The organism is Pseudomonadota bacterium (genome assembly GCA_016195085.1).
Classification (GTDB): domain Bacteria; phylum Pseudomonadota; class Alphaproteobacteria; order SHVZ01; family SHVZ01; genus JACQAG01.
On sequence record JACQAG010000022.1, the window covers coordinates 1 to 111,708 of the forward strand.

General features: G+C 66.5%; 112 protein-coding genes and 2 pseudogenes (1 of these 114 only partly in view). 63 read left to right on the forward strand and 51 right to left on the reverse strand.

The genetic code is table 11. The features are described 5' to 3' along the window. Positions 1-360, reverse strand: a 360-nt coding sequence (locus tag HY058_05690; GenBank protein ID MBI3496775.1) for a DUF4372 domain-containing protein, incomplete at its 3' end; no start/stop codon positions are given. Between the two features lie 277 nt (positions 361-637). On the opposite strand from HY058_05690, the gene HY058_05695 reads away from it, so the two are divergent. From HY058_05695 to HY058_05710, 4 genes are all read left to right on the forward strand, one after another. Then, positions 638-2,161: an ABC transporter substrate-binding protein gene (locus HY058_05695; protein ID MBI3496776.1), complete on the forward strand. Its 1,524-nt coding sequence runs from the start codon at positions 638-640 to the stop codon at positions 2,159-2,161. 196 nt (positions 2,162-2,357) lie between these two features. Beyond that, entirely contained in the window at positions 2,358-4,445 is a 2,088-nt protein-coding gene (locus HY058_05700) for an ABC transporter ATP-binding protein (protein ID MBI3496777.1), read from the forward strand. Then, complete coding sequence (locus HY058_05705) at positions 4,442-5,326, forward strand: ABC transporter permease (protein ID MBI3496778.1); 885 nt, start codon at positions 4,442-4,444, stop codon at positions 5,324-5,326. Before HY058_05700 ends, HY058_05705 begins: the two co-directional genes overlap by 4 nt. Next, on the forward strand, positions 5,323-6,270 hold the full coding sequence (locus HY058_05710) for an ABC transporter permease (protein MBI3496779.1): 948 nt from the start codon (positions 5,323-5,325) through the stop codon (positions 6,268-6,270). The genes HY058_05705 and HY058_05710 overlap by 4 nt, the downstream gene beginning before the upstream one ends. A 22-nt stretch (positions 6,271-6,292) precedes the next feature. Here HY058_05710 and HY058_05715 read toward each other — a convergent pair whose 3' ends face one another. Both HY058_05715 and HY058_05720 read right to left on the reverse strand, forming a co-directional pair. After that, positions 6,293-6,574 carry a HigA family addiction module antidote protein gene (locus tag HY058_05715; protein MBI3496780.1) on the reverse strand — a complete coding sequence of 94 codons (282 nt, stop codon included), beginning with the start codon at positions 6,572-6,574 and terminating at the stop codon, positions 6,293-6,295. A 52-nt stretch (positions 6,575-6,626) separates the two neighbouring features. Then, complete coding sequence (locus HY058_05720; protein ID MBI3496781.1) at positions 6,627-7,358, reverse strand: haloacid dehalogenase type II; 732 nt, start codon at positions 7,356-7,358, stop codon at positions 6,627-6,629. A 191-nt stretch (positions 7,359-7,549) separates the two neighbouring features. Between HY058_05720 and HY058_05725 the strand changes: the two genes are divergently transcribed. Next, positions 7,550-7,996 (forward strand): NUDIX domain-containing protein, encoded by a 447-nt coding sequence (locus HY058_05725; protein ID MBI3496782.1) that lies wholly within the window; start codon positions 7,550-7,552, stop codon positions 7,994-7,996. Between the two features lie 13 nt (positions 7,997-8,009). Further along, positions 8,010-8,213 carry a hypothetical protein gene (locus HY058_05730; GenBank protein MBI3496783.1) on the forward strand — a complete coding sequence of 68 codons (204 nt, stop codon included), beginning with the start codon at positions 8,010-8,012 and terminating at the stop codon, positions 8,211-8,213. 334 nt (positions 8,214-8,547) lie between these two features. On the opposite strand, the gene HY058_05735 is transcribed toward HY058_05730, so the two are convergent. Continuing rightward, positions 8,548-9,261 (reverse strand): YafY family transcriptional regulator, encoded by a 714-nt coding sequence (locus HY058_05735; protein MBI3496784.1) that lies wholly within the window; start codon positions 9,259-9,261, stop codon positions 8,548-8,550. 164 nt (positions 9,262-9,425) lie between these two features. Here HY058_05735 and HY058_05740 point away from each other — a divergent pair, with 164 nt between their 5' ends. From HY058_05740 to HY058_05750, 3 genes are all read left to right on the forward strand, one after another. Further along, positions 9,426-10,706 carry an MBL fold metallo-hydrolase gene (locus HY058_05740; GenBank protein MBI3496785.1) on the forward strand — a complete coding sequence of 427 codons (1,281 nt, stop codon included), beginning with the start codon at positions 9,426-9,428 and terminating at the stop codon, positions 10,704-10,706. 446 nt (positions 10,707-11,152) lie between these two features. Continuing rightward, positions 11,153-11,437 (forward strand): hypothetical protein, encoded by a 285-nt coding sequence (locus HY058_05745; GenBank protein ID MBI3496786.1) that lies wholly within the window; start codon positions 11,153-11,155, stop codon positions 11,435-11,437. Continuing rightward, positions 11,434-11,862: a type II toxin-antitoxin system VapC family toxin gene (locus HY058_05750; GenBank protein ID MBI3496787.1), complete on the forward strand. Its 429-nt coding sequence runs from the start codon at positions 11,434-11,436 to the stop codon at positions 11,860-11,862. Before HY058_05745 ends, HY058_05750 begins: the two co-directional genes overlap by 4 nt. Before the next feature lie 8 nt (positions 11,863-11,870). On the opposite strand, the gene HY058_05755 is transcribed toward HY058_05750, so the two are convergent. The 3 genes from HY058_05755 to HY058_05765 all read right to left on the reverse strand — a co-directional run bounded on the left by HY058_05755 (position 11,871) and on the right by HY058_05765 (position 14,040). Continuing rightward, positions 11,871-12,647: an ABC transporter ATP-binding protein gene (locus HY058_05755; protein ID MBI3496788.1), complete on the reverse strand. Its 777-nt coding sequence runs from the start codon at positions 12,645-12,647 to the stop codon at positions 11,871-11,873. 14 nt (positions 12,648-12,661) lie between these two features. Then, positions 12,662-13,294 carry an NUDIX domain-containing protein gene (locus tag HY058_05760; protein MBI3496789.1) on the reverse strand — a complete coding sequence of 211 codons (633 nt, stop codon included), beginning with the start codon at positions 13,292-13,294 and terminating at the stop codon, positions 12,662-12,664. Positions 13,295-13,524: 230 nt separating this feature from the next. Beyond that, positions 13,525-14,040 carry a GNAT family N-acetyltransferase gene (locus HY058_05765; GenBank protein ID MBI3496790.1) on the reverse strand — a complete coding sequence of 172 codons (516 nt, stop codon included), beginning with the start codon at positions 14,038-14,040 and terminating at the stop codon, positions 13,525-13,527. A gap of 71 nt (positions 14,041-14,111) precedes the next feature. Here HY058_05765 and HY058_05770 point away from each other — a divergent pair, with 71 nt between their 5' ends. Continuing rightward, positions 14,112-14,780 (forward strand): histidine phosphatase family protein, encoded by a 669-nt coding sequence (locus tag HY058_05770; GenBank protein MBI3496791.1) that lies wholly within the window; start codon positions 14,112-14,114, stop codon positions 14,778-14,780. An 89-nt stretch (positions 14,781-14,869) separates the two neighbouring features. Beyond that, positions 14,870-16,471, forward strand: a complete 1,602-nt coding sequence (locus HY058_05775) for a CHAD domain-containing protein (protein ID MBI3496792.1) — start codon at positions 14,870-14,872, stop codon at positions 16,469-16,471. A 242-nt stretch (positions 16,472-16,713) separates the two neighbouring features. On the opposite strand, the gene HY058_05780 is transcribed toward HY058_05775, so the two are convergent. Beyond that, complete coding sequence (locus HY058_05780; GenBank protein MBI3496793.1) at positions 16,714-17,520, reverse strand: SDR family oxidoreductase; 807 nt, start codon at positions 17,518-17,520, stop codon at positions 16,714-16,716. Between the two features lie 78 nt (positions 17,521-17,598). On the opposite strand from HY058_05780, the gene fliQ reads away from it, so the two are divergent. Genes fliQ through HY058_05800 form a run of 4 tightly spaced genes read left to right on the forward strand, consistent with a single transcriptional unit; the run spans position 17,599 to position 21,852 of the window. After that, the gene (gene fliQ, locus HY058_05785) at positions 17,599-17,865 is read left to right on the forward strand and encodes a flagellar biosynthesis protein FliQ (GenBank protein ID MBI3496794.1); all 267 of its coding nucleotides are present in this window, start codon (positions 17,599-17,601) and stop codon (positions 17,863-17,865) included. Positions 17,866-17,890: 25 nt separating this feature from the next. Continuing rightward, complete coding sequence (gene fliR / locus HY058_05790; GenBank protein ID MBI3496795.1) at positions 17,891-18,670, forward strand: flagellar type III secretion system protein FliR; 780 nt, start codon at positions 17,891-17,893, stop codon at positions 18,668-18,670. 4 nt (positions 18,671-18,674) lie between these two features. After that, a complete protein-coding gene (gene flhB, locus HY058_05795) occupies positions 18,675-19,745 on the forward strand; it encodes a flagellar biosynthesis protein FlhB (GenBank protein ID MBI3496796.1) in 1,071 nt (356 codons plus the stop codon). Continuing rightward, positions 19,708-21,852, forward strand: coding sequence for a response regulator (locus HY058_05800; GenBank protein MBI3496797.1), 2,145 nt, complete (start codon positions 19,708-19,710; stop codon positions 21,850-21,852). Before flhB ends, HY058_05800 begins: the two co-directional genes overlap by 38 nt. Positions 21,853-21,863: 11 nt before the next feature. Here the strand turns inward: HY058_05800 and HY058_05805 are convergent. The 4 genes and pseudogenes from HY058_05805 to HY058_05820 form a co-directional block, all read right to left on the reverse strand. Continuing rightward, positions 21,864-22,052, reverse strand: a pseudogene (locus tag HY058_05805) (hypothetical protein). 23 nt (positions 22,053-22,075) lie between these two features. Continuing rightward, a complete protein-coding gene (locus HY058_05810; GenBank protein MBI3496798.1) occupies positions 22,076-22,423 on the reverse strand; it encodes a DUF86 domain-containing protein in 348 nt (115 codons plus the stop codon). Then, positions 22,416-22,736 (reverse strand): nucleotidyltransferase family protein, encoded by a 321-nt coding sequence (locus HY058_05815; GenBank protein MBI3496799.1) that lies wholly within the window; start codon positions 22,734-22,736, stop codon positions 22,416-22,418. Before HY058_05815 ends, HY058_05810 begins: the two co-directional genes overlap by 8 nt. A 53-nt stretch (positions 22,737-22,789) precedes the next feature. Next, positions 22,790-25,258 (reverse strand): PIG-L family deacetylase, encoded by a 2,469-nt coding sequence (locus HY058_05820; GenBank protein ID MBI3496800.1) that lies wholly within the window; start codon positions 25,256-25,258, stop codon positions 22,790-22,792. A 129-nt stretch (positions 25,259-25,387) separates the two neighbouring features. On the opposite strand from HY058_05820, the gene HY058_05825 reads away from it, so the two are divergent. The 11 genes and pseudogenes from HY058_05825 to HY058_05875 all read left to right on the forward strand — a co-directional run bounded on the left by HY058_05825 (position 25,388) and on the right by HY058_05875 (position 38,676). Then, positions 25,388-26,644, forward strand: a complete 1,257-nt coding sequence (locus HY058_05825; GenBank protein ID MBI3496801.1) for an extracellular solute-binding protein — start codon at positions 25,388-25,390, stop codon at positions 26,642-26,644. 213 nt (positions 26,645-26,857) lie between these two features. Beyond that, positions 26,858-27,742 (forward strand): sugar ABC transporter permease, encoded by an 885-nt coding sequence (locus HY058_05830; protein MBI3496802.1) that lies wholly within the window; start codon positions 26,858-26,860, stop codon positions 27,740-27,742. Continuing rightward, a complete protein-coding gene (locus HY058_05835) occupies positions 27,739-28,557 on the forward strand; it encodes a carbohydrate ABC transporter permease (GenBank protein MBI3496803.1) in 819 nt (272 codons plus the stop codon). Before HY058_05830 ends, HY058_05835 begins: the two co-directional genes overlap by 4 nt. Then, positions 28,557-30,053, forward strand: coding sequence for an argininosuccinate lyase (locus HY058_05840; GenBank protein MBI3496804.1), 1,497 nt, complete (start codon positions 28,557-28,559; stop codon positions 30,051-30,053). Before HY058_05835 ends, HY058_05840 begins: the two co-directional genes overlap by 1 nt. Before the next feature lie 157 nt (positions 30,054-30,210). Continuing rightward, a complete protein-coding gene (gene ugpC, locus HY058_05845) occupies positions 30,211-31,278 on the forward strand; it encodes a sn-glycerol-3-phosphate ABC transporter ATP-binding protein UgpC (protein ID MBI3496805.1) in 1,068 nt (355 codons plus the stop codon). Between the two features lie 142 nt (positions 31,279-31,420). Then, positions 31,421-32,491 carry a recombinase RecA gene (gene recA / locus HY058_05850; GenBank protein ID MBI3496806.1) on the forward strand — a complete coding sequence of 357 codons (1,071 nt, stop codon included), beginning with the start codon at positions 31,421-31,423 and terminating at the stop codon, positions 32,489-32,491. A 182-nt stretch (positions 32,492-32,673) separates the two neighbouring features. Further along, positions 32,674-33,099 (forward strand): VOC family protein, encoded by a 426-nt coding sequence (locus HY058_05855; GenBank protein ID MBI3496807.1) that lies wholly within the window; start codon positions 32,674-32,676, stop codon positions 33,097-33,099. Positions 33,100-33,445: 346 nt separating this feature from the next. After that, positions 33,446-36,106, forward strand: a complete 2,661-nt coding sequence (gene alaS / locus HY058_05860) for an alanine--tRNA ligase (protein ID MBI3496808.1) — start codon at positions 33,446-33,448, stop codon at positions 36,104-36,106. Between the two features lie 70 nt (positions 36,107-36,176). Continuing rightward, a pseudogene (locus tag HY058_05865) lies at positions 36,177-36,542 on the forward strand (endonuclease domain-containing protein). Positions 36,543-36,629: 87 nt separating this feature from the next. Next, positions 36,630-37,481 carry a MoxR family ATPase gene (locus HY058_05870; protein ID MBI3496809.1) on the forward strand — a complete coding sequence of 284 codons (852 nt, stop codon included), beginning with the start codon at positions 36,630-36,632 and terminating at the stop codon, positions 37,479-37,481. A gap of 16 nt (positions 37,482-37,497) precedes the next feature. Beyond that, positions 37,498-38,676, forward strand: coding sequence for a VWA domain-containing protein (locus tag HY058_05875; GenBank protein MBI3496810.1), 1,179 nt, complete (start codon positions 37,498-37,500; stop codon positions 38,674-38,676). A gap of 145 nt (positions 38,677-38,821) precedes the next feature. Here HY058_05875 and HY058_05880 read toward each other — a convergent pair whose 3' ends face one another. From HY058_05880 to HY058_05890, 3 genes are read right to left on the reverse strand one after another with little or no spacing between them, the layout of a single operon-like run. After that, on the reverse strand, positions 38,822-39,346 hold the full coding sequence (locus HY058_05880) for a hypothetical protein (GenBank protein MBI3496811.1): 525 nt from the start codon (positions 39,344-39,346) through the stop codon (positions 38,822-38,824). Beyond that, complete coding sequence (locus HY058_05885; protein ID MBI3496812.1) at positions 39,336-39,884, reverse strand: response regulator; 549 nt, start codon at positions 39,882-39,884, stop codon at positions 39,336-39,338. Before HY058_05885 ends, HY058_05880 begins: the two co-directional genes overlap by 11 nt. Before the next feature lie 57 nt (positions 39,885-39,941). Beyond that, on the reverse strand, positions 39,942-41,201 hold the full coding sequence (locus HY058_05890) for an MFS transporter (protein MBI3496813.1): 1,260 nt from the start codon (positions 41,199-41,201) through the stop codon (positions 39,942-39,944). A 145-nt stretch (positions 41,202-41,346) separates the two neighbouring features. Between HY058_05890 and HY058_05895 the strand changes: the two genes are divergently transcribed. Then, positions 41,347-42,327: a 2-hydroxyacid dehydrogenase gene (locus HY058_05895; protein ID MBI3496814.1), complete on the forward strand. Its 981-nt coding sequence runs from the start codon at positions 41,347-41,349 to the stop codon at positions 42,325-42,327. Positions 42,328-42,513: 186 nt separating this feature from the next. On the opposite strand, the gene speE is transcribed toward HY058_05895, so the two are convergent. The 8 genes from speE to HY058_05935 form a co-directional block, all read right to left on the reverse strand. After that, the gene (gene speE, locus HY058_05900) at positions 42,514-43,356 is read right to left on the reverse strand and encodes a polyamine aminopropyltransferase (GenBank protein MBI3496815.1); all 843 of its coding nucleotides are present in this window, start codon (positions 43,354-43,356) and stop codon (positions 42,514-42,516) included. After that, positions 43,353-43,856 (reverse strand): adenosylmethionine decarboxylase, encoded by a 504-nt coding sequence (speD, locus tag HY058_05905; protein ID MBI3496816.1) that lies wholly within the window; start codon positions 43,854-43,856, stop codon positions 43,353-43,355. The genes speE and speD overlap by 4 nt, the downstream gene beginning before the upstream one ends. A 197-nt stretch (positions 43,857-44,053) precedes the next feature. Then, the gene (gene bmt, locus HY058_05910; GenBank protein ID MBI3496817.1) at positions 44,054-45,061 is read right to left on the reverse strand and encodes a betaine--homocysteine S-methyltransferase; all 1,008 of its coding nucleotides are present in this window, start codon (positions 45,059-45,061) and stop codon (positions 44,054-44,056) included. A gap of 9 nt (positions 45,062-45,070) precedes the next feature. After that, complete coding sequence (locus HY058_05915; protein MBI3496818.1) at positions 45,071-45,316, reverse strand: DUF1289 domain-containing protein; 246 nt, start codon at positions 45,314-45,316, stop codon at positions 45,071-45,073. A 53-nt stretch (positions 45,317-45,369) separates the two neighbouring features. Next, complete coding sequence (locus HY058_05920; protein ID MBI3496819.1) at positions 45,370-46,137, reverse strand: anti-sigma factor; 768 nt, start codon at positions 46,135-46,137, stop codon at positions 45,370-45,372. Next, on the reverse strand, positions 46,134-46,637 hold the full coding sequence (locus HY058_05925) for a sigma-70 family RNA polymerase sigma factor (GenBank protein MBI3496820.1): 504 nt from the start codon (positions 46,635-46,637) through the stop codon (positions 46,134-46,136). Before HY058_05925 ends, HY058_05920 begins: the two co-directional genes overlap by 4 nt. A gap of 105 nt (positions 46,638-46,742) precedes the next feature. Further along, the gene (locus HY058_05930; protein ID MBI3496821.1) at positions 46,743-47,153 is read right to left on the reverse strand and encodes a tetratricopeptide repeat protein; all 411 of its coding nucleotides are present in this window, start codon (positions 47,151-47,153) and stop codon (positions 46,743-46,745) included. Positions 47,154-47,404: 251 nt separating this feature from the next. Then, complete coding sequence (locus HY058_05935; protein MBI3496822.1) at positions 47,405-48,289, reverse strand: hypothetical protein; 885 nt, start codon at positions 48,287-48,289, stop codon at positions 47,405-47,407. A 65-nt stretch (positions 48,290-48,354) separates the two neighbouring features. On the opposite strand from HY058_05935, the gene HY058_05940 reads away from it, so the two are divergent. The 4 genes from HY058_05940 to HY058_05955 all read left to right on the forward strand — a co-directional run bounded on the left by HY058_05940 (position 48,355) and on the right by HY058_05955 (position 50,900). After that, positions 48,355-48,822 carry an OsmC family protein gene (locus tag HY058_05940; protein MBI3496823.1) on the forward strand — a complete coding sequence of 156 codons (468 nt, stop codon included), beginning with the start codon at positions 48,355-48,357 and terminating at the stop codon, positions 48,820-48,822. Positions 48,823-48,854: 32 nt separating this feature from the next. Continuing rightward, on the forward strand, positions 48,855-50,171 hold the full coding sequence (locus HY058_05945; protein ID MBI3496824.1) for an amino acid deaminase: 1,317 nt from the start codon (positions 48,855-48,857) through the stop codon (positions 50,169-50,171). Between the two features lie 82 nt (positions 50,172-50,253). Continuing rightward, positions 50,254-50,541, forward strand: coding sequence for a hypothetical protein (locus HY058_05950; protein MBI3496825.1), 288 nt, complete (start codon positions 50,254-50,256; stop codon positions 50,539-50,541). Continuing rightward, positions 50,538-50,900 carry a hypothetical protein gene (locus HY058_05955; GenBank protein ID MBI3496826.1) on the forward strand — a complete coding sequence of 121 codons (363 nt, stop codon included), beginning with the start codon at positions 50,538-50,540 and terminating at the stop codon, positions 50,898-50,900. Before HY058_05950 ends, HY058_05955 begins: the two co-directional genes overlap by 4 nt. Before the next feature lie 23 nt (positions 50,901-50,923). On the opposite strand, the gene HY058_05960 is transcribed toward HY058_05955, so the two are convergent. From HY058_05960 to HY058_05980, 5 genes are all read right to left on the reverse strand, one after another. Then, the gene (locus tag HY058_05960) at positions 50,924-51,883 is read right to left on the reverse strand and encodes an acetyl-CoA carboxylase carboxyltransferase subunit alpha (GenBank protein MBI3496827.1); all 960 of its coding nucleotides are present in this window, start codon (positions 51,881-51,883) and stop codon (positions 50,924-50,926) included. Then, positions 51,880-52,875: a CoA ester lyase gene (locus HY058_05965; GenBank protein MBI3496828.1), complete on the reverse strand. Its 996-nt coding sequence runs from the start codon at positions 52,873-52,875 to the stop codon at positions 51,880-51,882. The genes HY058_05960 and HY058_05965 overlap by 4 nt, the downstream gene beginning before the upstream one ends. A gap of 58 nt (positions 52,876-52,933) precedes the next feature. Further along, on the reverse strand, positions 52,934-53,851 hold the full coding sequence (gene xerD, locus HY058_05970) for a site-specific tyrosine recombinase XerD (protein ID MBI3496829.1): 918 nt from the start codon (positions 53,849-53,851) through the stop codon (positions 52,934-52,936). Between the two features lie 15 nt (positions 53,852-53,866). Continuing rightward, entirely contained in the window at positions 53,867-55,549 is a 1,683-nt protein-coding gene (locus tag HY058_05975) for a hypothetical protein (GenBank protein MBI3496830.1), read from the reverse strand. A 172-nt stretch (positions 55,550-55,721) separates the two neighbouring features. Next, complete coding sequence (locus HY058_05980; GenBank protein MBI3496831.1) at positions 55,722-55,868, reverse strand: hypothetical protein; 147 nt, start codon at positions 55,866-55,868, stop codon at positions 55,722-55,724. Positions 55,869-56,075: 207 nt separating this feature from the next. Here HY058_05980 and HY058_05985 point away from each other — a divergent pair, with 207 nt between their 5' ends. The 5 genes from HY058_05985 to HY058_06005 all read left to right on the forward strand — a co-directional run bounded on the left by HY058_05985 (position 56,076) and on the right by HY058_06005 (position 60,493). Next, positions 56,076-56,639, forward strand: coding sequence for a shikimate kinase (locus tag HY058_05985; GenBank protein MBI3496832.1), 564 nt, complete (start codon positions 56,076-56,078; stop codon positions 56,637-56,639). After that, positions 56,636-57,760, forward strand: a complete 1,125-nt coding sequence (locus HY058_05990; GenBank protein ID MBI3496833.1) for a 3-dehydroquinate synthase — start codon at positions 56,636-56,638, stop codon at positions 57,758-57,760. The genes HY058_05985 and HY058_05990 overlap by 4 nt, the downstream gene beginning before the upstream one ends. A 35-nt stretch (positions 57,761-57,795) precedes the next feature. Beyond that, the gene (locus HY058_05995; protein MBI3496834.1) at positions 57,796-59,100 is read left to right on the forward strand and encodes an HlyC/CorC family transporter; all 1,305 of its coding nucleotides are present in this window, start codon (positions 57,796-57,798) and stop codon (positions 59,098-59,100) included. Positions 59,101-59,249: 149 nt separating this feature from the next. Then, a complete protein-coding gene (locus tag HY058_06000; protein MBI3496835.1) occupies positions 59,250-59,699 on the forward strand; it encodes a CBS domain-containing protein in 450 nt (149 codons plus the stop codon). Positions 59,700-59,920: 221 nt separating this feature from the next. After that, the gene (locus HY058_06005; protein MBI3496836.1) at positions 59,921-60,493 is read left to right on the forward strand and encodes a DUF2889 domain-containing protein; all 573 of its coding nucleotides are present in this window, start codon (positions 59,921-59,923) and stop codon (positions 60,491-60,493) included. A 7-nt stretch (positions 60,494-60,500) separates the two neighbouring features. Here HY058_06005 and HY058_06010 read toward each other — a convergent pair whose 3' ends face one another. Both HY058_06010 and HY058_06015 read right to left on the reverse strand, forming a co-directional pair. Continuing rightward, positions 60,501-60,827: a ribbon-helix-helix domain-containing protein gene (locus tag HY058_06010; protein MBI3496837.1), complete on the reverse strand. Its 327-nt coding sequence runs from the start codon at positions 60,825-60,827 to the stop codon at positions 60,501-60,503. 146 nt (positions 60,828-60,973) lie between these two features. Further along, positions 60,974-61,267, reverse strand: a complete 294-nt coding sequence (locus HY058_06015; protein ID MBI3496838.1) for a BolA family transcriptional regulator — start codon at positions 61,265-61,267, stop codon at positions 60,974-60,976. Positions 61,268-61,447: 180 nt separating this feature from the next. On the opposite strand from HY058_06015, the gene HY058_06020 reads away from it, so the two are divergent. The 3 genes from HY058_06020 (at position 61,448) to cobT (ending at position 65,026) form a co-directional block, all read left to right on the forward strand. After that, a complete protein-coding gene (locus HY058_06020) occupies positions 61,448-62,053 on the forward strand; it encodes a DnaJ domain-containing protein (protein ID MBI3496839.1) in 606 nt (201 codons plus the stop codon). A 64-nt stretch (positions 62,054-62,117) separates the two neighbouring features. Then, a complete protein-coding gene (gene cobS, locus HY058_06025; GenBank protein ID MBI3496840.1) occupies positions 62,118-63,116 on the forward strand; it encodes a cobaltochelatase subunit CobS in 999 nt (332 codons plus the stop codon). Positions 63,117-63,121: 5 nt separating this feature from the next. Beyond that, complete coding sequence (gene cobT, locus HY058_06030; GenBank protein ID MBI3496841.1) at positions 63,122-65,026, forward strand: cobaltochelatase subunit CobT; 1,905 nt, start codon at positions 63,122-63,124, stop codon at positions 65,024-65,026. A gap of 136 nt (positions 65,027-65,162) precedes the next feature. Here the strand turns inward: cobT and HY058_06035 are convergent, their stop codons facing one another. Further along, the gene (locus HY058_06035) at positions 65,163-66,680 is read right to left on the reverse strand and encodes a bifunctional metallophosphatase/5'-nucleotidase (GenBank protein MBI3496842.1); all 1,518 of its coding nucleotides are present in this window, start codon (positions 66,678-66,680) and stop codon (positions 65,163-65,165) included. 289 nt (positions 66,681-66,969) lie between these two features. On the opposite strand from HY058_06035, the gene HY058_06040 reads away from it, so the two are divergent. Next, positions 66,970-67,836 (forward strand): dienelactone hydrolase family protein, encoded by an 867-nt coding sequence (locus tag HY058_06040; protein ID MBI3496843.1) that lies wholly within the window; start codon positions 66,970-66,972, stop codon positions 67,834-67,836. A gap of 119 nt (positions 67,837-67,955) precedes the next feature. Here HY058_06040 and HY058_06045 read toward each other — a convergent pair whose 3' ends face one another. Next, positions 67,956-68,825, reverse strand: coding sequence for a dienelactone hydrolase family protein (locus HY058_06045; GenBank protein MBI3496844.1), 870 nt, complete (start codon positions 68,823-68,825; stop codon positions 67,956-67,958). A 118-nt stretch (positions 68,826-68,943) separates the two neighbouring features. Here HY058_06045 and HY058_06050 point away from each other — a divergent pair, with 118 nt between their 5' ends. Next, positions 68,944-69,822 carry a YegS/Rv2252/BmrU family lipid kinase gene (locus HY058_06050; GenBank protein MBI3496845.1) on the forward strand — a complete coding sequence of 293 codons (879 nt, stop codon included), beginning with the start codon at positions 68,944-68,946 and terminating at the stop codon, positions 69,820-69,822. Positions 69,823-69,825: 3 nt separating this feature from the next. Here HY058_06050 and HY058_06055 read toward each other — a convergent pair whose 3' ends face one another. From HY058_06055 to HY058_06065, 3 genes are read right to left on the reverse strand one after another with little or no spacing between them, the layout of a single operon-like run. Continuing rightward, positions 69,826-71,175, reverse strand: a complete 1,350-nt coding sequence (locus HY058_06055) for a TldD/PmbA family protein (protein MBI3496846.1) — start codon at positions 71,173-71,175, stop codon at positions 69,826-69,828. Between the two features lie 52 nt (positions 71,176-71,227). Then, positions 71,228-71,749, reverse strand: coding sequence for a hypothetical protein (locus tag HY058_06060; GenBank protein MBI3496847.1), 522 nt, complete (start codon positions 71,747-71,749; stop codon positions 71,228-71,230). A 5-nt stretch (positions 71,750-71,754) separates the two neighbouring features. After that, positions 71,755-73,263 (reverse strand): UbiD family decarboxylase, encoded by a 1,509-nt coding sequence (locus tag HY058_06065; protein MBI3496848.1) that lies wholly within the window; start codon positions 73,261-73,263, stop codon positions 71,755-71,757. Between the two features lie 84 nt (positions 73,264-73,347). On the opposite strand from HY058_06065, the gene HY058_06070 reads away from it, so the two are divergent. After that, positions 73,348-73,620: a DUF4170 domain-containing protein gene (locus HY058_06070; protein ID MBI3496849.1), complete on the forward strand. Its 273-nt coding sequence runs from the start codon at positions 73,348-73,350 to the stop codon at positions 73,618-73,620. Here HY058_06070 and HY058_06075 read toward each other — a convergent pair. Together HY058_06075 and HY058_06080 are read right to left on the reverse strand one after the other, a co-directional pair. Continuing rightward, on the reverse strand, positions 73,524-74,207 hold the full coding sequence (locus HY058_06075; GenBank protein ID MBI3496850.1) for a methyltransferase: 684 nt from the start codon (positions 74,205-74,207) through the stop codon (positions 73,524-73,526). The two genes, HY058_06070 and HY058_06075, sit on opposite strands and share 97 nt — an antisense overlap. After that, positions 74,204-75,124: a 4-hydroxybenzoate octaprenyltransferase gene (locus tag HY058_06080; GenBank protein MBI3496851.1), complete on the reverse strand. Its 921-nt coding sequence runs from the start codon at positions 75,122-75,124 to the stop codon at positions 74,204-74,206. The genes HY058_06075 and HY058_06080 overlap by 4 nt, the downstream gene beginning before the upstream one ends. 17 nt (positions 75,125-75,141) lie before the next feature. Here HY058_06080 and HY058_06085 point away from each other — a divergent pair, with 17 nt between their 5' ends. From HY058_06085 to nthA, 5 genes are all read left to right on the forward strand, one after another. Next, positions 75,142-75,897, forward strand: coding sequence for a 16S rRNA (uracil(1498)-N(3))-methyltransferase (locus tag HY058_06085; protein MBI3496852.1), 756 nt, complete (start codon positions 75,142-75,144; stop codon positions 75,895-75,897). A gap of 56 nt (positions 75,898-75,953) precedes the next feature. After that, on the forward strand, positions 75,954-77,318 hold the full coding sequence (locus HY058_06090; GenBank protein ID MBI3496853.1) for a glutamate--cysteine ligase: 1,365 nt from the start codon (positions 75,954-75,956) through the stop codon (positions 77,316-77,318). Between the two features lie 106 nt (positions 77,319-77,424). Continuing rightward, positions 77,425-77,718 (forward strand): nitrile hydratase subunit beta, encoded by a 294-nt coding sequence (locus HY058_06095; GenBank protein ID MBI3496854.1) that lies wholly within the window; start codon positions 77,425-77,427, stop codon positions 77,716-77,718. Next, complete coding sequence (locus HY058_06100; GenBank protein MBI3496855.1) at positions 77,613-78,056, forward strand: nitrile hydratase subunit beta; 444 nt, start codon at positions 77,613-77,615, stop codon at positions 78,054-78,056. Before HY058_06095 ends, HY058_06100 begins: the two co-directional genes overlap by 106 nt. After that, positions 78,053-78,688 carry a nitrile hydratase subunit alpha gene (nthA, locus tag HY058_06105; protein MBI3496856.1) on the forward strand — a complete coding sequence of 212 codons (636 nt, stop codon included), beginning with the start codon at positions 78,053-78,055 and terminating at the stop codon, positions 78,686-78,688. The genes HY058_06100 and nthA overlap by 4 nt, the downstream gene beginning before the upstream one ends. 43 nt (positions 78,689-78,731) lie before the next feature. Here the strand turns inward: nthA and HY058_06110 are convergent, their stop codons facing one another. Then, positions 78,732-79,976 (reverse strand): tetratricopeptide repeat protein, encoded by a 1,245-nt coding sequence (locus HY058_06110; protein MBI3496857.1) that lies wholly within the window; start codon positions 79,974-79,976, stop codon positions 78,732-78,734. A 284-nt stretch (positions 79,977-80,260) separates the two neighbouring features. Between HY058_06110 and HY058_06115 the strand changes: the two genes are divergently transcribed. Continuing rightward, a complete protein-coding gene (locus HY058_06115) occupies positions 80,261-80,506 on the forward strand; it encodes a hypothetical protein (GenBank protein MBI3496858.1) in 246 nt (81 codons plus the stop codon). A gap of 90 nt (positions 80,507-80,596) precedes the next feature. Here the strand turns inward: HY058_06115 and HY058_06120 are convergent, their stop codons facing one another. Next, the gene (locus tag HY058_06120) at positions 80,597-80,872 is read right to left on the reverse strand and encodes a hypothetical protein (protein MBI3496859.1); all 276 of its coding nucleotides are present in this window, start codon (positions 80,870-80,872) and stop codon (positions 80,597-80,599) included. 198 nt (positions 80,873-81,070) lie between these two features. Between HY058_06120 and HY058_06125 the strand changes: the two genes are divergently transcribed. Next, positions 81,071-81,529, forward strand: a complete 459-nt coding sequence (locus HY058_06125) for an Hsp20 family protein (protein MBI3496860.1) — start codon at positions 81,071-81,073, stop codon at positions 81,527-81,529. Between the two features lie 77 nt (positions 81,530-81,606). On the opposite strand, the gene HY058_06130 is transcribed toward HY058_06125, so the two are convergent. Beyond that, positions 81,607-83,343 (reverse strand): ABC transporter ATP-binding protein/permease, encoded by a 1,737-nt coding sequence (locus HY058_06130; protein MBI3496861.1) that lies wholly within the window; start codon positions 83,341-83,343, stop codon positions 81,607-81,609. Between the two features lie 172 nt (positions 83,344-83,515). Here HY058_06130 and HY058_06135 point away from each other — a divergent pair, with 172 nt between their 5' ends. Next, complete coding sequence (locus HY058_06135) at positions 83,516-84,421, forward strand: dihydrodipicolinate synthase family protein (protein ID MBI3496862.1); 906 nt, start codon at positions 83,516-83,518, stop codon at positions 84,419-84,421. A gap of 227 nt (positions 84,422-84,648) precedes the next feature. After that, positions 84,649-85,818 (forward strand): type III PLP-dependent enzyme, encoded by a 1,170-nt coding sequence (locus HY058_06140; GenBank protein ID MBI3496863.1) that lies wholly within the window; start codon positions 84,649-84,651, stop codon positions 85,816-85,818. 24 nt (positions 85,819-85,842) lie between these two features. On the opposite strand, the gene HY058_06145 is transcribed toward HY058_06140, so the two are convergent. From HY058_06145 to HY058_06160, 4 genes are all read right to left on the reverse strand, one after another. Beyond that, positions 85,843-86,403 carry an extensin family protein gene (locus HY058_06145; protein MBI3496864.1) on the reverse strand — a complete coding sequence of 187 codons (561 nt, stop codon included), beginning with the start codon at positions 86,401-86,403 and terminating at the stop codon, positions 85,843-85,845. A 181-nt stretch (positions 86,404-86,584) separates the two neighbouring features. After that, a complete protein-coding gene (gene modA, locus HY058_06150) occupies positions 86,585-87,346 on the reverse strand; it encodes a molybdate ABC transporter substrate-binding protein (GenBank protein MBI3496865.1) in 762 nt (253 codons plus the stop codon). Between the two features lie 40 nt (positions 87,347-87,386). After that, positions 87,387-88,460, reverse strand: a complete 1,074-nt coding sequence (locus HY058_06155; GenBank protein ID MBI3496866.1) for a cytochrome C nitrite reductase — start codon at positions 88,458-88,460, stop codon at positions 87,387-87,389. 110 nt (positions 88,461-88,570) lie between these two features. Continuing rightward, a complete protein-coding gene (locus HY058_06160) occupies positions 88,571-89,884 on the reverse strand; it encodes an FAD-binding oxidoreductase (protein MBI3496867.1) in 1,314 nt (437 codons plus the stop codon). A gap of 110 nt (positions 89,885-89,994) precedes the next feature. Here HY058_06160 and HY058_06165 point away from each other — a divergent pair, with 110 nt between their 5' ends. Then, on the forward strand, positions 89,995-90,747 hold the full coding sequence (locus HY058_06165) for an SDR family oxidoreductase (protein ID MBI3496868.1): 753 nt from the start codon (positions 89,995-89,997) through the stop codon (positions 90,745-90,747). Between the two features lie 10 nt (positions 90,748-90,757). Next, positions 90,758-91,144: a VOC family protein gene (locus HY058_06170; GenBank protein MBI3496869.1), complete on the forward strand. Its 387-nt coding sequence runs from the start codon at positions 90,758-90,760 to the stop codon at positions 91,142-91,144. A 15-nt stretch (positions 91,145-91,159) separates the two neighbouring features. Here the strand turns inward: HY058_06170 and HY058_06175 are convergent, their stop codons facing one another. From HY058_06175 to HY058_06205, 7 genes are all read right to left on the reverse strand, one after another. After that, on the reverse strand, positions 91,160-92,005 hold the full coding sequence (locus tag HY058_06175) for a carbohydrate ABC transporter permease (GenBank protein MBI3496870.1): 846 nt from the start codon (positions 92,003-92,005) through the stop codon (positions 91,160-91,162). A 49-nt stretch (positions 92,006-92,054) separates the two neighbouring features. Next, the gene (locus HY058_06180) at positions 92,055-92,999 is read right to left on the reverse strand and encodes a sugar ABC transporter permease (protein MBI3496871.1); all 945 of its coding nucleotides are present in this window, start codon (positions 92,997-92,999) and stop codon (positions 92,055-92,057) included. Positions 93,000-93,089: 90 nt separating this feature from the next. Then, positions 93,090-94,409: a carbohydrate ABC transporter substrate-binding protein gene (locus HY058_06185; protein MBI3496872.1), complete on the reverse strand. Its 1,320-nt coding sequence runs from the start codon at positions 94,407-94,409 to the stop codon at positions 93,090-93,092. Positions 94,410-94,446: 37 nt separating this feature from the next. Continuing rightward, positions 94,447-95,517 (reverse strand): sn-glycerol-3-phosphate ABC transporter ATP-binding protein UgpC, encoded by a 1,071-nt coding sequence (gene ugpC / locus HY058_06190; GenBank protein MBI3496873.1) that lies wholly within the window; start codon positions 95,515-95,517, stop codon positions 94,447-94,449. 161 nt (positions 95,518-95,678) lie between these two features. Next, on the reverse strand, positions 95,679-96,860 hold the full coding sequence (locus tag HY058_06195) for a C-terminal binding protein (protein MBI3496874.1): 1,182 nt from the start codon (positions 96,858-96,860) through the stop codon (positions 95,679-95,681). Further along, positions 96,757-98,481, reverse strand: coding sequence for a dihydroxy-acid dehydratase (locus tag HY058_06200; protein MBI3496875.1), 1,725 nt, complete (start codon positions 98,479-98,481; stop codon positions 96,757-96,759). The genes HY058_06195 and HY058_06200 overlap by 104 nt, the downstream gene beginning before the upstream one ends. A gap of 190 nt (positions 98,482-98,671) precedes the next feature. After that, positions 98,672-99,190 carry a cold shock domain-containing protein gene (locus HY058_06205; protein MBI3496876.1) on the reverse strand — a complete coding sequence of 173 codons (519 nt, stop codon included), beginning with the start codon at positions 99,188-99,190 and terminating at the stop codon, positions 98,672-98,674. Positions 99,191-99,609: 419 nt separating this feature from the next. Here HY058_06205 and dnaE point away from each other — a divergent pair, with 419 nt between their 5' ends. The 10 genes from dnaE to bamA all read left to right on the forward strand — a co-directional run. After that, positions 99,610-103,059, forward strand: coding sequence for a DNA polymerase III subunit alpha (gene dnaE / locus HY058_06210; GenBank protein MBI3496877.1), 3,450 nt, complete (start codon positions 99,610-99,612; stop codon positions 103,057-103,059). Between the two features lie 170 nt (positions 103,060-103,229). After that, on the forward strand, positions 103,230-104,057 hold the full coding sequence (rpsB, locus tag HY058_06215) for a 30S ribosomal protein S2 (GenBank protein ID MBI3496878.1): 828 nt from the start codon (positions 103,230-103,232) through the stop codon (positions 104,055-104,057). A 29-nt stretch (positions 104,058-104,086) separates the two neighbouring features. Continuing rightward, positions 104,087-105,013, forward strand: a complete 927-nt coding sequence (locus tag HY058_06220; protein ID MBI3496879.1) for an elongation factor Ts — start codon at positions 104,087-104,089, stop codon at positions 105,011-105,013. Between the two features lie 9 nt (positions 105,014-105,022). Next, a complete protein-coding gene (locus tag HY058_06225) occupies positions 105,023-105,784 on the forward strand; it encodes a UMP kinase (GenBank protein MBI3496880.1) in 762 nt (253 codons plus the stop codon). Continuing rightward, positions 105,781-106,338: a ribosome recycling factor gene (frr, locus tag HY058_06230; GenBank protein MBI3496881.1), complete on the forward strand. Its 558-nt coding sequence runs from the start codon at positions 105,781-105,783 to the stop codon at positions 106,336-106,338. The genes HY058_06225 and frr overlap by 4 nt, the downstream gene beginning before the upstream one ends. 191 nt (positions 106,339-106,529) lie before the next feature. Continuing rightward, positions 106,530-107,255, forward strand: coding sequence for an isoprenyl transferase (locus HY058_06235; protein MBI3496882.1), 726 nt, complete (start codon positions 106,530-106,532; stop codon positions 107,253-107,255). Further along, positions 107,239-108,075, forward strand: coding sequence for a phosphatidate cytidylyltransferase (locus tag HY058_06240; protein MBI3496883.1), 837 nt, complete (start codon positions 107,239-107,241; stop codon positions 108,073-108,075). The genes HY058_06235 and HY058_06240 overlap by 17 nt, the downstream gene beginning before the upstream one ends. Further along, entirely contained in the window at positions 108,072-109,247 is a 1,176-nt protein-coding gene (locus tag HY058_06245; GenBank protein MBI3496884.1) for a 1-deoxy-D-xylulose-5-phosphate reductoisomerase, read from the forward strand. The genes HY058_06240 and HY058_06245 overlap by 4 nt, the downstream gene beginning before the upstream one ends. 53 nt (positions 109,248-109,300) lie before the next feature. Beyond that, positions 109,301-110,431, forward strand: coding sequence for an RIP metalloprotease RseP (gene rseP, locus HY058_06250; GenBank protein MBI3496885.1), 1,131 nt, complete (start codon positions 109,301-109,303; stop codon positions 110,429-110,431). Positions 110,432-110,490: 59 nt separating this feature from the next. Beyond that, positions 110,491-111,708: the 5' portion of an outer membrane protein assembly factor BamA gene (bamA, locus tag HY058_06255; protein ID MBI3496886.1), read on the forward strand. Its footprint extends 1,053 nt past the window's final position; 1,218 of the gene's 2,271 nt are visible here — the first part of the coding sequence; its start codon is at positions 110,491-110,493; the stop codon falls past the right edge of the window.

Here is a 111,708-nt window from a genome sequence, read left to right on the forward strand (position 1 = left end):
GAGATACGTCGTCTCGGCAAGGCTGCGCCGCAGTCCGCGATGCGCCTGCTGCAGTGTCGCAGCGAACAACCCGGTGAAGACCTCGCTCGGCCGCAGCGCATTGGCGTCCGCAAGCGTCGAGCGCAGCACCGGTCGTGCCCCCAGATGGTAGAGCCGGACCGCATGGCTCTCCAGACCGGCGGCGATCTCACGCAGGCTCGAAGCGCCCGAGAGCTGGCCATAGAGCAATGCCATAAACTGGCTCCGTGTCGGCAGCCGACGCACCCGATAGTCCGCCTCGTGCTCCGCAACCAGGCGATCGAATTCCACCCACGGCACATGCTTATGAACGCCGTGAAATACGCTATTCTGGTGGCGCATGACGTTGGTCCCTTCCGTGTCCAGAAACGTTGCCAGACGTTCCAGACACAGATGAATCAACGTCATGCGCCCTGTCTACAAAAACTAAACCGGACAGCCGTGGGTCGAGCCCGGCCATGACGGAAGAGAAAACGGAATCAGACCGTTTGACAGGCCCGAAGAGCGACTGTCAGTCTAGCGGACACGTGCGGGCACGGGACCGATCGAGGGGGCCTCGGGTCGGACGTCCTGCCTTGCCACCAATAAGGGGGGTAACAAGCAGATGGGCATTGATTTCATGCGTCGATCCGGCCTCGCGGGGATGTTGCTCCTCGCCGCCGCGACCCTCTTCGCCAGCACCGATGCCCGGGCGGCCGACCTCAAAGGCGGCACGCTCCGCGTCGCCATCCTCGCCGACGTTCAGAACTTCGACCCGCAGCAGTTCACCACCCTCAACTTCCCGCTGATCAAGAACCTTTATGACAGCTTGATCGAGTACACCGCCGAAGGTCAGGCGATCCCGAGCCTGGCCGCATCGTGGAAGGTTGCGGCGGACAACAAGTCGGTGACGCTGATCTTGCGCAAGGACGTCAAGTTCCACAGCGGCGCTCCCTTCAATGCCGATGCGGTCGTGGCCACTCTGAAGAAGGCGGCCGATCCGCAGAAGGGCAAGAACGTCTATGCCACCATGTCGATCGTGAAGGACTGGGTGGTTGCCGATCCTTACACGGTCACCTTGAATTTCACCGGTCCGGCACCCGACAAGCAGATCACCGATCTCCTGCAGTTCATCTCCATCATCGAGGCTGCCGGCATCGATACGGTGGAGACGAAGGCCGCCGGCACCGGTGCCTTTACGCTCGCCGAGCGCGTTCTCGGTCAGAAGATCCGCATGGTGGCCAACAAGAGCTATTGGCGCGAGAAGGAGCCGGTCGTCGGCGAGATCGTGCTGACGGTGTTCAGCGACAACGACGCCGCCAGTGCGGCGCTCGAGTCTGGCGCCGTCGACATCGTTTATGGCGGCAATGGGCGATCCGCCGTGCGTCTGCGCAATGCCGGATTCCAGCTCATTCAGGGCCCTGGTCCGCTGGTGCAGGTGTTCCGGATCAACACCACCCAGGGCCCGTTCAAGAACGAGAAGTATCGCCAGGCCTTCAACTACCTCATGGATCGCGACGCGATCCTGAAGGTGGGCTATGCCGGGCTGGGCCAGGTCACCGCCCTTCCCTGGGCGCCGGCGAGCCCGGCCGTCGACAAGTCCTATGACGCCTCCTTTGCCTTCAACCTCGACAAGGCGAAGGACCTGTTGAAGGCCTCCGGCCTGTCGGCAGCCGAGATGAGCGACTGGAAGCTCCTGGTCAATGGCGGCGATCAGGACGCGGTTGCCATCAGCCAGGTGGTGCAGAGCACGCTCGCCAAGGTCGGCGTCACCACCCAGCTCGACCTCAAGCAGGGCTCGGAATTCATCGAGGCCTTGCTCGCCGGGCGTTTCGCCGCGGTCTTCGGCGGCATCGGCAACATCCAGAAGTTCCCGACCCGGGTCGCCACCAACAGCATCTATCGCACCACCAAGAACCCGGTCTTGGGCGAGCCGCATCCGTTCCCGGCCTATGTCGCTGCGATCGACCGGGTGGAGAAGACGCTGGGCCCCGACGTCAAGGCTGCCTACGACAATCTGAACAAGGTGCTGGTCGAATCCGCCTTCGGCATTCCGACCAACACCTTCGACCTCGGCCTGATCGTGGCCGCGAAGAATGTCGGCGGCATCACCCGCGAGATCGACAACATGCTGGTCGCCCGCACCATCGGCTTCAATCCTTGATCGATGGATGCGTCGCACAGAAGCGCAAAGTCGTAGTAGACAGACCCTCACCCGCCTCGCTTGCGCTCGGCACCCTCTCCCGCAATGCGGGAGAGGGGGGGCCCGCGCTGAGCGCGGGTGGGTGAGGGTCTCTTTCCATGTGCTAGCGACGTGTGGCGGCCAGCCATAGGCGCCTCCGCGCGATGGAATCCCACTGATGCCTGAGCCCGTTCTGTCGGTGAGGGCATTGGCGGTGGCGTTCGTCGGCTCGGGCCGCAGGGTGCCGGCGGTCAGGGGCATCGATTTCGATGTGTTTCCCAACGAAGTGCTCGGCATCGTCGGCGAGTCCGGCTCGGGCAAGAGTGTCACCTCGCTGGCGATCACCGGCCTGCTGCCGGAGACGGCGCGGGTCGAGGGCTCGGTGCGCCTCTGCGATGTCGAGGTGACGACCGCCCTCCCGGAGAGCTTGCGGCGGATGCGCGGGCAGGATGTCGGGATGATCTTTCAGGACCCGACGACGAGCTTGAACCCGGTGCTGCCGATCGGCCGGCAAGTCACCGAGGGCCAGGTTGCCCACGGCCAGATCGAGGCGGGGATGGCGCTGGCGCGCGGGATCGAGCTCTTGCGCGAGGTCGACATTCCCGATCCGGCCGGGCGCGTGGCGCAGTATCCCCACCAGTTTTCCGGCGGCATGCGCCAGCGGGCGGTCATCGCCATGGCGATGGCGGGGCATCCCAGGCTGATCATCGCCGACGAGCCCACGACCGCGCTTGACGTCACCGTGCAAGCACAGGTGCTGGCGGTCTTGGCCAAGCGCCAGGCCGAGACCGGTGCGGCCGTCATCCTGATCACCCACGATCTGGGCGTCGTCGCCGAAGTGGCGCATCGGGTCGCCGTCATGTATGGCGGCCGCATCGTCGAATCCGGCTCGGTCGAGGAGATCTTCAAGCGGCCGCGCCATCCCTACACGGTGGCGCTGCTCCGCAGCCTGCCGCGCATCGACACGGTGGATGAGCGTCTGGTTCCGGTCCCGGGACAGCCGCCGACCCCGGCTGAGCTGCCCACGGGCTGCAGCTTTCATCCCAGATGCCCGATCGGGCGCAACCGCGAGCGCTGCGCCGGCGAAGATCCGCTTCTCTTGCCGATCGACCCATCGCATCAGAGCGCCTGTCATTTCACCGACGAGGTGGCAGCACTCCTGGCGCCGGCGCATCCCACGGTCGGCACGGCAGCTTCGCGCGCGCCTGCTTCTCTTCCCGGCGGCGAGACGCTGCTGGTCGTCGATCGCCTGCAGGTGCATTTTCCGGTGCGGGCAGGATTGCTCAGGCGTCGGGTGGGGTGGGTCCGTGCCGTCGATGGCGTCAGCCTCACCGTCAACGCCGGCGAGACCCTTGGCCTCGTCGGCGAGTCCGGATGCGGGAAGACCACCACCGGCCGGGCGATCATGGGCCTCTTGAAGGCGACCGGCGGCAGCGTCACCTTCGCCGGCCAGGAGATCACCCACCTGCCCAAGGGCGAGCTGCGCAAGCTTCGCCGCCACATGCAATACGTCTTCCAGGATCCGTACTCCTCGCTCAATCCGATCCTGACCGTGGAGGAGATCGTCGCCGAGCCCCTGCGCATCCATGGTCTCTATGAGGCGATGGGGGGTGCCGCCAGGGTCGCTCGACTGTTCGAGCTCGTTGGTCTGTCGAGGACGATGCTGGCCCGCTATCCGAGCGAGTTCTCCGGCGGGCAGCGGCAGCGGATCGGCATCGCCAGAGCCCTTGCCCTCGAGCCCAGGCTGTTGATCCTGGATGAGCCGGTCGCCTCTCTCGACGTTTCGATCCAGGCGCAGATCATCAACCTGCTCCAGGATCTGCAGCGGGAGCTCGGCCTCGCCTATCTCTTCATCGCCCACGACCTGTCGGTGGTTCGCCACATCTCCGACCGGGTGGCGGTCATGTATCTAGGCCGCATCGTCGAAGAGAGCGCGAAGGCGACCCTCTACGAGCAACCGACCCATCCCTATACCCAATCGCTCTTGTCCGCCGTTCCGGTGCCCGATCCCGCCCGGCGCGACAGGAGCCGTCGCATCGTGCTGGAAGGCGACATCCCCAATCCATCCTCGCCGCCCTCGGGCTGCACCTTCCATCCCCGCTGCTTCAAGGCGACCGCCCGGTGCTCAAGCGAGGAGCCGCTGTTCCTGGCCTATCCCGGCTTGCCGACGCGCGCGGCTTGCCACCATGCCGGACCGCTCGAGGCCGCCCTCGGTCTTGGCCGCAATGGGAGTGCGAGACTACCGCGACAGGGAGTGGCGCCGTGAGCGGCAGGACGACGCGCACGCTCGAGCTCGGCAGGCGCGTGCTGGCACGGAAGGGGGCGCTCTTGAGCGTGCTCTTCTTCCTTGCAGTCGCTGTGGTGGCGAGTCTTGCCCGTTGGATCCTCCCCTATGATCCGATCGCCCAAGACCTCGCCAGCACGCTGGAGCCGCCCTCGACCGCGCATTGGTTCGGCACCGACGAGCTCGGCCGGGACATCATGACGCGGGTCATCTACGGCGCCAGGACGTCGCTGCTGACGGCATTGGGGGCGGTCTTCATCGCCGCCATGATCGGCATCCCCATCGGCCTCGTCGCCGGATTTTTCGGCGGCTGGCGCGACGCGGTGCTGATGCGCCTCGTCGACGTGCTTCTGGCGCTTCCCGGCATCCTCTTCGCCATGGCCTTGATCGCGGTCCTGGGCAGGAGCCAGGCCGCGGCCTTGGTCGCCGTCGGCGTCACCGGCATCCCGAGCTTCGCCCGCATCACCCGGGCGCAGGTGCTATCCTTGCGCAAGCGCGACTTCGTCACCGCCGTCGAGGCGCTGGGCGGTTCCTCGACCTACAACATGTTCCGGACCGTGCTCCCCAACTCCTGGAGCCCCATTCTCGTCCAGGTCGTCATCCTCTCTTCGGTCGCCATCCTCCTGGAAGCGGCACTCGCCTTCCTCGGCGTCGGCATTCCGCCGCCGACGCCGAGCTGGGGCGAGATGCTGAGGACCGGCAAGTCCTATCTCTACGAGGCGCCCTATTACGCGGTGCTGCCCGGCCTGGTGCTGACCTTGACCATTCTCTCCCTCGACACGATCGGGCGGACCCTGGCCGCCGTGCTCGAAGACCGGCACGAGACCGTGGCAGCGGGCGACTTGGAACGGGAGGGCGCATGATCGGCTACATCCTCCGCCGGATCGTGCAGCTCTTGCCGGTGCTGCTCATCGCCTCGGTCGGCATCTGGGCGATGATCTATGCGGTTCCGGGGACCCCGGTCGGCGCCATCGTCGGCGAGAACGCCACGCCCGAACAGGTCCAGGCGGCCATCCAGCGCCTCGGCCTCGACCGGCCGATCCTGGTCCAGTACTGGTCCTGGCTGACCAGCGCGGCGTTCGGCGATTTCGGCTTTTCGATCCAGAGCCGCGAGCCCGTGCTCTATCTCATCATGCAGAGAGTCCCGGCCACGGTGCAGCTCGGCCTCGCCGCCACCCTCGTCGGGCTCCTCCTGGGCGTGCCCGTAGCCATCGCCAGCGCGCTCCTCAGGGGCACCTGGATCGACCGGGTACTGAGCGGCTGGAGCGCGCTCGCCTTGGGCGTGCCGACCTTCTGGCTCGGCATCCTGCTCATTCTTCTGTTCGCGGTCGATCTCCACTGGCTGCCCTCGGCCTCAACCTATGTCGCGTTCTGGGACTCGCCGCTGACGGCCGCGAAGAACACCGTGCTGCCGGCCTTGACCCTCGGCGTCTACGTGTCCGGCATCTTCGCCCGCTTCCTTAGGGCCTCGCTCCTGGGCGAGCTCAAGGCCGACTACGTGCGCACCGCACGCTCCAAGGGCCTGAAGGAACGCGACGTGGTGAGCCGGCACGTGCTGCGCAACGCGCTCCTGCCGTTCGTGACCGTCGTCGGCCTGATGATGGCCAACTTCATCGGCGGCACCGTCATCACCGAAGCGGTGTTCACCTATCCCGGGCTCGGACGCCTCCTCATCCAAGCCATCAGCATCCGCGACTATCCGCTGATCCAGGGCTGCATCCTGTTCATCCTGGTCATCTACATCGCCATCAACGTGCTGGTCGACGTGCTCTACGCCTATATCGACCCCCGCATCGAGTACGCGTAGGAAGACCGCCCGGCGCTGCGGGCTAGGCCGCCTCTACTTCGCGGTCGATCTTGGCCCCAAGCGCGCGCTCCGCCAGCGACAGCTCGTAGCGCGCCTGCAGGTTGACCCAGAAGGCCGCCCCAGTGCCGAAGAAGCGGCCAAGCCTGAGCGCAGTCTCCGCGGTGATCGCGCGTTCGCCGCGCAGGATGCCGGTCAGCCGGTTCGCCGGCACCCGGAGCCTAAGCGCCAGCGCATTGGCGCTGAGCCCGCGTGCTTTCATCTCCTCGGCAAGAGTCTCTCCCGGCGGAACGGGTGGGACCGGAATCCCCCCGCTTGTATTCGAAAATCTTCATGTCGTCCTTCATTACCGCCTCTTCCTATGAGTGTCGGGCGGGTTGCTCTTGCTGGTGCGCCTTCACCATGTCGGCCATGCTGGTGAAGCGAAAATCGTATTTGGGGCTGCCGGCGGGCTTCGCCGTGGCGCCCCAGCCCTGGCGGTCGTGGCGGCGATCGATCCAGGCCGAAGCGAGGCCGGCCAAATTGGCGGGCCCGTGATCATGGAACAGGCTCTGTGCGGTGTGCAGGATGTCGCCTCGGCCGTAGCCGCGCTCTGCGAGCTTCTCCAGCATGAAGCCGAAGTTCCTCGGATCCGGCTTGTAGGAACCGATGTCCTGGGCGGTATAGACGGCGTCGAACTCGACCTCTAGGCGCTTATTGCTCCGGGCGAAGCTGGATCGGTCCACGTTCGAGAGAATGACCAGCTTGTAGTGGGTCTTCAGGTAGCGAAGGGAAGCGGCCGAGTCCGGAAAGGCCGGCCAATCGCCGACGGACTGCCCAAAGGCGACATGGTCGGCCTCCGGGACCACGACGCGCCACTCCGCCGCCAGGCGACGATGCACGGCGGCCAGCAGGTCGGAATAGATCTTCGCCGGGGTTTCTGCCTCCTGCGCGGATTCATGGCGCGCGAACGCGGCCAGCGCCGCCTCGCGCGGGATGCCGTCTTGGCGCTCCGCCAGAAGCGGTTGCAGGGCGTGGAATATCCCGGCCTCCCAGTCGATCAGGGTGCCGTAGCAATCGAAGGTCAGGACCTTGAATTGAGCGAGCTGCATGGCACCTCGTCGAGGCTAAGGACGGGCCGTTGGCGCGTTGACATAACCTCGGATCGGCGACGGCGGCAAGTGGGCGACCAAGCCATCAGCGCGGGCTGCCAGGCGGAATAATTCACATGGGACTCGCTTAAGCGCGCAACTACCCTCGCGCCGGCGCCGCCTCGAAGTCGCATTCGAAACATGGATGGACCATGGTCAAGACCCTGCGCACGGCCAGAAAGGTGCTGATCTATCCAACCCATGACAAACGCCTGCTCGCCTTCCGGCATCCCTTTCATCCGGAGGCTGGAATCCAGGTGCCGGCGGGAACGATCGAGGACGGCGAGGACCCGGCCGGCGCCGCCGCGCGCGAGCTCAGGGAGGAAACCGGGCTCGACGGCTGCCGGATTCTAGGCTTGCTGGGAGAGCGTGACTATTCCTGGCAGGCGGCAGAGGGCCTCGGTCGCGAGCGCCGATACTTTTTCCATGCCGCGATCGAAGGCCCAGTGTCCGAGACCTGGCGCCACTATGAGCGCCATGCGAGCGACGGGTCCGGGCCGATCGCCTTCGACTTCTTCTGGTGCGATCTCCGGGGTGCGCCGCCGCTTCTTGCCTGGGGGCATGGGGACTTGCTGCCCGTGCTGATGGCACGCTTGTGAGCGAGCCCTTGCCATGAGCCTGGCACCGGAGCGGTTGCAGCGGGTCGTCGTGATCGGCACCAGCTGCAGCGGCAAGACGATGCTCGCCCGCCGTCTCACGGAGATTCTGGGGCGCCGTCGGGTCGAGCTGGATGCGCTCAATTGGGGCCCGAACTGGATCGCCAGGCCCAAGGAGGAGTTCCGGCGGCTCATCGAGGAAGCGACGAGCCCGCCCTGATGGATCGTCGACGGCAACTATGGCGACGTTCGGGACCACTTCTGGCCGCGGGCGACGACGGTCATCTGGCTCAATTACGGTTTTCCAAGGGTGCTCTGGCGGGCGCTCAGCCGGACCATCGCTCGCATTGTCAGCAACGAAGCGCTGTATTCCGGCTGTGGGAAGACACATAAAATGAAAATCAGGACGCATATCCTGACAACGGGCGACGCATAATGTGAAAAGTCGCGACGCAAAAAGTGAAAATGCGCTGGGTAGCCCAGACGTCGCGCAGCTTTGTTAGATTGAGGATAGTCCTTCCGTATTCATCCGGTGAAGGCCGCGGCCGTTGGCTCTACGGATTAGGAGTGCGGGAAGCGCGCAGTCTAGTGCGCTCTAAGTCCTGCTTGAGAAAATCCTGCGCGGTCTGACCCCGCACCGGCTCGAATGTCGTCTCAAGCGGCTCGAAATCGGACATACGGTCGATCCGGAACACCCGGAAGCCCTTGCGAAGCTCGCACCACGCGGCCAGCAGCCACACGGGGGCGTAGAACGCCATGATCAAGGGACGCACCACTCGGACGGTCGTTTTGCCGTCGAGGTCCAGATAAGTGAAGCGCACCTTGCGTTGGTCGCGGATGGTGCGGCGCAGCGCGGCCTGATCGATCGTGATGGTTTCGCGTCCGTGTTGGGGCGGTGCCCACAGCCTCACTAGGTCGAGGTTCCGACGCAGCACTTCCGGCGACACGTCCCTGATCTTGTCCATCGCCGAGGCCGCCGCATCCGCGAGCTCGGGATCGGCCTGCGACTGGACGATGCGCGCGCCGAGCAGCAGGGCTTCGAGCTCGTTCTCGTTGAACATGAGCGGCGGCAGGTCGAAGCCTTGCCGCAGGATATAGCCAACGCCGGCTGCACCGTCGATGGGAACACCCGTCGAGACCAGGTCGCGAATATCCCGGTAGATCGTCCGCTCGGATACCTCCAGGCGAGCGGCAAGATCGGCTGCCCGCGTCGACTTCTTCCGGCGCAGGAACTGAATGATCTCGAACAGGCGATCGGCGCGGCGCATGGGCTTCCTGCCATTCTCCTGACAACACGGTGTCAGGAGGGCTATGATAGTTAGCTGTCGCGCGCAAGGACGGAGACCGACGTCCTCAGCAGATTCTAGGCGCCGGAAGCGTCGAAGGCCACGGCCGTTCGCGCCTCAGGGCCCTGCAGCAGCGAGGCCATCGCATGGATCAAGACCAGCTGTTCGAGCGGCTCTGGACTGGCGCCGCGAAGATGGAGGAATGGACTGCCGCGGTTGCCGGCGGGTTCGCAAAGCCGGTCGCCGACGGCATCATCGCTATGCACACGGGCTATCTCTTCGGCAACGCGACGGCGATCCGCACCGCTGCCGGGCTGGTGCTCGTGGACACGGGCAGCCGCGAGACCGCAAGCCAGACTCTCGCGGCTTTGCGCCGTTGGGACGACAGCCCGGTTCATACCGTCATCTATACCCACGGCCACATCGACCATAGCTGGGGAGCCAGGCTCCTCGACCAGGAAGCGGCTGCAAGAGGGATCGCGCGGCCCCGCGTCATCGCCCATCGAAACGTCCTCTACCGGTTCGACCGCTATGACGCCACCCACGGGCTGAACAGTCTCGTGATGGGCCGCCAGTTCAATCAGCCGGGCTACACCTTCCCGGACCGGCATCGCCGCCCCGACGAGGTCTACGACGATTGCCTTGTCCTGACTGTCGGCGGCATGCGAATCGAGCTGTTCCATGGGCGCGGGGAGACCGACGACGCCACCTTCGTCTGGCTACCTGAACAGCGTGTGCTCGCGAGCGGCGACTTTGTGATCTGGGCCTTCCCGAACGCCGGCAATCCGCGCAAGGTCCAGCGGTTCGCACCGGACTGGGCGGCGGCGCTTCGCCGGATGGAGGCTCTGAAGCCGGAAGTTCTGATACCCGGCCACGGCCCCGTCGTCTTCGGCGAGAAAAGGGCGGCGCAGGTCCTGGGAGACGGCGCCGAGGTCCTGGAACGCCTGAGCAGCCAGACTCTCCGCCTCATGAACGAGGGATGGTCGCTCAACGCGATCCTGCATTCCGTCTCCGCCCCCGCCGAGCTGATCGCGAAGCCGTACCTGCTGCCCAAATACGACGACCCGGAGTTCGTCGTCCGCAACATCTGGCATCTCTATGCCGGTTGGTTCGACGGGGATCCCGCCCATCTCAAGCCGGCTCCGGCCGCCGAGCTGGCGGCAGAGATCGCCGCGCTCGCGGGCGGGGCAGAAAAGCTGGCGGAGCGCGCCGCGATCCTCGCCGAAAGCGGTCGGACTCGGTTGGCAGCCCACTTGGCCGAGCTTGCCGGCACTGCCGCTCCGAAGGACGGGGCAATCCAGGCGACGCGGGCGAGCGTGCACGAACGCTGCGCGAAGGCCGAAACGTCGCTGATCGGAAAGGCGATCTTCTCCGTCTATCAGCGTGAAGCTGAGGCGCGGCAACGGAGTTCATCTCGGTTAATTTAAGTTGGGCCGTTAGGCAGGTGCGTCGGATCCCTCCGAGGCTTCAGCGCTTCTCGTACGCGACGTAGAGTTTTTTCACCTTATGAGTTCGACCGTGGGTTTTTTTGCAGTATATGCGTGGCGACTTTTCACATTATCAGTCCGTGGAGCGACGAATCCCGCCAGTTTTGGATGATCGCTTTTCAATTAACGTGTCGTCCTACATTCAGGCAAGCATTCCTTTCCCGGGACTCCATCCTGGTCTGGGTGATAACGACCTATTACAGCCGCCGTTGTCGCTATGGCGCATTGCGGCACGCCGCCGCCTATTCGCATCTCGAGTGGTTGGAGTTTCGGCAGCCGCGCCAGGCCGAACGATTTCTCCAGGAGCTGCGAACCATCCCGTACACAGAGACTCGGTTGCCGCGGTGAGAGATTTCCGGTAATATATCCGGAAACAGGAGCCGATCATGGCGGATGCGAGAAAGAACGCGATCACGAGCTACCGTCGGCGCATGCGGCGGAGGGGCCTAGTTCGCCTCGAAGTACAGGTGTCGAGGGAGGATGTACTGCTCATCCGCAGCGTTGCCGGCGCGCTCGCCGACCCGGCACATGCCGAGGAGACCCGCGCGCTGCTGCGCGAACGGCTTGTTCGGCGCGGCGGCAAGGGGCTGAAGGCGCTGTTGGCCGCGGCACCTTTGGACGGCATCGATCTCGAACGGGCCCGTGATCGGGGGCGGGCCATCCGGTTATGAGCTTTCTGATCGACACCAACATCATCTCGGAGGTTCGCAAGCAAGCGCGCTGCAACCAAAACGTCGCCCTCTGGTATGGCTCGATCGACGATGGCGAGCTGTATCTGAGCGGGCTGGTGCTGGGTGAGATCCGAAAAGGAATCGAGCTTGCGCGCGGGCGCGATCCCGAAAAAGCCGCGGCACTGGAAGAGTGGTTGACCGAAGTCGACGTCGCGTTCGGCGAACGTGTTCTGGCGATCGATCGCAGGGTGATGGACGAATGGGGGCGCATGAGCGCTCGAAGCCCAATCCCGGTGATCGATGGCATGCTTGCTGCGACCGCCAAGGTGCATGACCTGACCTTGGTCACGCGCAACGATGGCGACGTGTCGGGGCTGGGTGCCAAGGTGCTCAACCCGTTCGAGGCTGTCGCAAGAGACGATTGACCCGGCGCTCAGCCCAACGCGCGCACCGCTTCGTCATGGATGAGTGCCATGATCCGGCGCTTCAGCACGATGAATTCCGGCGCGGTCAGCACATCGACCGAGCGCGGGCGCGGGATGTCGATCGGCACCATCTCCTTGATGCGGCCCGGCCGCGCCGTCATCACATGGACGCGGTCGCCCAACAGGATCGCCTCGTCGATATCGTGGGTGATGAAGAGCACGGTCTTGTGCGCGTGCTCCCAGATGGTGAGCAGCAGCTCCTGCATGAGCGAGCGCGTCTGGCTGTCGAGCGCGCCGAAGGGCTCGTCCATGAGCAGGATTTCCGGGTCGTTGGCGAGTGCGCGGGCGAGCGCGACCCGCTGCGTCATGCCGCCCGAGAGCTGCTTTGGATAAGCGCGCTCGAAGCCGGCGAGGCCGACTTCGCCGATGAAGCGCCGGGCGATCTTGGCGCGCTCCTCGGGCGCGGTCCCGGCCACCTTCAGGCCGAACTCGACATTGTCCTGGACGGTCAGCCAGGGAAAGAGGGTGTAGGACTGGAAGACCATGCCCCGGTCCTTGCCGGGCCTGGTCACCGGCCTGCCATCGAGATAGATGGCACCCTCGCTGGGTTCGATGAGCCCGGCGACCAGGCGCAGAAGGCTGGTCTTGCCGCAGCCCGACGGTCCGACGATGACCGAGAACTCCTCTTCCTCGACGTCGAGGGAAATCCGCTCGAGCGCGGTCAGCGGCGCCGCACCCTTCGGCTGGAAGCGAAGCGCCACCTCCTCGATGCGGAGCTTCGCCATGGCTGGCGACGGACTCAGCGGCTCAAGCGCTCGCGGCGCAGGCGCTCGCGGTTCATCATCAGCCATTGCAGGCTCATGATGGTGATCGCGTTTTCGATCCTGCCGGCCTGGAGCCGCTCGATCGCTTCGGCGTAGTCGAGGACGACGACGCGGATGTCCTCATGCTCATGGGCGACACCCGCGAGCCCGCCGGAATGGGTGGTGTCGACCAGTGCGGCGAACAGCCAGACCACTTCCGAGGATCCGCCGGGGCTCGGCATGAACTCATAGAGCGGGATCAGCGCCTCGACGGCGCAGCCGGTCTCCTCCACGCTCTCGCGGCGGGCGACCGCGTCCGGGGCCTCGTCCTTGCCGATGATGCCGGCGGGCACTTCGATGGTCCAAGGATGGAGTCCGGCGACGAGGGCGGCGGTGCGAAACTGCTCGACCAGCACGACGCGGTCGAGGACCGGGTCATAGGGCAGCACGCCCGCGGCATGGCCGCGCTGAAAGATCTCGCGCTCGATCTCCTGGCTCCAGCCGCCGGCGAAGAGCCGGTGGCGCAAATGGAAGCGGTCGACCCGGAAAAACCCCTTGAACACCGTCTCCTTGGATAGGATCGCGTAGCCGGCCGTTTCGGCTTCCGGGGACGGGACATAGGCAACCATCGCTAGCGGCCGCGTTCGAACGATCGAGTGCCCCCACCCGTCGGCGACGGCCGCGCCGGTTCCTCCCGGCGCGGCGTTGGGGATGGGAGGACCCGTCCCCAACCGTCCCGACCCTCCCCCACGCTCACGCATGGGGGAGGGAGCGGGAGGTCCATCTCGGCTCCCTCCCTCGCCGTCTTCGGCGGGGGAGGGGTGGGGTGGGGGCAATGCGTCATCCGTGATGCTCGTGGTTAGCGCACGCGGCGGGTGAAGAAGCGCAAATTCGGCCCGGCCATGCGGTAGAACACCTTGTCGGCCCGCTGCACCGGTCCCAGCCGGTCGTAGAAGCGTCGCGCGCGATCGTTCCAGGGATCGGCCGTCCAGTCGATCTGATCGACGCCGCGCTCGCCGGCAAGCTTGGCCAGCGCATCCATCATCTGCCGTCCCACGCCCTCGCCGCGCCAGCGCTCGGAGACGAATATGTCCTGGATGAAGAAGGTGCCCTGGCAGACCGCAACCGAATACACCTGCACGAAGGCCAAGAGGCCGACGGCGATGCCGTCGCGGTCGGCGAGCAGGACCTCGATGCCGGGAGCCGGCGGGCCGGAGCCGTTGGCGGGGCTGAAGACATTGCTGCGGATGGACTCGGCCATGACCCATCGCGGCGCCGGCGCTTGGATGCCGTAGAAGGCCAAGAGCTCCCGGCTGAGATTTGCGATCGCATCGGCGTCCGCCGCCGTCGCCAGGCGAATGCCAAGCGTTGACATGCTCCCACAATCGACGAATGCCGCCATATCGGTCAAGCACTTGGCCTGTCCCGTGGGTTTCGGCTAGCGTGATGATTCCGAAGTTCGTCGGCGAACTTCGGAATCTGAATCACGCTAGATTCAATAGAGTAGTGGCCCGCTTATCCCTGAAATTCGCTGACGAATTTCAGGAGCGGGACACTAGCGTCGCGGGGGAAAGGGGAGGCCGGGTGAAGGTCCTGCACCTGCTGAGACACGCCAAATCGAGCTGGGAGGAGGCTGGGATCGAGGATCACGACCGCCCGTTGGCGGAGCGCGGCCGCAACGCCGCTGAGGCGATGGGCCGCTATCTCGCCACCGCCGGGATCGATCCGGGACTGGTGCTCGTGTCCTCCGCCCTGAGAACCCGCGCCACCTTCGAGCTGGCGGCCGAGGAGCTCGCCGAACGGCCAAAAAACCGGGTTCTGCGCGACCTCTATCTCGCCAGCAGCGCCGAGCTCCAGGCCCGCATCCGGGCGCTCGACGACGCTCTGGGCTCGGTCATGCTCATCGGCCACAACCCCGGCATGCACGATCTCGCCCGCAGCCTCGCTGGTTCGGGTGATGCCGAGAGCCTGAAGCGGCTCAACCAGAAATACCCGACCGGAGCCCTTGCCAGCCTCGAATTCCCGGTCGCGCGCTGGCGCCAGGTGAAGTCCGGAGGCGGCCGGCTCGCGCGCTTCGTTTTGCCGAAAGAACTGATGCCAACGAAGCCCCCTTAGATCTGTTTGGAATCGTTCAAGACTGTCACATAAATCCGGTTGACCACACCTTCTGTGCCCGGCTTAGCTGGCGGCGCATGAGTTCACCCGTGCGCTCCCCTGCAGACGTCGAAGCAGGCCCCGCTTCGCCTCTCGCCGCCGAGCAGCCACGCGAGGTCGAGCTCAAATTGGCGGTGCCGCTGGAGCATGTCGAGGAGCTCATGCGCCACCCCTTGCTGAAGCGCAGCTTGGCGCCCGCCCGCAGCGAGCAGCTGTCCAGCGTCTATTTCGATACCCCCGATCTCCGCCTGGCGAAGGACGACGTGACCTTGCGCGTGCGCCGGCACGGGCGCCGCCACATCCAGACGGTCAAGCTCGGTCCGATGCGGCAAGCCGGCCTGTTTTCCCGCGCCGAATGGGAAGAGCCGGTGCCTACCTCCAAGCCCGACCCGGCCAGGATCGGCAATCGCAAGCTGCGCCAGCGCATCGATCGGGTCCGCCTCAAGCGCGGGCTGAAGCCGATTTTCGGCACCGAATTCAAGCGGACGAATTGGCTCCTCAAGGGCCATCGCGGCGGCAAGGTCGCGGTCGGGCTCGACGTCGGCGAGATCAAGACGAGAGAAGGCAGCCGGTCGATCTGCGAGCTCGAGCTCGAGCTCAAGTCGGGCAAGCCCGGGGAGCTCTTCGAGGTGGCCGAAGCGCTCGCCCGCGACATGCCGCTTCGCCTCGAGTTCGAAAGCAAGGCCTCCCGCGGCTTCGCCCTCTACCAGGGCGAGGCAAGCCGGCCGGTGAAGGCCTGCGAGGTCGCCTTGGGCGATGTCGACACCACCTTCGCCATGGCCAAGCGCACCTTCGCCGCCTGCTTCGATCAGCTCGCGGCCAACTGGGGGCCGGCGGTCGACGGCTCCGACCCAGAGGGCGTGCATCAGCTCCGCGTCGCCATCCGCCGGTTCCGCTCCGCCTTGGGCTTGTTCAGGGAGCTGCTCGATGCCGACGGGCATGCGAAGCTCCGCCTCGAGCTGGGCTGGCTCGCCCAGGAGCTGGCGCCGGCGCGCGCTTGGGATGTGTTCCTGGCCGAGCTCTTGCCTTCGGGTGCCGGTGCCTTGCCGGTGCCCGCCGTGCGCAAGACGATCGTTCGCCTCGCCCGCCGGGTCCGCAAGGAGAGCTATGAGCGGGCACGGGCGGCACTCGCCTCCAAACGGGGCGCCGATCTCCTGCTGGCGCTTCGCATCTGGGTGGACGAGCCCCGTTGGCGCCCGGCTGGCGAAGAAGCGCATGCCGGCCCGCCGTCCGCGGCGGAGGCGATGTCGGCCAGGGACTTCGCCCGCCACATGCTGCACCGGCGGCACAAGCGGGTCCGCCGCTTCGCCCGCAACGCCGCCGAGCTCTCTCCGGAAGCCCTCCATGCGCTTCGCATCCAGGTGAAGAAGCTGCGCTACGCGGCCGAGTTCGTGAGCGGGCTGTTCCCGCGCCGGCGGGTCAAGTCCTATCTTCGCGATCTCGCCCGGCTGCAGCAGGATCTGGGTGCCATAAATGACGCGGTGACCTTGCCGCCGCTCGCCGGCCAGCTCCTGGAGCGCGATCGCGACGCGCGGCTGGCGCAGGCGGTGGGCGCGCTCATCGGCTGGCATGCCAGCCGCGCGGTCTCGGCGCGCACGCATCTGGGCCCGCTGCTCGAGGAGTTCGCCGACGCCCGCAAGTTTTGGAGCTGACCTCTCCTCGAAGTAGAACTGCGGCGCGCCTGTCGGCCCCTCTCCCGCCTGGGGGTGGACTGTGGGAGGGGGTGAGGATCACCCCCTCCCCAACCCTCCCCGGGGCGGGAGAGGGCTGGGGTGAGGGTCGGACGGGAAGCGTCGATGACCTTCGCCGAAATTCTTGCGACCCTCACCCGCCTCGCTCGCGCTCGGCACCCTCTCCCGCGGTGCGGGAGAGGGGCATTCGGCAAATTCTGCGTCTAACCGACTGTGTCGCGGGCGACCTTGGCGGCGATGGTGAGGCCGCCGTCGATGACGATGGTGGCGCCGGTCACGTAGCGGCTGGCGTCGCTGGCGAGGTAGACGGCGATCCCCGAGAAGTCCGCGGGCACGCCCCAGCGCCTGATGGCAAGCCGCGGCATGTGCTCGTTCGTGAACTCTTCGCTGTTGATGCGCTCCGTGGTGAGCGGCGTCTCGATATAGCCGGGCACCACCGTGTTGGCGCGGATCGCGTGCTGGCCCAGCTCGACGGCGAGGCTCCGCATCATCGACTCCACACCCGCCTTGGCGGCGGCATAGTGCTCGACCAGGGGCTGGCCCATGATGGCGAAGGCGCTGCCGGTCGCCACCAGCGATCCGCCTTGCTTCCGCCCTACCATCGCCCGGGCGGCGGCCTTGAGGGTATAGAAGACGCCATCCAGATTGACGTCGAGCACGCGGCGCCATTCCGCCTGGGTCATCTCGATGAAGCTCCGATGCGGGCCGGCGCGGCCGCTGACGCCGGCATTGGCGAAGCACGCATCGAGGCCGCCCAAAGCCGCAAGCGTGCTCTCCATCGCCCGCTCGACCTCCGCCTCGCGGCTCACATCCAAGAGCTCCGCGTGCACCTTGCGGCCATGGCGGGAGAGCTGCCGGGCCGCGGCTTCGTTGCGATCCTTCCGCATGCCCCAGATCGCCACATCGGCCCCGGCTTCGGCCAGCCCCTCGGCCATGCCGAGGCCGATCCCGCTGTTGCCGCCGGTGACGAGCGCCGCCCGGCCCCGCAAATCGAACATTTTCGCCGTCATGCCTGCCCCCGGATGCGGATTTTCGCTATAATGGCATGATCGGTGACGGCTCCTAAGAGCCTAGCGGGAGAACCGGCTTTGAATACCGAGCAGGCCCTCGATGTGCTGCACGAGGCGTTGCTGGTGACCTTGATCATCTCGGCGCCGATGATGCTCATCGGCATGATCGTCGGTACCGTCATTTCTCTCATCCAGGCGATGACCCAGATCCAGGAAACCAGCCTCGCCTTCATCCCGAAGATGCTGGCGCTGTTCATCGCGCTCTCGCTGTTTCTGCCGTTCATGCTGGGCGAGCTCGCCAAGTTCACCGAAAACATCATGGACCGCATCGTCAGCATCAGTTGACGGCGGCGCGAGGGATCCCTAGTCGATGCCGTTCGGCGTGCCGCTCCAGCAGTTCGTGCCCGGCGAGATCTTCGCCTTCATCGTGGTCTTCGCGCGGCTGGGCTCGACCTTCACCTTGCTTCCGGGCTTCGGGGAGTCCTTCATCCCCGGCAGGGTCCGGCTCGGCATCGCTCTTGCGGTCACCTTCGTCGTGACACCCTTGGTGCGGCCGATCCTGCCGCCCTTGCCCGACGACATGGTACGCTTGCTCTCGATCCTGTTCACCGAGGTGATCACCGGCATGTTCATCGGCGTCGTCACCCGGCTTCTGATCACCACGCTTGACACCGCGGGGACATTCATCTCCTTCCAGACCGGGCTGTCCGCCGCGCAGGCCTTCAACCCGGCCCTGTCCCAGTCGGGCACCATCGTCGGCGCGTTCCTGGCGCTCGCCGGGGTGGTGGCGCTCTTCGCCACCGACATGCATTATCTCGTGCTGCGCGCGCTCGTCGACAGCTACACGCTGTTTCGCCCGGGCTCGCCGCCGATGTTCGGCGACATGGCCTTCATGTTCGCCCAGCTCGTCAGCCAGAGCTTCAAGATGGCCCTCCAGATCGCGATGCCCTTCGTCGTCCTCGGGCTCTTGTTCAATGTGGTGCTCGGGCTTATCTCCAGGCTGATGCCGCAGATCCAGATCTTCTTCGTCGGCATCCCGGTGCAGCTCTTGGGCGGAGTCCTGATCCTCGGCCTCACCAGCTCGGCCGTGGTCACGTTCTTCCTGGCGAACTTTCAAGATACGCTGCAAGCGTATCTCACTCCGAGGTAAGCCCTTGTCCGAAGACGACTCAGGCAAAACCGAAGAACCGAGCGGCAAAAAGCTCGGCGAAGCGCGCTCGCGCGGCCAGACCTGGGCCTCGCGCGAGGTCGGCAGCTGGGCGATGCTGAGCGTGCTGCTGGCGATGGTGTATTTCCTGCTGCCGCGCATGGTGCGCGACGTCGGCTCGGTGGCGCTTCCCTTCATCGAGAAGCCGGACCAGATCTCGCTCGATCAGGGCAATCTCGGCAATGTCCTGACCGAGACGATGCTCGCCCTGGTGCCGCCGCTGACCATTCCTCTCATCCTGGTCCTGATCGCCTCGATCGCGCCATCCATCGCGCAGAGCGGCTTCATCTTCACCACCCATAACTTGAAGCCGAGCTTCAGCAAGCTGTCGCTGGCCGGCGGCCTCCAGCGCCTGGTCTCGGTGCAGGCGATGCTCGACATGGCGAAGAACATCGGCAAGATGCTGATCGTCGGCTCCGTCGCCGGCTTCATCGCCTTTCCGGAGCTGAGCCATATCGAGTCCCTGGTAACGGCGGAGATCGTCGACGCCGCGCAGGAGATGCAATCGATCGTCGTCGATATTCTGGGAGGCACGCTGGTGGTGCTCGCCATAATGGCGGTGGGCGACGTCTTCTACCAGCGCCACAAGTTCTACAAGCAGCTGCGCATGACCAAGCAGGAGGTCAAGGACGAGTTCAAGCAGGCCGAAGGCGATCCCACGGTCAAAGGCCGCTTGCGGCAGATCCGCTTCGACCGTGCCCGCGCGCGCATGATGCAAGCCGTGCCCAAGGCCGACGTGGTGATCACCAACCCAACCCATTATGCGGTGGCACTCGAATACAAGCCGGACAAGATGGACGCCCCGAAGCTGACGGCGAAGGGTGCCGACCTGATCGCCAAGCGCATTCGCGAGGTCGCCGAGGAGAACGGCGTGCCGGTCGTGGAGAACCCGCCGATCGCGCGCGCCCTCTATGCGAGCGTCGAGATCGACCAGGAAATTCCCCCCGAGCACTACAAGGCGGTGGCCGAGATCATCTCCTATGTCTACAAGCTCAAGCGCAAGACCGTCCCGGCTTAATCGGCTCGGCGCTTGGCTTCCCTTTGCGGTCGTGCCGGCCGCCTGCGCACTTGCCCTCGCGCTTGCCGTTCTCTCCCCCTGGCCCCAGGCGGCCGGGATCGCGCTTGCCGGCGCGGTTCTCCTCGCCGCCGCGCTCGCCGGAAGGTGGCTCGGCGAGCGCGACGGCAGCCAGCCGGCTCGCGCGGTCACGCAAGGCTTCGAGGCGGGTATCGCCAGCGTCGTGACCGACGCCGCCGGCCGCGCCTTGGCCGCCAATGCCGCCGCGCGGCGCATCCTTGCCGAGGGCCGGCAGCAGCCGCGTCAGCGCCGGCTGGTGATCGACGAGGCCCGCTTGGCGGCCACCTTCGCCGATCCCGACGGCCGCATCGGCCACCTCGCCCGCGAAGCCAGGGCGGGACACCGCCACAGCGTCGATTTGCGCCTGGATCCCGGCGTCGGTCGCGGCTGGCTCGAGGTGACGGCAGCGCCGGCGCCGGGCCAGAAGGGCTGGGTCGTCTGGCGGTTTGCCGAGGCCAATCGGCGGATCGAGGCGAGCCTGGACCTGGTCGCCGAGCGCAGCCACAGCGCCGAGCTCCGGGTGACGCTGGCCTCGATCGAGCAGCGGTTTCAGCGGTTCTTCGAGGAGCTTCCGGTCGGCTGGGCGGTGGTCGACGGAGAGGGCAGGATCGAGGATTCGAACCGCGCTTTCCGCGAGCTCGTCGGCGTGCCGCTCGATCCGCGCGGCCGCAATTTCGCGACCATGGTCAGAGCGGAGGATCAGGGACGCGTCGCCGCCCGGATCGAGGAGGCGATGCGGGGCGGAACCCAGACCGCGCCGGAGGAGGTGCGGTTCTCCGGCACCTCCGAGCGCGTCGCCTCGCTCTATGTCGGGCGGATCGACACGCCCGACGACAGCCCGGCCGGGCTGGTGCTGCACCTCCTCGACATCAGCACGCTCAAGGCCCTGGAAAGCCAGTTCGTGCAGTCGCAGAAGATGCAGGCGATCGGCCAGCTCGCCGGCGGCGTCGCCCACGACTTCAACAATCTCTTGACGGCGATGATCGGCTATAGCGATCTCTTGCTGCTCCGCCACCGTCCGGGCGATCCGTCCTTCGCCGACATCATGCAGGTGAAGCAGAACGCCAACCGTGCCGCCAACCTGGTGCGCCAGCTCCTCGCCTTCTCGCGCCAGCAGACGCTGAGGCCGCGGGTCTTGAACCTGACCGATGTGCTGGCGGAGCTGTCGCATCTGTTGCGGCGGCTCTTGGGCGACACCCTTCAGCTCGAGGTCGTGCATGGCCGCGACCTGAAGCCGGTCAAGGTCGACCAGGGCCAGTTCGAGCAGGTCGTCATCAACCTCGCAGTCAATGCGCGCGACGCCATGCACCCGGGCGGGCGGCTGGCGATCAATACCGCCAACATCCGGATCGAGTATGCCCAGAGCCGCGGTGCCGAGGTGGTTCCGGCCGGCGACTATGTCGAGATCCGCGTCGCCGACACCGGCTCCGGCATAGCGCCCGAGCATCTGGGGCGCATCTTCGAGCCGTTCTTCTCGACCAAGCCGGTGGGATCGGGGACCGGACTCGGCCTTTCCACGGTCTACGGCATCGTCAAGCAGACCGGCGGCTTCGTGTTCGTCGAATCCATGCTCGGCGGCGGCACGTCGTTCACCATCTGGCTTCCCGTCCATGCCGGCGGCGTCGTGGAGGAGGCGGCCGAGGAGGAGGAGGGGCGCCGGCAGGTGCGCGACCTGACGGGTGCTGGCACCATCCTTCTGGTCGAGGACGAGGACCCGGTCAGGCTGTTCAGCGCCCGCGCGCTCCGCAGCAAGGGCTACAAGGTGTTCGAAGCCAGATCCGGAGAAGCCGCCCTCGATCTCTTGCTGGAGGAGACGATGCCGGTCGATCTGCTCATCACCGACATGATGATGCCCACCCTCGACGGCCCGAGCTTGGTCAAGCTGGCGCGCGAGCGGCGCCCGGACCTGAAGGTGGTCTGCATCTCCGGCTACACCGAAGACACGCTCCGCGAACGCATCCCCCAGGACGACATCACCGTCTTCCTGGCGAAGCCCTTCAGCCTGAAACAGCTGGCACAGACGGTGAAAGAGGTGCTGACCCAGGAGTGAGGCCGCGCGGCTCACCCTCTCGCTGCCGGCTGCACCAGATTGGCAAACAGACGGAAGGCGTCGGGAACCAGCCAATCCGGCTGGTGGGCGAGCGCCAGGCTGACATGGGTGTGGCGGCCGGATCCGATCGGCGCCGACAAGAGCCCGCCTTCGAGCGGGTCCTCGCCGGGGTCGGCCATGGCGAGGAGCGGCACGTAGGCCGGACCCGGTCGGTCAGCGTAAGTTACTTTTTTCCATGTTCCGCCAGCGCCCTCAACTGGCTGCTGAGCTCAGGCAGCTTCGCCTGGATCACATCCCAGACGATCTCCCAGTTGACGCCCGCATAGTGGTGGATGAGGCGGTCGCGCATGCCGGCGACGTCCTGCCACCGAATTGCCCTGTGCTTTTTGCGAAAATCCGGAGAGAACCCCTTTGCGGCCTCGCCGACGATTTCGAGGTTCCGCACGACGGCATCCTGCACCATCGTGTCCTCGAGAAACCGCTGATAGCTCAGGCCGCCGGTGTAGCGGCCAATTCTGCCGATCGCTTCGACGATGTCCTGGACAAGCTGCGCATCCTGGCGCTTAGCCATATGCGAGAGCGCTCCGGATGTCGTCAGCGATTTCCTTTACGCGAATGCTCTCGAGTCCATCGGGCGTTAGGATTTCCACCTTCCTTCCGAGGAGCTTCTCCAGGTGCTCCGATAGACCCAGGAAGTTGTCGTAGGTCGGCCGCTCGAACTCGACGAGAAGGTCGATGTCGCTCCGCTCGTTCTGCTTACCTTTGGCGTAGGAGCCAAAGAGGCCGATCTTTCGTACGGAATACCTCTCAAGCAGCTCGGCGTTCTGCCGTAGCGTGCGAAGGATTCCCTGCCGGGTAAGTTCGCTTTTCGACGGTTTTTTCATTGCCGTGCGCTGCGCCTATGGACGCATGATGATAGCGCAGTTTGGCGGCTTGATTAAGGGTTCGATGATCTGTCGAGGGCGGCGGCTGCTCCACCCAGGCGCCCGCCACCTATCCCTGCCGGCTGCACCAGATTGGCGAAGAGGCGGAAGGCGCCGGGAACCAGCCGATCCAGCTGATGGGCCAGCGCCAGGCTGACATGGGTGTGGCGGCCGGCTCCGATCGGCGCCGACAGAAGCCCGCCTTCGAGCGGCGCTTCACCGGGGTCGGCCATGGCCAGCAGCGGCACATAAGCCGGATCCCAGGATGCAGCGAAGGAGAGGCCGCGCTCCTTCTGCCATCCCGCCCAATCGGCGGGGCCGATGGCATTGGGATAGGTCAGGAGCGGATGCCCGGACGCCAGAATCCGGATCGGTGCCGCCGGATCGGCCACCCGCCAACGCAGCGACGGCTGGCCGATGGCGATGCGCTTGGGCGGCGTCACCGCCGCGTCCCAGCCATCGCCGGGCCGGTGATATTGGCTGACGAGATGCCCGCCTCGGCTCACATAGTCCTTGAGCCGCGCCGGCGCTGCCGCCGGAAGCCGGCCGAAGGCCTTGATGCCGATGACGATGGTCTCGAAACGGCCGAGATCGCCGCCGAGGATCTCGTCGTCGGAGAGCCGCTCCACCTGAAGCCCGATCTCTTCGAGCCAGCCGGCGACGCGATCGAGGCCGCCTTCGACATAGCCGATACGAACCCCCGGGGGAAGCGCCAGGTCGACCACCAGAAGATCGAGAGTGGCGGGCTCGATCCAGCCGGTGGTGCCGATATGGGGATAGTGCTGACGGCGCACGCGCCCATGGGCGATACCGTCGGCCACCACCTGCCAGCTTGCGTGACCCGGGGCTGGCGTCGCCGCGGTGAGGCTGATCTCGGCGGCCTCAAACGGACCGAGGCGAAGCGGAGGTGCCACCGCCTCGGCACCGAGGAGCCGGAGCCGGGTCTGGATCGGCGCCGGCGTGTGGTTGCGCGCCCCGATGCGGACCTCGAGGCGCGGCTGCGAGCCGGCGACCACCACCCGGGCCTCAGGCGCCGGTGTCAGCTCCAGGGGCGGGACCTCGAGGGGCAGGATTTCCGGCGCCACCGCATCCTCGATGTCGACGCCATCGACGGTGTAGCCGAGCCGGCCTTCGATCGGCGCATTGGCGGCCAGCGGATCGAAGCGCTGCCGAAACGGCGCGTGGGATCCCGGGATGTATCGAAGCGTGCCCTCTGCCGTCGGCCCCTCGACCGTGCCGGCTTCGCTGGTCGCGGACCCGCGAACCGTGAGCGGCTTCCCGCCTTGGAAAAGGACAAGGCGTCCCGTCGCGGGCTGGCCCAGGACCACCATTGCCGGCAGCTCCAGGCGGGCGACCAGGGAGAGGGCGAGCCGGCTCGCCCGGGCAAGCTGGCGGCGCTTGATGCCGAGCCGGTGCTCCAAATCCTCGGCGATCGTCCGTGCGAGCCCACCCAGAGTCTGCAGGACATGGTCGATGGCGCCCAACGCTTCATGCACCGAAGCGGCGACGCGATCGAAGTCCGGGAAGGCCTCGATCGCCGCCTCGATCGCCCGGTCGGCTTGGCGCAAGGCATCGCTGGGGGCGCCCTTCATGCCGGTCGCCAGATCGCCGAGCCGCCGCGGCAACCCATCGAAGATCGATCCCTCGGCATTCACCCGCTGCAGCCGCGTTTGCGCCAGATTGAGCGCGATCGCCGGCGCGTCTTCCTCAGGGCGCCAGCGCCCCATGCCCTGGCTTCGGTGACAGAGGCGCGACCATTCGCCGATCTCGGCGTAAGTGGCGCCGAGCCAGCGATCGAAGCCGCCGACATCGACGGTGAGCGTCGCCGGCGGCGGCGGCTCGGCGTCGTCATAGGTCGCACCGGCGCCGGAATAAGCCGGCAGATACAGCTTGGCGATGCGCCATGGGCGGAGGCCGGCTTCGATCTGCTCGGGGAAGCGGGCCGGGTCGGCGGCCGCCTCGAAGGCCTTGAAGGTGGCGCGGGTGACGGCGCGATGATGGCCGTGCTGTCCCGGCACATCGAGGAAGGTGGGCGACACGATGTCGGGGCGGCTCCGGCGGATGGCCTCCACCAATCGCTCCAGGAGCCGGTCCTCGCCCCAGATTGCGGTGGTCGCCTCCGGCGTCTTGGCGAAGCCGAAATCGCTTAAACGATCGCCGAACCCTTGCTCCAGCCAGTCAACCTCCATGCCGAGAACGGCGGCGGCTCTCTCCATCTCATGGGAGCGTATGAGCGCCAGCGCCTCGCCGGATTCCGGGCCGAGCGCGTTCTGTCCGCCGCCGCCGCGGGTGGCCGAGACGTAGATCACGCGGGCACCGTCGCCTTTGGCGAGCCGGGCCAAGAGCGCGCTCGTCTCGTCGTCGGGATGCGCTCCGGTCATCATGAAGCTCACCACCGAGCGCAGCGGCAGCAAGGCCTGCCATAGAAGGAGGAGTGGGCTCTCCCGCGACTGGCGAAGGATGCGGCGTTGCTCTGGAGTCATGGCAAGATCCTGGCGAATAGGCTCGCCAAGGCAAGCGAATTGCTGCGGGATGACGATTGACATGTCCGGGAGCGTTCGGGACGATGCCCGCCGGGCTGGGGGTCTCGGCTCGGCAAGGGAGGATCGAACATGATGAAGCGGTGGCTATTCGGCCTGGTGCTGAGCTCGACGCTCCTGACCTGGGGCCTCACCAGCGCCCAGCCCGTCGAGATCGAGTACTGGCAATACACCTTCGCCCAGCGGGTTCAGGCGATCGACGAGCTGATCAAGCGCTTCGAAGCGGCCAATCCCGGCATCAAGGTGAAGCACGTCAACGTGCCCTACGACGATTTCCGCCTCAAGATCGCCGCCGCCATCCCCGCCGGGCAGGGTCCCGACGTGGTGCAGCTGTTCTATGGCTGGCTCCAGGACTATCTGAAGGCGAAGCTCTTGCAGCCGCTGCCGGCCGATCTTTTCAACGCCGCCGAGATCGAGCGCGACTTCTTCCCCTTGGTGAAGGAGATGCGCGTCGACGGCCAGTATTACGGCCTGCCGACGGCGGTGCGCTCGCTGTCGCTGTTCTGGAACAAGAAGCTGTTCCAGGAGGCGGGTCTCGATCCCGCGAAACCGCCTCAGACCCTGGCCGAACTCACCCTGATGGCGAAGAAGCTGACCAAGCGCGACGCCGGCGGCAATCTGCTGCAGGCCGGCATCGCGCTCGATCCCGGCGGTCAGGACCATCACTGGATCCGCGAGGTGCTGATCCGTCAGATGGGCGGCAAGCCCTATTCCGATGACGGGCGCAAGATCGCCTATGACACCGATGCCGCAGTCAAGGGTGTGGCCTGGTACACCGATCTCGTCGCCAAGGAGAGGGTGAGCGAGTTCGGCTTCCTGACCGATGCGGTGACCGCCTTCAAATCGGGCAAGGCCGGGCTCACCATCGATGGTTCCTTCCGGCTCGCCGCCTTCGACGGCCAGGCCGGGCTCGACTACGGCGTGTCCGAGCTGCCCGGCCATGACGGCATGAAATCCAACTTCGCCTCCTACTGGGTGAACGGCATCACGCCCAAGGCGACCGGCGCCAAGAAGGAGGCCGCCGCCAAGTTCCTGAAATTCATCACCACGCCGGAAGCGATGGAGCTGTGGCTGGAGAAGGTGGGCGAGCTGCCGGCCCGCAAGGCGGTGGCCGAGCGGGACGCGATCAAGAACCACCCGAAATACGGCGCCTTCATCCGCGGCCTCGCCTACGCCCAGGCGACGTTCTTCGTCAATGAGACCGGCCAGCGCAAGGTCTTCCTGGACCTGGTCGACCGCATCGCCATCAAGAAAGTGGCACCCAAGGACTCCGTGCACGAGGCGGCGCTGGAGGAGCAGAAGATGCTGGACGCCTTCTACAACAAGTGAGCGGACGACAAGACCCTCACCCGCCTCGCTAACGCTCGGCACCCTCTCCCGCAGGGGGTGGGATTTGGGAGGGGGTGCGCCGCACCCCTCCCCGATCCTCCCCGGGCGGGAGAGGGGCCTCAAATACTCGTCCTCATCTCCCTCTCCCGCGCCGCGGGAGAGGGTTGGGGTGAGGGTCGTTCTTAGGGCTACACCGAAACGCAACGGGACCGCATGATCGATCGCCTCACTCTTCGCCAAAGGCAGGCCTTGTGGGCGTGGGCGTTCCTGGCGTTGCCGGCGGTCTTCTACGTGTCCATTCGCTTCTATCCGGCGGCGCAAGCCTTCGCCATGTCGCTGACCGACTGGAACATCGTCGGCCGGGCGCGGTTCATCGGCGCCGACAACTATGTGCGGCTCGGCGCCGATCCGGTGTTCTGGAGGGTGATGGGCAACACCTTCACCTATCTCGCGGTCGGCGTCGCCGTCACCATGACCATCGCCTTCGTCATCGCCTTCTACCTCGACCGCGTGCGCTTCGGCCACGGACTCTTGCGGGCACTCTACTTCATCCCGCACCTCGCCACCGCGGTTGCCATGGCTTGGGTCTGGCGCTGGTTCTACCAGCCCGTACCGGTCGGCGCCTTCAACGATGCGCTGGCCTCCATCGGCTTCGGCCAGCAGCCTTTTCTGCGCTCCACCAGCCAAGCGCTTTATGCCGTGCTGGCGCCGGCGATCTGGGCCAGCCTCGGCTTCCAGGTCGTCATTCTGCTGGCCGGGCTGAAGGCGATCCCTGAGCATTATTACGAAGCCGCCGAGATCGACGGCGCCGGCCGCTGGCGGATCCTCATCGAGATCACGCTGCCGCAGCTCCGCCCCACGCTCATCTTCCTCGTGGTGGTGAGCTCGATCGGCTTCCTTAGGATCTTCGACTATGTCTACGCCATGACCCAGGGCTCCGGCGGGCCGCTCGACGCAACGAAGCCTCTGGTGCTGATGATCTTCATCACCGCCTTCGGCCATTTCGAGATGGGCTATGCCGCCGCCTTGACCGTCGTCCTCTTCCTCATCCTGCTCGCCATCTCCTTGGCGCAGCTCCGGCTCATGAAGGCCCGATGACCGGGAGCCGTCCCGAACGCGTCATCGCCTGGACGCTGCTCTTCCTGGGCGGCGTGGTCATGGTGCTGCCCTTCGTCTACATGCTGGCGACCTCGCTCAAGCACAATGACGAGGTCTACGATCTCAGCCTCATTCCGAGGCTGCCGACCCTCGACAACTATCTGCACCTCTTCAGCGACTCGACATTTCCCCGCTGGTTCATGAACTCGCTGGTGGTGGCCGCGCTGACCACGGTCTCGGCCTTGTTCTTCGACAGCCTGGTCGGCTATACGCTCGCCAAATTCGACTTCCGCGGCCGCCGCCTGGTGTTCCTGGCGATCCTCTCGACCCTGATGATCCCGACGGAGATGCTGGTGCTGCCCTGGTACATGCTGTCCAAGCAGATGGGCTGGCTCGACACCTATTGGGCGCTGTTGTTTCCGGGCCTGATGACCGGCTTCGGCACCTTCCTCATGAAGCAGTTCTTCGAGAGCGTGCCCGACGATCTGCTGGCGGCCGCGCGCATCGATGGGTTCGATGAGTTCCAGATCTGGTGGCGGGTGGCGCTGCCCTTGGTCACCCCGGCGCTCTCGGCGCTCGCCATCTTCGTCTTTCTCGGCAACTGGACGGCGTTCTTGTGGCCGCTCATTGCCACCAGCAGCAAGGCGCTCTACACGCTGCCGGTCGGGATCGCCTCGTTCTCGAGCGAATTCCAGACGGAGTGGGAGATGATCATGACCGGTGCGGCGGTCGCCACGCTCCCCAGCCTCTTCGTGTTCTTGGCGCTGCAGAAATACATCATCCGCGGCATCATGCTGACCGGGATCAAGGGCTGATGGCGCGACCGAAGGACGAGCCTTTTCCGGCACCGGTCTACAAGGAGACGGTGCTGGCGCCCTTGTTCGAGGGGGTGAAGCGCCACCACTGGCGCTATCAGATGCGCATCAACCGGGCGAGCGCGGTCATGCTGGCGGAGTGCGGCCTCATCCGCCCGAGCGAGGCGAAGGCGATCCTGGACGCGCTCGACGACATCGTCGCCACGCTCGACGTGGCGAAGCTGGTTTACACCGGCGAGCACGAGGATTTCTTCTTCTACGTCGAATCCGAGCTGACGCGCCGCCTCGGTGTGGCGATCGCCGGCAAGCTCCACACCGGGCGCTCGCGCAACGACATCGACCACACCGTCTTCAAGCTCGCCTTGAAGGAGCGGATCATTGTTTTTGCCGGGGCGCTGATCGGCCTCATTGAGACGACGCTCGGCGTCGCCGAGGCGAACCGCGCGACCCTTGTGGTGGCCTATACCCACGGCCAGCCGGCGCAGCCGACGACCTTCGGCCACTATCTCGGCGCCTTGATCGAGCAGCTCCTGCGCGATCTCGAGCGGCTCTCCGATGCCGCCCGCTATCCCGACAAGTCCAGCATGGGGGCGGCCGCGATCACCACGTCGGGCTTCGGCCTCGACCGCGCCCGCATGGCCGATCTCCTGGGCTTCGCCGAGGTGCAGGAGAATTCCTATGGCTGCATCGCCTCGGTCGACTACGCGACCAGCGTCTACGCCCAGCTCAAACTCCTGTTCGTCCATCTCGGCCGCTTCGTGCAGGATCTGAATGCCTGGTCGGGATTCGAGGTGGGCCATCTCTATGTGCCCGACGCCTATGTGCAGATCAGCTCGATCATGCCGCAGAAGCGCAACCCCGTGGCGATCGAGCATCTGCGCCTCATGCTGTCGCTCGCCGCCCAGCGGGCGGAAGCGGTGATCTTCACGGTGCACAACACGCCCTACACCGACATGAACGATTCCGAGGGCGAGGTGCAGGCGGCGGGCTACGAAGCCTTCGACACGGGCCTGCGGGCGCTCACGCTCATCGCCGGCTTTCTAGGTGCCGTCCGCATCGACGAGGCGAAGGTGCGCCGGCACATCGAGGAGGCCTGCATCACCGTGACCGAGCTTGCGGACTCGCTCGTCCGCAAGGAAGGCCTCTCCTTTCGCCAGGCCCATGAGGTGGCGGCCCTGCTCGCCCGCCGCATGATCGATAGCCGCGAGATCTTCCGCACCGTGCCCTACGGCGCCTTCCTGGAGGCCTTCGCCGCTGTTGCCGGAAGAGAGCCGGGGTTGACCGAAGCCGAGTTCCGCCTTGTGACCACGCCCGAGCACTTCATCGAAGTCCGCACCATGCCGGGCGGCCCGGCGCCGGCTTCCCTATCCGCCAGCTTCGAGCGCTACCGGCGCCAGCTCGATCAAGCCCGGAGCTGGCTCAATGACTATCGCGGCCGGATGGAGCAGGCGGCGGAACGTCTGGACGAGGCGGCCTCCCGCCTGCAGCGGGGCTAGTCTTGGATTTGGAGATGCTAGCGATAGCCCCCACCCTAGCCCTCCCCCACATGCGTGGGGGAGGGAAAAGAAGGGCGCAGCTCTTACTCCCTCCCTCGCCGAAGGCGGGGGAGGGCCGGGGTGGGGGCATGCGCGTTCCCGAGAGTCGGTCCTAGCCGTGGCGCGGGTGACGCTGACGGGCGTGAGCAAAAGCTTCGGGACGGTCGAGGTCGTGCACGATCTCGACCTCGAGGTCGCCGACACGGAATTCGTGGTACTGGTCGGCCCGTCGGGCTGCGGCAAGTCGACGATCTTGAGGATGATCGCCGGCCTGGAAGAGGCGAGCCAGGGTGACATCCTGATCGGCGACCGGCTGGTCAACAATGTCCCGCCCAAGCATCGCGACATCGCCATGGTCTTCCAGAACTACGCCCTCTATCCGCATATGAGCGTCTATCGGAACATGGCCTTCGCGCTCCGCGCCAAGCGCCTCGAGCCGGCCGAGATCGACCGCAAGGTCAAGGCGGCGGCGGCGATCCTCGGCCTGGAGGAGTATTTGGAGCGGCGGCCGGGCGAGCTCTCCGGCGGACAACGCCAGCGGGTCGCCATGGGCCGCGCCATCGTGCGCGATCCCGCGGTGTTTCTCTTCGACGAGCCTTTGTCCAATCTCGATGCCAAGCTCCGCACCCAGATGCGGGCCGAGATCAAGAAGCTGCACCAGCGCTTGAGGACCACGATCATCTATGTGACGCACGACCAGGTCGAGGCGATGACCTTGGCCGACCGGATCGTCATCTTGCGCCAGGGCCGGGTCGAGCAGATCGGCACGCCGGGCGAGGTTTATCGCAGGCCCGCCAATCTGTTCGTCGCCGGCTTCATCGGCACGCCGGCGATGAATTTCCTCCCCGCCCGCCTCGCCGAGGGCGGTGTCGTGCTCGCCGACGGCAGTCGATGGTCCTTGCCCAGGCGACCAGCGGCGGAGGCGGGGCGGGAGGTCATCATCGGGCTCCGCCCGGAAGATGTGCGGCTTGCCGACGGCCCGGCTGCCGGGCGCTTCGAGGCAAGGGTCTCCATCGTCGAGCCCCTGGGCCCGGAATCGCTCATCACCGTCCTCTTCGCCGGTCAGGAAGTGGTGGCGAAGGCCGATGGCGACGCCGCTCCCGGCATCGGCACCCCGCTCCAGCTCGAAGCCAACCTCCAGCGCCTGCATCTCTTCGATCAGACCAGCGGAATGGCGCTGATTTAGGCCGTTCCGCTAGCTGTTGTGGCCGGGACGCATCCTGAGAACAAAGCGTGAATTTTTCTTCTGGACAGCGAGAACAAAGCATGTACTCTTGCCGTCATTGCGCCGGCCGCGGCGCTTGTGAAATAACCGGGAGACGGGATCCATGACGACGGTTCTGCGGGTCATCGAAAGGGACGGCGTGGACAAGACCAAGGCCTTGGATGCGGCTCTCAGCCAAATCGAGCGCGCCTTCGGCAAGGGCTCGATCATGAAGCTCGGGGCCCGCGAGGGCTCGGTCGAGACCGAGGTGGTGTCGACGGGATCCCTCGGCCTCGACATCGCGCTCGGCATCGGCGGTTTGCCCAGGGGCCGCGTCGTCGAGATCTACGGGCCGGAGAGCTCCGGCAAGACCACCTTGGCCTTGCATGTGATCGCCGAGGCGCAGAAGGCGGGCGGCATCTGCGCCTTCGTCGATGCCGAGCATGCGCTCGATCCCGGCTATGCGAAAAAGCTCGGTGTCGACGTGGACGAGCTCTTGATCAGCCAGCCCGACGCCGGCGAGCAGGCCCTCGAGATCGCCGACACGCTGGTGCGCTCCGGTGCGGTCGATGTTCTGGTGGTTGATTCGGTCGCAGCCCTCGTTCCCCGCGCCGAGCTCGAGGGCGAGATGGGCGACAACCATATGGGATTGCATGCCCGCCTGATGAGCCAGGCCTTGCGCAAGCTCACCGGCTCGATCTCCAAGTCCCGCTGCATGGTCATCTTCATCAACCAGATCCGCATGAAGATCGGCGTGATGTTCGGTAATCCGGAGACCACCACCGGCGGCCACGCGCTCAAATTCTATGCTTCGGTCCGCCTCGACATCCGTCGCATCGGCGCCATCAAGGAGCGCGAGCAGGTCATCGGCAACCAGACCCGGGTCAAGGTAGTGAAGAACAAGATGGCGCCGCCGTTCCGCGTCGTCGAGTTCGACATCATGTACGGCGAGGGTGTGTCCAAGACCGGCGAGCTCGTCGACCTGGGGGTGGCTGCCGGCGTGGTGGAGAAGTCCGGTGCCTGGTTCTCCTATGAGGGCCAGCGCATCGGCCAGGGCCGCGAGAACGCCAAGTCGTTCCTCAAGGCCAATCCCGCCACCGCCGAGGCGATCGAGCGCGCCATCCGCCAGAATGCCGGCCAGGTCGGCGACAAGATGATGGCCGCCAGCGGCGACAGCACGGCGGCGAGCGAGTAGCTCCCGAGGGCTCGCCCAAACCGAAATCCTTCTCCGCCGGCCCCCCGCAACCCCGGTCGGGTTCCGCAGTTCCGCCTCATCCGATGCGGAACTCAAGCGCGGGATCCGACTGCCCGGCGGAGGAGCGTGAGCCCGCAGGCCCGGCCCCGTCCGGGCCTGCGGCGCCTTTTTTGGAGACTCCCATGGAGCAGCGTCTGAGCCTGATAACCCTGGGCGTGGCCGACCTGGAACGGAGCCGTCGCTTCTATGAGCGCTTGGGCTGGAAACCGTCATCGGCTGGCGATGGTCACGTGTTCTTCTACCAGCTCCCCGGCATGGCGCTGGCGCTGTGGTCGCGGGCCTCGCTTGCTGCCGATGCCGGAATTGCCGATGTCGGCACCGGTTTCGGCGGCATCGCGCTTGCCCAGAATGTTCGCCGGCGCGACGAGGTGGACGCGGTTCTGAGCCAGGCGGAAGCCGCGGGCGGACGCATCCTCAAGGCCGGCTCGAATGCGTTCTGGGGCGGCTATACGGGCTATTTCGCCGATCCCAACGACCATCCCTGGGAAGTGGCCTGGAATCCGCAATTCAGCCTGGCCGCGGACGGCAGTCTGAAACTGCCGGATTAGGCCAGGGCAGGACCTCCGCCGCGATCGGATCGGTGTCCCGCCGTCCCAGTCCCGGGCACGCGCAGGGTGGGACAGGCGTGGAGTGCACCCCTTGGGTTAGGCAAAGGCATTAGGGACTAGCGAACTGCCCCCACCCCGTCCCTCCCCCGCATTCGCGGGGGTGGGTGTCGGAGAGGCGACATCGTGCCCCCTCCCTCGCCGCAGGCGGGGGAGGGATGGGGTGGGGGCATGCGCCGCCGCCCCCGGCCCTGGACAGGGCCAGATTCGCACGGTAGAAGCGGGCTCGCCCGCCAGCCGGTATGGCTCGCCCTCCGGCGGCGGCCCTCCAGAGTTCGCGGGTCTGCCGATGTCCTCCAGCAACGACATTCGTTCGACGTTTCTCGAGTTCTTCCGCCGGCACGACCACCAGGTCGTGCCCTCGGGCCCGCTCGTGCCGCGCAACGATCCCACGCTCATGTTCACCACCGCCGGCATGGTGCAGTTCAAGAACCTGTTCACCGGCGTGGAGAAGCGGCCCTACGCCCGCGCGGTCACCGCACAGAAATGCGTGCGCGCCGGCGGCAAGCACAACGATCTGGAGAATGTCGGCTACACGGCGCGCCATTGCACCTTCTTCGAGATGCTGGGCAACTTCTCCTTCGGCGACTATTTCAAGGAGCAGGCGATCGCGCTCGCTTGGAATCTGGTCACCCGCGATTTCGGTCTTGCCAAGGATCGTCTCTCGGTCACCGTTTATTTCGAGGATGAGGAAGCCGCCACGTTATGGCGCAAGATCGCGGGACTGCCCGAAGAGCGGATCATCCGCATCCGCACCTCGGACAATTTCTGGGCGATGGGCGATACCGGCCCCTGCGGGCCGTGCTCGGAGATCTTCTACGATCATGGTCCCGAAATTCCCGGCGGACCGCCCGGATCGCCGGATGAGGATGGCGACCGGTTCGTAGAGATCTGGAATCTGGTGTTCATGCAGTTCGAGCAGGTGGCGCCCGGCAATCGTGTCCCCTTGCCAAAACCATCGATCGATACCGGCATGGGCTTGGAGCGCTTCACCTCGGTCATGCAAGGCGTCCACAGCGTCTTCGACACCGACGTGCTGCGCGGCCTGATCCTGGCCTCCGCCGATGCGACCGGCGTCGCCGCCGACAGCGAGAAGCAGGTCTCGCACCGGGTGATCGCCGATCATCTCCGCTCCTCCAGCTTCCTCATCGCCGATGGCGTATTGCCCTCCAATGAGGGACGCGGCTATGTGCTGCGCCGCATCATGCGGCGCGCCATGCGTCATGCCCATCAGCTCGGCGCCACCGAGCCTTTGCTGTGGAAGCTGGTGCCGCGGCTGACGGAGGCGATGGGCCAGGCCTATCCCGAGCTGGTGCGGGCCGAGCCGTTGATCGTGGAGACCCTCAAGCTGGAAGAGAGCCGCTTCAAGCAGACGCTCGAGCGTGGCTTGCGGCTCTTGGGCGAAGAGACGGCGAAGCTCGCCTCCGGCAAGAAGCTGCCGGGCGAAATCGCTTTCAAGCTTTATGACACCTACGGCTTTCCCGCCGACCTCACCGCCGACATCCTGCGCGGCCAGGGCCGCAGCCTCGACCAGGCCGGCTTCGATCTGGCGATGAACAAACAGAAGGCGGCGGCGCGCGCCGCCTGGGCCGGCTCCGGCGAGGCGGCGACCGAGAAGGTTTGGTTCGAGGTGCGCGAGGATGCCGGGGCGAGCGAGTTCCTGGGCTATGCGACCGACCGCGCCGAAGGCGTGATCGAAGCCTTGGTCGTCGATGGCAAGCGGGTCGATGAGGCCACGTCCGGCGACGTTGCTGTGGTGGTGAACCAGACGCCGTTCTACGCCGAATCCGGCGGCCAGCAGGGCGATGCCGGCACCATCGCAACACCCAAGGGCGCCACGGTGGCGGTCAAGGACACGGCGAAGAAGCTGGGCGACCTTTACGTCCATCTGGGCACGCTCACGGGCGGCAAGATCGCCGTCGGCGATGCCGTTGAACTTGCGATCGACGGCGAGCGTCGCGGCGCGCTCCGGCTTAATCATTCGGCGACCCATCTCCTGCATGAGGCCTTGCGCCGGCGCTTGGGTCCGCACGTGACCCAGAAGGGCTCGCTGGTGGCGCCTGACCGGCTGCGCTTCGATTTCAGCCAGCCGAAGCCCCTCGATGCCGCCGACATCGCCTGGATCGAGGCCGAGGTGAATGCACGCATCCGCCGGAATGGCCCGGTCGCGACCAGGCTGATGACGCCGGAGACGGCGATCGAAGCCGGTGCCTTGGCGCTGTTCGGAGAGAAATACGGCGAAGAGGTGCGCGTGCTTTCGATGGGCGGCGATGAGGGCCCCGATGGGAGCGAAGAGCGCTATTCGGTCGAGCTCTGCGGCGGAACGCATGTGAGGCGCACCGGCGATATCGGCCTCTTCAAGATCGTCCAGGAGAGCGCGGTGGCCTCAGGCGTCAGGCGCATCGAGGCCTTGACCGGCAGGGCGGCCCTCGACCACGTCGCCCGCGAGGAGACTTTGCTGCGCGAGACGGCGGCGGCCCTGAAGACGCCCCCGGGGGAGCTGCCGCAACGCGTGGCGCAGCTCATCGAGGAACGCCGCCGGCTCGAGCGGGAGCTGAGCGAAGCGCGCAAGGCGATGGCGACCGGCGGCGGCTCGCGTGGCGCGGCCACCAAGACCATCTCCGGCGTCGCCTTCGCTTCGCGCCAGCTGGACGGCGTGCCGGCCCGCGAGCTCAAAGGCATGGCCGATGCGCTCAAGAAAGAAATCGGCTCTGGCGTCGTGGTGCTGCTGGGCACCGAAGAGGGTAGGGCCTCGCTGGTCGTGGCGGTGACCGATGATTTGGCGGGGCGCCTGTCGGCAGTCGATCTGGTCAAGGTCGGCGCTGCCGCGCTCGGCGGCAAGGGCGGCGGCGGCCGTCCCGACATGGCCCAGGCCGGCGGCCCCGACGCCAGCAAGGCCGAGGCGGCGCTGGCCGCGATCGAAGCCGCACTCTCCGCCAAGGCGGCGTGAGCCAGGTTCTCCGGTTCGACACATCTTGCTCCCTCTCCCGCTGGGAGAGGGTTGGGGTGAGGGAAGGTCGATGAGCATCGCTGGCGCGCGCAAGCTGCGCCGCCACCTGACCGATGTAGAGCGTCGCCTATGGACGGCGCTGCGCAATCGATAGCTCACCGGATTCAAGTTTCGTCGCCAGCACGCGCTGGGACCCTATGTGTTGGACTTCTACTGTGAGCCCCACAAGCTGGCGATCGAAGTCGACGGCGGCCGGCACGGTGAAGCGAACGAGCACGACACCATCCGCACCGCATGGCTGGAAGCGCGGGGTTGCCGTGTCCTCAGGTTCTGGAACAACGAAGTGCTTGGCAATCTGCCCGGCGTCCTGGCAGCGTTGCCGGCTTCCCCTCACCCGCTCGCTCGCGCTCGCGACCTCTCCCGACGGGAGAGGTAAATTGCGAACGAAGAGGGCCCGATTGCGAGGGTACGTACTTTGCCGTTCTCTGCTAGCCTCTAGGCCGTGAGTCATTAGGGATCGATCATGCGCTTTACTGGAACCAAGAGCTACGTCGCCACGCCCGATCTCATGGTGGCGGTCAATGCGGCGATCCAGCTGCAGCGGCCGCTCCTGGTCAAGGGCGAGCCCGGCACCGGCAAGACCGTGCTCGCCCACGAGGTGGCCGATGCCTTGGGCTTGCCGCTCATCGAGTGGCACATCAAATCGACGACCAAGGCCCAGCACGGGCTCTATGAATACGATGCCGTCGCCCGGCTGCGCGACGGCCAGCTCGGCGAGGCCAGGGTCAAGGACATCGCCAACTACATCATCCAGGGCAAGCTCTGGCAGGCCTTCACCGCCGCCGCACCGGTGGTGCTGCTCATCGATGAGATCGACAAGGCGGATATCGAGTTTCCCAACGATCTGTTGCTGGAGCTCGACCGCATGGAGTTCCACGTCTACGAGACCCGCGAGACGGTCAAGGCCAAGCACCGCCCGATCGTATTCATCACCTCCAACAACGAGAAGGAGCTGCCGGACGCCTTTCTGCGCCGCTGCTTCTTCCACTACATCCGCTTTCCCGACCGCGAGACCATGGAGCGGATCGTGGAGGTGCATTTCCCCGGCGTGAAGCGCGACCTCGTGCGGGAAGCGCTGACGTCGTTCTTCGAGCTCCGGGAGGTGCCGGGCCTGAAGAAGAAGCCGAGCACGTCGGAGCTCCTGGATTGGCTGAAGCTGCTCCTGGTCGAGGATCTGCCCGCGGACGCGCTCCGCGCCAAGGACGCCAAGACCATGATCCCGCCGCTCTATGGCGCCCTCCTCAAGAACGAGCAGGACGTGCACCTATTCGAGCGCCTGGCCTTCCTCTCCCGGCGCGAAGGCCGCGCCACCTGAGCGGCCGCCGGGTCTGATGTTCACCCAATTTTTCCTCGAGCTGCGCCAAGCGCGGGTCCCGGCCACGCTCAACGAGTATCTGACCTTGATCGAAGCGATGCAGGCCGGCATCGCCCGGCATTCGATCGAGGATTTCTACTATCTCGCCCGCGCCTCTCTGGTGAAGGACGAAGCCAATCTCGACAAGTTCGACCGTGTCTTCGGCCGCTGCTTCAACGGCATCGAGACGCTCGATCTCGACCTTGTCGCCGAGATTCCCGAGGCGTGGCTCAAGAAGCTGGCCGAGACGCTTCTGAGCGAGGAGGAGAAGGCCAAGATCGAAGCGTTGGGCGGCTGGGACAAGCTCATGGCGACCTTGCGCCAGCGCCTGGCCGAGCAAAAGGGCCGGCATCAGGGCGGCTCGAAATGGATCGGCACGGCGGGGACCTCGCCCTTCGGCGCCTACGGCTACAACCCCGAGGGTGTCAGGATCGGTCAAGAGGAGAGCCGCAACCGCCGCGCGGTCAAGGTCTGGGATCGGCGCGAGTATAAGAACCTCGACGACACCGTCGAGCTCGGCACCCGCAACATCAAGGTGGCCTTGCGCAAGCTCAGGCGTTTCGCCCGCGAGGGCGCGGCCTCCGAGCTCGACCTCCCCGGCACCATCCGCTCGACCGCGCACAATGCCGGCTGGCTCGATCTCAAGCTGGTGCCGGAGCGCCACAACACCATCAAGGTGCTGCTGTTCCTGGATGCCGGAGGCTCCATGGACGACCATGTGCGCGTCTGCGAGGAGCTGTTCTCGGCCGTCAGGGCGGAGTTCAAGCGCCTGGAATACTTCTATTTCCACAATTGCCCCTATGAGTGGGTGTGGCGCGACAACCGCCGGCGCTTCAACGAGCGGACCTCCACCCTCGAGGTCATGCGCAGCTATGGTGCCGACTACAAGCTGGTCTTCGTCGGCGATGCCAGCATGAGCGCCTATGAGATCGTGCGGCCCGGCGGCAGCGTCGAGCACTACAACGACGAGCCGGGGCAGATCTGGATGCAGCGCCTGACCCAGCGCTACACCAAGGCGATCTGGCTCAATCCGGTTCCGGAGGAGCGCTGGGGCTACACCCAGTCGATCCGCGTCCTCGAGCGGCTGATGGCCGGCCGCATGTTTCCCCTGACGCTGGACGGGCTCGACCGCGGCATCCGCCTGCTCAATCGCTAGCTCCGACCCTCACCCGCCTCGCTGCCGCTCGGCACCCTCTCCCGCCCGGGGAGGGTTGGGGAGGGGGTGATCCTCACCCCCTCCCATATTCCACCCCCGGCGGGAGAGGGAGGGGCCCGCGTCATCGCGGGAGGGTGAGGGGCTGCTACCTGGCGCCGCCGGCGGCCCCGCGGAATTTGTCGATGGCTTTTCTCAGCGCCAGCGCCAGCTCGCGGCCGATGGCGCCGCCATCGCCTTGGATCTTGTGGGTCACCACCGAGGCCATGGCGTCGACATGGGCGGCGATCACCACCATCTGCGCATCGTTCACCTCTCTCAGGTCCTGAACGAAGCTGCAGCAGGAGCGGCCGAACTTGCTCAAGAGCGGGTAGCCGAAGGTCTCGCCGGCGCCACGCATCTCGTTGGTGAGAGCCTCGATGCGCCTGACTGCCGCCAGGCGCGCCATCCCGGAGGTGGCGTTCGCCTCGACCACCGCGGCCTGGATCGCCGCCAGCTCGCGAGCGGCCTGGGTCTCATAGTCGGGGGCGAGGCGACCGACCGCCGCCTGCGCGGCGGCGATGAGCTTCGGGTCGATCTCGCCCGGTCTTTGGCCGGGCGGCGCGCCGACCTTGTCGCGCAAGCGGTTCTTGCGGTGGATGACTTTGACCTTCGGCCGGTCGTCATTGCTCATGGCTGACCTCAATGTCGGCGGCAGTCGTCTGCCGACGCTCGGTCTTGGGTGGGGACAGGGCGTGGCGGCGTCGGTCCGGGCCGATGAAGCCCGGAGCGACGATGAAGGGCCTCGGCTTGTCGATCACCGCCAGCAGCCGCTCAGAGATGCTGTTGATCGACATCGGCTTGCCCAGGAACTCGTTGGCACCGAGGTCGCGCGCCCGCTCGACGGCACCGGTGTCGGTGTAGGCGTTCATCACGATCACCGGCACGTATTTCACCTGCTCCTCTTCGTGGCTGCGCAGCCAGGTCAGGAATTCCGGACCGCTGCAGGTCGGCATGGTCCAGTCGGTGATCACGATGTCGATGCGGTTGGCGGCCTCGAAGCTCGCCTGCATGAGCGAGACGATGCCTTTCGCCTCGGCGCCGTCCCTGGCGGTCAGCACCCTGCCCACATGGTAGGCGCGCAGGATCGCGGTGATCAGCCGCATCATGAACAGGTTGTCGTCGACGACGAGGACCGTCAGCTTGTCGAAGCGGTAGTATTGCTTGGCCATTGGCGAGGCGGAGCTTAGCACGAGGCGGCGCCGGCGAGAGCCTGCGCCGGGTCTCTCTCAGTCCGCAGTACCGATGCGCTCGGAGCCTTCGAGCGCGGTTGCCATGCCGGTCAGGTTCCGGAATGACCAGGCATAGGTCGCGAGCACCAGCATGGCGCCCAGCGCCAGCGGCCATCTGAGGCCGATCCACTCGGAGGCGACACCCATGATCAGCGCCCCCACCGCCGGGCCGCTGCGAAAGACCATGCCGTAGAGGCTCAGCACCCGGCCGCGCATGGCGGGCGCCACCGCGGACTGCACCAGGGTCTGCGCGGCAACGCCGTTCATCGTCATGGCAGCACCGGAGAAGCCGAGGGTGGCGACGCCGAGCCAGAACCAGTCGGTCACGCTGAACAGGAGCGCCGAGGCGGCCACGGCGGCACCGCTGGTGATCGACAACCGGGTGAGACCCTTGATGTGGCCGCGCTGGGCGAGCCAAAGCCCGCCGATCACCGCGCCGACGCCGACCGAGGCGGTCAGCATCGCCAAGCCGTCGGCGCCGCGTCCATAGATGGCCCCGGCGAAGCCCGGCAGCAGTTCGACGACCGGCCTGGCGCCGATGCTTCCGACCATCAGCAAGAGTAGGATCGGCCCGATTCCGCGGTGCCGGGCGGCGTAGGCGTAGCCCGCGCCGATGTCGCTGAGGAGGCCGCCCGTGGCCGGCTTCGCATGGACGCTGCGCGGAATGCGAATGCGCCAGAGCGAGGTCAAGAACGCGAGGAACATGACGGCATTGCAGGCGAATGCCCACGCCGGACCGGCGGCGACGATCGCCAGCCCAGCCGCCGAGGGCCCGAGAAAGCGCGCCGTGTTGAAGGTGATGGAGTTGATCGCCACCGCCACCGGCAGGTCGGCGCGCGGCACCAGATTGGCGATGATCGACAGCCTGGCCGGCTGGTTGAACGCGGTCACCACCCCCTGAAACGCCGTCAGCGCCAGGAGATACCAGATGGTGAGCGTGCCGGTGAAGGCGAGGACCGCCAGCGTGCTCGCTTGCGCCATCAGCAAGCCTTGGGTCAGGCGCGAGACGCTGAGCCCGTCATGGCGATCGACCACCGCGCCGGCGATGGGTGCGACGAAGGTGCTGGGGAAGAATTCGGCGAACGACATGAGGCCGAGCCAGGCGCCGGATTGGGTCAGCTGCCAGGTGACCCAGCCGACCGCGATCCGCTGCATCCAGGTGCCGATGAGCGAGATGCTGTTGCCCGACGCGTACACCCGATAATTCGGGTGGCTCAAAGCGCTGAGGATCGGTTTGAGGCGCGTCGGCAGCGGCATCGGGCGAGAATTCTATCTGGCGCATAGCCGCTCCCCAGGGTCAAGCAAGATCCCCGCCGCGCGCCGGAAGCGGGTGACAAGCGCGGGTTCGACGTGCAGCATAGCGCCCGGTTTCAGCGACCCACGCATCCCCCGGGGGAGACTCATGGCGTCCGACGGCAAGCCCGAAATCCTGTTCGTGGGCAGTATGCCCCAATGGTTCATGGAGCGCATGGCGCGGGACTTCAGCCTGCTCGAGCTGCAGAAGGCCAAGGACCAAGCCGCCTTCCTCAAGGAGGTGGGTCCGCGCATCCGCGCCATCGGCGCTGCCGGGCCGGTCGAGCGCTTGCTGATCGAGGCATTGCCTGAGCTCGGACTCATCGCCGGCATGGGAGCCGGCTATGAGCGTCTCGACGTCGTTGCCGCCGGCGAGCGCGGGATCATGGTGACCAACACGCCGGGCGTCACCGATGAGTGCGTCGCCGACATGGCTTTCGCACTGCTGCTGGCTGTCGGCCGCCACATCGTCGCCGGCGACAGGTTCGTGCGCGCCGGCAAATGGCCGGGCAATTCCTATCCTTTGGTCAGCCGCGTGAACGGCCGCCGTCTCGGGATTTTGGGCCTGGGCCGCATCGGCCTCGCGATTGCCCGGCGCGCCGAAGCCTTCCGCATGCCGGTTGCCTATCACAACCGCAAGGCGCGCCAGGATCTGGCCTATCGTCACCATCCCAGCCTGGAGGACCTGGCGGCGGACTCGGACTATCTCGTCGTCGCTTGCCCCGGCGGACCGGGGACGCACCGCATCGTGAACGCCGCCGTGCTCCGCGCGCTCGGGCCCAAGGGCATCATCGTCAACATCGCGCGCGGCTCGATCATCGATGAGCCGGCGCTGCTGCGCGCCCTCCAGGACGGCACCGTCGCCGGGGCCGGCCTCGATGTCTTCGAGTTCGAGCCAGAGATGGACGCCGCCTTCATGAAGCTCGACAATGTCGTGCTGACGCCGCATCGCGGCGGCGGCACCTACGAGACCTGGGAGGACGCCTGCGACCTGGTGAAGGCCAACCTCGCGCAGTTCTTCAAGGACGGCAGCGTGCTGACGCCGGTGCCGGAGATGCGGAAAAAGCAGATGAAGCGGGCGGGCGATTAGCACGGGCCACTACCAAGATTGAATGCCCCCACCCTGACCCTCCCCCGCCTTCCGGCGGGGGAGGGAATTGGATGCTGCCTTTGACTCCCTCCCTCGCGCGTAAGCGCGGGGGAGGGCGGGGGTGGGGGCATTCGGAGCGAACACCCACGGTGCGTTCATCGCCGCAGCCATGACCGGGCGCCGCTTCTAATTCAGAAGCTTGGCAACGAAGCGCGGCAGCTGGAAGGCGGCTTGGTGCAGCTCGGGGGAATAGTAGCGCGTATCGCGGAGGCGGGAGGTGCGGGTCTTTAGCGCCTCGGGCTTCTGCTGCCGGAGCGAGGCATCGTCGCTGGCCCAGCCCAAGGCCATGAAGCCGCCGTAATACGACGGCACGGCGGCGAGGAAGCAGGCGGCATCGGCGAAGAGCGGCTTCAGCCGTCGATGCACCATGGTGAGCTCGTCGCCCTGGAAGAACGGCACGCCGTTCTGCAGCACCAAGACGCCGCCGGCGGCGAGGCAGCGCTTGCATTCCTCGTAGAAGGCGACGGTGAACAGCACCTCGCCCGGGCCCTGCGGGTCGGTCGAGTCGACGATGATCACGTCGAACTTGCGATCGGTCTCGGCGATGAACTTCATGCCGTCGGCGATCACCAGCTCGAAGCGGGGATCGGCGAATGCGCCGGCGGACACCTCGGGGAAGTATTCCTTGGACAGGTCCACGACGGCGCGATCGATCTCCACCATGGTCACGCGCTCGACGTCGTGCCGGAGCGCCTCGCGCAGGATCCCGCCGTCGCCGCCACCGACGATCAGCACCCGCTTCGCCTTGCCATGGGCCACGATCGGCACATGGGTCAGCATCTCGTGGTAGATGAACTCGTCCTTCTGGGTGAGCTGGATGACGCCATCGAGCGCCAGCACGCGGCCGAACACCGGCGTCTCGAAGATCACCAGATCCTGGTGCTCCGTCTTGATCCGGTGGACGATCTTACTGACCGCGAAACGCTGACCCACATCGGGGTACAGCGTCTCGCAGAACCAATCGGTCACACCAATCCTCGGCGATGTTCGACGAACTGCACCGAGCTCGGCTTGAAGGCCTCGCGCAGCACCGGCACCGCCTTGTGCGGCAAGGCGCTGCCGCACATGAACACATCGAGCGCGGCGTAGCCCCGCTCGGGCCAGGTGTGAATGCTGATGTGGCTCTCTGCCAGCACCGCCACACCCGAGATGCCGCCCGACGGCTCGAACCGATGCAGGTGGATGTGCAATAGGGTCGCATTGCACGCCACGACCGCGCGTCGCAAGGTTCGGTCGATGTGCTCGACATCGTCCAGCCCGGAGGCGCCCCAGAGATCGATGATCAAATGGGTTCCGGCGAAGGTCATTCCGTCGCGGGTGACGAAATGGTCGTCGGCTTCGATCTTAGTCCGCTGCTTTTTCTTTTGCCGGCGCGCGTTGGTCTCGGTCTCCCGGTTGGCTGGCTTCGCTTCGCGCGCCCGGGTTTCCAAGTCCATCCCCGCTGGGTCAAGAAAGATGGTGTCGGCCATCGCTCCCAATCTCCAACTATGAGATGTCCCAGAAATCACAAGGGTCGGTATCTGGGGCAAAAACACCTTGAGATCAAGAGGAAAATCCCCGCCGCCGGAAAAAACATGTCCGCCGCGCATCGGCGCCGCATCGCCGGGGGCGCATTGCACCCTGATCCACCGGGCGCCGGGGGGAAGGTCCGGCTCCGATTCTGGCCTCAGCGGCGCGAGCTCCGCCGCCTGGGCTCGCCGCGCTCGCTGGAGGCCTTCATCGTCGGCCAGACCGGTCCGAACGCCCGCTCGACCTCTGCGATCGCCGGACCCTCACCCTTGCGATGCGCCTTGAGCGCGCCGGCGATGGCGGCCAGATGCTCGTAGCTCGAGCCGCAGCAGCCGCCGATGATCCTGGCGCCAGCGTCGAGCGCCAGGCGGGCGTATGTCGCCATCTGCTCGGGCGAGCCGGAATAGTGGATCGCGCCGTCCATATACTGGGGAACGCCGCAATTGCCTTTGGCGATGATGACGTCGTCCGCCGCCGCCGCGCCGGCCATCAGCAGCACGCTGTCCAGGAGCTCGCCCGGACCCACGCCGCAATTGGCGCCGAACGCAGCCGGCCGCGTGCCGAGGGTGTGGGTGAACCGGGCGAAGTCGGCCGGCGTCACCCCCATCATGGTGCGCGCGTTGGTATCGAAGCTCATGGTGGTGACGATCGGAAGCCCGGTCGCCGCGGCGGCTTCCGCGGCCGCCGCCACCTCCTCGCGTGCCGACATGGTCTCGATCCAGAGCACATCGACGCCGCCCTCCGCTAGGCCCTGCGCCTGCTCGGCGAAGGCGGCGACGGCATCGGCGTGGCTGAGCGCGCCCAAGGGCTGAAACAGCTCGCCGGTCGGGCCGATCGAGCCGCCGACGATGACCTTCCGTCCGGCGGCATCGGCTACGCCGCGGGCGATGCGGGCGGCGGCGCGATTGAGCTCGATCACGCGGTCCTGGGCATTGTGCAGCTTCAAGCGCTGGCGGGTGCCGCCGAAGCTGTTGGTCAGCACGATGTCCGAGCCGGCCTCGACGAAGCCTCGATGCACGCGCGCCACCCGCTCCGGGTGGTCGACGTTCCACAGCTCCGGCGCTTCGCCGCTCATCAAACCTTGGGAGAAGAGGTTGGTGCCCATGGCGCCGTCGGCGACCAGATAAGGGCGGATTTGCAGGAGCTCGAGGAAAGAGTTTGCCATGTCTCTAGCCTATGAGCCGGCTTGCGCGAGGCCGTCGGAACGACCCCGGCGGCGCGTCTCGCGGCGGCGGTCGAGCCCGAGGGCGGTGCGTCGGTCGCGCAGGCGCGCGAGGATAGCGTGACGGCCGGCGTTGTCGAGGCTGAGCCAGGCGCCGATCTCCTCGCTCGACCTGAAGCAGCCGGTGCAATAGCCCGTGGCCGGGTCGAGCTGGCAGACGGCAATGCAAGGCGAGGGCAGCGGAATGTCGAAGGACATCGTTGACCCACTACGCCAAAGCCGCCGCCTTCGCCAGTCAATTTCGGGGTGTGCTAGCCGGTGATCTGCGTATAGACGGTGCGGGCGATGGGCAGGAGCCGGTCGCGGTCGAGGTCGCCGCTGAGCGCGCAGCCGATCGGACCGTCGAGCCAGTAGAAGACCTTGACGCCGTTCTCGTCGGTGAAGCGGAAGGCGGTCTCCCGGTTGTCGGGGCTCGCCCTGAGATAGAGGGTCAAACGCTGGCCGGACGCGTTCTCGTACATGAACTGCGCCGCCGGCTGACCGTCCGACGGCAACAGCCGGCCACCGACGAGCTGGAAGCCGTAGCTCGCGAGCCGCGGCACCTTCAAAGGTTGGCCCAGCCGCTTGGACAGCCAGGCGACGAGATGCTCTTCCTCGTTGGCCGCGACCTCGACCGGGTGGCGCACCTCGGCCACGAACAGCCGGTGGGCATCGACCGCCTGCCGGGCCAGCGCTCCGGAGATGCGGCCGCCGGTCGGGGCCTCGTGGGCGAGCCAGCCCGTGCCCAGCCCGAGCCCGAACAAGGCGATCGAGGCCGCAACCGCCCTGAGGCGCTTCGCCCAGCTCCGGCCCGGCTGCTCGACCGCCCGCTTGAGGCGATCGGGCAGGGCCTCGAGCAGCACCGGATCGTAGGCCCGCCGCACCGCCTCGGCGATGCGCCGATAGTCGGCGACCCGGGCGGCGTCCTCCGGGTTAATCTCCAAGTGGCGTTCGACCTCGGCCAGGCGTTCCGGTGCCAGCGCGCCGTCCACATAGGCATTCAGGTCCAGCTCGCCGATCGGTCGCGTCGGCTCGGTCATTTCACTCTCCGCAGCGCGGGCGGCGTCTCGCCGGATAGGGCCTGGCGCAAACGATCGCGGCCGCGCGCCAGCCGCGACATGACCGTTCCGATCGGCACGCCCAGGGTATTCGCCGCGTCTTGGTAGCTGAAGCCCTCGAGAGTGACCAGGAGCAGCACCTCGCGTTGGTCCTCCGGCAGTCGTTCGAGGGCAGCGGCCAGCTCGCCGAGCGCGACCCGGTCAATCTGCCGGGCCGGCTCGGCGAGCGGACCGCTCGCCTCCAGCGACACCGCTGGGGGCATTGCGGTGCGCTGGCGAGCTTGGTTCACGTGAATGTTGTGCATGATCGTAAATAGCCAGGAACGAAGTGATCCCGTCGGTTGCCACAAATGCCAGCGTCCGAGCGCCCGCTCGAGACAGTCCTGCACCAGGTCGTCAGCACGATCCGCGTCGCGCAGCAAGGCGCGCGCATAGCGCCGAAGGCTCGGCACCTGCTCCAAGATGGCGTTGCGGCTCAACAATCCGACGCCTTGCCCCCTTTGGCGTTCGCGGGCCAGGTTTTCCGGCCCGGAACAATGAGGTCAACAGCGGAACGAGCGATTTATTCCGGCAATAGCCGGAATCCTTCAACGCATCGGGTCGGCCATGCCGCCTGAATCGGCCTTGGATCCGGTGTCCGCGGTGGCGGCCGCACGTTGGGCAAGGCCCTTCTTTGCCTTGTACTGGGCGATCGCCTGCTTCAAGTCGGTGTATTCCTCGCAACCGAAGAAGCAGAGCCGGTCGAGCTTGGCCAGGTGCTCCTCGGCCTTCGGTAGGTCGTTCAGCATGAGGTAGAGCTCGCCCATATACTCGTTGGCGCCGCGATGGTTGGGACTGAGGCTGAGCGCCCGCTCATAGGCGAGCTTGGCCTCGTCGAGCTTTCCGGTCTTGCGCAGGCTAAATCCCAGGAAATTGAACACATCGGGGTCGTTGGAACGGCTGCTCGTCAATTTCTCGAGGGCAGGGATGGCGTTGGCGAAGTCCTCGCGCATCACCATCTTCACCGCCGCCGCATAGGCGGCATCGGCCTCATTCGCGGCCTTCCCGCCCCCGCCCTCGGCACCACCCCCGCCACCGCCGCCGCCGCCGCTCCCGCCGGCATCGGCAAGGGCCGGCGGGCTGGCTATAGCCAAGCTCACGGCCACCGTCGCCGCGGCGAAAAACGCTCTGATATCCGGCATTGCTCCTCCCTTTCCCTGGCGCAGCCTATCCAAGGTCCTAACCCAAAGGAACAGCGCAGCTGCGGGGCTTATTCCCGCGCTTCATCCTCGATCGCAAGGAGAATGGCAGTGGCGTCGTCCCGGGGCTTCAGGCGCGGATAGCGGCGACAGGTGGCGTCCGCGGCTTCGATCTGGCGAAGCTCGCGGCCGAGATCGGCCAGCCCGAGCACGCAAGCGGCCTTGATGAAGCTGTCGGGCGTATAGGCGCCATAGGTGTCGACCAGGCGGAAAAAGCCGTCGGTAACCAGGAGGAGGGTGCCGGGTGGGGTGAGGATGAGCCGCTCCCGGTCGATCGAGGCGGTCGCGCCCGTCCTGCCTTCGGCCCAGTTGGCATAGCGCATGACCGAGCGGACGCGTGAACGACGAAGATCGCCGAGCATGGCGCTCAGCACCGCATCCGGATCGACGGTGCCGCCCGCATGGAGCGCCTGAACCGCGGCATTCACCTGGCGGTCGGATTGGTCTTCCCCCTGCAGGCCGAGGATCCGCCCCGGCCCCGGGGCGGCGAGCAGCAGCGCCTTGCCGTCGCCGAGGGACACCATTTCCAAGGACACCGTCCGGTCGCCGAGGCGCTGCCAGGCGACCGCCAGCAGGGTCGCCAGCGGCCGCCCATAGTCGGGCACCGCGGCGCCGGCGACGCCGGCGAAGGCGGCATTGGCGGCGCGGTAGGCCTGCCGCATCTGTTGTTCGAGGTCGCCGCCCAGCATCGCCTCTCGGGTCATGCAGCGGCTGAGGGTCAGGGCGAACCAGGCCGCATCGCTCTTGGCTTCCGGCACGTATTCTTGGTCCCCGACGCCGGTCGCTCCGTCGATGACCCAGGCCGCTCCCGCCGCCGGCGAGCCGATCCCGCCATAGGCATCGTCGTTGGCGGGGAGACCGGCCGCAAGGCTGAGGCGGTCGATGATGTTGAACATGGCCCAATCTACCAGATCGGTCGTGTTAGGCTCGCCGGCGGCGGACGCAATGGAACGAGGGACCGATGGCGCAATCGCTGGCCGATACCGAGGCGACACTTGAACCCGGCATGGTTCTGGTGGCGGAATCCGGCGCGGGGCTGCTCACGCAGACGATGTTCGACGGGCGACACCGGCTCCTCGCCGACGAGCCCAAGGAGGCTGGCGGCACCGATGCCGGCCCGGGCCCCTATGAGCTCTTGCTGATGGCGCTCGGCGCGTGCACCTCGATGACGATCCGGCTCTATGCGCGGCGGAAGAATTGGCCTTTGGAGCGGATCGAGGTCAGGCTCAGCCACGGCAAGATCTACGCAAAGGACTGCGCCGATTGTGAGACCAAGGAAGGCAAGATCGATCGGATCGAGCGTCGAATCCAACTCGTGGGCGGGCTCGATGCCGCTCAGCGGCAACGCCTGATGGAGATCGCGGAGATGTGCCCGGTGCATCGCACGCTCACCTCAGAGATCAAGATCGTCACCCGCGCCGGCGTCTGAGCCGAGCCCTTCCAGAGAAGCCAGGAAACGTCATGACAGGAGCCAAGACCATGCAGCTTGCCGAGCTCGAGCGGAGCCGGGTCGACCACCGCACCAAGGGCATTCCGGGCGGCAGCAACGCCACAGCGTTGAAGGAAATCGGCCAGCGCGGCTGGAACGTGCTGAAAGAGGATCTGGTCCTGCCGCTGGCGGTGCTGAGGGACTCGGCGCTGACCCACAATGGCCAGTGGATGCGCCGGTTCCTGGAGGCGAGCGGCGCGCTCTTCGCTCCGCACGGCAAGACCACCATGGCGCCGCAGCTGTTCAAGCGCCAGCTCGATGACGGGGCCTGGGGCATCACCGTGGCGACCGCGCAGCAGCTCGCGGTCTGCCGCGATTTCGGCGTCAAGCGCGTGGTGATGGCGAACCAGCTCATCGGCCGCCATGCCATCCGCTACGTGCTCGACGAGATCGCGCGCGATCCGCAATTCGACTTCTATTGCCTGGTCGACTCCCTCGATGGCGTGCGCATCCTGGCCGCGGCGGCGAAGGCAAGGGGTGCAGGTCGGCCGCTGCAGGTGCTGCTCGAGGGCGGCATCGAAGGCGGGCGGACCGGCGTGCGCGACCTCGCAACCGGACTCGCCGTCGCGCGCGCGGTCGCGGCTTCGCGCCCGCATCTCGAGCTCCGCGGAACCGAAGGCTTCGAGGGCCTCCTGCAGGGCAAGACGCCGGAGGAGAGGCAGGCCAAGGTCGACGCCTTCCTCGACTTTCTGGCCGAGCTCGCGGTCAAGGCCGGTCAGGAAGGACTCTTCGGGCCCGGGGACATTCTGCTCAGCGCCGGCGGCTCGGCGTTCTATGACCGCGTCGTCGAGCGATTCCGTCAAGCGAAGGTCGAAGGCGCGCCCCGCATCGTCATCCGCAGCGGCTGCTATCTGACCCATGACGACGTCATGTACAGCCAGGCCTTCAAGCACGTGCTGGAGCGCTCGCCCGTCGCCCGCGGCCTCGGCGAGGGTCTACAGCCGGCGCTCGAAGTGTGGACCTATGTGCAGTCGCGGCCCGAATTCGGCCGCGCGCTCGTCACCATGGGCCGCCGCGACGCCGGCGCCGATGCCGGCTGGCCGCTGCCCATCAAGTGGTTCCGTCCGGGCGTCCATGACCGGCCGCAGGCGATCGGCCCGGGCCATGTCTGTGTCGGCATGAACGACCAGCATGGCTATCTGGATCTGCCCGTGGGCTCGCCGCTCAAGGTCGGCGATTTGGTGGCGTTCGGCGTCTCGCACCCCTGCACCACCTTCGACAGCTGGCAGGTGCTCTACGTCGTCGACGACGATTACAATGTGACCGACGCCATCAGGACGTTCTTCTAAGACGGGACGCGCAGCCTCCGTGGTGTTCCTGGGGCTTGATGGCGTTTGACGCCATCGGCCGTCGATGGCATCTTGTTCCATCATGAGGGCCGAACTGCTGATCCGCGAAAGGGTTGTGTACCCGGACGGCAGCCTGGTCGAAATGGTCGTTTGGCGAGTGCCGCGGCCGGTCGCTCCGTCGCCGCATGGGTTCAAATATCGATTCGCGTATGTGGTCGGGCGGAAGAGGTTGGTTGGGTACGACAATGAACGCGGCAAAGGTGACCATCGGCATTTCATGGGGCGCGAACGAGCATTCACATTTACGTCGATCGAGGAGTTGTTGGCCCGTTTCGTGGCGGAGGTCGAGGCGTTGAGGAACGAGCAATGAAGAAGCAGATAAGAGTTGGTGGATCGCTACGCGAGGCAGCCGCGCGTGTGCTGGATGCGTGGCGACGGGTCGAGCGAGGACGAAAGGTCCCGGCACAGGACAATGTGACGTTTCTCACGTGGTCCAGCTTGGCGTCGGTGATGACGGATCGCCGGCATCAGTTGCTGCGCCATCTCCATCGGCATCCGGAACCAAGCATTCGCGCGCTCGCACGAGCTCTCGGACGCGACTACAAGCGGGTCTACGAGGATGTGCAGGCGCTCGCGGCGGTAGGGCTCTTGGAGAAGGACGGGACCATGTTGCGCGCGAGCTACGAGGAGATCCAGGCTTCGATCAGCATGAGCGAGATTGCTGCTTAGGTCTGGCAGAAAGCGTTCGCTCCTCAGCCGATACCCGCGCGGCCCATCTCCAGAAACTTGTCGCGGCGGCGGTTGCGCAGGACCCCGCCGTCGTGATGCACGTGCTTCATGAGTGCCGCTTCGATCGCGTCGCCCAAGCTGGCGATGGCGACCTTGGGCTGCCGGTGGGCGCCGCCCAGCGGCTCCGCTACGATCTCGTCGATGATGCCGAGCTTGAAGAGATCTTGCGCGGTGAGCTTGAGCGCGTCGGCGGCATCCTTGGCGTGCTCGGCCGCCCGCCAAAGGATGGAGGCGCAGCCTTCGGGCGAAATCACCGAATAGACGGCATGCTCCAGCATCAGCACGTGATTGCCCGCCGCCAGCGCCATGGCGCCGCCTGAGCCGCCTTCGCCGAGAATCGTGGCGATGATCGGCACGCGGAGCTGGAGCGAGGTCTCGATCGACCGGGCGATCGCCTCGGCCTGGCCGCGCTCTTCCGCGCCCACGCCCGGATAGGCCCCGGCCGTGTCGACCAAGGTCAAGACCGGCAGATGGAAGCGGTCCGCCAGCTCCATCAGCCGGCGCGCCTTGCGATAACCCTCCGGCCGGGCCATGCCGAAGTTGTGGCGGACCCGCGCCTCGGTGGTGGCCCCTTTCTCGGTGCCGAGCACCACGGCCGAGTAGCCGCGGAAGCGGCCGATGCCGCCGATCACCGCCCGGTCCTCGGCGAAGGCGCGGTCGCCGGCAAGCGGCGTGAAGTCCTCGACGAGCTCGGCGATCACCTCGCTCGCATGCGGGCGTTCCGGGTGGCGCGCCACCAGCACCTTCTGCCAGGGGGTCAGCTTCTGATAGGTGGCGCGGAGCTGCCGCTCGACCTTGCCCTGAAGGCGCGCCACCTCCTCGGCAATGTTGATCGTGCCGTCGTTGCTGAGATGCTTCAGTTCCTCGATCTTGCCTTCGAGCTCGGCGATCGGCTTTTCGAAATCGAGAAACTGCCGCGTCATCGCCCGCTCGCTCGGACTCGGCGATCGATGAGCTCGGACTTCGCCACCATGACCTCGGCCTGGCGGATGGAGGCGAGGTCGATGAGCCGGCCGTCGAGTGCCACCGCGCCACGGCCGTCGCGGGCGGCAGCGGCCATTGCTTCCAGGATGCGGCGCGCCCGGGCGGTTTCGGCCTCGCTCGGACTGAAGGCCTGGTTCGCCTGGTCGATCTGGCTTGGATGGATCGCCCATTTGCCGTCGCAGCCGAGGCTGGCGGCTCTAAGCGCGGCCGCATCGAAGCCGGCCGCGTCGGAGAAATTGCCATAGGGCCCGTCGAGCGGACGGAGCCCGTGTGCCCTGGCGGCGACGATGATGCGGGAGAGTGCGTAGTGCCAGGCATCGCCCCAATGGCGCTGGCGGACGCCGTCCCCATCCGGGTCGGTCAGGATGGCGTAGTCGGCGTTGACGCCGCCGATCTGGGTGGTCCGCGCCCGGATCGAGGCGGCGTAGTCGCCGGGGCCGAAATGCAGGCTTTCCAGCCGCGGGCTGGCAGAAGCGATCGCCTCGACATTGGCCATGCCCAGCGCGGTCTCGATCAAGGCTTCGAACCCGACGCGTTTCTTGCGTCGCTTCGCCGTTTCGATCTGGGTCACCAGCATGTCCAGCGCGTAGAGATCGGCCGCGGTGCCGACCTTCGGGATCATGATGAGGTCGAGGCGCTCGGATGCCTGCTCCAGCACGTCCACCACATCGCGGTACATGTAGTGGGTGTCGAGTCCGTTGATTCTGACCGACAGCGTCTTGTCGCCCCAATCGATATCGCCGATCGCCTGGATCACGTTGCGCCTCGCCGTCTCCTTGTCGTCCGGGGCAACGGCATCCTCGAGGTCGAGGAAGACCACGTCCGCAGCCGAGCGCGCCGCCCGCTCGAAGTACTTCGTTTGGCTGCCGGGAACGGCGAGCTCGCTGCGATTGAGGCGCGCCGGCGCTGGCTCGACGGTCTTGAAGCTCATGCTCGATCTAGCCCGTTCGCAGGACGCGGGCGATAGATGCGTGGTCCGGCCGGCAATGTCAACGCGGCCGCCGCTTCTGCGCAAGCGGGTGGTGCTGGCCGACAACCTTGGCCAGACGCTCCTGCGCTACATGGGTATAGATCTGGGTGGTGGCGATGTCGGCGTGGCCCAGCATCTGCTGCACGCTCCTGAGATCGGCGCCATGGTCGACGAGGTGTGTGGCAAAGGCGTGGCGCAGCACGTGGGGCGAGATCCGCTCGCGCGCGATGCCGGCTTCCGCCGACAGCTGCTTCAGGAGCTGCGCGAAGCGTTGGCGCGTGAGATGTCCGGCTTCGCCGCGCGAGGGAAACAGCCAGGGCGAGGTCTGGCCCTTCGGCAGGAAGCGGTCGCGGACCTCTAGGAAGGCACGCACGGCGGCGACCGACGGTTGGGTCAAGGGCACCAAGCGTTCCTTCTCGCCCTTGCCCTCGACCAGCAGCGTGGCGGTGTCGCGCTTGAGGGCGGCGAGCTTGAGCCCGACCAATTCGGAGACGCGGAGCCCGGTTCCATACAAGAGCTCGAGCATGGCGACGAGCCGCAACCCTTCGGGGCCGGCCATGCCGGCGGCGGCGGCGATGAGGCGGCCCACTTCCGCCTCTTCCAGCACCTTCGGCAGCGGTCTGCCGAGCCGGGGACCGTCGATGGCGCCGGTTGGGTCATCGCCGCGCACGGCCTCGGCGAAGAGAAAGCGATGAAACTGGCGGAGCGCGGACAAACGCCGTGCCGCGGTGCGGGGCTGAAGCCCCGCGGCGGCGAGCCCAACCAGATAGGCGCGAAGGTCGTCGGCGGTTCCGGACTCGACCGGACGCCGCCGGCCAGCGAGAAAGCCGGCATAGTCCTCGAGGTCGCGCCGGTAGGCAGCAAGCGTGTTGGCGCTGCCGCCGCGCTCGGCGGCGATCATCTCGAGGAACGCCTCGACATGGCGCGAAGGAGCCATGGCCACCCTTCGGACCTAAAGCCCGGCTGCGATGGCGGCCTCAAGGGCGAATGCGCGCGCTTCCTCCGCAAAGTCCACCGCACGCAGCCGTTGCACCAAGAAGCCGAGCACCATGGCAGGCTGCTCGGCCAAGGCAGTCTCGCCCAAGGCGATTTCGGCGAGCGCCACCGACTCGGCGAGGCGCCGTTCGTCGCTGGCGGCGGCGAGCGCCGGGAGGAGCCCCGCCGGCGGCAGCGCCGCCGGACGGCGTGTGGTCAGGGTCACCAGATCGCGCCACAGGAGAGGCGGAACCTTTTGTCCGGAGGCTTCGATCAGGATGAGCGCGGTCGCGATGCGCGGCTCGGTTTCCGCCTCGGTTCCCTTGAGGCTCCGCCGCCAGCTCTCGAAACGCTCCTGCTGCCAAGCGCCGGCGCTGGGCTGCGCCAGGGTGTTGAGGAGCCAAAGACCATCGAGCGCCCGGCGCGCGTCGGGAAGCCGCGGCGCCTCGGCCTCGAGCATGCCGATCCAGCGTTGCGCCGCATCCGCCCGGCCGGCGGCCTCCAGCGCCCTTGCCAGCGTCGCCGCCAGGCCCAAGAGCTCGCCCCGCGGCTCCAGAGCGGCCAGATCGGCGGCATAGAGCCGAGCTTGCTGGGCATAGGCCTGGGGACTTCCGGCGAGCGCCAACGCCCGCTCGATGAACGGCGTACGGGCCGGGGCGGAGTCCTTCTGGCGGACTGCTTGCCAGAGAATGGCGCGCCCCCAGGGTCCCTTGTCCATCTCCGCAGCACTCACCGCATTCGCCAGCGCCTCGGGTGCTACTTCGACCGACGCGTAGAGCTTCTGCAGATCCCCTGGGCTCCAGGCACCCGCCGCCTCGATCCGCTCGCCGGCGGCGAGCCTGATGGGCCCTTCGGCATTGACGCTGAGCGCGATGGCGGCCATGAGGCGCAGGTCTCGGCTGGAGGCGGCGTCGGCCGGGATCGGCCGGTGCGCGGCGCGCAGCATCGCCAGATCGAGCGGCCGCGGCTGGACAAGCGAAGCCAAGCGCGCCCGCTCGTTGCCGGCGAGCGCATCCATGAGCATGGTGAAGGTCGCATCCTCGGCGAAACCCTGTTCGGGCAGCAGGCGGGCCGCCAAGTCGGCCTTCTCCTTGTCGCCGTCGAGCATCAGGCAGAACGCCTGGCCGCGCTGCCAGACTTCGGCGCGGCTGCGGGCGAGGTTGCGGCGGACCTCGGCGCATCCGCCGGCCACATCATCGACGAGCCAGGCGGCGTCCACCTTGAGCCGCGCCAGGCGGTCGTCGACGTCGCGCTGGGGGATGGATTGGAGGAGCCGGTTCACACCGATGAGATCGCCCATCTGCAGGAGCTTCTCGGCGCGCAGCACGACGATCCGAGTCTCGCCGGCAGCACCCTCGGGATTGAGCGAGGCGGAGAGCAGCAAGCGACGCTGCAGATCGAAGAGGGCACGGCTCGCGGGTGCGCTTGGCAATAGGCCGAGCAGCCGCTCGGCGATGGGACGCGGCGTACCGGCCCACATCGACAGGGCGAGCGCCCGCTCGCCTGGGGCGAGCGCGCCCACCGTGTCGGCTTCGACCGATTGCAGGGTGTCGACCTGGAAGCCGGCCGGTGCCTGCGGCGCCGGCGGCTGCACGCCTGCCGGAGCGACCGCCGGCGCGCCGCTCTGGGCGGGCAAAGGCGCGGCTGCGGGCGCGGCCACATCGCTCGGCGTATCCGCTGCGGGTGCGCCGGGCGATGACGGGGAGGGGGCGGGCGTCGTCGCCGCCGCCGGGGGCCGCGGAGTCAGCCGAATCGGCGCCCCGCCCGTCTGCGCGGCGGCGGGGGCCGCGCCGAGGAGCAGGAGGCCGAGGCAGACGCCGCGGCCGAGGCGGCTAGCGGCTGAAACGATCATTGGGAATGACACGCTCGACCTTCGTGCTGGGGGCGGGAATGGTCCAGGTAGACAGCACCACCGCAGCCACTAGCATCAATGCGCCGATGCCGGCGACCACGATCAGCGCAATCCTCGAGTTCTTCACAGGCGTCCCCTGACATGCGCTTACCGAAAGCCGCCTCGGCGACAGCCCGGCGGAGTAATGCTAGAGTTTAACCGTGGCGAATTTGCGACACCACCCACGGATGCCGAGGATGATTTTCGGCCTGACGACGGCCCGCCGCCGAGGCGCGTCGGACGGCCGGCTATGGCCGGAAATGGCGGGTACGGGCGCCTCTTGGCGCACACTGCCATGACCCAGCCGCCGCTCTGGGTGCTGCCGCGCTCGGTGGTCCTGGTCGGACTCATGGGCGCCGGCAAGACCTCGATCGGTCGCCGCTTGGCGACTCGGTTCCAGCTGCCCTTCGTCGATGCCGACCAGGAAATCGAGGCGGCCGCCGGCTGTGCCATCGAGACCATCTTCGAGCTGCATGGCGAGGCGGCGTTCCGCGACTGCGAGCGCCGGGTGATCCGGCGCTTGCTGGAACGACCGGTCCAGATCTTGGCGACCGGGGGCGGGGCCTTCATCGATCCGGAGACGAGGGCCTTGGTCCGCGACCGGGCCATCTCGCTGTGGCTCCGGGCGGAGCTGGAGCTCCTCCTCGACCGCGTCGCCCGCCGCACCAATCGGCCATTGCTGAAGCGCGGCGAGCCCCGCGAGATCCTGGTCAGGCTCATCGCCGAGCGCTATCCCGTCTATGCCGAGGCCGACATCGTCGTCGACAGCCTCGATGCGCCGACCGAGGTCACGGTAGAGGCGGCGCTCGGCGCCTTGCGGGCGTTCCTCGCGCACGAGCGCGAGCGGGTCAGCTCGTGAACGACGTCCCATCCCAGAGCGTGATCGTGCCGGTCAGCCTCGGCGAGCGCGCCTATGAGATTCACGTCGGCCCCGGCCTCATCGAGCGCGCCGGCGGGCTCATCGGCCGGGTGCTGCCGCAGCCGCGCGTCGTCGTCGTCAGCGACGAGACCGTCGCCCGTCTGCATTTGGCGCCGCTCGAGGCCTCGCTCACCAAGGCCGGCATCGCGCATGATCGCGTCGTCGTGCCCGCCGGCGAAGGAAGCAAGGAATTCGGCCCGTTCGCGCGGCTCATCGAAGGTCTGCTCGATGCCGGCCTCGAACGCCGAACCACGCTGGTGGCGCTAGGCGGCGGCGTCGTCGGCGATCTCACCGGATTTGCCGCAAGCGTGCTGCTGAGAGGCGTGCCCTTCGTGCAGATTCCAACCACGCTCTTGGCCCAGGTCGACAGCTCGGTCGGCGGCAAGACCGGCATCAACACCAGGCACGGCAAGAACCTCGTCGGCAGCTTCTATCAGCCGCGTCTGGTCCTGGCCGACACCGGCACGCTCGATACGCTGCCGCGCCGCGAGCTCCTGGCCGGCTATGCCGAGGTGGTCAAATACGGGATCATCGGCGATGCGCCGTTCTTCTCCTGGCTCGAGGCGCATGGGCCGGGATTGCTGGCCAAGGACGGGGCGGAGCGGCGGCGGGCGGTGGAAGTCTCTTGCCGCGCCAAGGCAGCGATCGTCGCCGCCGACGAGCGTGAGACCGGCGATCGCGCCTTGCTCAACTTCGGCCATACCTTCGCCCACGCGCTCGAGGCGGAGACCGGCTATTCGTCCGATCTCCTGCATGGCGAGGCGGTCGCCGTCGGCATGGTCATGGCGCTCACGCTGTCGGCCAGGCTCGGCTTGTGCGAGCCGGCAGCAGTCGAGCGCGTGCGCCGGCATTTGTCGGAGGTCGGGTTGCCGACCGGGCTTGCCGATATCGGCTCCCAGCGGTTCGAGGCCGGGCGACTCTTCAGTCATATGCAGCGGGACAAAAAGGTACGGGATGGCCGACTTGCTTTCATCCTCGCCAAGCGGATCGGAGAAGCCTTCATCAGCCGGGAGGTCGCAGCCGATGCGGTCCTGGAGCTGCTGGGCCGAGCCGCCGCCTGACCCGTGCTCGGACTTGACCCTGGAATCACCGTGACATGACGTTCGACTGGCTCGGCTCGCACATGATCGTCGTCGTCGTGGCGATCATCGTGCTGATCCTGATCTCGGCCTTCTTTTCTCTCGCCGAGACCGCGCTTACCGCCGCCTCGCGTCCGCGCCAGCACCAGCTCGCCCGCGAGGGCAACCGGCGCGCCGCCGTCGTGAACGAGCTCAGGGCCCAGAGCGAGCGGCTCATCGGCACGGTGCTGCTCGGCAACAACCTCGTGAACATCCTGGCCTCGGCGCTCGCCACCGGGGTGCTCATCGCCGCCTTCGGCGAGGCCGGCGTCGCCTACGCGACCGCGGTGATGACCGTGCTCATCCTGGTTTTCGCCGAGGTGCTGCCGAAGACCTTGGCGCTCAATGCGCCGGACCGGCTGGCTCTGGCGCTGGCGCCGATGATCCGGCCGGTGGTGCGGCTCTTGGCTCCGGCGACCCGCGCCGTGCAGCTCATCGTTCGCGGCGCATTGCGCCTCTTCGGCATCCGCATCAGCGCCGAGCTCGGCAGCGCGGAAAGCGAGGAGGAGCTGCGCGGCGCCATCGAGCTGCACAAGGGCCCGGGCGGCGAGGTCAAGGAGGAGCGCGCCATGCTGCGCTCGATCCTCGACCTGGATGACGTCGAGGTGGGCCAGATCATGAACCATCGCAAGAACGTGACCATGATCGACTCGGGCGAGCCGCCGGCGGCGATCGCCGAGCAGGTGCTGGCGAGCCCGTATACGCGCATTCCGCTCTATCGCGGCCAGCCCGACAATGTCGTGGGCGTGCTGCATGCCAAGGCGCTGCTGAAGGCGTTGCAAGCGGTCGGTGGCGACGTCAGCCGCCTGGACATTCCGAGCATCGCCGCACCGCCCTGGTTCATTCCAGAGACCACGACCTTGCTCGACCAATTGCGGGCGTTCCGCGCGCGCCATGAGCATTTTGCCGTGGTCGTCGACGAGTACGGCTCGCTCATGGGCATCGTCACCCTCGAGGACATCCTGGAGGAGATCGTGGGCGACATCACCGACGAGCACGATATCGCCGTCGCCGGCGTCCGTCCCCAGCCGGACGGCTCCTATATCGTCGATGGCTCGGTCACCATCCGCGACCTCAACCGGGAGTTCGAATGGAGCCTTCCCGACGAGGCGGCATCGACCGTGGCGGGCCTGGTCCTGCATGAGTCGCGCCGCATTCCCGATGTTGGGCAGGAGTTCACCTTCCACGGCTTTCGCTTTGCCGTGCTTCGACGCCAGCGCAATCAGATCACGCTGTTGCGCATCGCCCCGCCGAAAGCCGGCGGGGCCGGCGCCGCCGCCTGATCGGCCTTGGCTGGCTTATGGTGCGCTGCGTCATGAATTCCAGGATTCGCGCAAAACCGCTCCATAGCCATTGAAGCAGCGCCCGGGTGGCGTCACATTAGCTCTATGCGCGGCGCTCGGTGCGGCGCGCCAATACGATTGGGGGAAACATGAACCACCTCATCGTCCCCGATATCGTTCATGGCCAAACGCTTACCTTGATGGAAGAGGGCGCCAGCGTGCGGGAAGCCGCACGGATCATGGCGGAACGCCGAATCGGTGCTGTCATGATTGTGCGCGGCGAGCGCCTGGAAGGCATTCTCACCGAGCGCGACGTGCTGGTGCGGGTGGTGGCGCCTTCTCGCGATCCCGATACCACGCAGATCGGCGAGGTCATGACCCGCAACCCCGACACTGTCGCTCCCGACAGCCGGGCCATCGATGCACTCCTTCGCATGCGCGAGAAGGGCTACCGGCACTTGCCGGTGGTCGACAAGGATCGGGTCGTCGGCATGGTCTCGATCCGCGACCTCTATGACGCGGTCAAGCAGGAGCTGGAAGAGGACCTGCAGGAGCGCGAGGCCTTCATCTTCGGCAGCGGCTACGCCACCGCACCCTGAGAAGGCCGCAGAAGCGAGCGCGATCGCCGCCAAGTGGCCTCGGGCCCGGCACCCACACCTCGCGAGGAGGTATTTTCGCGACCTTGCCATGCTGGGCGGGCGTGGGTGCTTCGCCGTTGACGCGGCGGGGATAACCCTTATGTTCCCTTCGCTATCGCGCCGCCCTGTCCGTCGGAGGCCTATCTCCAAGAGGCGCCCGGCATCAGCCGAGGATGGTCGTCATGCCCCTGTCACCCGCCGTCGAGCGCGAACATCTGCATTTGCGCCAAATCGAATGCCGCGGGTTTCGCCGTGCCGATGGGCTCTGGGACATCGAGGGTCACATGACCGACAGCAAGACCTACGGCTTTCCCAATAAAGCACGGGGCCGGATCGAGGCCGGGGAGGCGCTGCATAACATGTGGCTCAGGATTACCATCGACGACCACTTCGTCATTCGGGCGGTCGAGGCGGTGACCGACGCCGGCCCGTTTTCGCTCTGCGGCGACATCACCCCCAACTTCCAGAGGCTCTGCGGTTTGCGCATCGGGGCGGGCTTCACCGGGAAAACCCGCGAGCTCTTGGGCGGGGTTGAGGGCTGCACGCATCTGGTGGAGCTCTTGGGCCCGATCGCCACGACGGCATTTCAGACGCTGTTTTCCGAGCGCCGTCGCCGTGCCGATGGCGATGCGGCCGCACCGGCACCCAGCAGCGGCCAGCAGAAGCGGCCGCGCCTGTTGGACAGTTGCCATGCCTTCCGCGCCGACGGTCCGATCGTCAAGGACACATGGCCGGGTTTCTACACCGGCCAATGACGCGGAACTAAACCGGGCTCGGCAGCTGGGGAAGACCGAGGGCTCGAGGCAGCAGGCGCAGCGCCTCGGCATCGGCGATGAGCGCGCCGTCGCCACCGGTCCGTCGCTCGAGATCGCGGGCGAGCGTGCGGTAGTAGGACAAGATGAACACCCTGACCGCCGAGGTCAGGCTGGAGCGGCGGCGAAGCCGGTGCACCATCGTGCAGAGCTCGTGCAGCGAGCGGCCTTCGCGCTCGGCGATGTCGGCGAGCGCGCGCCACATATCCGGCTCCAGGCGCATGCTCGTGCGATGCCCGGAGACGACGATGTTGCGGCTGAGGAGGGTGCTGCCCATGGCGTGCGCCGTACGATTGTAATGACTTAACGACGATACCAGATCTCCGTGCATTGAATTTTAGACAACTGCCGTATTTCAGCAACCCCAAATACGGCCTTTGAGCAAAATTAATTTAACCGGGGTGCGGAGGCGTTTTTCCGGCCCTAGGAGCGCTCCCCGCGGTTGCCGGCCTCTTCGGGCGTGACCGTGGTGAGCGAGAGCGCGTGGACCGGGCCTGCCAGCTCCTCCTTGAGGATCGCATAAACCAGGCGTTGACGCTCAACCCGGGATTTGCCGGCAAAGGCGCTGGCGACGACGGTCATGCGAAAATGCGTCTCGCCCCCGGGCCGCGCCCCGGCGTGGCCCGCGTGCTGGTCCGACTCGTCTATGATCTCCAATTGCTTGGGATCGAGGTTTTCCTTGATTTTGCGACGCAATCGATCGGCGACCGCGGCCATGGAGAACTCCTGAAGGTGACGATGTCGCGAGCACGATTGGGAGCATCGGCGAGCAAGTCAAGCAGGCGGGGCCTGGTCCCGGCATGGCCTTGCCGTCGGCGCTGCGGCCAAAGAGCGCGGCCGCGTTCATCCGGCTGCGGCTTGCGAACCCCCGTTGGCGCTTCCATACTCAATTTTGCGATGCCTAGGTCTGCGAGCCATCACGAGTGGATGCCCGAGCGTCTTCGGCCGGGGTTGCGCGGGTGCGACCACCCGGGCTGCGCGGCCGAGGGCAGCTTCCGGGCGCCGCGCTCGCGCGAGCGCCTGAACGAGTATTTCTGGTTCTGCCTCGAGCATGTCCGGGCCTACAACGCCGCTTGGAACTATTACGAAGGCATGAGCGAGGACGAGGTCGAGGCCTCCGTCCGCGCCGACGTCACCTGGCAACGGCCGACTTGGCCGCTCGGCGGCCGCATCGGCGAATCGCGCAGCTCCGGGGCTTTCGGCGCCGGCTTCCGCTACTGGCGGGCGGAGGTTCGCGATGATTTTGGCTTCTTTGGGGAGGGTGGCGAGGCTGGCCACGGTGCGCGCGAGCGGCCGCGGCGGGAAGCCGATAGCGAGCATGCCGAGGCGCTCGCGGCCATGGAGCTGGAAGCGCCTTTGACCCTGGTCGAGCTCAAGGCGCGATACAAATTTCTTGTCAAACAGCACCATCCCGACGCCAATGGCGGTGACAAGGCCGCGGAAGAGCGCCTGAAGGTGATCAACCGCGCCTACACCACGTTGAAGAAGTCACTCGCCGCTTGACTGCGGCGGGCGGCTGCCTCTCCTTACGCCTTCGTGACCGAGCCGTTGATAGCTACGAGGAACCATGCCCGCTGCATCCTTGACCGAGTCATCCCACCCGCTGGCTCTGCCTGACATCAAGATCTCCGTGCGGCAGTCGTTCGGTATCGACTCCGACATGGAGGTGCCGGCTTTCAGCCTTGGCAGCGATTATGTGCCGGATATCGACGAAGCCTACCGCTTCGACCGCGATACCACCTTGGCCATCCTCGCGGGCTTTGCCTACAACCGCCGTGTGATGATCCAGGGCTATCACGGCACCGGCAAGTCGACCCACATCGAGCAGGTCGCGGCCCGCCTCAACTGGCCCTGCGTGCGCGTCAATCTCGACAGCCACATCAGCCGCATCGATCTCATCGGCAAGGACGCCATCGTCATCAAGGACGGCAAGCAGGTGACCGCCTTCCGCGAGGGCATCCTGCCCTGGGCCCTGCAGAACCCGACGGCGCTGGTGTTCGACGAATACGATGCCGGCCGCGCCGACGTGATGTTCGTGATCCAGCGCGTGCTCGAGGTCGAAGGCAAGCTGACCTTGCTCGACCAGAACCGCATCATCCGCCCGCATCCATCCTTCCGGCTGTTCTCGACCACGAACACGGTCGGGCTCGGCGACACCACCGGCCTCTATCACGGCACCCAGCAGATCAATCAGGGCCAGATGGACCGCTGGAACATCGTCTCCACCCTCAATTATCTGCCGCATGACGACGAGGTGAACATCGTGCTGGCGAAGGCGCCCAGCTACGACACCGACGCCGGGCGCAAGACCATCTCGGCGATGGTGGCGCTGGCGGCGCTCACCCGCTCCGGCTTCATCGCCGGCGACATCTCCACCGTCATGTCGCCGCGCACGGTGATCACCTGGGCGGAGAACGCGCGCATCTTCAACGACATCGGCTTCGGATTCCGCGTCACCTTCCTGAACAAATGCGATGAGATGGAGCGCTCGACAGTCGCCGAGTACTACCAGCGTTGCTTCGGCACGGAGCTTCCGGAGAGCGGGGTCAAGGCGAACCTGGTGTAGGGGCCATGGCAGGACCAAGCGGATCCAGGGACGGCGCCCGGCACGCGACCGAAGCGCAGATCGAAGATTTCAAGCGCGCGACCTCGGCGGCGCTCCGAGCCATGGCCGACCGGCCCGAGGTGGAGGTGAGCTTCGGGGCCGATCAGCCGGGTCTGACCGGCACTCGTGCCCGGGTGCCGCAGGTGCCGCGCGATCTCAAATCCGGCGAGGTTGCCCATGTCCGCGGCGAGTGTGATGCGATCGCCCTCAAGATCAGGCACCACGACCGCAAGGTGCATCAGCGGCGGATGCCTCAGGGGCAGACCGCGCGCGCCATCTACGAGGCGGTCGAGCAGGCGCGCTGCGAGGCGATCGGCGCCCGCCGGATGGCCGGCGTCGCCGAGAACCTGACGGCCGCACTCTCCGACCGCTACCGCCGCAAGGGCTTCGAGCGGATCAGCGAGAAGAGCGACATGACCTTGATCGAGGTCATGCGGCTGTTGACCCGCGAGACTTTGACCGGGGCGCAGCCGCCGAGCGCGGCGCGCAACGTGGTCGAGCTCTGGCGTCCATGGGTGGAGAGCCGCTGCAACGAGGATTTCAAGGATCTGGCGCGCGCCATCGACGATCAAGAGTCCTTCCAGCGCGTCGCCCGCCGGCTGATCGAGGACCTCGATCTCGAGGGGGCGGAGGATTCCGAGACCAGCGAGGATCAGGAGCAGAACCAGGGCGAGGACGACGCCGGCGACAGCGATCCCAATTCCGAGTCCGGCCAACGCGGCACCTCCGACAGCGACGCCTCCTCGAGCATGGCGCCCGACATGCAACCGGGTGAGGATTCCGAGGAGGGGGCGGAGGAGGCCGAGGGCGAGATGTCGCCCGGCATGGGCGACGAGCAGCCGGGCAATCCGGGCACGCCCAATCTGCTCCGTGGGCGCAACAACGAGCGCCAGGAGGCGCCCTATCGCGGCTTCACCACCGAGTTCGACGAGGTGGTGCAGGCCGACACCTTGTGCGACGGCGAGGAGCTGACGCGTCTCCGCGCCCTCCTCGACCAGCAGCTGAGCCATCTCCAGGGCGTCATCGGCAAGCTCGCCAACCGGCTGCAGCGGCGCCTGCTCGCCAAGCAGAACCGATCGTGGGAATTCGACCTCGAGGAAGGGTTGCTCGACGCCGGACGGCTGTCGCGCGTGGTCACCAACCCGATGCACCCGCTCTCCTACAAGGTCGAGAAGGACACCAAGTTCCGCGACACCGTGGTCTCGCTGCTCATCGACAATTCCGGCTCGATGCGCGGCCGGCCGATCACCATCGCCGCCATGAGCGCCGATATCCTGGCGCGCACCCTCGAGCGTTGCGGCGTCAAGGTGGAGATCCTGGGCTTCACCACGCGGGCCTGGAAGGGCGGCCAGAGCCGCGAGCGCTGGATCGCCCAGGGCAAGCCGCCGAACCCGGGCCGGCTCAACGATCTCCGCCACATCGTCTACAAGGCCGGCGACGCGCCATGGCGGCGCGCGCGCAAGAGCCTCGGGCTCATGCTGCGCGAGGGCATCCTCAAGGAGAACATCGACGGCGAGGCGCTCTTATGGGCGCATAACCGGCTGCTCGCGCGCACCGAGCAGCGCCGCATCCTCATGGTCATTTCCGACGGCGCGCCGGTCGACGACTCGACCTTGTCGGTCAACCCCGGCAACTATCTCGAGCGGCATCTGCGCGACGTCATCGAGTACATCGAGACGCGCTCCTCGGTCGAGCTCACCGCGATCGGCATCGGCCATGACGTGACCCGCTACTATCGCCGTGCCGTCACCATCGTCGATGCCGAGCAGCTCGGCGGCACCATGATGGAAAAGCTGGCCGAGCTGTTCGACGAGGACGAAGGGCACGACGAGCGCCCGAAGCGCGGACGCCGGGCGGCGCGTCCGCTGTAGCGCGACAAACTCAGACTGCCCCCACCCCGACCCTCCCCCACGCTGACGCGCGGGGGAGGGAGCAAGAGGTGACCTCTCTACTCCCTCCCCCAGCTTGCTGGGGGAGGGTCGGGGTGGGGGCGATCGGCGCTCGGCTTCAGCGCGTAGTGATGCGGCCCTCAAGGGCGGGCGAGACCGTGCCTTTGGCGGCGATGTAATCCATCACCTGGTTCGCCGTCAGCTTGGCGGCGCTGGGGTCGATGAGCGACTTGCCCTTCTTCAAGACCTCGAAGCCGTCGCCGCCGCCGGCGATGTAGTCGATGGTTGCCACCTTGTAGACCCGGCCCGGATCGAGCGGCTGCCCGCCGACCTTGACCTCGAGCACGCGGCTGCCCGCGGCCTTCTTCGGATCATAGGCGAAGCTGAGACCGGAGACCTGGAGGAAGCGGCCTTGCTTCTCTTCGACGCGCCCGACGCTGTGCTCCAGTGCCGCCAGGAGATCGCTGCCCTTGAGCTCGAGCAGCACCGTGGTGTTGCCGAAGGGCAGCTCGGTGAACACGTCGCGCCTGGTCAGCTGATAGCCCGGATCGTAGGTGCGGTTGCCGCGGATGCCGCCGCCATTGGCGAGCGCCACCTCGGCGCCCAAGGCGGCCCGCATCGCATCGGCGATGAGGTTGCCGATCGCCGCCTCTTCCGCCCGCACCACGGTGGTGCGGCTGTCGAGCGGCGTGGCGGAGGTGCCGATCTTGACGCCGAGCTCGGTGTCGAGCTTGTCGGTGTGGCGCTTGACGAGGGCGGCGATATCGGGATCGGGTGCCACGTTGTAGACCGCATGCATGCGCCAAGCCGGCACCACGGTGATCCGAGGCGGCCCGGATTGCTGCGCCGCACGGGTGACGGTGAGATCGACCGCGGCCAGGAAATGCGCATCGAACCCGGCCTTGTGGATGAGCGTGCTGCCCTCGTAGAAGGTGATCGGGTCGTGGTCGTGGCCGCCGAGTACGAGGTCGATACCCTTGACCCGGCGGACGAGCTCGCGGTCCTCGGCGATGGTCAAATGGGTGATCGCCACCACGATTTCCGCACCTTGGTCCTTGAGCGCCTTCACCGCTTCGCCGGCGCTCTCGATCATCGGCGCGAAGATGATCTCCTTGCCGGGGCTGGAGAGCGTCACGGTCTCGGGTGTGGTCAGGCCGAAGAACCCGAGCTTGAAGCCGCCGACCTCCTTCATGACGGTCGAGAGCGCGGTGCCGAACGGCTTCTTGTCGGGGCCCAGAACATTGGTCGCGAGCCAGGGGAATTTCGACTCCGCCATGCGCTGCTTCAGGACATCGTCGCCGAAATCGAACTCGTGATTGCCGAAGATCGCCAGATCGAGGCCGACAGCGTTCATCAGCTCGACCATTTGCTGGCCTTTGGTCAGCCCCGACATGAGCGAGGGCGAGATCAGATCGCCGCCGAAGGTGGTGACGGCGTTCTGGGCTTGGGCGCGCTCCTGCTTGAGCAACGTCATCAGCGGGGCGAAGCCGCCCCAGCCGCGCGCGGGCGCGATCTCGTAGACGTCGTTGGTGTGGAGGAAGGTGATCTTTGCGGTTTGGCCCCAGGCCGTGCCGGCGACGAGCGCCAAGGCAAGGACGGCAGCCAGCAGCCGTGAACGACGAAGGAATTCCCACATGGCCCAGCTCTCCCCGCGAAAGCGACAATCTTCGAATTCGGCGGGAAGCCTAGCGCGGACAAGGCCGAGGAGGCTAGAGCGCTTGCGGCGAAGCCGCACCGGGAGCGGGGCGGCCCTCACGACCCAGATTCCCTTTGGACGTTCAAGCAACTGTGCTTTGACCGGAGGGGCCAAGGAAGCAAGAATGCCGGCCCTGCGGCGGAACGGCCGCAGGGGGGAGGGCCGGACGCGTTCCGGCTTCGGTTCCTCCCGAGGGGGGCCTTTCAAATAAGCAGGGGAGACAAAAGCAATGCTCGACGACGTCAAGAACGTGTGGCCGGATTCCTCGGTATCCCGCCGTGGTTTCGTGTTCACCTCGGCCTTCGCCGCCGGTTTTGCGCTCACGGTTCAGCCGATCGCCGCGCAAACCGTGATCTCGACCGACAGCACCGGGCTCGAGGCCGGCATGATCGAGGTTCCGACCTCAAGCGGGAACATTCCAGGTTATCGCGCCCTGCCGGCCCAAGGCGGTCCGTTCCCTGTCGTGTTGGTGCTGGAGGAAATATTCGGGCTCCATGAACACATCAAAGATGTCTGCCGGCGCTTCGCCAAGCTCGGCTACTACGCCATCTCGGTCGAGTACTATTCTCGCTTGGGCGATGTCTCGAAATTGGCGGATATCCAGCAGGTGCTGGCGATCGTCACCAAGACACCCGATGCGCAGGTGATGAGCGACCTCGATGCCGCAGTCGCATTTGCCAAGGCATCCGGAAAGGCCGATACCGCTCGCTTGGGCGTCACCGGCTTCTGCCAGGGTGGACGCATGACCTGGCTTTACGCCGCGCACAACCCCGGGCTGAAGGCAGCGGTCGCTTGGTACGGTCCGATCGCGGCTCCGACCAATGATGTGAGACCGAAGAATCCCATCGACCTGGTAGCGGAAATGAAGGCGCCCGTCCTCGGCCTCTACGGCGCCGCCGACACGGGGATCAAGGTCGAGGATGTCGAGAAGATGAAGGCGGCGATGGCGGCCGCAAACAAGCCGGCCGAATTCATGATTTATCCGGAAGCCCCGCATGGCTTCAACGCCGACTACCGGGCGAGCTACCGCGAGGCCGCGGCCAAGGACGGCTGGCAGCGCCTGCAGGCCTGGTTCAAGAAAAACGGGGTCGCTTAGTAGGACCCTCACCCCGACCCTCTCCCCCGGTGCGGGAGAGGGGGCACGACACTCGCCCTCTACACCCTCTCCCGCATCGCGGGAGAGGGCTGGGGTGAGGGTCGTAGTGTCTGGTGGCTCTACACCCCGCCGACCAGCGTTGCCTTGAAGAAGTCGATGGTGCGCTGCCAGGCTTGCCTAGCGGCGCGCTCGTCGTAGCGGTCGCCGGCGGTGTCGTTGTGGAAGGCGTGGTTGACGTTCTCGTAAGTGTTGAGGGAATAGCGCACCCCCGCCGCCTTCAGCGCCTTCTCGAATTCCGGAATTCCGGCATTGATGCGCTGGTCGAGCCCGGCATAGTGCAGCAGCAGATGTGCCTTGATCTTCGGCACGTCGCTCGCGGGCGGAACCTCGCCATAGAAGGCGGTCGCGGCGGCAAGCGGTGCCGGTGCCGCGACTGCGAGCCGATTGATCACGCCGCCGCCCCAGCAGAAGCCGACCGCACCGACCTTGCCGGTGCTGCTGGCATGGCTGCCGAGCCAATTCGCCGCGGCGACGCAATCGGCCGCCGCCTTGCCGCGATCCAACGCCTCGATCTTCTGGCGCGCTTCGTCGGCATCGGCGGGGGTCCCACCCACCGGCGAGAGCAGATCGGGCGCCAGCGCCAGGAAACCTGCCACCGCCGCGCGCCGCGCCACATCCTCGATATGCGGATTGAGTCCGCGATTTTCATGAACGACGATGACCGCAGGCCAACGATTGCCGGTTTTCGGATGGGCGAGATAGGCTTTGATGGAACCGGTGGCGCCGGGATAGCTCACGCGCTCAGCGACGAGGCGCGGGTCGTTTGCCGGAATCATCTCGGCCCGCGCGTAGTTGGGTTCGAGCATCGGCAGGAGTGCCGCGGCCGCGGCGGAGCCGCCGACGAGCTTGGCGAGCCGGTCGAGGAACACCCGCCGCGGCAGCGGCGCATGGGTGTACTCGTCGTAGAGCTGGATGATGCGTGGATCCATGTCCCTGGACCTCCTCGGCGCCCTGGTTTTTGGTGATGTGGCGGAAGCCTTGGCCTTGAGCTAAGTACAAGCGGCGCTCGCGGACAAGCACTTCCGAGCCCGCTGCCATGAGCTCCCGATGACCGCCTCGCTTCGCTGCCGGCTGCTGATGATCCACAACCCCACCGCCGGACGGCGTCGGCGGCGCTACCTCGCCGCCGTTCTCGATGCGCTGGCGTGCGAAGGCTGCACCACCACGGTCATGGCCACGGAGCGGCGCGGCGATGCCGAGAGGATGGCGCGGGAAGCCGAGCGGGTCGATGCCGTGGTCGTCGCCGGCGGCGATGGGACCGTCGCCGAAGCGGCAAATGGGCTCGTCGGAAGCGCGGTGCCGCTGGCGGTCGTCCCCCTGGGCACCGCCAATGTGCTGGCGCACGAGATCGGTCTGCCGATGGCGCCGGCATCGCTCGCGCGCGCGATCGCCCGGGGTCCCTGCCGCAGCGTGCACGCGGGCGAAGCCAATGGGCGGCGCTTCATGATGATGGCCGGCGCCGGTTTTGATGCGGGCGTGGTGGAGCAGGTGAAGCCCGGTGTGAAGCGATGGCTCGGCAAGGGCGCCTATGTGCTTGCGAGCGTGACCCGTGTCCTCGCCTATCGGGAGGAGCGCTTCCGTCTCGACTTGGATGGAAGCGAGCATGAGGCCGCCTCGGTGATCGTCGCCAAGGGCCACTTCTATGCGGGCCGCTTCGTGGTGGCGCCGATGGCGAGCCTGGACGAGCCCATCTTTCAGGTGGCGCTGTTTGAGCATCCCGGTCGCTTGCCGGCGATGGCGGCGATGGCCGCCATGGCGGCGGGCCGGCTCGATTGCTTGCCGGGATTTCGCATCCTCGCAGCGCGGAGCGTGATGATCGAGGGCGACGCCGGCGCTCCGATTCAAGCCGACGGCGACATCGTCGCCAGGGTACCCGCCCGCCTCGCCATCGCCCGCGAGCCGGTGCGGTTGGTGGTTGCGGCTTAACGCCTACCTGCCGGCGACGGTCATGCCGTCGATGCGCAAGGTCGGCGCATTCGCGCCATAGCGAAAGACGAGATCGCTTGCCGGGGTCAGATTGCGGAACATCTCGGTTAGGTTGCCGGCGATGGTGACCTCGCTCACCGGATAGGACTGCTCGCCGTTCTCGATCCAGAAGCCGTTCGCACCGCGGCTGTAGTCGCCGGTGACGTTGTTGACCCCGAAGCCCATGAGGCCGGTGACGTAAAAGCCCTGCTTGATGTCCGCCATCAGTGCCTCTGGTGTGAGCGGCCCCGGCTCCAGATAGAGATTGGTGCAGGAGGGGCCCGGCGGTCCCGAGGTGCCGCGAGCGGCATGTCCCGTCGTCCTGAGGCCGAGCTGGCGCGCGGAAGCGAGGTCCAAGACCCAGGTGGTGAGCACGCCGTCGTCGACGAGCTTCTGCCGGCGGCCGCCGATGCCTTCGCCGTCGAAGGGGCGCGAGCGCAATCCGCGCGGGCGCAAGGGATCGTCGACGATGTGGATGCCGGAGGCGAAGAGGCGCTGGCCGAGCTTGTCTTTGAGGAAGCTCGTACCCCGCGCGATCGCCGGCCCGGAGATGGCGCCGCCGAGATGGCCGAGAATGCTGTTGGCGATGCGCGGATCGAACACGACTGCGACCGAGGCGGTTTCCGCCTTGCGCGGGTTTAGGCGCTTGACCGCCTTCTCGCCGGCGCGGCGGCCGACGAGCGCTGCATCCTCGAGATCCCGGGCGAACACCGCCGATGACTGGTCGTAGTCGGTTTCCATGGCGGTTCCCTGACCCGCCAGCACCGAGACGCTGATGCCGTTGCCGGTGCGCACATAGCCCGCGGCGAAGCCGTTGGTGGCGGCGAGCGCCACGCTGGTGCGGCTCCATCCGGACTCGGCGCCCTCGGAATTGGTGACGCCCGGCACCAGGAGTGCCGCCGCCTCCGCCGCGGCCGCGCGGTCGATCAAGGCCTGGGGCTCCGGCTCATCCGGGTCGGCGAGGTCGAGGTCGGGAAAAGTGCGGGCGATTTCGGCGCTATCGGCCACGCCGCAATATTTGTCTTCCGGCGCTGCGCGCGCCATGGCGACCGCGCGCTCGACCAAGGCGCTGAGCGCCCGTTCGGACAGATCGGTCGAAGAGACGATCGCTTGCCGCTTGCCGATGAGCACGCGCAAGCCGAGGTCTTGGCTTTCGGAGCGCTCGAGCATCTCCGGCTTGCCGAGGCGCTGGCGGAAGGCCAGGGACTCGCTTTGGAAGACCAGCGCGTCGGCGGTTTCGGCACCGCTCCGCTTGGCGCGGTCCAGGAGCTGGCCGAGGAGATCGAGATGTTTGGAGGCGGCGGTCGAAGCCATGGAGGGTCTTCTTGCTCGAGGGGTGAAGCCAGGGAGGACTGGCGGTTCAGGGTTACCGGCGCCGCGGCGAAACGCGCCCGCGCCTCTGGAAGGGATCGGCAGCGGCCGCCCACGCTCTGGGACGGGGCGGGGCCTGGGTCTGCCGCGCCTGCAAGCGCTGCAGCAGCCAATGCACGAGATAGGCAGTGGCAAGCCCGAGGACAACCGCGCACAGCACCGCAGACGCCGCGCGCAGGCTCAAGGAGCCGACCCAGCGCAAGGACGCCAGCAACCGGCCCGCCGCCTCGTAAGCGGCTATCAGCGCCAGCATGCCGGCCCAATTGATGCCGAGCAGGGCGCGCCAACCCGTCGCCGGCGGTGGCGGCGGGATCGCGGGGGCGCTCGGGCGAACATAGGGCGCCAGTGCGGCGGTGAGTGCCGCGGCAATGGTCGGCACGAGATAGCGGACCCACCCGCTCTGGGCGATCGGCGCATCCACCAGCCAATCCCAGGCGATGTCGAGGCTGGTCCAGCCGATGAGGACGGCGGCGCAATCGGCGAGAAGGCGCCAGCAGAAGGTGAGCACGGCTTGCATCGCGCCTATTTCCAGATCGGCTTGCCGGAGCCGGGAAGCCCGTATTCGCTCCAGCGGCGGGTCACCTGCTCGACGATGTCGTCGGCCATGCGGATCTTGCGGCCCCATTCGCGCTTGGTCTCGGGCGGCCATTTGTTGGTGGCATCGAGGCCGATCTTGCTGCCGAGCCCGCTCTCGGGTGAGGCGAAGTCGAGATAGTCGATGGGCGTGTTTTCGACAAGCGTGATGTCTCGCGCCGGATCCATGCGGGTTGCGATCGCCCACATGACGTCCTGCCAGTTCCGCGCATCGATGTCGTCGTCGACGACGATCACCCATTTCGTGTAGGTGAACTGCCTCAGGAACGACCACACCCCGAACATGACCCGCTTGGCATGGCCGGGATAGGCCTTGCGCATGCTGACGACGGCGATGCGGTAGCTGCAGCCTTCGGGCGGCAGCCAGAAGTCGACGATCTCGGGGAATTGCTGCACCAGCAGCGGGATGAACACCTCGTTGAGGGCTTGGCCCAGGACCGAGGGCTCGTCCGGCGGTCGGCCGGTGAAGGTGGAGAGATAGATCGGCTGCTGGCGCCGGGTAATGGCGCTGATGGTGAAGACCGGGAATGGCTCGACCGCGTTGTAGTAGCCGGTGTGGTCGCCATAGGGCCCCTCATCGCCATGCTCCGTCAGCGAGACATGGCCCTCGAGCACGATCTCGGCTTCCGCCGGCACCTTGAGCGGCACGCTGACGCAGTCCACCAGCTCGACGCGCTGGCCGCGCAGGAGCCCGGCGAACTGGTATTCGGAGAGGGTGTCGGGGACCGGCGTCACGGCGGCAAGAATGGTGCCCGGGTCGGCGCCGATCACGGCTGCGGCAGGGAAGGGCTCGGGGCGTTCCTTGGCCCAGCGCTGATGGTGCTGGGCGCCGCCGCGGTGACGCAGCCAGCGCATGAGCGTGGTGTTGCGGCCGGTCACCTGCAGGCGGTAGATGCCGAGATTGTAGCCGTCCTCCCGGCGCATCCCCGGTCCCCTGGTGACGATGAGAGGCCAGGTGATCAACGGCGCCGGCTCGCCCGGCCAGCAGGTTTGTATCGGCAGCGCCCCCAAGTCGATATCGCCCCCCCGCAGCACCACCTCCTGGCAGGGGGCGCGGGAGACGGTGCGCGGCTTCATCGCCATCACGGATTTGAGGAGCGGCAGCAGCTCCAAGGCCTCGCGCCAGCCGCCGGGCGGCTCCGGCTGCTTCAGGAAGGCCAAGGTCTCGCCCACCTGCCGGAGCTCCTCCGGGCGCCGGTCCATGCCCATGGCGACCCGCTCGACGGTGCCGAAGAGATTGACCAGGACCGGCATGCCGTAAGCGCGGCTCTCGGCGCCGACGACGGTCTCGAACAGCACCGCCGGGCCGCCCTCGGCCAAGAGCCGGGTTTGAATCTCGGTCATCTCCAAGACCGGCGAGACCGGTGTCGACACGCGGGCGAGCTGGCCGGCGCGTTCCAGCCGATCCATGAAGTCGCGCAGGCTGGCAAAAGGCATGGCTGGGGTTGTGACCGGGCCTAGGGGCGCTGTCAACCTGGGGTGGCCTCGCTTTATGGCATTGTTGGCATGAATGCATGGCCTTTGCAGGAAGCTTCGATGGTCTACTGGGTCATTGGCGGCGAATATACCGGCACGGACTTCAAGACGCTCATCCCCGGAGCCAAGGAAGAGCGCCTCGGCCCGTTCGCCTCGTTGCGGGACGCCAAGGACGCGTGGGCGTCGCGGGCCTTTGCCACGGTCGACAGCGCGCATATCCGCTACCGCATCTTCGCTGAGAAGGACGGCAAGATGCGCCAGACCAAAGTCTCCCGCTCCAAGCGATCTTCCAAATCCAAGGATGTCGGCACGAGATAGCGCGCTACCTCTTCCAGCCCGTGCTGCGGCCGGTAGGCGCGACCCGGATCGCCCATCAGCACCAGGGCGCCGGCCGCCGCGTTTCGCCTCAGCCAGGAAATCACCCGCTCGGCCATCGGCCGCTCGTAGCAGAGGTCGCCGGCAAGGATCAGCGACCAGGCGCCCGGCGGATCGTCGAGCACGTCGCGCACCAGCACCTCGACGGCGACCCTATTGGCGCCGGCGTTGAGGCGGATCGCGGTTGCAGCGAAGCGGTCGATCTCGCTCAAGCTGACGGCAGCACCGAGCTTGGCGGCGGCGATGCCGGCGACCCCGCCGCCGGCGGCGAGGTCGAGCACGCTTTGTCCACGCACGGTCTCCGGGTGATCGAAGAGATAGCGTGCCAGCGCCTGTCCGCCGGGCCAGGCGAAAGCCCAGTAGGGGGGTGGCAAGCCGGAGGCCTCCAGGCTTGCTTCGGTCGCCTGCCAGAGCGGCACGACCTCGCTCGCCAGATAAAGCCGGAGCTCCGGCACCAGGGCGGCGACGGCGAGCGCGGTCTGGCTCAGCACGAAATCCTCCGGGTCCTGGGTGGCACCCACCCGGCTCATCCGCCCCAGAAGCCGCCGAGGATCGTGCCCAGGGTCACGATCAGGCCGAAGTCGCGGTTGCTCTTGAACTTGGCGAGGCAGTCGGCGGGATCGTCGATGTCGAGGCTTGCCACCTGCCATATGAGATGCAGCCCGCCCAAGGCGAGGCCGGCGTTGAACGGCCAGCCGCTTCCTGCGGCCTGCCCCGCGGCCGCCAGCAGCGTGAGCGTGGCAAGATAGAAACCCGCAAGCCAGGGACGGGTCCGCGTGCCGAGCAGCAGCGCCGTGGATTTGACGCCGATCAGCGCATCGTCGGCCTTGTCCTGGTGCGCGTAGATCGTGTCGTAGCCGAGGGTCCAGCAGATCCCCGCCGCGTAGAGCAGGAGGGAGGGTGTGCCGATGCGGCCATGGATCGCAACCCAGCCCATGAGCGCCCCCCAATTGAACGCCAGGCCCAGCACCAGCTGCGGCCAGTAGGTCACGCGCTTGGCCAAGGGATAGACGACGACGACGAGCATTATGGCCAAGCCGGTCACGATCGCCGGCCAATCGAGCTGCATGAGCACGGCGAACCCGATGAGGAGGAGCAGGCTGAGAAAGGCAAAGGCGCCCTTGAGGCCGATCGCGCCCGAAGCGAGCGGGCGGCTCTGGGTGCGCTCGACCAGACGGTCGATGTCGCGGTCGGCGAGATCGTTGATGACGCAGCCGGCGGCGCGCATCACCACCGCACCCAGGGCGAACAGCAGGAAGAGGCCCCAGGCCGGCGCTCCCGGGCTCGCCAGCGCCACCCCCCACCAGCAAGGCAGCAGCAAGAGCCAGGTGCCGATCGGCCGGTCGAGCCGTGCCAGGCGCGCATAGGGGCGCAGCGCTTTGGGCAGAAAACGGTCGACCCAGTCGCCGACACGAATGTCCGAGACGGTTCCGGGACTTTGGGTCATCGGCTAATCTTCCGGTGATGCAGGAGAAAGTCAAAGCGCGGCTCTATGTCGACCGCGACCTGGCCGACGGCTCGGCGGTCGGTCTCGGGGCCGAGCAGGCGCATTACCTGCGCAACGTGCTGCGCGTCGAGGCCGGTGCCGATGTGGCGCTGTTCAACGGTCGCGATGGCGAGTGGCGTGGGCATGTCGATGGCATCGGCAAGGGTTGGGCCTCGGTGCAGCTGGTGGTGCAGGTCCGGCCCCAGGCGGCCGAATCCGACCTCTGGCTGGTCTTCGCCCCGGTCAAGCGCACGCGCATCGATTTCGTCGTCGAGAAGGCGACCGAGCTCGGCGTCTCGGCGCTGTGGCCGGTCTTCACCCGCTACACCCAGATGACGCGGGTCAACCTCGAGCGGCTCAAAGCGACCGCGGTGGAAGCAGCCGAGCAGTCGGAACGGCTGACCGTGCCCGAGCTCTTGGAGCCCGTCGCGCTCGCCGAAGCGATTCAGCGCTGGCCCGCGGGGCGGCGGCTCATCGTCTGCGACGAGCGTGGCGGAGCGCCGCCGATGGTCCAGGCGCTCGACGGATTCCGGCCGCCGGCCGCCATGCTCATCGGCCCGGAGGGCGGCTTCGCCGACGGCGAGCTTGACGATCTCGCCAAACTCGACTTTGTTAGCCGCGTCGGTCTCGGCCCCCGGGTCCTACGGGCGGATACGGCGGCGATCGCGGCCCTGTCGATTTGGCAGGCGCTGGTGGGCGACTGGCGCGGTGTGTCGAGTTCTCGGCCCCGCTGATCGTCTATACCCGTCTCAACGAACCGCTCCCAGTCAAGAGAATCGGATCACCCGGTATGTCTCGTCCTCCCGAATCGCGTGGCGCCCCGATCACCGATAAGAAACAGCTCGTCGAATACCTCGAGCAAGGCTCGAAGCCGCGCGAGAAGTGGCTCATCGGCACCGAGCATGAGAAGTTCGCCTTCCGGCTGAAGGATCTTCGGCGCCTGCCCTATGAGGGCCCGGACGGGATCGGAGCCGTGCTCAAGGGCCTGATGCGGTTCGGCTGGGAACCGATCGAGGAGAACGGCAACGTCATCGCGCTCGCCAAGGGTGCGTGCGCCATCACGCTCGAGCCGGGCGGGCAGTTCGAGCTGTCCGGCGCGCCGTTGCCGACCATTCATGCGACCTGCGATGAGCTGCAGGAGCACCTGGACCAGGTGCGCCAAGTCGACCGGGAGCTCGGCACCGGCATGCTGGGCCTTGGCTTCGATCCGAAATGGCGGCGCGAGGACATCTCGTGGATGCCCAAAGGCCGCTACAAGATCATGCGGGCTTATATGCCAAAGAAGGGCAAGCTCGGCCTCGACATGATGACCCGCACCTGCACGGTGCAGGTCAACCTCGATTTCTCCGACGAGGCCGACATGGTGCGGAAGTTCCGCGCCAGCCTGGCCCTCCAGCCGATCGCCACGGCCTTGTTCGCGAACTCGCCGTTCACCGAAGGCAAGCCCAACCGCTATCTCTCCTACCGCAGCCACATCTGGACCGACACCGATCCCGACCGCTGCGGCATCTTGCCCTTCGTGTTCGAGCCCGGCATGGGTTTCGAGCGCTATGTGGATTGGCTCCTCGATGTGCCGATGTATTTCGTTTACCGCGACGGTCGCTACATCGACGTCTCGGGCAAGTCGTTTCGCGAGTTCATGGCGGGCAAGTACCACAATCTCGTGGGCGATGAGCCGCGGATCACCGATTTCATCGATCACATGACCACGGCCTTCCCCGAGGTCCGGCTCAAGCGCTTCCTCGAGATGCGCGGCGCCGATGGCGGGCCCTGGCGGCGACTGTGCGCGCTGCCGGCACTGTGGGTGGGGTTGCTCTATGATCAGGCCGCGCTCGACGCCGCGGTCGATCTGGTCAAGGACTGGACGCTTGCCGATCACGAATTGCTCAGGCGCGAGGTGCCGCGCACCGCGCTCAAGACCAAGTTCCGTGGACGCAGCGTCGGCGAGGTGGCGAGCGAGGTCCTGCGCATCGCCCGCGCCGGCCTCAAGGCCCGCCATGCTCTCGATCGCGGCGGCAGCGACGAGACCGGGTTCCTCACCACCCTCGAGGAGATCGCCCAGAGCGGCCGCACGCCGGCCGAAGAGCTGCTGGAGGCCTTCCACGGCCGTTGGAAAGGTTCGGTCGATCCGGCCTTTAGCGAGTACGCATACTGAGGCCGAGCGCGCGTGCTAGGGTTCTCGACAGTTGGAGGCATTCGATCGCAAGCCGGCCCTGAAGGGAGCGGAGAGGATGGAGCCGAAACAGCGCAGCCATCACGATATGGGCGGCCTCCCGGCGGGTGCCGTCGAGCAGGGCGAGCACGACTACGCCCTTTGGGAAAAGCGGGTGGATGCGCTCATGCTGCTGTTGTCCGACCGTGAGCGGAACCTGATGCGGGTGGATGAGCTCCGGCGCAACATCGAGGCGATCGGACCCGATGCCTATGACCGCATGGGCTATTACGAGCGCTGGATCACCTCCATCGCCTCGACCTTACTGCAGCGGGGCGTCATCACCGCCGACGAGCTCGGCCGCAAGCTGGCCGAGATCGAGGCGCGAGAGAACCGGGCATGACCCGGGGGTGGCCTTTAGGAGAGGGTGAGGATCACCCCCTCCTTGAAACCTCCCCGCGCTTTCGGCCCGGAGACCGTGTCAGGGTGCGGGCTGCCGATCCCCCGGGCCACATCCGCACGCCGTGGTACATCCGCGGCCATGTCGGCGAGATCGAGCGCGTTTGCGGGCTGTTCGCCAATCCGGAGGAGCTCGCCTACAACCGCCACGGCCTGCCGAAGCGGCCGCTCTACCGCGTGCGGTTTCGCCAGCAGCAGGTGTGGCCCGGCTACACCGGGCCGGCGCATGACACAATCGACGTCGAGATCTACGAGCATTGGCTGGAAGAGGCGAGGTCATGACCCAGCATCAGCACGGCCACGATCACGATCATCCGCATCCGACGCGACCGGACCAGGATGGTCCGCTGACCTATCATCAGCGGCTGGAGACCGCCATTCGCGAGCTCCTCATCGCCAAGGGCATCGTCACGCCGGAAGAGATCCACCGCGCCGTCGAGGCGATGGATGCGCGCTCTCCGGCCCAGGGTGCGCGCATCGTCGCCCACGCCTGGAGCGATCCCGCCTATAAGCGGCGTCTCATGACCGAGGGCGGCAAGGCGGTGACCGAGCTTGGCATTGAGGTCGGCGCCTACAAGCTCATCGTGGTGGAGAACACCGAGCGCGTGCACAATCTCGTTGTCTGCACGCTCTGCTCCTGCTATCCCCGCGCGATCCTGGGCCTGCCGCCGGACTGGTACAAGAGCCGCGCCTATCGCAGCCGCGCCGTCAGCGAGCCGCGCGCGGTCCTGGCCGAGTTCGGCACGCACATTCCCGACGACGTCGAGGTCAGGGTGCATGACTCGACGGCGGACATGCGCTACCTGGTGCTGCCGAAGCGCCCGAAGGGGACGGATAACTGGCCCGAGGAGCGCCTGGCCGATATCGTAACCCGCGACACCATGATCGGCGTGAGCGAACCCAGCATCGATTGACAGCGTGGCCGGACGCAGCCGCGGCAGCGGCGTCTCGGACACATCAATTCCCCGGCGCCGCCTCCTGCCTGGCGAAGACGAAAAGCTCGCCGGCCACCTCGGCCGCACCCTGGCGCCGTAGGATCGCCGGTCGCTGAGCCAACGGGCCGAAGCCGGCGGCGGCAGCAACCTCTTTCACATAGTCCGGGTGGTGGGCATAGCGCAGGCCGTCATGCAGCGTGTAGCCCGGAGCCGCCGAGGCTTCGGTGGAGCAAGCGAACAATCCACGGTGCTTCAGCGTGCGGCCGACGGCGGCGAACACGCCCGCCAGATCGCCGAAATAGTTGAGGACGTCGCTCGCCATCGCCAGATCGAACCGCCCAGGAGGCTGGTGCGCCAGCGCCTCCATGATGTCGCCTTCGATGAGCTCGGCATAGATGCCGCGGCTGCGGGCTTGGGCAAGCATGGCCGGTGAGAGGTCGATACCCGTGAGCCGGCCTTCATAGGCAGAGAGCGCCAAGCCGGAGAGTCCGGTGCCGCAGCCGAGATCGAGAATGTCCATGTCCCGCTTCGGCGGCAGCAATTCACGCAGCATCTCGGCCAGGAGTGCGGGTGTTGCGTAACCGAGCTTGTCGATGAGATGGCGATCGAATTCGGTGGCGTACTTGTCGAAGAGGCCGCGAACATAAGCCGCGGGCGGCCGCGTCGGCGCTTCGCCTTCGAGTGCGGCCAGGAGAAAGCGCGCTTCGGCGAGGCTGGGGTCGATCGCCAGCGCCGCCCGGCAGGACGCGATCGCGGCAGGAGGGTCCCAGCGCTTCAAGGCATGGGCGCGCCCGAGCCTGGCGACCGCGTCCTTTGCATCGAGGCTTGCCGCGCGGCCGAAGGAAGCCGCCGCCGATCGGCCGGCGCCGCCATCCACCAGCGAGCCCAAATTGCGATGCGCCATCGCCGAAGCGGGCCCGAGAGCGACGGCCCGGCGGAAGTTCCGGACCGCCCAGCCGGCGTTCCCCGCGGCGGCGAGAGCGCTGCCAAGATTCACGTGATAGATGACCGCGTCCGGTCGACACCGGAGCGCTTCGTTCAGAAGGTCGATGGCCCGCTGCTGATCGCCGCGCTGATGCCAGATCACGCCCAGAAGGTTGAGGGCCTCGGCGTTGCGCGGCTCGCGGTCCAGCACATGCTCGTAGTGCTCGGCAGCCTCGCTAAGCCTTCCGGCCTGGTGCAGGGCCAATCCAGCCGTCAGAAACTCCCGCCGGTCTGCGCGCTTCGCGGCCTCGCGCGCCTCGCGGCGCTTTTGCTGGCGGGTCAACAAGCTCTACGGGACCTGTTATCGACTGCAGCGGGAGCTTAGACCGTCGGCCGCATCGGGCAAATCGCGGGACCGGGGAGGGTCGGGGAGGGGGTGCGCCGCACGTCGGTCCGCACGTCGCGGCCCCGACCCCAAAGTCCCCCCCCCCCCCGGGGAGGGTCGGGGAGGGGATGAATTTCTTCGTTTACGACACGACGACGCTGGCGTCGGAAAAATGCTTCTGCTAAAATTGTCGAAAAATTATTTCAAAATTGTGTTTATTGCGCATCTGGGGGCAGCAGGGCATGTTGAGCGACGACGAGCTCAAGAGAGAAATCTCTGACATTGACGCGAAACTGGAAAGCCAAAGCGCTTGGCTGACCCCGCGCTTCCGCAGCGGCTTGCTGGCGGCGCGCGAGGTCCTGGTCAACGTGCTGGACCGCCGCAAGGCGCCCTGGCCGGCGCTGTTTCCGAGGGCCCCGGCACCGCCCGCTCCGCCGCGCGAACAGCGCAGCCGGCATCCGGCCATGCACATCGTCGGGCAGTCCTGACCCTTCGGCCGTAGGCGCAGGGGAGGGGCCATGCCGTCCATGGCCCCCGTGTGCCTAAGGGCGGCGCTCAGTCCCCCGTTCGGGAGCGGGTCAAATCTCTATGGAGAGCTTGTTGCCGCGGCGGCGCGGAGTCTGCTCGGTCCGCTCGCTGGTACCGCTCGGCGCCGCCTCCACATCCCCCGTTTCGGCGTCGACCCCGCGATTGTCCGGGTTTGCAGCCTTGCCGCCTTCCTTGCCGCGGCTGGCGCCGGTGATGGCCCTGGTGGTCTGAGCCGCAATCGGCTGTTGCGGGGCAACGACCAAGAGCTCCGGACGGCCCTGGGGTGTGGCCGTGGGCGGAACGAACGGCAGGGGCGGTGGGATCACGATGCCCATAAACAAAATGTGAACCCAGAACGATTCGCAGTCAACTGTCGCGTGAACCGAAGTCCACTTGAAAAGCGGCGAAGACAACCAAAGTACCGGAGTGCCAGGCGCCCAATAGGGTCTGGCGTCCCTGTCTAAGTGCATTCGGCCCATTCCGGGCGAATGCTCCACCATGTTGCTCATCAGGAGGATATGGCTATGTTGAGCTTTGATTTCTCGCCGCTTTTCCGCTCCACCGTGGGTTTCGACCGGCTCGTCGACTTGATCGACAGCGCCAACCAGGCCGACGCCGGCAGCGGCTATCCGCCCTACAACATCGAGCGCACCGGCGACGACAGCTACCGGATCACGCTGGCGGTGGCTGGCTTCGATGCAGCCGAGGTTTCGATCACCGCCCAGGCCAACAGCCTGGTCATTGCCGGCAAACGCAATGACGATTCGGGCGAAGGCAGCTATTTGCACCGTGGTATTGCCGGGCGTGCCTTCGAGCGTCGCTTCCAGCTCGCCGACCACATCAAGGTGACCGACGCCAGCTTGGCGAACGGCCTTTTGAAGGTCGATCTCGTGCGCGAGGTCCCGGAGGCGATGCGGCCGCGCCAGATCCCGGTCCAGACCAAGCTCGAGAAGGCCTCGATCGCCGATAAGGCGGCGGCCTAACCGTCAGCGGGCCGGGTTCAAATCCGGCCTGGAGCAGCGGGCCGCTCCGGAGGCATCCGGGGCGGCCCGCGCCGTTTTCACTGGGCGGCTTGCTCGACCAGGCGCCCGCCGCCATTGGCGAAGGCCAGCTCGCGAGCGTGGAAGGCGCGCAAGGTGGAGCGGTGGCCGACGCTGACCAAGGCCGTATGCGCCAAGCGCTGGCGCAGCAGCCGGTAGATCTCCGCTTCGGCGGACTCCTCCATGGCCGAGGTCGCCTCGTCCAAAAAGAGCCAGTCCGGGCGATGCAAGAGTGCCCGCGCGACCGCGAGGCGCTGCTGCTCGCCGCCGGACAGGATCTGGCCCCAGTTCTCGGAGCGCTCGAGCGCGCCCGCGAAACGCTCGAGCCCGCAGGCCTGGAGAACCTCTCGCAGCGCGTCGTCATCGGCCTCGAGGCCGCCCGGAAACAGCAGCGCACTGCGCAGGGTGCCCAGCGGCAGATAGGGCTTCTGCGGCAGGAAGAGGAGGCGTTGGCCGGCCGGGACGGTGATCTTCCCCCGGCCGAAGGGCCAGATCCCGGCGATCGAGCGCATCAGGCTCGATTTGCCGGAGCCCGTGGGCCCGGTAATGAGCACGCTCTCTCCCGCGGCGAAGCGGAAGCGGAGGTCGCTGACGAGCGGCCGTCCGTCGGGAAGCTGGATCTGGAGATCCTCGAGCCCGATCTCCGCCGGCTTCCCGTCGCTCGCCCGCGTGACGGTGATTCCCGGGTGCCGTGCAGCCTCTTCGATCTCGTCGAGCGTCTGCAGGAAGCCGGTCAAGCGGTTCACGACCGCTCGCCAGTCGGCAATGGTGGTGTAGGAATTGACGATGAAGGAAACGGCGCCCTGCACCTCACCGAAGGCGCTAGCGACCTGCATCAAGCCGCCGAGCTGGATCTCCTTCGCAAAATAACGTGGCATGGCGACGACGAAGGGAAAGATGATCGCGACTTGATTGTATCCGGCGGTGAACCAAGTCAGGCGCTTTTGCCGGCTCATGATCTGGCGGAAATTGCCGACGACATAGGTGAAGGCATTGCTGAGGCTCGCCTCCTCGCTTGCCTCGCCGCGGTAGAGGGCGACACCTTCCGCGTTCTCGCGAAGGCGCACGAGCCGGAAGCGGAAGTCCGCCTCAAAGCGCTGCTGGTCGAAGTTGAGCTTGACCAGCGGGCGACCGATGTAGTGGGCGAGGCAAGTTCCGAGAGCCGCATAAATGAGCGCTGCCCAGCACATATAGCCGGGAATCACGATGGTGCCGATCCCCGGTATCGGCAGCGGAGCGCTCCCCGACAGATCCCAGAGGATCACGATGAATGAGATCAGGGTGACGGCGGAGCTGAGCAAGCCGAGCGAGAGGCTGAGTGTGGTGGCGACGAACTGCTGGATGTCTTCCGAGATGCGCTGGTCCGGGTTGTCGGTCCCCTTCCATACGGTTTGCAGGCGATAGTAGGCGGAGTCCTTGAGCCACTCTCGCAGGAACCGGTGCGTCAGCCAGCGGCGCCAGCGGATCTGCAGCATTTGGTTGAGATAGATTCGGTAGACCGCGATTGCGATGAAGGCTGCGGCAAGCCCGGCGAACACCAGCAGCTCGTGGAATGCCGCCGCCTCATCGAGCTCCTGTAGCGCGTTGTAGAAGCGGTTGTTCCACTGATTGAACAGAACGCTCACATAGACTTGGGCGAGGTTTAGCGCGACCACCACAGCAAGCAGGCCACGTCCGGCCCAGCGCTCTTCGGACCACCAATAGGGGCCGGCGAGGCGCCAGAAATAACCGAGGAAGCTCTGGGTCGATTGCGCCATTGGGCGACACTCCTGGATACGGCCAAGCGGCGGACCATCAAGCGGGATCGTGGCATTAGCGAGGCAAGTCTAGCCTCCGCAGACGGCCGGATACAAAAGCACGCCAGACGCCGCGGATGGAGCGACGCGGGGCGGATTGCCTCCTCCGTCGCCTGCATCCTATGGTCGCCCCATGCCCACCACCGCCGCCTTCGCCGGCATCTACCCCATCGTCTACGGCTTCTTCGACCGCGAGGGGCGTCCGGATCGCGCCCAGATGCGCCGTCAGGTCGAAGGCTTGCTCCGCCACAAGCCCCACGGCATCGCCATGCTCGGGCTCGCCACCGAGACCGGCAAGCTGCAGGTGCAGGAGCGCCGCCAGATCATGGAATGGGTGGCCGAGGACGTCGCCGGCCGCGTGCCTCTGGCCGTCACCGTGGCCGAGCCCAGCGTCGCCGGACAGGCGGAATTCATCGCCGCCGCCAAAGGGCTCGGCGCGAGCTGGGTGATTCTGCAGCCGCCGCCGGTGGCGGGCTTGGCCGAGAGCGAGTATCTGAGGTTCTTCGGCGCCGTCGCCCAACGCAGCCAGCTCCCGCTCGCCATCCAGAACGCCGCGCAATATATCGGCATCGGCCTCTCCAACGCCGGATTGAAGACGCTCAACCGCAATCATCCGAATGTGGCGCTGCTCAAGGCAGAGGCGCCGGCGCTGGCGATTCGGCGCTTGATCGAGGAGTGCGACGGCGTCTTTGGCGTCTTCAACGGGCGGGGCGGCCTCGAGCTCACCGACAATCTCCGCGCCGGTTGCGTCGGCATGATCCCCGCACCCGAGTGCTTCGACGTGCAGGTGCGGATCTATGAGCTGATGAAGACGAGGCGAGCCGAGGACGAGACCGAAGCCGAGCGGTTGTACCGGGAGATCTTGCCGTTGATCACCTTTCTCATGGCCTCGCTCGACACCTTCCTCTGCTACGGCAAGCGGCTGACGGCGCGTCGCCTCGGCATCGCCGAGGTCTTCGATCGCGCGCCGGCGCAAGCCCCGACCGAATTCGGTCTGGCCATGCTGGAGCGGTTGAGCCGCGACCTCCGCCCGTTCTGAGCGGACGATTTCCCGCCCCTTGATGCGTCAACAGAATTTTTTTGGCCTTTGTGGGTCTCGGGACGAGATTCGCTATAGGCAGGGGGAAAGTTTGGTTTTAATCTCATCGATGTGGACGGGAGTGGCGACGGGCAGAGGCAGGTGCCGACGTTCCGGCAGACCCGTGCAGAGGTGGCGATAGCCACCACTCACTCTTTCCGCAACCTTCCAAAAGGGGGTTTTATGAGATGCCCAACCTGCCACGGTTTCGGTCTGTAGCAGACCTTCTGGGCGTTGATCGCCCCTCCGATCCCGTTCATTGCATTCGTCCCGCCATCATCGAGGCGGCAGCGCGCACGCTCCTGAGAGAATTCCCGGGTGCGGTCGCCTATGCGGTGAAGGCGAATCCTTTGCCGATCGTGCTGGAGACGCTGTTCCAAGCGGGTGTGCGGCATTTCGACACCGCCTCGCCGGCGGAGATTCGCCTGGTGCGGGGTATGTTCGGCGACCAGGCCACGCTCTACTACAACAACCCCGCCAAGAGCCGCGATGCGATTCGCGAGGCCTATGGGGTAGGCGTGCGTCGGTTCAGCGCCGACTGCGCCGCCGAGATTGACAAGATTCGCGATGTGCTTCCCGCCGATGAGGCGGTGGTGATCGCGGTTCGGATGATGACGCCGCCGGGGACCGCCGTCTTCAACCTTTCGCGGAAGTTCGGCGCCGATCCCGCCGACGTGCCGGCGTTGCTGAAGCGGGTGAGAGATCACGGCTTCAAGCCGGCGCTCTGCTTCCATGTCGGCTCGCAATGCGTCGAGCCGGCGATGTTCGATCGCGCCTTCCAGCTGACCAACCGGGTCATCGAGGAGGCAGGAGTCGCTCTCGACCACCTCAATGTCGGCGGCGGCTTCCCCACGGCCTATGCCGGCGAGAAGGTGCCGCCGCTTCGCGCCTTCATCAGGGCGATCAAGCTCGGGCGGCCCGACCTTCCCTTGGTCTGCGAGCCGGGAAGGGCGCTGGTTGCCGAGGGCAACTCGGTCTTGACGCAGGTCACGCTCCGCAAGGCAAACGCGCTCTATATCAACGACGGCGTATTCGGCAGCTTCATGGAGATCCCCTACGGCAAGGATCGGTTGATGCTGCCGGCGCGGCCGATTCGTCCGGGCAAGGGGTTCCGCAGCCGGACCAAGTCCTACACCATCTACGGGCCGACCTGCGACGGCAACGACGTGCTGCCCTATCAGGTGCGGTTGCCCGAGGACATGCGCGAGGGCGACTACATCGAGTTCGACCGGATCGGCGCCTACGGCATCTGCATGGCCACCACCTTCAACGGCTTCACGCCGAGCGCGGTCGTGGTGATCGAGGACGCCGACGCGGTCGAGCTACCCACGCCCATGGTCATGGCCGAGGTGGCGTAGCGCGCCCGTATGAGGATTGCGGGCTTACAGTCCGCAGAGCTTGTCCGGGCCGAGATCGAAGTGCAGGTGGTCGGCGTGCGAGCGGTCGTAGTTCGGCGTCAGCGTCGCCCGGAAGACCTTGCAGGCACCCTCAGCCACGTCCTTCAGGAAGGCCGTCGCCGCACCGCGACCGCGCCAGTCGCGGCCGACCAGGATGCGCCGCCCATCGGCTAGGTCGAAGCCGGTCACATCGATGGCATCGGCGTAGGCGTGCTGGCTCAGCCTGCCGGTGCCGTAGACGCGCCGGCATTGGTAGCTCGAGACCTGCTGCACCTTGACCACGGGCTGGCCCAGATGGCGGCGCGCCGCGGGCTGCAGGACCTCCTCGGTGAACCGGGAGAAGGCGAGCGCCATCGGACAGGCAAGCGTGGCGGGGCGGTTGAACGGGATCGGCGAGGCGGTGATGCGAACCGCCTCATCGAAACCGCAGCCTTCGCGGGTGCGAACGGGCTGGATCGGTTCGAAAGCGACACCCGATTCGGTGAGCGCCGCCTGGCACTGGGCGAAGGCGCCGGGATTGAAGGGAACGGCGACAGGGGCTGGCACGTCCCGGGAAGCGCACGCCGCCAGCCACAAGAGCGCAGCAAGGATTGCCCAGTCTCGGCCCGCTCTGCCCCCCATGCCTGTCGCCCGTCACCGTCGCGGCGTCGCCCAGACAGAGGATAGCAGAGCGCGCCGCCACCGGCATGGCAGCGCACTCGGAAATCGGCATGGAGGGCCTCGCAGCTTACGGCGGATCGAACCCGCTCGCCTTGAACGCCGGGGCCATCTCAGCCGAGCGAAGCAGCCGCAGCAAGGCGCGGGCGGCCTCCGGGGAGGTCGACTTTGCGGCAAGGCCCGCCGTGTAGATCGTCCTCAGCTGCAGCTCGTCCGGCAGCGGCCCCGCGAGGTCGACGCCTTTGACCGGCATGATCTCGCTGATCTGTCCGGCGCCGAGCACAATTTCGCCGCGGGCAACCGCCTCCATCGCGCCGGCGCCGTCGGGATAGAGCTTGAGCTTGTTCTTGAGCGCGTCGGCGATGCCGATCTGCTGCAAGAGCTTGGCGAAGTAGATGCCCGTCGTGGCACCCGAGGCGGCATCGGCCATTCCCAGCGACGGGGCATCGAGCAAGGTCTGCTTGAAGTCCGCCGCGGTGGCGATCGACGGTCGCTTGGCTCCCGATCGCACCGCCACGCCCAGCCGAACCACACCGAGATCGGTGCGGCTGCCATCGGCGACGAGCCCGCGCTTCATCAGATCGTCCAGCTGCGAGGGCGGCACGATCACGATATCGACCGGCTCGCCGGAAATGACCTTGTCGCGCATCGCCCCGGCCGTGCCGAAGACGAAGCGAACATGATTGCCTGTGGCCTTCTCGAAGCTGCTCGGCACCTCGGCCACGGCCGATCGGACCGCCGCCGCGCTCAGCACCACGAGATCGGCCGCCTGGCCCGGTTCGGTAATGGCGATTGTCAGCGTTGCCACGCCGGCCAGCACGAACGATCTCATGGCGCTACTCCCTGCAGAGCTCGAGCGGTTTTGCCCGTTGTCATTGCGGCGCGAAGACGGCGATACAGCCGCAGCCGCCCTTGGAGGTGCCCATCGGCACGAGCACGCGGTTGCCGGCCTGGCTCACCGCGACCGAATGCGGATTGCCGCCGCCGAGCTTGATGCTTTGCACGAGGGTGTTCGACTTCGCATCGATCACTCCCAGCACGGGCCCGCCCTTCATCGCCCGCGAGGCGGTGTAGTACTGGCCAGCCTTGGGATTGTAGGCGACCATATCGGCCGCGCCGATCCCGGGAATGGACTTCACCACCGCGCCGGTATTGGCATTGATCACGACGATGACCGACGGCAGGCCATCTTCGCCGCCGGCGTTGCAGCCGATCACGAGATTGGCGCCGGGGCCGCGGGCGAGCCCGGCGGGAATGCAACCGTCGACCGGCAGCATCTTCACCAGCCGGCCCTTGCGCGGATCGATCACCGCCACGCCGCCCTTGCCCTTCTGGCCTTTGAGCTCGGGCACGGACATGTAGAACATGCCGTTGGGCGGGTAATACACCGGCTGCTCGATGCCGTCGGATGCGTCGGGCAGCGGAATCTTGGCGAGAACTTTGTAGCCGGGCTTGTTCGAGATGAGCGTCGCGAAAGGCGGCTCATCGGCATTGTTGGCGACGATGACGATGTCGTCCTTGGGATCATAGGCCATCTCATCGACGCGCTTCTTGCCGCCGGTCGACACCGTGGCGACGATCTTGTTGGTCTTGAGGTCGATCACTTTGGCGGTGCTGTTGCCATCACCGGCCCAGGCATTGCCGCCGGCGACGAGCACGCCATCCGGACCGGAGTCGGCGTTGCTCTTCTGCGCGCCGGTGAAGCCCGGAATGCGCGCTAGGAGCTTACCGGACTTGACGTCAAATATGTCGACCGATGCGTTCGAGCGATCGGCGAAATACAGGCGATTGGTTCTTTGGTCGACAAAGGAGATGTCGAAGTTGTCGAGCGGCGTGCCCGGGACGGCGATGGTACCGACTTGCTTCAGCTCGCGCGCATTCGCGGCGCCGGCAATCACCAAGCCCGCAAGAGCGGCGCCAAGAGACAGCGCGGTTCTGACCGACATGACGTCCTCCCGTTTCGTTGGCCTCGCTCCGAGGCGGCATTTCTACAAAGCGATCTACGCATCGATGCCGGGTTCGTTCGTCGACGCCCGGCACCTTGTGTCCCGCCGCATCAGTCGAGCCAGCGGTCGATGCGGTCGCGCAGACGATACCAGCTTCCCACCAGGGGAAGAAACCAGGGGCGGCCGCGGTAAAGCAGATTTGATGGGAATTTGAGGCCATCGAAGGCCGAGGCCTGGTTGCTGGTGCCCAGGATCTTGAGCGCGACCTGATGGCCAAGATGGGTGTTCATGACCACACCCGAGCCGTTGCAGCCCATGCAGTAATGCATGCCCTCGGCGATGCCCATATGCGGCAGCATGTCGAAGGTGAAGGCGACATTGCCGTTCCAGGCATGGCTGATGCGGGTACCGGCGAGCTGCGGGAAGACGCCCAGCATGTAACCGTGGAGCCTGGGGGCGGCGCTCACCGCGTCGACCGAGCGGAAGCTCGCCCTGCCGCCGAACAGCACACGCCTGCCGTCGGGCGACAGCCGGTAGTAATAGAGCACCCGCTTGGTATCTGCGATTACCCGGCCCCTCGGGATGAGCGCCTGGGCGCGATCGGCATCCAGCGCTTCCGTGGCGATGATATAGCTCGCGACCGGGATGAGGCGGCGCCGGAACCACGGCGTCAGCTTGCCGGTATAGCCATTGGTCGCGATGACGATCTCGCGCGCGCGGACCGCTCCGCTGGGTGTGGTGAGGGTGAAGCCGCCGCGGCTGCCGGCAAGCGCGCTCACCGGCGTCTTCGATAGGAGCCGGGCCCCGGCGCGCTCGCAGGCGGCGACCAATCCCTGGTGAAACTTGCCCGGATGCAGGCCACCGGCACGGTACACGAGCATGCCGCCGCGGTAATAGTCGCTGGCGATCTCTTCACGCTGATGCGCCTCGGGCACCATCTCGATTCTTTGGTTCGTGGTCCGAGCGATCCGCTCGGCGCGACGCTCGAGCTCGGCATAGTGACGCCGGCTATGGGCGCCGACGAAACGGCCGCTGCGGCGGTAGTCGCAGTCGATGCCCTCGCGCTCGATCAAGGTCTCGAGATGCGTATAGGAGGCCGAGGCCTCGTCCAAGAGCGCCTGCGCCCGCTCGGGCCCGAGCGTCTCCGCCAGCTCCTTGCCCTTCGCCAGGTTGATGCCGGCAGAGACCATGCCGCCGTTGCGCGAGGAGGCGCCGTAGCCCAGCGCCTCGGCCTCGAATACCGTGCAGTCGACTCCTTGGCGCCTGAGCTCGAGCGCAGCCGACAATCCGGCATAGCCGCCGCCGACGATCGCAACCTCGGTCGCTTCGGGTAGGGACGGTGTCTCGAGCACCGTCGGCGCCGCCGCCTCCCACCAGAATGGGCTCGCCTTGAAGCCGGGCGCGAAGATGCCGGAGCCAGTCATCGCGGCAGTCTGACGAAGCGGTTGGGTGGCGTCAAAGCCCTAGGCAATTGCCCTCGATCGCCAGTTCGGGAATGATGCGCCACGCATTTCGAGGACGAAGAAGGGCGAGCATGAACCAGATCGACTTGAAAGGCCGGGTCGCGGTGGTGACTGGCGGTGCCCGCGGCATCGGCTATGCCGTGGTTGAGCGGTTCCTCGCCTCGGGCGCCGCCGTCAGCCTCTGGGACATGGATGAGAGCGCGCTTGCCGATGCCGCCAAGTCATTGGGCCAATCCGAGCGTGTCGACACCAGGAAAGTCGACGTCACCAGCGAGTCGGCCGTCGCGGCGGCTGCCGGCGCGCTCGAAGCCTCGCGAGGCTCGGTCGATATTCTCGTCAACAACGCCGGCGTTACCGGCGGCAACAAGAAAACCTGGGAATACGATCCGGCCGAATGGCGCCAGGTGTGCGAGATCAATCTCATCGGCCCGTTCATCTGCTGCCGCGCGGTGATCCCCGGCATGGTCAAGCGCGGCTATGGCCGCATCGTGAACGTCGCCTCGGTCGCCGGCAAGGAAGGCAATCCCAACGCCTCGGCCTACAGCGCCTCCAAGGCGGGCCTCATCGGCTTGACCAAGTCTTTGGCCAAGGAACTGGCGCAGTCGGGCGTGATCGTCAACTGCATCACCCCGGCGGCGGTCAAGACCGACATCTTCAAGCAGATGACCCAGCAGCACATCGACTACATGCTGTCCAGGATCCCGATGGGCCGCTTCGGCCAGGTGGAGGAGATTGCGGCGCTGGTCGCTTGGCTTGCCTCGCCCGACTGCTCATTCTCCACCGGTGCCGTCTTCGACGTCACCGGCGGCCGTTCGACCTATTGAGGCGCCGAGAATGCAACCGCAGCCGATGATCGCAGTTCGAGACGTGCGGGCGAGCAGCCGCTGGTATCAGCGGTTGCTCGGCTGCATGAGCGGCCATGGCGGCGAGGAGTACGAGCAACTGGTCGACGGCAAAGGGCAGCTCCTCCTCCAGCTTCATGACTGGGACGCGCACGAGCATCCGCATATGGGCGATCCCACGATCAAGCCCTACGGAAACGGCGTGCTCCTTTGGTTCGAGACCAAAGAATTCAATGCCGCGGTCGCGCGCGCTCGAGCGATGTCGGCCGAAATCCTCGAGGGTCCGCTGGTCAATCCCAATGCGAAGCATCGCGAAATCTGGGTGCGGGATCCGGATGGCTATGTCGTCGTGCTCGCAACCGCCTATGGCGACGTTTGAGCGCGCGGTAAGCCGCTATTCCTTGACCGCGCCGGTCAGGCTCGAGACGTAATGCTCGACGAAGAAGGAATACATGATCGCCACCGGCAGCGAGCCGAAGAGCGCGCCGGCCATCAGCGATCCCCAGTGGTAGACATCGCCCTCGACCAGCTGCGTCAGCACGCCGACCGGCACCGTCTTGTTCTCCGAGGATGAGACGAAGGTGAGCGCGTAGATGAACTCGTTCCAGGAGAGGGTGAAGGCAAAGATGAAGGCCGAGATCAGGCCCGGTATCGCCAAAGGCAGGGTGATCCGGGCCAGGATCTGAATGCGGCTGGCCCCATCGATCAACGCACACTCCTCCAGCTCATAGGGGATGGACTTGAAGTAGCCCATCATCAGCCAGGTGCAGAACGGAATGAGGAAGGTCGGGTAGGTCAGGACGAGCGCCCAGATCGTATCGTAGAGCCCGAGCTCGACGACGATGGTGGCGAGCGGAATGAACAGGATGCTCGGCGGCACCAGATAGGCGAGGAAGATCAGGAGCCCGACCGTCTGCGCGCCGCGGAACCGAAGCCGGGTGATCGCATAGGCGGCGAGCACGCTGGCGAAGATCGACAGGAAGGTGGCCACCACCGAGACGATCATCGTGTTGATGAGCCAATCCGTGTAGTCGGTGTCGAACAGCAGCTTGTTGATGTTGGCCAGCGTCGGATGCTTGATCCAGAACGGGCTGTGCTCCGACAGATTGTAGAGCTCGTCGTTCGGCTTGAACGTGGTGACGCCCATCCAAACGAAGGGAAACAACAGCACGATCAGGAAGATCGAGAGCGGCAGGTAGACGGTGACCAGCCGGCGGGGCAAGGTCTCGAGATAGGCCATGCCGAGCGTGTCGGTGGCGCTGGGGCGAGCACCGGCGGTGACGGCGGCCTCAGTCATCCTTCTCTCCGTGCTGCCATTTGCGCCGCTGCAGGCCGAAATAGCTGAGCGCGGTGGCGGCAACGAGGAAGGGAATCATCGCCGTCGCGATGGCCGCACCCTCGCCGAGGCGGCCTCCGGGGATCGCGCGCTGGAAAGCGAGGGTTGCCATCAGATGCGTGGAGTTGACCGGACCGCCGCGGGTGATCGCGTAGACGAGCTGGAAGTCGGTGAAGGTGAACAAGACCGAGAAGGTCAGCACCACGGCCAAGATCGGCATCAACAGCGGCGCGGTCACGTGCCGGAAGCGCTGCCAATGCGAGGCGCCGTCAAGCGCGGCGGCCTCGTAGAGCGAGGGCGAGATGGTCTGCAGCCCGGCCAAGAGGCAGATCGCCACGAAGGGGATGCCGCGCCAGACATTGGCGACGATCAGCGAGGCCCGCGCGTGGCTCGGCACGCCGAGGAAATCAATGTACTGGGTGATCAGCCCCATCCGCTCCAGGATGTAGCTGATGATCGAGAACTGCGCGTCGTAGATCCACCAGAACGCCAGCGCCGAGAGCACCGTCGGAACGATGTAAGGAAGCAGCACGATCGCCCGGATCAGCGCCTTGAACGGCATGTTGTGGTTCAGGAGGATCGCTAGCCAGAGGCCAAGGGCGAATTTTGCGACGGTTGCGATGAGCGTGTAGAGAAAGGTGTTGAACACCGACAGCCAGAACACCCCGTCACCGGCGAGCGAGACATAGTTCTCGAACTCGATGAAGATCCCCGGGCCGCCGATCCTGGTGTCGGTGAAGCCGAGCCAGACGCCGAGACCCAAAGGATAGGTCAAGAACATCAGCAACAGACCCGCCGCGGGCAGCATGAACAGGAACGACAGCACATTGCGATCGTCGAGCCAGCGCAGAATACGTTGGCCCGGCGCGACCGCGATGGGGTGAACCAGCGTCGCCATCATTCCTTCCTCGGCAATTCGACCGGATCGAGTATCGGGATCCGGCGCGACGTTCGCGCCGGATCGGCGTCCTTCAATCCTGCCGGCGGACTAGATCTTGTAATAACGCTCCGTCCGCTTCTGCGCCTCGGCGGCGGCGTCCTTCGGCGATTTGTCGCCGCTGCACACGGACGCGAACATGTCGACCACGATGTAATCCGCGAGCGCGCTGGCCGAGGCGTAACCGAGGCTGCCGGAATAGCCGAGCCAGAGACATCGATTGATGACGTCGCGGAACGGCGTGATCTTCGGGTCCGAGGTCCAGATCTTGTTTTTCTCGTAGTACTTGAGCGGGTGACCCCAATAGCCGATCGCGGCTTCGAGGAAGGGGTCGAGCTGCTCCTTCTCCATCATGAAGCGGATGTAGTCCTTCGCCGCATTGGGGAATTTGCAGTATTTGAACAACATCGCCGAGACCATGGTGCAGATCTCGCCGGGCTTGCCCGCCGGTCCGATCGGGTAGGGCGCGTGATCCATATCCTCGGCGATCGCCTTCAAGGCCGGATCGGTCGAGTTCTTCGCGACGTAATAGATCGAGATACCATTCAAGGTGGCGCTGATCTGCCCGTCGAGGAACGCCTTGTTGTTGCTGGGGTCGAGCCAGGACAAGGTGCCGGGAATCATCAGCGGGTAGAGCTGCTTGGCATATTCCAGGGCGGCGATTGTCTCCGGCGCGTTGATGACGACGTTGTCCTTGTCATCGACGAGCTTGCCGCCGTACCCCCAGAGCATCCAATGCACGAAGGTATTGCCGTCGCCCACCGCGTGGCCGAGGGCGAAGCCGACCGGCTTGGTCTTCTCCTTGGCCGCCTGGGCGAATTTGAGGAAGCCCGGGAAATCCAGCGGCATGGTGTCGAACCCGGCGGCCTTCACCATGGATTTGCGATAGTTCAACTTGCCGCCGGCGGCGCCGAGCGGTACCTGGATCCAGTTGTTGCCGCGCTTGCCGTATTTCTGCGCGAGCGGATACCATCCGTCGTATTTCGCCCCGAGATAGTTGGCGACGTCGTTCTGAACGACCAGCTTGTCCGGGAACTGATGGGCGAGATCGTGCCAGCCATAGACGACATCCGCGCCCTTGCCGACATTGGCCGAGACCGCGGTCTTCGGCACTAGATCTTCCCAACCCTCGAAGTCGATCTTTACCTCGATGCCGGTCTGCTGCTGGAACTTCTTGGTGTTCTCGATGAACTGCGTCTCATCGCCCTGGACGAACTTCGAGGGCCGCATGACGCGGAGCTTGGCGCCCTTCTCGGGGACGACTTTCCACTCGGTCGCCTGCGCCTCGGCTCGGCCGGGCAAGCCCAGCGCGCCGCCGGCAGCGGCGCCGGCACCGATCTTGAATACGTCGCGTCTCGAAAAGTCGCTCATCGTGTAAATCCTCCCAAAGTTCGTTGCGGCACGGGGCCTATAGATGCTTGCCCGTGCTTAGGTCGAAAAGATGCACGCTGTCGAGCCGCGGCTGCAGGCGGATCGCCTGGCGCGGCTTGAACTCATGGCGCTCGGCGAAGACGGCGCAGACCGTCGCCCCGGCGATGGTCGAGAAGACGAGGGTGTCGGCGCCCGTCGGCTCCACCACCTCGACCTCGGCATCGACGCCGCCGCCATTGCTGGCGAGGCTCAAATGCTCCGGCCTGACGCCGTAGGTGACCTTATGGCCGTCGCCGGCCTCGACGCTAGCGGGCGCCGGCAGCTTGGTCCCGTCCGCCGTCTCCACCCAGATGCTGTTCCCCTGCCGGTGAAGCGTGCCGGTGAAGAAGTTCATCGCCGGCGAGCCGATGAACCCGGCAACGAAGATGTTGGCGGGATGGTCATAGAGCTGGAGCGGGCTGCCGATCTGCTCGACGATGCCGTCATGCATGACAACGATGCGGTCGGCCATGGTCATGGCCTCGACCTGATCGTGGGTGACGTAGACCGAGGTGGTCTTCAGTCGCTGATGCAGTGCCTTGATTTCGGTGCGCATCTGCACGCGCAGCTTGGCATCGAGATTGGACAAGGGCTCGTCGAACAGGAAAACCTGCGGATCGCGCACGATCGCGCGTCCCATCGCCACGCGCTGGCGCTGGCCGCCGGAGAGCTGGCGCGGATAGCGGTCCAGGAACGGCGTCAGCCCAAGGATGTCGGCCGCCTCGCGCACGCGCTTGTCGATCAGCGACTTCTCGGCCTTTCTCAGCTTCAGGCTGAAGGCCATGTTGTCGTAGACCGACATATGCGGATAGAGCGCGTAGTTCTGGAACACCATGGCGATGTCGCGGTCCTTCGGAGGAACGTCGTTCACCACGCGCCCGCCGATGTGGATTTCGCCCTCGGTGATCTGCTCGAGGCCGGCAATCATCCTAAGCAGGGTCGACTTGCCGCAACCCGATGGACCGACCAGCACGACGAACTCGCTGTCGCCGATGTCGATGTCGACGCCATGAATGACTTTCGTCTGGCCAAACGCCTTATGGACGCCGCGAATGTCTACGGTAGCCATGGGCCTCCCTGTCGAAGCATGGGCGGCGCTGTTCTCATTGTTGATCGCCGCCCGGGGGTGATAACTGCTTGCCTACTTTAGCCTTTCCTTCATGGGGCGGACAACCCTTGATGGCTGGCCTTGATGGCTGGGTGGTCAGCCTGCGGCCGCGGGGGTGGATGCTAGGAGGGAGTGAGGATCACCCCCTCCTTGACCCTCCCCTGAGCCGGCGCCCGGCGCCCGGAAAGAAAGGCTTGGTTGACGCAATTGCGCAACTGGCCCTGGGTCAAATAGGCGAGCGCGGTCTCCACGCCCTTGCGCCGGGCATCGAGCTGGCTCGCCTTGCTCGACCAGGCGGAGTGCGGCGTCAGGATCAGCCGACCGCGCTGCCAGGGCAGGTCTTGGGCGAAGGCATGGACGAGCTTGCCACCTGCTGCGGGCGGCTCCTCTGGCAGCACGTCGAGGGCGGCGGCGGCGATCAGACCCTGCTCGAGGGCCTGGGCGAGCGCGTCCGTATCGACGATGGCACCCCGAGCGGTGTTGATCAGGATCGCATCAGGGCGCATGGCGCGAAATTCCGGCATGCCGATGAGGCGGGTCGTCTCAGGCGTCAAGTGCGCGTGCAGGCTCACCACATCCGCCTCGGCCAAGAGATCGTGCAGCCGCTCGAACCGGGTGACCCCGAGCGCAATCTCCTGGCCGGAGGGCACATAGGGGTCGTAACCCAGGAGCTCGAAGCCGAACGCCTTGGCGCGAAGCAGGGTTGCGGTGCCGATCCGGCCCATGCCGACAGCGCCGAACCGGGTGCCGCGTACCCTGCGGATGGTCGGTGCCAAGGACCAATGCCAGCCCTTCACCGGGTCGGCCTTGAGCTGGGTGTGGCTGGCCACGATGCCGCGGGTCAAGGACAGCATGAGGGCGATCGCGTGGTCCGCTACTTCCGAGGTGCCGTAGTCCGGCACATTGCAGACCGGGATCCCGGCGCGTCCGGCGGCCTCGATATCGATGTGGTCGAAGCCGACGCCGCAGCGAACGATCTGCCGACACTTGAACAGCCGGGCGACGGTGCCGGCGTCGATCGGCACGCCATGCCAGCATAGGATCGCATCGGCCGATTGCCAGGCCTCGTTCGGAATCCGATCGGCGGCATGCTCCCGGAACAAGCGCCAGGCCACCTTGCTGCCTGCCGCCTCGCGCTCGACGACGGCGTCATCGGTGTACTGGAAATCCGGGACCAGGATGCTGAGCGGCTGCGTCACCTCAATGCGACTCCCGGAGCGGCGGCGTGCCGCTCTTGCCCACGAGGAAATCCAGATCGACGCCCTTGTCGGCCTGCAGCACGTGATCGACGTAGAGCTTGGCATAGCCGCGCTTGTGCGGGGTCTGGAAGCCCTTCCAAGCCTTGCGCCGGCGCGCCAGCTCCTGCTCGGTGACGTCGAGATGCAGGCGGCGCTTCTTGACGTCGAGCTCGACCATGTCGCCGTTCTGGACCAGCGCCAGCGGGCCGCCGGCCGCCGCTTCGGGGGCGACGTGGAGGACCACCGTGCCATAAGCGGTGCCGCTCATGCGCGCGTCGGAGACGCGCACCATGTCGGTGATGCCCTTCTTCAGGACCTTCGGCGGCAGCCCCATATTGCCGACCTCGGCCATCCCCGGGTAGCCCTTGGGGCCGCAATATTTGAGGACCATGACGCAGGTCTCGTCGATGTCGAGGTTCGGATCCTCGATGCGTGCGTGATAGTCCTCGATCGACTCGAAGACGACGGCACGGCCGCGATGCTTCATGAGATGGGGGGAGGCGGCAGACGGCTTGATGATGGCCCCCTGGGGACACAGATTGCCCCTCAAGACGGCAATGCCGCCCTGCTTCTTGAACGGCTTCTTCACCGGGAAGATCACCTCGCGGTTCCAGCAAGGCGCGTCCTTGCTGTTCTCCCAGATGGTCTTGCCGTTCACGGTCATCGCATCCTTGTGGAGGTAGTCGCCCATCTCGCGGATCACCGCGGGCAGGCCGCCGGCATAGTAGAAGTCTTCCATGAGGTATTTGCCGGACGGCATCAGGTTGACGATGCAGGGCACATCGTGGCCGAGCTTGTCCCAATCCTCGAGCGTGATGTTGATGCCCATCCGTCCGGCAAGCGCCAGCAGGTGGACGACCGCGTTGGTCGACCCGCCGATGGCGCCGTTGATGCGGATGGCGTTCTCGAAATTCTCGCGCTTCAGCACCTTCGACATCTTGAGGTCGAGCTTCACCATCTCGACGATGCGCCGGCCGACGAGATGCGCCAGCGCGTAGCGGCGGGCATCGGCGGCGGGAATGGCGGCATTCTCGGGCAGTCCCATGCCGATGCTCTCCACCATCGAGGCCATGGTGGAGGCGGTGCCCATGGTCATGCAGTGGCCGGCTGAGCGGGCATTGCCGGCTTCCGCGCTCATGAACTCCTCCAGCGTCATCGCGCCGGCCTTGACCATCTCGTCGAATTTCCAGGTGTGCGTGCCGGAGCCGATATCCTCGTTGCGGTACTTGCCATTCAGCATCGGCCCGCCGGAAAGCGCGACCGTAGGCAAATCGCAGCTCGCAGCCCCCATGAGCAGGGCAGGCGTGGTCTTGTCGCAGCCGACCAGGAGCACCACGCCGTCCATGGGCAGACCGCGGATCGACTCTTCGACGTCCATGCTGGCGAGATTGCGGAACAGCATCGAGGTCGGACGCAGCTGCGATTCCGAATTGGAGAACACCGGGAATTCCGCCGGGAAGCCTCCCGCCTCCCATACGCCGCGCTTCACCCGCTCGGCGATGAGGCGGAAATGCGCATTGCAGGGATTGAGCTCCGACCAGGTGTTGCAGATGCCAATGACCGGCCGGCCGTCGAACACATCGGCCGGCAGTCCCTGATTGCGCATCCAAGAACGGTGGGCGAATCCGTCCTTATCCGCCTTGCCGAACCAATCCTGACTGCGAAGCTTCGATTTGCGAGCGGCCATCGGCGCGTTCTCCCTCGGGAACTGTCTTTGAACGGGATCGTCTATTGGGTGAGAAATCGAGAGGTGAGCTTAGTGAGGCAAGCCTTCCAGCACAATCGGAGCGGTACAAGACCGACCATGCCCGCCGCACCTCGGCTGGCTCGACGCGCCTGCCACTACAATGAAGGAAGCTCGCCCGGCCGAGGCAGGCTCAAGAAGCGACGATGAGCTCGATCGACTGCGCCTCGCGACCCTTCTGGGTCGGCACCACGGCCATGCGCACCCGCTGCCCCGGATCGAGGCTGGCGAGCCCGCAGCGCTGCAAGACGGCCACATGCACGAATACGTCCTTGCCGCCGTCGTCGGCGACCACGAAACCGAAGCCACGGGTGGCGTTGAACCACTTCACTTCGCCATCGAGATTGGTGCGCTCGCCGACCGGCCGCGGGGCGAAGTCGCGCGGCCTGGCCGGGCCCGCAGGACGCCTGGGTTGCGCGGTGGCGGTCGAGGTGTCGACCTCCAGGAGGCGGATCACCTGCGGCCCCTTCAGGCCCTGGGCGATGGCGCAGGTGACGGTGGCGCCCGGCGGCAACTCGGTTATGCCGGCAGTCTGCACGACCTTGGCATGCAGAAACGCATCCGGAGTGCCGTCCTCAGGCGAGACGAAGCCGAACCCTTTGTCTGGATTAAACCACTTAACGGTGGCGCGAACCGCGGGACGCTCGTCCATGGGACGATCCCCGAATAGCGTATCTCTTCTCATCCCTGGCGCCGTTAGATGCGGTCCCGAAACGATGGATAATTGGTTGAAGCTAGCATTGCCACGATCTACTTACAAACATAATTAACAAGGGCCTGCAGTCCCTTGGGGGCTTGAGGAGACTCCCCGGCAGAGCCCGTCCACGGTGCCGCCGGAGGACGCTTTTTTGCTCCCGTCGGGGAGGCATCGGACCCAGCGGCAAGGATGCGATTCGTCCGGTCCCGGTCCGTTGCGGTGGGAGCCCGGCTCGGAGCCGGTTCCACCCGGCGCCGAGGAAAGCCGCCGCAACCGCCATGATCTGCCGCCTCCCAAGGCTGCGGCAGAGGCAAAGCTAGGCACCGGACCCGGCGCCATGGAATCCTGACGCAGGTTCCTGACCCCGAGGCCGGATGGCACACGCTCCGTTCGTTCATCTTCGCGTCCACTCCGCCTATTCGCTCTCCGAGGGGGCGATCAAGCTGAAGGAGCTCGTCGGCCTCTGCCGCAAGCTGGCGATGCCGGCCGTAGCGGTGACCGACAGCACCAACCTATTCGGTGCGCTCGAATTCGCCAGCTACGCGACCGAGGCCGGCATTCAGCCGATCATCGGTTGCAAGCTCGCCCTTCGCCGGGAGAACGGCGAGAAGCGCCATGCTGCGGGCAATGGCAACGGCCATGCGCCGCCGCCCGATGCGCTGGTCCTGCTGGTCCAGTCGGATGCGGGCTGGGCCAATCTGGTGAAGCTGGTCTCCAAGGCGCATCTCGAGACCTCACCCGGAGAGCCGCCGCAGGTGGCTCTGGGCGACCTCGAGGGACGGACCGAGGGGCTGTTGGCGCTGACCGGCGGGCCGGCAGGAACCGTCGGCCGGCTCCTGGCGGAGGGGCAGGGGCCGGCGGCCGAAGCGGTGCTAGGGCAGCTTTCCCACCTCTTTCCCGACCGCCTCTATGTCGAGTTGATGCGCCACGGCCTGCCGGCGGAACGTCGGAGCGAGGCGCCGCTCATCCAGCTTGCCGATACCGCTGGCCTGCCGCTGGTGGCGACCAACGACGTCTATTTCGCCGATGCCGGCATGGCGGAAGCCCATGAGGCGCTGCTGTCGATCGCAAAAGGCACGCTCCTCAGCGATCCCGAGCGCCCGCGCCTGACCCCGGAGCACCGCTTCAAGAGCGCGGCCGAGATGCAAGCCTTGTTCGCCGATCTGCCCGAGGCGATCGACAACACGCTAGCGGTCGCCCGACGCTGCGCCTTCATGCCCGAGAAACGGAAGCCGATCTTGCCGGCGTTTCCGACCGAGGACGGCCGCAGCGAGATCGACCAGCTCCGAGCCGAGGCCGAGGCCGGCCTCGGCAAACACCTGCGACAAGTGCCTGAGGACCAGCATCACGCCTATCGCGACCGGCTCGAATTCGAGCTCGGCGTCATCACCGGCATGGGGTTCGCCGGCTACTATCTCATCGTCGCCGACTTCGTGCGCTTCGCCAAGCGCAGCGGCATTCCCGTGGGCATCCGCGGCTCCGGCGCCGCCTCGGCGGTCGCCTGGTCGCTCAACATCACCGACCTCGACCCGTTGCGGTTCCGCCTGGTGTTCGAACGCTTCCTCAATCCCGAGCGCATCTCGATGCCAGACTTCGACATCGACTTCTGCCAGGACCGGAGGGACGAGGTCATTCGCTACGTCCAGGACAAGTACGGCCACGATCGCGTGGCCCAGATCATCACCTTCGGCAAGCTGCAGGCGCGCGCGGCCTTGCGCGACGTCGGGCGCGTCATGGAGCTGCCATACGGCCAGGTGGATCGAATCTGCAAGCTCGTGCCCAACAATCCGGCGAACCCGATCACCTTGGCGCGCGCGATCGAGAGCGAGCCGGAGCTGCAGCGCCAGCGCGACCAGGACGAGAGCGTCCGCCGGCTCTTGAGCGTGGCGCTCAAGCTCGAGGGCCTCTACCGCCACGCCTCCACCCATGCGGCCGGCATCGTCATCGGCGACCGGCCGCTGGACGAGCTGGTGCCGCTCTACCGCGATCCTCGCTCCGACATGCTGGTGAGCCAGTTCAACATGAAGTGGGTTGAGCCCGCCGGCCTGGTGAAATTCGACTTTCTCGGGCTGAAGACGCTGACCGTCTTGGCCGAGACGGTAAAGCTCGTCGCCAAGCGCGGCATCGACATCGATCTCGCCGCATTGGGCTTTGAGGACGAGGCGGCGTTTGCGCTTCTCGGACGCGGTGAGACGGTCGGCGTGTTCCAGCTGGAAAGTGCCGGCATGCGCGACCTGGTGCGCCAGATGAAGCCCGACCGCATCGAGGACATCATCGCGCTGGTGGCCCTCTACCGGCCCGGGCCGATGGAGAGCATCCCTTCCTACATCAACCGCAAGCGCGGCACCGAGCAGCCGGACTATCTGCATCCCCTGTTGAAGCCGGTCCTGGAGGAGACCTACGGGGTCATCACCTACCAAGAGCACGTGATGGAGATCGCCAAGGTGCTGGCGGGCTACAGCCTGGGCGAGGCCGACATCCTCCGGCGCGCCATGGGCAAGAAGGTCAAGGAGGAGATGGACGCCCAGCGCGAGCGCTTCCTCAGCGGTGCGACCCAGCAGGGCGTGCCTCCGGCCCAGGCCGAGCACATCTTCGAGCTCATGAACAAGTTCGCCGGTTACGGCTTCAACAAGTCACACGCCGCCACCTACGCCCAGGTCGCCTACCAGACCGCCTATCTGAAGGCGAATTATCCCGTCGAGTTCTTCGCCGCGACCATGACCTTGGATCTCGGCAACACCGACAAGCTCAACGGCTACCGACAGGAGCTCTCCCGGCTGGGGGTCAAGCTGCTGCCGCCCGACCTCAACCGCTCCGATGCGGTCTTTGCGGTCGAGCAGCTGCCGGATGGAAAGAGCGCCATCCGCTACGCCTTGGCAGCGGTGCGCAATGTCGGCCGACAGGCGATGACGGCGCTGGTGGCCGAGCGCAAGGAGCGGGGGCCGTTCCGCGACCTGGCGGATTTGGCGCAGCGGATCGATGCCAAGACGTTGAACAAGCGCCAGCTGGAGAATTTGGTGGCGGCGGGCGCCTGCGACGGCCTCAATCCAAACCGCGCCCAGGCCTATAAGGCGGTCGACCTCATCTTGAGGCATGCCTCCGCGGCCGCCAGCGACAAGGATACTAGCCAGACCAGTCTGTTCGCTGGCGCCGATGCCCCGGCCGCCCGCCTGTCGCTGCCGCTTGAGACCGAATGGCCGACCATGGAGCAGCTCAAATACGAGTTCGACGCCATCGGCTTCTACCTCTCTGCGCACCCGCTCGATGCCTACGGCGCCAGCCTGGAGCGGATCGGGATCGTGCGCTCGAGCGAGCTCGGGCAGCGGGTCGCGCATGAATCAGCCCGCCTCAAGCTCGCCGGAATCGTCATCGCCAAGCAGGAGCGCACCTCGGCGCGCACCAGCAACCGCTACGCCTTCGTCAGCTTCTCTGACCAGACCGGCGTGTTCGAGGTGACGTTGTTCTCTGAGATCCTGGCGCAGAGCCGCCCCCTCCTGGAGAGTGGCACACCGCTCCTGGTCACTCTCGACGCCCGCGCCGAGGGCGATGGCGTCAAGCTGACCGCGCACAAGATCGAGCCTTTGGATGCCGCCGTCGCGCATGCGGCCCAGGGCCTGAAGATCTATCTGCGCGACCCCAAGCCGCTGCCGGCGATCCGCGGCGTCATGCAGCGGGCCAAGCAGGGTCGCGGCCGGGTCCGGCTGGTCCTGGATGCCGGCGGCGCCGAGGTCGAAGTGGCGCTGCCCGGCCTCTATGCCATCGGTGCCGAGACCCGCGGCGCGGTCAAGGCGGTGCCCGGCGTGATCGAGGTCCGGGACCTGTAGGCGCGGGAGGCGATCGCCGCCCCGCCCTTGTCAAAGCCGGCGTTCGCGGCTATACCCCCCGCCATCTCTCACGCGGGCATCGCGCGAAGGCTCCAGCGGGGTCCCAGACGCTCCGGTGGCCGAAAGGCCCAACGCTCGCGGCGGACAAACCGGAAAAGGAATTGCAGATCATGCCTCTGCCGACATTCACCATGCGCCAGCTTCTTGAAGCCGGCGTGCATTTCGGCCACCATACCCGGCGCTGGAATCCGAAGATGCAGCCCTATCTCTTCGGGGTTCGCAACGGCGTTCACATCATCGACCTCGAACAGAGCGTGCCGCTCCTGCACCGGGCGCTGGAAGCCGTGCGCGCGGTCGTCGCCGGCGGCGGACGGGTGCTGTTCGTCGGCACCAAGCGCCAGGCGACGGACATCATCGCCGGCGCGGCCAAGCGCTGCGGCCAGTACTACGTCAATCATCGCTGGCTCGGCGGCATGCTGACGAATTGGCGCACCATCTCGCAGTCGATCAAGCGCCTGCGCGAGTTGGACGAGCAGATCGCCCAAGAGGATATCGGGCTCACCAAGAAGGAGCTCCTCAACCTGACCCGCGAGCGCGACAAGCTCGAGCGGGCGTTGGGCGGCATCAAGGAGATGGGCGGGCTGCCGGACATCTTGTTCGTGATCGACACCAACAAGGAGCAGATCGCCATCCAGGAGGCGACCAAGCTCGGGATCCCGGTGGTGGCCGTCATCGACAGCAATTCCGACCCGCACGGCGTGACCCACCCCATTCCAGGCAACGACGATGCCATCCGCGCGATCACGCTCTATTGCGATCTCGTGTCCTCGGCGGTGCTCGACGGCCTGCAGGCGGAGATGACGGCCGCTGGCGTAGATGTGGGCGAGGCCGAAGAGGTCCAGGGCGAGAGCCTGCCGACCGAAGGCGAGGCGGCGGTCGAGGGTGAGCCCGCGCCAGCCGCCGAAACCGGCGAGACGCCGAGCCAGGCCACGGCCTGACCGGCAGCCAACGAAGCGAGGGATTGCTCATGGCCGAGATCAGCGCCGCGCTGGTTAAGGAGCTGCGCGAGAAGACCGGCGCCGGCATGATGGACTGCAAGCGGGCGCTGACCGAGACCGGTGGCGCGGTCGAGGACGCGGTCGATTGGTTGCGCAAGAAGGGCCTGTCGGCCGCGGCTAAGAAGTCCGGACGCATCGCCGCCGAGGGACTGGTCGGCGTCATTGCCGACGGCACGCGCGGCGCGGTCATCGAGGTCAACGCCGAGACGGATTTCGTGGCGCGCAACGAAACCTTCCAAGCCTTCGTCAAGGCCGCGGCGAAGCTGACGCTGGAAACCGGCGCCGACCTCGAGGCGTTGAAGGCGCGGTCGTTTCCCGGCAGCGCGCGCAGCGTCGCCGACGAGCTCACCCACCTGATCGCCACCATCGGCGAGAACATGAACTTGCGGCGCGGGCAGAGGCTCATGGTCAAGCAAGGAGCCGTCGCCTCCTATGTGCACAATCTGCTGACGCCGGGGCTCGGCCGCATCGGCGTCTTGGTCGCGCTCGAGTCCGCGGGCGATCCGACAAAGCTCGCCGATCTGGCAAAGAAGCTTTGCCTGCATGTCGCCGCCGCCAATCCGCAATCGCTCGATATCTCTTCGGTGGACCCGGCGACCTTGGAGCGCGAGCGCAATATCTTGAGCGAGCAGGCGAAGGCGTCGGGCCGACCCGATAATGTCATTGCGAAGATGGTCGAGGGGCGGCTCCGCAAGTTCTACGAGGAGACCGTCATGACCGAGCAGGTCTTCGTCGTCGATGGCGAGACACGGGTGGGCAAGGTGCTGGAGACGGCGGCGAAGGAGCTGGGCCAGCCGATCAAGGTCGCCGGTTTTCTCCGCTACGCGCTGGGCGAGGGCATCGACAAGAAGCAGGCCGACTTCGCCGCCGAGGTCGCCGCCCAGCTGGCGCACTGAGCCGTGGCCGTGACCGCGCGCGAGGCCGGCAAGGAGGCCCCCCGCGGTACGGCGCGCTATCGTCGCGTGCTCCTCAAGATCTCCGGCGAGGCGCTGATGGGCGCGCAGGATTACGGGCTCGCCCCCGACATGGTCGACCGCATCGCCCAGGAGATCCAGGCCGTCATCGATCTCGAGGTCGAGGTGTGCGTCGTCATCGGCGGCGGCAACATCTTCCGCGGCATCTCCGGGGCGGCTGCCGGCATGGAGCGCGCCACCGCCGACTACATGGGCATGCTCGCGACCGTCATCAACGCGCTTGCCCTCCAGAGCGCGCTCGAGCGCCGGTCCCTGCAGACCCGCGTGTTGTCCGCCTTGCCGATCTCCGCCGTCTGCGAGCCCTATATTCGCCGGCGTGCCGTGCGCCACATGGAAAAGGGTCGGGTGGTGATCTTCGCGGCCGGCACCGGCAACCCGTTTTTCACCACCGATACCGCGGCGGCTCTCCGCGCCTCCGAGATGGGGTGCGATGCCTTGCTCAAGGCAACCAAGGTCGATGGCGTCTATACCGCCGATCCGGTGAAGGATCCGGCGGCAGAGCGCTTCGAGCGGCTCACCTACCTCGAATGCCTCGCGCGCGACCTTAGGGTGATGGACGCCTCGGCGATCTCGCTTGCCCGAGAAAATCGTATTCCGATTCTCGTATTTTCGATCCACAATCACGGCGCATTCGCGGACGTGGTGACGGGGCGGGGGCGCTTTACCATCATCACCGAGGAGGGCAGAGCGTGAGCACGCCGGACCTCAAGGAATTTCGGCGCCGCATGGACGGCGCGCTCGAGGCCCTACGGAAGGAATTCGCCGGGCTGCGCACCGGCCGGGCTTCGGCGGCGTTGCTGGAGCCGGTCATGGTCGAGGCCTACGGCAATCCGATGCCGCTCAACCAAGTGGCGACCATAAGCGTGCCGGAGCCGCGGCTCATCGCCGTGCAGGTCTGGGACAAGGGCGTGGTCAAGGCGGTCGACCGGGCGATCCGGGAGGCGGGCCTCGGCGTCAATCCGCAGGCCGAGGGGCAGCTCATCCGCGTGCCGGTGCCGGAGCTCACCCAGGAACGGCGCGCCGAGCTCAGCAAGATCGCCCACAAATATGCCGAGCAGGCCCGCGTGTCGGTGCGCAATGTGCGCCGTGACGGCATGGAGCATCTGAAGAAGGCGGAGAAGCAGCACGAGATCAGTCAGGACGAGCACCGGCGGCTCTCGGGCGAGGTCCAGAGCATGACCGACGACCACGTCAAGAAGATCGACGAATCGCTCGCTGCCAAGGAAAAGGAGATCATGCAGGTCTAGGATCTGCATGACGGGGGATCACTTTGTTGAGGCGGCAGACCTTGCCGGCACAGCGTGACATGCCGCGGCGCGGAGTTCGAGGGGGGGACCGCCGCCGACCGGGGATCGAATATCGGCTCGCGCATCGCGCAGCGCCGGTGCGGCTCTGTGCGCCGCCGGGCATCCAGCGCGGCCGCCGCGGACGCTGAGCCATGGACTCTCCCGATTCGGAACCGCGCGAGCCGCCGACCCACGTTGCCATCATCATGGATGGCAACGGGCGTTGGGCGAGCGCGCGTGGATTGCCGAGGGCGGCCGGTCATCGCCAAGGGGCCAAGGCGGTCCGGCGCACGGTCGAGGGTGCCAGCGAGCTCGGCATTCGCTACCTCACCATCTTTGGCTTTTCCTCCGAGAATTGGAAAAGGCCGAGCGCCGAGGTGGACGACCTCATGGGTCTGCTTCGCCACTACCTGCGCCGTGAGATCGCCGAGCTGCACGACCGCGGTGTTCGCCTTCGCATCATCGGCGAGCGCAGCCGCTTCTCTCCCGACATCATCGCGCTCATCGAGAATGGCGAGACGCTGACGCGCGGCAATGATGAGCTGCACCTGACTGTGGCGCTCAGCTACGGCGGCAGAGGCGAGATCACCGATGCGGCGCGTCGTCTGGCGCAGCGCGTGGCCGAAGGGGGGCTCGATGCCGCCGCCATCGACGAGGCCAGCGTCGCCGGCGAGCTGGCGACGGCGGAATTGCCGGACCCGGACGTGGTGATCAGGACCTCCGGGGAGAAGCGCCTCAGCAATTTCCTCCTCTGGCAATCGGCCTATGCCGAGCTGGTCTTCCTCGACACTCTCTGGCCGGACTTCACCAAGGCCGATCTGGAGGCGGCGATCCGCGAGTTCCATCGCCGCGAGCGCCGTTATGGCGCCGTCGGCTAGAGCGGACTCCACGGGCGGCCTCCTCCGGCGAGTCGTCTCGGCCCTGGTCCTGGCCCCGCCGGTCGCCGCTTCGGTCTATTTCGGCTCGCCGTATTTCGAGCTGGTTCTCGCCTTGGCCGCGGTGCAGATGGCGCGCGAGTGGGCGCGGCTGTGTTGCGGGAGCGCGCCCGGCAGGATCGGCATGACCGTGGTGATGGGCCTCGCCGGCGTCGCCAGCCTCGTCGTCGCACGCAGCTTCGGCATCGTTGCCGGCATCGCCGGAGCGCTCGTCGCGGCGATCCTGGTCTACGGTGCCGGGCGGCGGTCCCAAGCGGCCCTGCCGGGGTGGCTGGCGGCGGGCACGCTCGCCCTCGCCATACCCTGCGTCAGCTTCCTCTGGATTCGATTCGATGCGTTGGCCGGGCGCGACTTGACTCTATGGCTCCTGGCCGCGGTCTGGGCGACCGATATCGGGGCCTACGCGGCCGGCCGCACCATCGGCGGTCCCAAGCTCTGGCCGCAAGTCAGCCCCAGAAAGACATGGGCGGGCCTGCTGGGTGGCATGGCCTCGGCGGCCTTGGTGAGCGTACTTGCCGCCTGGTGGCTGGAACAGGGCAATATTTGGCTGGCTCAGGCCGCCGGTATCCTCCTCGCCGGGGTGGCACAGCTGGGGGACCTCGCCGAATCGGCGCTGAAGCGCCACTTTGGCGTCAAGGACTCGGGCCGGCTCATTCCCGGCCATGGCGGTCTCTTGGACCGGGTCGACGGATTGATCGCCACCGCACCGGCCGTTGCTGTGCTAACGTGGCTCTTTGGTGCAAGTTTGATCGCCTGGCGATGACATCATTGGCAACGACATCGGCGCCGCGCCGCCTCACCATCCTCGGTTCGACCGGCTCGGTCGGGCGCAACACCGTCGATCTCATCAGCCGCAATCGTGAGGTCTATCCGGTCGAGGCCCTGACGGCGCGGGGCAATGTCGAGCTACTGATCGAGCAGGCGCACGCGCTCAAGCCGAGTTTCGTCGCCATCGGCGAAGAGTCGCGCTATGCAGCGCTCAAGGACGGACTGAGCGGTACCGGCATCGAAGTGGCGGCCGGCGAGGCGGCGCTGGTGGAGGCGGGCGCGCGACCGGCGGGTTGGGTGATGGCCGCCATTGTCGGCTCTGCCGGCCTGGAGCCGACCTTGGCTGCGGTGCGTCGCGGTGCTGCCGTGGCGCTCGCCAACAAGGAGTGCCTGGTGTGCGCGGGCGAGCTGGTGCTTTCGGAGATGCGCCGCGCCGGCGCGCGTCTCTTGCCGGTCGACAGCGAACACAACGCCATCTTTCAGGTCTTCGACTTTGCCCGGCCGGAGACGGTGGAGCGCATCATCCTGACCGGCTCCGGCGGGCCGTTTCGGACCTGGCCGCTCGAGCGCATGGCAAAGGCGACCCCGGCCGAGGCGGTCGCGCACCCGACCTGGACCATGGGCGCCAAGATCTCGGTCGACTCCGCGACGATGATGAACAAGGGCTTGGAGATCATCGAGGCGCATTATCTCTTCGGCCTGGAGTCGGAACGGATCGAGGTGCTCATTCAGCCGCAATCGGTGATCCACAGCATGGTCGCCTATGTCGACGGCTCGGTCCTGGCGCAGCTCGGATCCCCCGACATGCGCACACCGATCGCGCACACGCTCGCTTGGCCGCAGCGGATCACCACGCCGGCCTCGCGGCTCGACTTGGCCCAGCTCGGGCAGCTCACCTTCGAACGTCCCGAACCCAGCCGGTTTCCGGCCCTTCGCTTGGCCCGTGAAGCCTTGCAATCGGGGGGGGCCGCACCTACAATTCTCAATGCCGCGAACGAGGTGGCGGTGCACGCGTTTTTGACCGGGCGCATCGGCTTCTTGGAGATCGCGCGCACCGTAGAACGAACGCTCGAAGCGGTGTCGGGGGCAACGCCGACCTCCGTTGCCGAATTGCGCTTGATCGACTGCGAAGCCCGATCGCGCGCGACCACTTTCTTGGGAGCCTAGGGGATCGGCCGGCGCCGGTTCTGCGAGCCCGACATTCTCACAGCCGAGACGCCATGCAACTCCTGATCGCCGTCAGGGATTATGCGATCCCATTCCTGGTCATACTGACCGTCCTCGTCTTCGTGCACGAGCTGGGGCATTTCTGTCTCGCACGGCGCAACCGGGTCCGCGTCGAGACGTTCTCGATCGGGTTCGGGCCGGAGCTGTTCGGCTTCAACGACCGCAAGGGCACGCGCTGGAAGTTCAGCGCACTGCCGCTCGGCGGCTACGTCAAGATGTTCGGCGAGGGCGAGGGAATGGGCACCGGCGCGGCTGCCGCAGCACTCTCGCCTGAGGAGCGTGCCGTCTCCTTCCATCACAAGACCCTAGGCCAGCGCGCCGCCATCGTCGCCGGCGGGCCGCTCGCCAACTTCATCTTCGCGATCGTCGTGCTGACGGGCCTGTTCGCCATCGTCGGCCAACCCTTTACTGCGCCGGTGGTGGACGAGGTGATGGAGGCGGGAGCGGCCGAGAAGGCGGGCGTCAAGCCCGGCGACCGCTTCCTCACCGTCGACGGCCAGAGCATCAGCCGGTTCGAAGAGCTGCAGCGATTGGTGCAAGATAGCCCCGGCCGCCCGCTCGAGGTGGTTCTGGATCGGGAGGGCCAGGCCCTCCGCTTGACCGTCACGCCGACAGTGACGGAGCAGACAGACCGGTTTGGCAATCGGCACGTGATCGGCCTGCTGGGCGTGCGTTCGCACCGCCTGGAGACCGTTCGCCATGATCCGCTGACGGCCGTTTGGCAGGCCAGCCGCGAGACCGCGATGATGACCGTCGGAACCTTGAAGGCCCTGGGCCAGATCATCGTCGGTAGCCGCGGCACCGAGGAGCTGGGCGGCCCGCTGCGCATCGCCCAGATGTCGGGCGAGGTCGCCCAAGGCGGCCTGGTGGCGACCTTCTGGTTCATGGCGGTCTTGTCCATCAACCTCGGCCTCATCAATCTCTTTCCGATCCCGGTGCTGGATGGCGGCCATTTGCTGTTTTACGGCGCCGAAGCGCTCAGGGGACGGCCGCTCGGGCCACGCGCGCAGGACTACGCCTCAATGGCGGGGCTGGCGCTGGTCTTGGCTTTGATGGTGTTCGCGACCTGGAATGATCTGGTTCATCTCAGGGTCGTCGACTTCATCGGCCGGTTGTTCACCTAGTCGCTGGTCCTGGGCCGGGGAACTCCGTGAGGCAGAACGCTGCCAGATTTGCGGCGGGGCTGTGGCGGTGGCTCGCCGCCGCGCTGATTGCCCTCTGCTTCGCCGGCCTAGTACCCGGCGGTGCTGCGGCGCAATCCTTAGATGCCATCGCCGAAGTCGCGGTCGAGGGCACGCAGCGGATCGAGCCTGATACGGTCCGCTCCTACCTTCTGCTGAAGCCGGGCGACCCGTTCGATCCCGAGCGCATGGACCGCTCCTTGAAGGCGCTCTTCGCCACCGGCCTCTTTGCCGATGTCGGCCTGCAGCGGCAGGGCTCGCAGCTTCTGGTTCGCGTGGTCGAAAATCCGATCATCAACCGCATCGCCTTTGAAGGAAACCGGCGCGTCACCACCGAAACCTTGCTGAACGAGACGCAATTGCGGCCGCGCGTCGTCTATTCCCGTACCAAGGTGCAGAACGACGTCAAGCGCCTCCTCGATCTCTATCGCCGACAGGGCCGTTTCGCCGCCGTGGTCGAGCCCAAGATCATTCAGCTCGAGCAGAACCGGGTCGACCTCGTCTTCGAGATCAACGAAGGCAGCCTCACCGGCATCAAGCGGATCTCCTTCGTCGGCAACAAGCAATTCAGCGAGCCGACGTTGCTTGGCCAGCTGCTGACCAAGGAGACTGCTTGGTATCGCTTCTTCAATTACGACGACACCTACGATCCGGATCGTTTGACTTTCGACCGCGAGCTGCTCAGGCGCTGGTATCTCAAGCACGGTTACGCGGATTTTCGGGTGATCTCCGCCGTAGCAGAGCTGGCGCCGGACCGCAGCGGTTTCTACGTGACCTTCACCGTCGAGGAGGGCGAACGCTATAAGTTCGGCAAGATCGACGTGAAAACCGCGCTCAAGGACCTGGTTGCCGACCCGTTGCGCACTGACGTCGTGGTCAAGGAGGGCGATTGGTACGACGGCGACGCCGTCGAGGAGACCATCAGGCAGATGACCGACCACGTCGGCACGCTGGGCTATGCGTTCGTCGACATCCAGTCCGAACTCAATCGCAGCCGTGAAGCGCTGACGGTCGACGTCACCTTCGTCGTCCGCGAGGGGCCGAAGGTCTATGTTGAGCGCATCGATATCGTCGGCAATGTGCGCACGCTAGACAAGGTCGTTCGCCGCGAGTTTCGTCTGGTCGAGGGTGACGCGTTCAACACCTCGAAGATGCAACGCTCGCGTCAACGTATTCGCAACCTCGGCTTCTTCAACAAGGTCGACGTCGCCAATCAGCCC

What these genes read in the sequence shown, in the direction of transcription:
- HY058_06155 (MBI3496866.1), bottom strand. Translation starts at nt 88,460, where the DNA reads ATGTCGGTCAGAACCGCGCTGTCTCTTGGCGCCGCTCTTGCGGGCTTG.
- HY058_06205 (MBI3496876.1), bottom strand. Translation starts at nt 99,190, where the DNA reads ATGGACGAGCGTCCCGCGGTTCGCGCCACCGTTAAGTGGTTTAATCCA.
- speD (MBI3496816.1), bottom strand. Translation starts at nt 43,856, where the DNA reads ATGGCCGACACCATCTTTCTTGACCCAGCGGGGATGGACTTGGAAACC.
- HY058_05885 (MBI3496812.1), bottom strand. Translation starts at nt 39,884, where the DNA reads ATGGCCAAGCAATACTACCGCTTCGACAAGCTGACGGTCCTCGTCGTC.
- HY058_05740 (MBI3496785.1), top strand. Translation starts at nt 9,426, where the DNA reads ATGGATCAAGACCAGCTGTTCGAGCGGCTCTGGACTGGCGCCGCGAAG.
- HY058_06040 (MBI3496843.1), top strand. Translation starts at nt 66,970, where the DNA reads ATGCTCGACGACGTCAAGAACGTGTGGCCGGATTCCTCGGTATCCCGC.
- HY058_06065 (MBI3496848.1), bottom strand. Translation starts at nt 73,263, where the DNA reads ATGCCTTTTGCCAGCCTGCGCGACTTCATGGATCGGCTGGAACGCGCC.
- HY058_06010 (MBI3496837.1), bottom strand. Translation starts at nt 60,827, where the DNA reads ATGGGCAGCACCCTCCTCAGCCGCAACATCGTCGTCTCCGGGCATCGC.
- HY058_05695 (MBI3496776.1), top strand. Translation starts at nt 638, where the DNA reads ATGCGTCGATCCGGCCTCGCGGGGATGTTGCTCCTCGCCGCCGCGACC.
- HY058_05930 (MBI3496821.1), bottom strand. Translation starts at nt 47,153, where the DNA reads ATGGTGATGCGCGAGGACTTCGCCAACGCCATCCCTGCCCTCGAGAAA.
- HY058_05935 (MBI3496822.1), bottom strand. Translation starts at nt 48,289, where the DNA reads ATGTTCAACATCATCGACCGCCTCAGCCTTGCGGCCGGTCTCCCCGCC.
- HY058_05750 (MBI3496787.1), top strand. Translation starts at nt 11,434, where the DNA reads ATGAGCTTTCTGATCGACACCAACATCATCTCGGAGGTTCGCAAGCAA.
- HY058_05915 (MBI3496818.1), bottom strand. Translation starts at nt 45,316, where the DNA reads ATGTCCTTCGACATTCCGCTGCCCTCGCCTTGCATTGCCGTCTGCCAG.
- rpsB (MBI3496878.1), top strand. Translation starts at nt 103,230, where the DNA reads ATGCCTCTGCCGACATTCACCATGCGCCAGCTTCTTGAAGCCGGCGTG.
- HY058_05945 (MBI3496824.1), top strand. Translation starts at nt 48,855, where the DNA reads ATGACAGGAGCCAAGACCATGCAGCTTGCCGAGCTCGAGCGGAGCCGG.
- HY058_06220 (MBI3496879.1), top strand. Translation starts at nt 104,087, where the DNA reads ATGGCCGAGATCAGCGCCGCGCTGGTTAAGGAGCTGCGCGAGAAGACC.
- dnaE (MBI3496877.1), top strand. Translation starts at nt 99,610, where the DNA reads ATGGCACACGCTCCGTTCGTTCATCTTCGCGTCCACTCCGCCTATTCG.
- HY058_05965 (MBI3496828.1), bottom strand. Translation starts at nt 52,875, where the DNA reads ATGAGCTTCAAGACCGTCGAGCCAGCGCCGGCGCGCCTCAATCGCAGC.
- alaS (MBI3496808.1), top strand. Translation starts at nt 33,446, where the DNA reads ATGTCCTCCAGCAACGACATTCGTTCGACGTTTCTCGAGTTCTTCCGC.
- HY058_05955 (MBI3496826.1), top strand. Translation starts at nt 50,538, where the DNA reads ATGAAGAAGCAGATAAGAGTTGGTGGATCGCTACGCGAGGCAGCCGCG.
- rseP (MBI3496885.1), top strand. Translation starts at nt 109,301, where the DNA reads ATGCAACTCCTGATCGCCGTCAGGGATTATGCGATCCCATTCCTGGTC.
- HY058_05940 (MBI3496823.1), top strand. Translation starts at nt 48,355, where the DNA reads ATGGCGCAATCGCTGGCCGATACCGAGGCGACACTTGAACCCGGCATG.
- HY058_06200 (MBI3496875.1), bottom strand. Translation starts at nt 98,481, where the DNA reads ATGGCCGCTCGCAAATCGAAGCTTCGCAGTCAGGATTGGTTCGGCAAG.
- HY058_06195 (MBI3496874.1), bottom strand. Translation starts at nt 96,860, where the DNA reads ATGCCAAGCTCTACGTCGATCACGTGCTGCAGGCCGACAAGGGCGTCG.
- HY058_05880 (MBI3496811.1), bottom strand. Translation starts at nt 39,346, where the DNA reads ATGAGCAATGACGACCGGCCGAAGGTCAAAGTCATCCACCGCAAGAAC.
- xerD (MBI3496829.1), bottom strand. Translation starts at nt 53,851, where the DNA reads ATGGCTCCTTCGCGCCATGTCGAGGCGTTCCTCGAGATGATCGCCGCC.
- HY058_05780 (MBI3496793.1), bottom strand. Translation starts at nt 17,520, where the DNA reads ATGACGGCGAAAATGTTCGATTTGCGGGGCCGGGCGGCGCTCGTCACC.
- HY058_06050 (MBI3496845.1), top strand. Translation starts at nt 68,944, where the DNA reads ATGACCGCCTCGCTTCGCTGCCGGCTGCTGATGATCCACAACCCCACC.
- recA (MBI3496806.1), top strand. Translation starts at nt 31,421, where the DNA reads ATGACGACGGTTCTGCGGGTCATCGAAAGGGACGGCGTGGACAAGACC.
- HY058_05890 (MBI3496813.1), bottom strand. Translation starts at nt 41,201, where the DNA reads ATGCCGCTGCCGACGCGCCTCAAACCGATCCTCAGCGCTTTGAGCCAC.
- HY058_05820 (MBI3496800.1), bottom strand. Translation starts at nt 25,258, where the DNA reads ATGACTCCAGAGCAACGCCGCATCCTTCGCCAGTCGCGGGAGAGCCCA.
- HY058_05725 (MBI3496782.1), top strand. Translation starts at nt 7,550, where the DNA reads ATGGTCAAGACCCTGCGCACGGCCAGAAAGGTGCTGATCTATCCAACC.
- HY058_05920 (MBI3496819.1), bottom strand. Translation starts at nt 46,137, where the DNA reads ATGACCGAGCCGACGCGACCGATCGGCGAGCTGGACCTGAATGCCTAT.
- HY058_06000 (MBI3496835.1), top strand. Translation starts at nt 59,250, where the DNA reads ATGAACCACCTCATCGTCCCCGATATCGTTCATGGCCAAACGCTTACC.
- HY058_06075 (MBI3496850.1), bottom strand. Translation starts at nt 74,207, where the DNA reads ATGAGCCGGGTGGGTGCCACCCAGGACCCGGAGGATTTCGTGCTGAGC.
- HY058_06020 (MBI3496839.1), top strand. Translation starts at nt 61,448, where the DNA reads ATGCCTAGGTCTGCGAGCCATCACGAGTGGATGCCCGAGCGTCTTCGG.
- HY058_05875 (MBI3496810.1), top strand. Translation starts at nt 37,498, where the DNA reads ATGTTCACCCAATTTTTCCTCGAGCTGCGCCAAGCGCGGGTCCCGGCC.
- HY058_05710 (MBI3496779.1), top strand. Translation starts at nt 5,323, where the DNA reads ATGATCGGCTACATCCTCCGCCGGATCGTGCAGCTCTTGCCGGTGCTG.
- cobS (MBI3496840.1), top strand. Translation starts at nt 62,118, where the DNA reads ATGCCCGCTGCATCCTTGACCGAGTCATCCCACCCGCTGGCTCTGCCT.
- HY058_05950 (MBI3496825.1), top strand. Translation starts at nt 50,254, where the DNA reads ATGAGGGCCGAACTGCTGATCCGCGAAAGGGTTGTGTACCCGGACGGC.
- HY058_05995 (MBI3496834.1), top strand. Translation starts at nt 57,796, where the DNA reads ATGACGTTCGACTGGCTCGGCTCGCACATGATCGTCGTCGTCGTGGCG.
- HY058_05870 (MBI3496809.1), top strand. Translation starts at nt 36,630, where the DNA reads ATGCGCTTTACTGGAACCAAGAGCTACGTCGCCACGCCCGATCTCATG.
- bmt (MBI3496817.1), bottom strand. Translation starts at nt 45,061, where the DNA reads ATGGCAAACTCTTTCCTCGAGCTCCTGCAAATCCGCCCTTATCTGGTC.
- HY058_05960 (MBI3496827.1), bottom strand. Translation starts at nt 51,883, where the DNA reads ATGACGCGGCAGTTTCTCGATTTCGAAAAGCCGATCGCCGAGCTCGAA.
- HY058_05835 (MBI3496803.1), top strand. Translation starts at nt 27,739, where the DNA reads ATGACCGGGAGCCGTCCCGAACGCGTCATCGCCTGGACGCTGCTCTTC.
- HY058_05700 (MBI3496777.1), top strand. Translation starts at nt 2,358, where the DNA reads ATGCCTGAGCCCGTTCTGTCGGTGAGGGCATTGGCGGTGGCGTTCGTC.
- HY058_06185 (MBI3496872.1), bottom strand. Translation starts at nt 94,409, where the DNA reads ATGAGCGACTTTTCGAGACGCGACGTATTCAAGATCGGTGCCGGCGCC.
- HY058_06125 (MBI3496860.1), top strand. Translation starts at nt 81,071, where the DNA reads ATGTTGAGCTTTGATTTCTCGCCGCTTTTCCGCTCCACCGTGGGTTTC.
- HY058_06055 (MBI3496846.1), bottom strand. Translation starts at nt 71,175, where the DNA reads ATGGCTTCGACCGCCGCCTCCAAACATCTCGATCTCCTCGGCCAGCTC.
- HY058_05895 (MBI3496814.1), top strand. Translation starts at nt 41,347, where the DNA reads ATGGCGTCCGACGGCAAGCCCGAAATCCTGTTCGTGGGCAGTATGCCC.
- HY058_06245 (MBI3496884.1), top strand. Translation starts at nt 108,072, where the DNA reads ATGACATCATTGGCAACGACATCGGCGCCGCGCCGCCTCACCATCCTC.
- cobT (MBI3496841.1), top strand. Translation starts at nt 63,122, where the DNA reads ATGGCAGGACCAAGCGGATCCAGGGACGGCGCCCGGCACGCGACCGAA.
- HY058_05720 (MBI3496781.1), bottom strand. Translation starts at nt 7,358, where the DNA reads ATGCAGCTCGCTCAATTCAAGGTCCTGACCTTCGATTGCTACGGCACC.
- HY058_06165 (MBI3496868.1), top strand. Translation starts at nt 89,995, where the DNA reads ATGAACCAGATCGACTTGAAAGGCCGGGTCGCGGTGGTGACTGGCGGT.
- HY058_05830 (MBI3496802.1), top strand. Translation starts at nt 26,858, where the DNA reads ATGATCGATCGCCTCACTCTTCGCCAAAGGCAGGCCTTGTGGGCGTGG.
- HY058_06140 (MBI3496863.1), top strand. Translation starts at nt 84,649, where the DNA reads ATGCCCAACCTGCCACGGTTTCGGTCTGTAGCAGACCTTCTGGGCGTT.
- HY058_06005 (MBI3496836.1), top strand. Translation starts at nt 59,921, where the DNA reads ATGCCCCTGTCACCCGCCGTCGAGCGCGAACATCTGCATTTGCGCCAA.
- HY058_05855 (MBI3496807.1), top strand. Translation starts at nt 32,674, where the DNA reads ATGGAGCAGCGTCTGAGCCTGATAACCCTGGGCGTGGCCGACCTGGAA.
- HY058_06170 (MBI3496869.1), top strand. Translation starts at nt 90,758, where the DNA reads ATGCAACCGCAGCCGATGATCGCAGTTCGAGACGTGCGGGCGAGCAGC.
- HY058_05825 (MBI3496801.1), top strand. Translation starts at nt 25,388, where the DNA reads ATGATGAAGCGGTGGCTATTCGGCCTGGTGCTGAGCTCGACGCTCCTG.
- HY058_06035 (MBI3496842.1), bottom strand. Translation starts at nt 66,680, where the DNA reads ATGTGGGAATTCCTTCGTCGTTCACGGCTGCTGGCTGCCGTCCTTGCC.
- HY058_05730 (MBI3496783.1), top strand. Translation starts at nt 8,010, where the DNA reads ATGAGCCTGGCACCGGAGCGGTTGCAGCGGGTCGTCGTGATCGGCACC.
- HY058_05985 (MBI3496832.1), top strand. Translation starts at nt 56,076, where the DNA reads ATGACCCAGCCGCCGCTCTGGGTGCTGCCGCGCTCGGTGGTCCTGGTC.
- HY058_06085 (MBI3496852.1), top strand. Translation starts at nt 75,142, where the DNA reads ATGCAGGAGAAAGTCAAAGCGCGGCTCTATGTCGACCGCGACCTGGCC.
- HY058_06080 (MBI3496851.1), bottom strand. Translation starts at nt 75,124, where the DNA reads ATGACCCAAAGTCCCGGAACCGTCTCGGACATTCGTGTCGGCGACTGG.
- HY058_06095 (MBI3496854.1), top strand. Translation starts at nt 77,425, where the DNA reads ATGGGCGGCCTCCCGGCGGGTGCCGTCGAGCAGGGCGAGCACGACTAC.
- ugpC (MBI3496873.1), bottom strand. Translation starts at nt 95,517, where the DNA reads ATGGCTACCGTAGACATTCGCGGCGTCCATAAGGCGTTTGGCCAGACG.
- HY058_06015 (MBI3496838.1), bottom strand. Translation starts at nt 61,267, where the DNA reads ATGGCCGCGGTCGCCGATCGATTGCGTCGCAAAATCAAGGAAAACCTC.
- HY058_05770 (MBI3496791.1), top strand. Translation starts at nt 14,112, where the DNA reads ATGATTCCGAAGTTCGTCGGCGAACTTCGGAATCTGAATCACGCTAGA.
- HY058_06115 (MBI3496858.1), top strand. Translation starts at nt 80,261, where the DNA reads ATGTTGAGCGACGACGAGCTCAAGAGAGAAATCTCTGACATTGACGCG.
- HY058_06235 (MBI3496882.1), top strand. Translation starts at nt 106,530, where the DNA reads ATGGACTCTCCCGATTCGGAACCGCGCGAGCCGCCGACCCACGTTGCC.
- HY058_05760 (MBI3496789.1), bottom strand. Translation starts at nt 13,294, where the DNA reads ATGGTTGCCTATGTCCCGTCCCCGGAAGCCGAAACGGCCGGCTACGCG.
- nthA (MBI3496856.1), top strand. Translation starts at nt 78,053, where the DNA reads ATGACCCAGCATCAGCACGGCCACGATCACGATCATCCGCATCCGACG.
- HY058_06135 (MBI3496862.1), top strand. Translation starts at nt 83,516, where the DNA reads ATGCCCACCACCGCCGCCTTCGCCGGCATCTACCCCATCGTCTACGGC.
- HY058_06175 (MBI3496870.1), bottom strand. Translation starts at nt 92,005, where the DNA reads ATGGCCTATCTCGAGACCTTGCCCCGCCGGCTGGTCACCGTCTACCTG.
- HY058_05815 (MBI3496799.1), bottom strand. Translation starts at nt 22,736, where the DNA reads ATGAAAAAACCGTCGAAAAGCGAACTTACCCGGCAGGGAATCCTTCGC.
- fliR (MBI3496795.1), top strand. Translation starts at nt 17,891, where the DNA reads ATGCCGTTCGGCGTGCCGCTCCAGCAGTTCGTGCCCGGCGAGATCTTC.
- HY058_06090 (MBI3496853.1), top strand. Translation starts at nt 75,954, where the DNA reads ATGTCTCGTCCTCCCGAATCGCGTGGCGCCCCGATCACCGATAAGAAA.
- HY058_06060 (MBI3496847.1), bottom strand. Translation starts at nt 71,749, where the DNA reads ATGCAAGCCGTGCTCACCTTCTGCTGGCGCCTTCTCGCCGATTGCGCC.
- HY058_05735 (MBI3496784.1), bottom strand. Translation starts at nt 9,261, where the DNA reads ATGCGCCGCGCCGATCGCCTGTTCGAGATCATTCAGTTCCTGCGCCGG.
- HY058_06180 (MBI3496871.1), bottom strand. Translation starts at nt 92,999, where the DNA reads ATGGCGACGCTGGTTCACCCCATCGCGGTCGCGCCGGGCCAACGTATT.
- HY058_05755 (MBI3496788.1), bottom strand. Translation starts at nt 12,647, where the DNA reads ATGGCGAAGCTCCGCATCGAGGAGGTGGCGCTTCGCTTCCAGCCGAAG.
- HY058_06240 (MBI3496883.1), top strand. Translation starts at nt 107,239, where the DNA reads ATGGCGCCGTCGGCTAGAGCGGACTCCACGGGCGGCCTCCTCCGGCGA.
- HY058_06045 (MBI3496844.1), bottom strand. Translation starts at nt 68,825, where the DNA reads ATGGATCCACGCATCATCCAGCTCTACGACGAGTACACCCATGCGCCG.
- HY058_05840 (MBI3496804.1), top strand. Translation starts at nt 28,557, where the DNA reads ATGGCGCGACCGAAGGACGAGCCTTTTCCGGCACCGGTCTACAAGGAG.
- HY058_05800 (MBI3496797.1), top strand. Translation starts at nt 19,708, where the DNA reads ATGTCTACAAGCTCAAGCGCAAGACCGTCCCGGCTTAATCGGCTCGGC.
- HY058_05810 (MBI3496798.1), bottom strand. Translation starts at nt 22,423, where the DNA reads ATGGCTAAGCGCCAGGATGCGCAGCTTGTCCAGGACATCGTCGAAGCG.
- modA (MBI3496865.1), bottom strand. Translation starts at nt 87,346, where the DNA reads ATGAGATCGTTCGTGCTGGCCGGCGTGGCAACGCTGACAATCGCCATT.
- HY058_06160 (MBI3496867.1), bottom strand. Translation starts at nt 89,884, where the DNA reads ATGACTGGCTCCGGCATCTTCGCGCCCGGCTTCAAGGCGAGCCCATTC.
- HY058_05765 (MBI3496790.1), bottom strand. Translation starts at nt 14,040, where the DNA reads ATGTCAACGCTTGGCATTCGCCTGGCGACGGCGGCGGACGCCGATGCG.
- HY058_06130 (MBI3496861.1), bottom strand. Translation starts at nt 83,343, where the DNA reads ATGGCGCAATCGACCCAGAGCTTCCTCGGTTATTTCTGGCGCCTCGCC.
- HY058_05745 (MBI3496786.1), top strand. Translation starts at nt 11,153, where the DNA reads ATGGCGGATGCGAGAAAGAACGCGATCACGAGCTACCGTCGGCGCATG.